Annotated in this window: 119 protein-coding genes, 1 tRNA gene, 1 pseudogene and 1 riboswitch (1 of these 122 cut by a window edge); of the genes and pseudogenes, 65 read left to right on the top strand and 56 right to left on the bottom strand. The window is 63.4% G+C overall.

The features are described from left to right. Together NKH29_RS23615 and NKH29_RS23610 are read left to right on the top strand one after the other, a co-directional pair. Nucleotides 1-454: the 3' end of a D-alanyl-D-alanine carboxypeptidase family protein gene (locus NKH29_RS23615; RefSeq protein ID WP_353000684.1), read on the top strand. It extends 725 nt beyond the left edge of the window; only the last 454 of its 1179 coding nucleotides appear in the window; the start codon falls outside the window, past its left edge; its stop codon occupies nt 452-454. 4 nt (nt 455-458) lie between these two features. Next, nucleotides 459-1577 carry a CobW family GTP-binding protein gene (locus NKH29_RS23610; protein ID WP_352909885.1) on the top strand — a complete coding sequence of 373 codons (1119 nt, stop codon included), beginning with the start codon at nt 459-461 and terminating at the stop codon, nt 1575-1577. Nucleotides 1578-1787: 210 nt separating this feature from the next. On the opposite strand, the gene NKH29_RS23605 is transcribed toward NKH29_RS23610, so the two are convergent. The 5 genes from NKH29_RS23605 to NKH29_RS23585 form a co-directional block, all read right to left on the bottom strand. After that, nucleotides 1788-2075, bottom strand: coding sequence for a sulfurtransferase TusA family protein (locus tag NKH29_RS23605; RefSeq protein WP_352483484.1), 288 nt, complete (start codon nt 2073-2075; stop codon nt 1788-1790). A gap of 5 nt (nt 2076-2080) precedes the next feature. Continuing rightward, nucleotides 2081-3406 (bottom strand): L,D-transpeptidase family protein, encoded by a 1326-nt coding sequence (locus tag NKH29_RS23600; protein WP_352909973.1) that lies wholly within the window; start codon nt 3404-3406, stop codon nt 2081-2083. Between the two features lie 244 nt (nt 3407-3650). Continuing rightward, nucleotides 3651-4601: an acetyl-CoA carboxylase carboxyltransferase subunit alpha gene (locus NKH29_RS23595; protein ID WP_023721141.1), complete on the bottom strand. Its 951-nt coding sequence runs from the start codon at nt 4599-4601 to the stop codon at nt 3651-3653. A 99-nt stretch (nt 4602-4700) separates the two neighbouring features. Further along, nucleotides 4701-5618, bottom strand: coding sequence for a site-specific tyrosine recombinase XerD (locus tag NKH29_RS23590; protein WP_352495633.1), 918 nt, complete (start codon nt 5616-5618; stop codon nt 4701-4703). Next, a complete protein-coding gene (locus tag NKH29_RS23585) occupies nt 5615-5764 on the bottom strand; it encodes a hypothetical protein (RefSeq protein WP_023721139.1) in 150 nt (49 codons plus the stop codon). The genes NKH29_RS23590 and NKH29_RS23585 overlap by 4 nt, the downstream gene beginning before the upstream one ends. A gap of 162 nt (nt 5765-5926) precedes the next feature. Here NKH29_RS23585 and NKH29_RS23580 point away from each other — a divergent pair, with 162 nt between their 5' ends. The 6 genes from NKH29_RS23580 (at nt 5927) to NKH29_RS23555 (ending at nt 10173) form a co-directional block, all read left to right on the top strand. Further along, nucleotides 5927-6529, top strand: a complete 603-nt coding sequence (locus NKH29_RS23580) for a shikimate kinase (protein ID WP_352495632.1) — start codon at nt 5927-5929, stop codon at nt 6527-6529. Beyond that, complete coding sequence (gene aroB, locus NKH29_RS23575) at nt 6526-7647, top strand: 3-dehydroquinate synthase (RefSeq protein ID WP_352483487.1); 1122 nt, start codon at nt 6526-6528, stop codon at nt 7645-7647. The genes NKH29_RS23580 and aroB overlap by 4 nt, the downstream gene beginning before the upstream one ends. Further along, nucleotides 7644-8540, top strand: coding sequence for an HlyC/CorC family transporter (locus NKH29_RS23570; protein ID WP_023721135.1), 897 nt, complete (start codon nt 7644-7646; stop codon nt 8538-8540). The genes aroB and NKH29_RS23570 overlap by 4 nt, the downstream gene beginning before the upstream one ends. A 40-nt stretch (nt 8541-8580) precedes the next feature. Further along, nucleotides 8581-9390, top strand: a complete 810-nt coding sequence (locus NKH29_RS23565; protein WP_352483488.1) for an alpha/beta hydrolase — start codon at nt 8581-8583, stop codon at nt 9388-9390. A gap of 154 nt (nt 9391-9544) precedes the next feature. Beyond that, nucleotides 9545-9778 (top strand): type II toxin-antitoxin system Phd/YefM family antitoxin, encoded by a 234-nt coding sequence (locus NKH29_RS23560; RefSeq protein ID WP_023721134.1) that lies wholly within the window; start codon nt 9545-9547, stop codon nt 9776-9778. A 2-nt stretch (nt 9779-9780) separates the two neighbouring features. Continuing rightward, nucleotides 9781-10173: a type II toxin-antitoxin system VapC family toxin gene (locus NKH29_RS23555; protein ID WP_245278670.1), complete on the top strand. Its 393-nt coding sequence runs from the start codon at nt 9781-9783 to the stop codon at nt 10171-10173. Between the two features lie 5 nt (nt 10174-10178). On the opposite strand, the gene NKH29_RS23550 is transcribed toward NKH29_RS23555, so the two are convergent. Next, nucleotides 10179-10481: a BolA family protein gene (locus NKH29_RS23550; protein ID WP_023721132.1), complete on the bottom strand. Its 303-nt coding sequence runs from the start codon at nt 10479-10481 to the stop codon at nt 10179-10181. Nucleotides 10482-10614: 133 nt separating this feature from the next. Between NKH29_RS23550 and NKH29_RS23545 the strand changes: the two genes are divergently transcribed. The 6 genes from NKH29_RS23545 to NKH29_RS23520 all read left to right on the top strand — a co-directional run bounded on the left by NKH29_RS23545 (nt 10615) and on the right by NKH29_RS23520 (nt 16328). Next, entirely contained in the window at nt 10615-11244 is a 630-nt protein-coding gene (locus NKH29_RS23545) for a J domain-containing protein (protein WP_036238769.1), read from the top strand. Nucleotides 11245-11367: 123 nt separating this feature from the next. Continuing rightward, nucleotides 11368-12354 (top strand): cobaltochelatase subunit CobS, encoded by a 987-nt coding sequence (gene cobS, locus NKH29_RS23540; protein ID WP_023721131.1) that lies wholly within the window; start codon nt 11368-11370, stop codon nt 12352-12354. Nucleotides 12355-12365: 11 nt separating this feature from the next. Beyond that, nucleotides 12366-14264, top strand: a complete 1899-nt coding sequence (gene cobT, locus NKH29_RS23535; RefSeq protein WP_023721130.1) for a cobaltochelatase subunit CobT — start codon at nt 12366-12368, stop codon at nt 14262-14264. Then, nucleotides 14261-15286 (top strand): esterase-like activity of phytase family protein, encoded by a 1026-nt coding sequence (locus NKH29_RS23530; RefSeq protein WP_353000673.1) that lies wholly within the window; start codon nt 14261-14263, stop codon nt 15284-15286. The genes cobT and NKH29_RS23530 overlap by 4 nt, the downstream gene beginning before the upstream one ends. Before the next feature lie 191 nt (nt 15287-15477). Further along, a complete protein-coding gene (locus NKH29_RS23525; RefSeq protein WP_353000682.1) occupies nt 15478-15846 on the top strand; it encodes an ArsR/SmtB family transcription factor in 369 nt (122 codons plus the stop codon). Beyond that, a complete protein-coding gene (locus NKH29_RS23520) occupies nt 15843-16328 on the top strand; it encodes an SRPBCC family protein (RefSeq protein ID WP_353000671.1) in 486 nt (161 codons plus the stop codon). The genes NKH29_RS23525 and NKH29_RS23520 overlap by 4 nt, the downstream gene beginning before the upstream one ends. A 55-nt stretch (nt 16329-16383) precedes the next feature. Here the strand turns inward: NKH29_RS23520 and NKH29_RS23515 are convergent, their stop codons facing one another. From NKH29_RS23515 to rpmB, 3 genes are all read right to left on the bottom strand, one after another. Further along, on the bottom strand, nt 16384-17055 hold the full coding sequence (locus NKH29_RS23515) for a spermidine synthase (protein WP_023721126.1): 672 nt from the start codon (nt 17053-17055) through the stop codon (nt 16384-16386). Nucleotides 17056-17138: 83 nt separating this feature from the next. After that, entirely contained in the window at nt 17139-17819 is a 681-nt protein-coding gene (locus NKH29_RS23510; protein ID WP_352483491.1) for a queuosine precursor transporter, read from the bottom strand. Between the two features lie 82 nt (nt 17820-17901). Then, entirely contained in the window at nt 17902-18198 is a 297-nt protein-coding gene (rpmB, locus tag NKH29_RS23505; protein WP_023721124.1) for a 50S ribosomal protein L28, read from the bottom strand. Nucleotides 18199-18815: 617 nt separating this feature from the next. Here rpmB and NKH29_RS23500 point away from each other — a divergent pair. From NKH29_RS23500 to NKH29_RS23480, 5 genes are all read left to right on the top strand, one after another. Next, nucleotides 18816-19607, top strand: coding sequence for a DUF3108 domain-containing protein (locus tag NKH29_RS23500; protein WP_352495630.1), 792 nt, complete (start codon nt 18816-18818; stop codon nt 19605-19607). A gap of 40 nt (nt 19608-19647) precedes the next feature. Further along, nucleotides 19648-20553: an aromatic amino acid exporter YddG gene (gene yddG / locus NKH29_RS23495; protein ID WP_352495629.1), complete on the top strand. Its 906-nt coding sequence runs from the start codon at nt 19648-19650 to the stop codon at nt 20551-20553. Beyond that, nucleotides 20553-21221: a lysoplasmalogenase family protein gene (locus NKH29_RS23490; protein ID WP_352495628.1), complete on the top strand. Its 669-nt coding sequence runs from the start codon at nt 20553-20555 to the stop codon at nt 21219-21221. The genes yddG and NKH29_RS23490 overlap by 1 nt, the downstream gene beginning before the upstream one ends. 181 nt (nt 21222-21402) lie before the next feature. Further along, nucleotides 21403-21765 carry a MerR family transcriptional regulator gene (locus tag NKH29_RS23485; RefSeq protein ID WP_352495627.1) on the top strand — a complete coding sequence of 121 codons (363 nt, stop codon included), beginning with the start codon at nt 21403-21405 and terminating at the stop codon, nt 21763-21765. After that, nucleotides 21762-22361 carry a short chain dehydrogenase gene (locus tag NKH29_RS23480; RefSeq protein ID WP_352495626.1) on the top strand — a complete coding sequence of 200 codons (600 nt, stop codon included), beginning with the start codon at nt 21762-21764 and terminating at the stop codon, nt 22359-22361. Before NKH29_RS23485 ends, NKH29_RS23480 begins: the two co-directional genes overlap by 4 nt. Before the next feature lie 171 nt (nt 22362-22532). Here the strand turns inward: NKH29_RS23480 and NKH29_RS23475 are convergent, their stop codons facing one another. After that, nucleotides 22533-22961, bottom strand: coding sequence for a cupin domain-containing protein (locus NKH29_RS23475; protein WP_352483497.1), 429 nt, complete (start codon nt 22959-22961; stop codon nt 22533-22535). Between the two features lie 20 nt (nt 22962-22981). Next, complete coding sequence (gene gloB, locus NKH29_RS23470; protein ID WP_353000670.1) at nt 22982-23749, bottom strand: hydroxyacylglutathione hydrolase; 768 nt, start codon at nt 23747-23749, stop codon at nt 22982-22984. Between the two features lie 98 nt (nt 23750-23847). Here gloB and NKH29_RS23465 point away from each other — a divergent pair, with 98 nt between their 5' ends. The 3 genes from NKH29_RS23465 to NKH29_RS23455 all read left to right on the top strand — a co-directional run bounded on the left by NKH29_RS23465 (nt 23848) and on the right by NKH29_RS23455 (nt 27464). Then, nucleotides 23848-24618: a class I SAM-dependent methyltransferase gene (locus NKH29_RS23465; protein ID WP_352483498.1), complete on the top strand. Its 771-nt coding sequence runs from the start codon at nt 23848-23850 to the stop codon at nt 24616-24618. Nucleotides 24619-24748: 130 nt separating this feature from the next. Further along, complete coding sequence (locus NKH29_RS23460; protein WP_023721115.1) at nt 24749-26581, top strand: ABC transporter ATP-binding protein/permease; 1833 nt, start codon at nt 24749-24751, stop codon at nt 26579-26581. A gap of 76 nt (nt 26582-26657) precedes the next feature. Further along, a complete protein-coding gene (locus tag NKH29_RS23455; RefSeq protein ID WP_353000668.1) occupies nt 26658-27464 on the top strand; it encodes a DUF1194 domain-containing protein in 807 nt (268 codons plus the stop codon). Nucleotides 27465-27482: 18 nt separating this feature from the next. On the opposite strand, the gene NKH29_RS23450 is transcribed toward NKH29_RS23455, so the two are convergent. Then, entirely contained in the window at nt 27483-28508 is a 1026-nt protein-coding gene (locus NKH29_RS23450; RefSeq protein ID WP_353000666.1) for an RNA polymerase subunit sigma-70, read from the bottom strand. A 41-nt stretch (nt 28509-28549) separates the two neighbouring features. Beyond that, nucleotides 28550-29296 (bottom strand): SDR family NAD(P)-dependent oxidoreductase, encoded by a 747-nt coding sequence (locus tag NKH29_RS23445; RefSeq protein ID WP_352641338.1) that lies wholly within the window; start codon nt 29294-29296, stop codon nt 28550-28552. Between the two features lie 235 nt (nt 29297-29531). On the opposite strand from NKH29_RS23445, the gene NKH29_RS23440 reads away from it, so the two are divergent. Further along, the gene (locus tag NKH29_RS23440) at nt 29532-29852 is read left to right on the top strand and encodes a DUF1330 domain-containing protein (protein WP_353000665.1); all 321 of its coding nucleotides are present in this window, start codon (nt 29532-29534) and stop codon (nt 29850-29852) included. Nucleotides 29853-29936: 84 nt separating this feature from the next. Here NKH29_RS23440 and NKH29_RS23435 read toward each other — a convergent pair whose 3' ends face one another. After that, a complete protein-coding gene (locus NKH29_RS23435; protein ID WP_352483502.1) occupies nt 29937-30143 on the bottom strand; it encodes a hypothetical protein in 207 nt (68 codons plus the stop codon). Between NKH29_RS23435 and NKH29_RS23430 the strand changes: the two genes are divergently transcribed. After that, nucleotides 30142-30351: a hypothetical protein gene (locus NKH29_RS23430; protein ID WP_352717297.1), complete on the top strand. Its 210-nt coding sequence runs from the start codon at nt 30142-30144 to the stop codon at nt 30349-30351. The two genes, NKH29_RS23435 and NKH29_RS23430, sit on opposite strands and share 2 nt — an antisense overlap. A 62-nt stretch (nt 30352-30413) precedes the next feature. Here NKH29_RS23430 and metW read toward each other — a convergent pair whose 3' ends face one another. Together metW and metX are read right to left on the bottom strand one after the other, a co-directional pair. Beyond that, nucleotides 30414-31028 (bottom strand): methionine biosynthesis protein MetW, encoded by a 615-nt coding sequence (gene metW, locus NKH29_RS23425; protein WP_023721109.1) that lies wholly within the window; start codon nt 31026-31028, stop codon nt 30414-30416. A 172-nt stretch (nt 31029-31200) separates the two neighbouring features. Next, on the bottom strand, nt 31201-32370 hold the full coding sequence (gene metX / locus NKH29_RS23420; RefSeq protein WP_292661143.1) for a homoserine O-acetyltransferase MetX: 1170 nt from the start codon (nt 32368-32370) through the stop codon (nt 31201-31203). 76 nt (nt 32371-32446) lie between these two features. Then, nucleotides 32447-32524: riboswitch (SAM riboswitch) on the bottom strand. A 138-nt stretch (nt 32525-32662) separates the two neighbouring features. Between metX and hisC the strand changes: the two genes are divergently transcribed. Then, entirely contained in the window at nt 32663-33772 is a 1110-nt protein-coding gene (gene hisC / locus NKH29_RS23415; protein WP_353000663.1) for a histidinol-phosphate transaminase, read from the top strand. A gap of 6 nt (nt 33773-33778) precedes the next feature. After that, complete coding sequence (locus tag NKH29_RS23410; protein WP_352483504.1) at nt 33779-34714, top strand: prephenate/arogenate dehydrogenase family protein; 936 nt, start codon at nt 33779-33781, stop codon at nt 34712-34714. Nucleotides 34715-34844: 130 nt separating this feature from the next. On the opposite strand, the gene NKH29_RS23405 is transcribed toward NKH29_RS23410, so the two are convergent. Then, nucleotides 34845-35846, bottom strand: a complete 1002-nt coding sequence (locus tag NKH29_RS23405; RefSeq protein WP_353000661.1) for a DUF2125 domain-containing protein — start codon at nt 35844-35846, stop codon at nt 34845-34847. A 113-nt stretch (nt 35847-35959) separates the two neighbouring features. Here NKH29_RS23405 and NKH29_RS23400 point away from each other — a divergent pair, with 113 nt between their 5' ends. After that, complete coding sequence (locus NKH29_RS23400) at nt 35960-36493, top strand: gamma-glutamylcyclotransferase (RefSeq protein WP_352483506.1); 534 nt, start codon at nt 35960-35962, stop codon at nt 36491-36493. Between the two features lie 45 nt (nt 36494-36538). On the opposite strand, the gene NKH29_RS23395 is transcribed toward NKH29_RS23400, so the two are convergent. Next, nucleotides 36539-37519, bottom strand: a complete 981-nt coding sequence (locus NKH29_RS23395) for a quinone oxidoreductase family protein (protein ID WP_353000660.1) — start codon at nt 37517-37519, stop codon at nt 36539-36541. Between the two features lie 319 nt (nt 37520-37838). On the opposite strand from NKH29_RS23395, the gene NKH29_RS23390 reads away from it, so the two are divergent. Continuing rightward, nucleotides 37839-38786, top strand: a complete 948-nt coding sequence (locus NKH29_RS23390) for an aldo/keto reductase (RefSeq protein WP_023721101.1) — start codon at nt 37839-37841, stop codon at nt 38784-38786. Between the two features lie 76 nt (nt 38787-38862). Further along, nucleotides 38863-39483 carry a LysE family translocator gene (locus tag NKH29_RS23385; protein WP_352917668.1) on the top strand — a complete coding sequence of 207 codons (621 nt, stop codon included), beginning with the start codon at nt 38863-38865 and terminating at the stop codon, nt 39481-39483. Between the two features lie 27 nt (nt 39484-39510). Here NKH29_RS23385 and NKH29_RS23380 read toward each other — a convergent pair whose 3' ends face one another. Together NKH29_RS23380 and NKH29_RS23375 are read right to left on the bottom strand one after the other, a co-directional pair. Next, entirely contained in the window at nt 39511-40311 is an 801-nt protein-coding gene (locus tag NKH29_RS23380; protein WP_023721099.1) for a lysophospholipid acyltransferase family protein, read from the bottom strand. Between the two features lie 108 nt (nt 40312-40419). Then, complete coding sequence (locus NKH29_RS23375; RefSeq protein ID WP_353000658.1) at nt 40420-41328, bottom strand: LysR family transcriptional regulator; 909 nt, start codon at nt 41326-41328, stop codon at nt 40420-40422. Between the two features lie 134 nt (nt 41329-41462). Between NKH29_RS23375 and NKH29_RS23370 the strand changes: the two genes are divergently transcribed. Then, nucleotides 41463-42083, top strand: coding sequence for a pyridoxamine 5'-phosphate oxidase family protein (locus NKH29_RS23370; protein WP_353000657.1), 621 nt, complete (start codon nt 41463-41465; stop codon nt 42081-42083). A 16-nt stretch (nt 42084-42099) separates the two neighbouring features. Here the strand turns inward: NKH29_RS23370 and NKH29_RS23365 are convergent, their stop codons facing one another. The 3 genes from NKH29_RS23365 to ftsE form a co-directional block, all read right to left on the bottom strand. Further along, a complete protein-coding gene (locus NKH29_RS23365; protein WP_353000655.1) occupies nt 42100-42864 on the bottom strand; it encodes a YdcF family protein in 765 nt (254 codons plus the stop codon). An 88-nt stretch (nt 42865-42952) separates the two neighbouring features. After that, nucleotides 42953-43936 (bottom strand): cell division protein FtsX, encoded by a 984-nt coding sequence (locus tag NKH29_RS23360; RefSeq protein WP_352495619.1) that lies wholly within the window; start codon nt 43934-43936, stop codon nt 42953-42955. Then, on the bottom strand, nt 43929-44588 hold the full coding sequence (gene ftsE, locus NKH29_RS23355) for a cell division ATP-binding protein FtsE (protein ID WP_023677923.1): 660 nt from the start codon (nt 44586-44588) through the stop codon (nt 43929-43931). Before ftsE ends, NKH29_RS23360 begins: the two co-directional genes overlap by 8 nt. Nucleotides 44589-44782: 194 nt before the next feature. On the opposite strand from ftsE, the gene NKH29_RS23350 reads away from it, so the two are divergent. The 3 genes from NKH29_RS23350 to NKH29_RS23340 all read left to right on the top strand — a co-directional run bounded on the left by NKH29_RS23350 (nt 44783) and on the right by NKH29_RS23340 (nt 46507). Next, nucleotides 44783-45115 (top strand): hypothetical protein, encoded by a 333-nt coding sequence (locus NKH29_RS23350; RefSeq protein WP_352895396.1) that lies wholly within the window; start codon nt 44783-44785, stop codon nt 45113-45115. A 178-nt stretch (nt 45116-45293) separates the two neighbouring features. Beyond that, nucleotides 45294-45836: a hypoxanthine phosphoribosyltransferase gene (hpt, locus tag NKH29_RS23345; RefSeq protein ID WP_023721145.1), complete on the top strand. Its 543-nt coding sequence runs from the start codon at nt 45294-45296 to the stop codon at nt 45834-45836. Between the two features lie 299 nt (nt 45837-46135). Continuing rightward, nucleotides 46136-46507, top strand: coding sequence for a response regulator (locus NKH29_RS23340; RefSeq protein WP_023721093.1), 372 nt, complete (start codon nt 46136-46138; stop codon nt 46505-46507). Between the two features lie 18 nt (nt 46508-46525). Here NKH29_RS23340 and NKH29_RS23335 read toward each other — a convergent pair whose 3' ends face one another. Continuing rightward, nucleotides 46526-47476, bottom strand: a complete 951-nt coding sequence (locus tag NKH29_RS23335; protein ID WP_352483513.1) for a DMT family transporter — start codon at nt 47474-47476, stop codon at nt 46526-46528. A 222-nt stretch (nt 47477-47698) separates the two neighbouring features. Between NKH29_RS23335 and NKH29_RS23330 the strand changes: the two genes are divergently transcribed. Further along, nucleotides 47699-48556 carry a LysR substrate-binding domain-containing protein gene (locus NKH29_RS23330; RefSeq protein ID WP_023721091.1) on the top strand — a complete coding sequence of 286 codons (858 nt, stop codon included), beginning with the start codon at nt 47699-47701 and terminating at the stop codon, nt 48554-48556. A gap of 78 nt (nt 48557-48634) precedes the next feature. Here the strand turns inward: NKH29_RS23330 and NKH29_RS23325 are convergent, their stop codons facing one another. Next, the gene (locus tag NKH29_RS23325) at nt 48635-51247 is read right to left on the bottom strand and encodes a TIGR02302 family protein (RefSeq protein WP_353000654.1); all 2613 of its coding nucleotides are present in this window, start codon (nt 51245-51247) and stop codon (nt 48635-48637) included. Nucleotides 51248-51459: 212 nt separating this feature from the next. Further along, a complete protein-coding gene (locus NKH29_RS23320) occupies nt 51460-52401 on the bottom strand; it encodes a threonine/serine dehydratase (protein WP_352495616.1) in 942 nt (313 codons plus the stop codon). 62 nt (nt 52402-52463) lie between these two features. On the opposite strand from NKH29_RS23320, the gene NKH29_RS23315 reads away from it, so the two are divergent. After that, nucleotides 52464-52766, top strand: a complete 303-nt coding sequence (locus tag NKH29_RS23315; RefSeq protein WP_352483516.1) for an ArsR/SmtB family transcription factor — start codon at nt 52464-52466, stop codon at nt 52764-52766. 16 nt (nt 52767-52782) lie between these two features. Here the strand turns inward: NKH29_RS23315 and lysA are convergent, their stop codons facing one another. From lysA to argH, 3 genes are all read right to left on the bottom strand, one after another. After that, nucleotides 52783-54051, bottom strand: coding sequence for a diaminopimelate decarboxylase (gene lysA / locus NKH29_RS23310; protein ID WP_352495615.1), 1269 nt, complete (start codon nt 54049-54051; stop codon nt 52783-52785). A 16-nt stretch (nt 54052-54067) separates the two neighbouring features. Beyond that, nucleotides 54068-54274 (bottom strand): hypothetical protein, encoded by a 207-nt coding sequence (locus tag NKH29_RS23305; RefSeq protein WP_352495614.1) that lies wholly within the window; start codon nt 54272-54274, stop codon nt 54068-54070. 70 nt (nt 54275-54344) lie between these two features. Beyond that, nucleotides 54345-55745 carry an argininosuccinate lyase gene (argH, locus tag NKH29_RS23300; protein WP_352495613.1) on the bottom strand — a complete coding sequence of 467 codons (1401 nt, stop codon included), beginning with the start codon at nt 55743-55745 and terminating at the stop codon, nt 54345-54347. A gap of 35 nt (nt 55746-55780) precedes the next feature. Between argH and tlpA the strand changes: the two genes are divergently transcribed. Then, the gene (tlpA, locus tag NKH29_RS23295; RefSeq protein ID WP_353000653.1) at nt 55781-56464 is read left to right on the top strand and encodes a thiol:disulfide interchange protein TlpA; all 684 of its coding nucleotides are present in this window, start codon (nt 55781-55783) and stop codon (nt 56462-56464) included. A 2-nt stretch (nt 56465-56466) separates the two neighbouring features. Here tlpA and NKH29_RS23290 read toward each other — a convergent pair whose 3' ends face one another. Next, nucleotides 56467-58899 (bottom strand): bifunctional diguanylate cyclase/phosphodiesterase, encoded by a 2433-nt coding sequence (locus tag NKH29_RS23290; protein ID WP_353000651.1) that lies wholly within the window; start codon nt 58897-58899, stop codon nt 56467-56469. Nucleotides 58900-59192: 293 nt separating this feature from the next. Between NKH29_RS23290 and ugpB the strand changes: the two genes are divergently transcribed. From ugpB to NKH29_RS23270, 4 genes are all read left to right on the top strand, one after another. Continuing rightward, entirely contained in the window at nt 59193-60503 is a 1311-nt protein-coding gene (gene ugpB / locus NKH29_RS23285) for a sn-glycerol-3-phosphate ABC transporter substrate-binding protein UgpB (protein WP_353000649.1), read from the top strand. A 185-nt stretch (nt 60504-60688) separates the two neighbouring features. Next, on the top strand, nt 60689-61573 hold the full coding sequence (gene ugpA / locus NKH29_RS23280) for a sn-glycerol-3-phosphate ABC transporter permease UgpA (protein ID WP_353000680.1): 885 nt from the start codon (nt 60689-60691) through the stop codon (nt 61571-61573). 8 nt (nt 61574-61581) lie between these two features. Beyond that, nucleotides 61582-62430 carry a sn-glycerol-3-phosphate ABC transporter permease UgpE gene (gene ugpE, locus NKH29_RS23275; RefSeq protein WP_023721082.1) on the top strand — a complete coding sequence of 283 codons (849 nt, stop codon included), beginning with the start codon at nt 61582-61584 and terminating at the stop codon, nt 62428-62430. 7 nt (nt 62431-62437) lie between these two features. Then, on the top strand, nt 62438-63505 hold the full coding sequence (locus NKH29_RS23270; protein ID WP_023721081.1) for a sn-glycerol-3-phosphate import ATP-binding protein UgpC: 1068 nt from the start codon (nt 62438-62440) through the stop codon (nt 63503-63505). A 22-nt stretch (nt 63506-63527) separates the two neighbouring features. Here the strand turns inward: NKH29_RS23270 and NKH29_RS23265 are convergent, their stop codons facing one another. The 3 genes from NKH29_RS23265 to NKH29_RS23255 form a co-directional block, all read right to left on the bottom strand. After that, the gene (locus NKH29_RS23265; RefSeq protein ID WP_023721080.1) at nt 63528-64610 is read right to left on the bottom strand and encodes an ABC transporter ATP-binding protein; all 1083 of its coding nucleotides are present in this window, start codon (nt 64608-64610) and stop codon (nt 63528-63530) included. Then, the gene (locus tag NKH29_RS23260) at nt 64607-66190 is read right to left on the bottom strand and encodes an ABC transporter permease (protein WP_023721079.1); all 1584 of its coding nucleotides are present in this window, start codon (nt 66188-66190) and stop codon (nt 64607-64609) included. Before NKH29_RS23260 ends, NKH29_RS23265 begins: the two co-directional genes overlap by 4 nt. A gap of 169 nt (nt 66191-66359) precedes the next feature. Then, complete coding sequence (locus NKH29_RS23255; protein ID WP_352483525.1) at nt 66360-67367, bottom strand: iron ABC transporter substrate-binding protein; 1008 nt, start codon at nt 67365-67367, stop codon at nt 66360-66362. Between the two features lie 202 nt (nt 67368-67569). Between NKH29_RS23255 and NKH29_RS23250 the strand changes: the two genes are divergently transcribed. Both NKH29_RS23250 and NKH29_RS23245 read left to right on the top strand, forming a co-directional pair. Beyond that, on the top strand, nt 67570-68112 hold the full coding sequence (locus NKH29_RS23250; RefSeq protein ID WP_352483526.1) for a sigma-70 family RNA polymerase sigma factor: 543 nt from the start codon (nt 67570-67572) through the stop codon (nt 68110-68112). A gap of 1 nt (nt 68113) precedes the next feature. After that, nucleotides 68114-68752, top strand: a complete 639-nt coding sequence (locus NKH29_RS23245) for an NrsF family protein (protein ID WP_352847588.1) — start codon at nt 68114-68116, stop codon at nt 68750-68752. 9 nt (nt 68753-68761) lie between these two features. Here the strand turns inward: NKH29_RS23245 and NKH29_RS23240 are convergent, their stop codons facing one another. The 7 genes from NKH29_RS23240 to NKH29_RS23210 form a co-directional block, all read right to left on the bottom strand. Further along, entirely contained in the window at nt 68762-69640 is an 879-nt protein-coding gene (locus NKH29_RS23240; protein WP_023721073.1) for a 3-hydroxybutyryl-CoA dehydrogenase, read from the bottom strand. A gap of 114 nt (nt 69641-69754) precedes the next feature. Beyond that, nucleotides 69755-70684 (bottom strand): electron transfer flavoprotein subunit alpha/FixB family protein, encoded by a 930-nt coding sequence (locus NKH29_RS23235; protein WP_352817710.1) that lies wholly within the window; start codon nt 70682-70684, stop codon nt 69755-69757. A gap of 21 nt (nt 70685-70705) precedes the next feature. After that, nucleotides 70706-71455 carry an electron transfer flavoprotein subunit beta/FixA family protein gene (locus NKH29_RS23230; protein WP_352641376.1) on the bottom strand — a complete coding sequence of 250 codons (750 nt, stop codon included), beginning with the start codon at nt 71453-71455 and terminating at the stop codon, nt 70706-70708. A 207-nt stretch (nt 71456-71662) separates the two neighbouring features. Further along, on the bottom strand, nt 71663-72466 hold the full coding sequence (locus NKH29_RS23225) for a rhomboid family intramembrane serine protease (RefSeq protein WP_023721071.1): 804 nt from the start codon (nt 72464-72466) through the stop codon (nt 71663-71665). Nucleotides 72467-72491: 25 nt separating this feature from the next. Then, a complete protein-coding gene (locus NKH29_RS23220; RefSeq protein WP_023721070.1) occupies nt 72492-73073 on the bottom strand; it encodes a cob(I)yrinic acid a,c-diamide adenosyltransferase in 582 nt (193 codons plus the stop codon). A gap of 29 nt (nt 73074-73102) precedes the next feature. Beyond that, nucleotides 73103-73294: a twin transmembrane helix small protein gene (locus tag NKH29_RS23215; protein WP_023677950.1), complete on the bottom strand. Its 192-nt coding sequence runs from the start codon at nt 73292-73294 to the stop codon at nt 73103-73105. Nucleotides 73295-73317: 23 nt separating this feature from the next. Beyond that, nucleotides 73318-74184, bottom strand: a complete 867-nt coding sequence (locus tag NKH29_RS23210; RefSeq protein ID WP_352483565.1) for an SDR family oxidoreductase — start codon at nt 74182-74184, stop codon at nt 73318-73320. A 57-nt stretch (nt 74185-74241) separates the two neighbouring features. Between NKH29_RS23210 and NKH29_RS23205 the strand changes: the two genes are divergently transcribed. Continuing rightward, a complete protein-coding gene (locus NKH29_RS23205) occupies nt 74242-75096 on the top strand; it encodes a YihY/virulence factor BrkB family protein (RefSeq protein WP_031194564.1) in 855 nt (284 codons plus the stop codon). On the opposite strand, the gene NKH29_RS23200 is transcribed toward NKH29_RS23205, so the two are convergent. Both NKH29_RS23200 and gluQRS read right to left on the bottom strand, forming a co-directional pair. Further along, the gene (locus tag NKH29_RS23200) at nt 75063-75953 is read right to left on the bottom strand and encodes a DMT family transporter (protein ID WP_023721067.1); all 891 of its coding nucleotides are present in this window, start codon (nt 75951-75953) and stop codon (nt 75063-75065) included. The genes NKH29_RS23205 and NKH29_RS23200 overlap by 34 nt on opposite strands. A gap of 145 nt (nt 75954-76098) precedes the next feature. Beyond that, a complete protein-coding gene (gene gluQRS / locus NKH29_RS23195) occupies nt 76099-76974 on the bottom strand; it encodes a tRNA glutamyl-Q(34) synthetase GluQRS (protein ID WP_023721066.1) in 876 nt (291 codons plus the stop codon). A gap of 124 nt (nt 76975-77098) precedes the next feature. On the opposite strand from gluQRS, the gene NKH29_RS23190 reads away from it, so the two are divergent. Together NKH29_RS23190 and NKH29_RS23185 are read left to right on the top strand one after the other, a co-directional pair. Next, nucleotides 77099-77740 (top strand): DNA-3-methyladenine glycosylase family protein, encoded by a 642-nt coding sequence (locus tag NKH29_RS23190; RefSeq protein ID WP_023721065.1) that lies wholly within the window; start codon nt 77099-77101, stop codon nt 77738-77740. Nucleotides 77741-77869: 129 nt separating this feature from the next. After that, the gene (locus tag NKH29_RS23185) at nt 77870-78427 is read left to right on the top strand and encodes an HNH endonuclease (protein WP_023677956.1); all 558 of its coding nucleotides are present in this window, start codon (nt 77870-77872) and stop codon (nt 78425-78427) included. A gap of 230 nt (nt 78428-78657) precedes the next feature. Here the strand turns inward: NKH29_RS23185 and NKH29_RS23180 are convergent, their stop codons facing one another. Next, nucleotides 78658-79176: a disulfide bond formation protein B gene (locus NKH29_RS23180; RefSeq protein ID WP_023721064.1), complete on the bottom strand. Its 519-nt coding sequence runs from the start codon at nt 79174-79176 to the stop codon at nt 78658-78660. Nucleotides 79177-79205: 29 nt separating this feature from the next. Further along, entirely contained in the window at nt 79206-79793 is a 588-nt protein-coding gene (locus NKH29_RS23175) for a YqaA family protein (protein ID WP_352483530.1), read from the bottom strand. Between the two features lie 370 nt (nt 79794-80163). Between NKH29_RS23175 and NKH29_RS23170 the strand changes: the two genes are divergently transcribed. The 4 genes from NKH29_RS23170 (at nt 80164) to NKH29_RS23155 (ending at nt 84718) form a co-directional block, all read left to right on the top strand. Beyond that, the gene (locus NKH29_RS23170; RefSeq protein ID WP_353000646.1) at nt 80164-82023 is read left to right on the top strand and encodes an ABC transporter ATP-binding protein; all 1860 of its coding nucleotides are present in this window, start codon (nt 80164-80166) and stop codon (nt 82021-82023) included. Between the two features lie 358 nt (nt 82024-82381). Further along, on the top strand, nt 82382-82999 hold the full coding sequence (locus NKH29_RS23165; protein WP_353000645.1) for a CPBP family glutamic-type intramembrane protease: 618 nt from the start codon (nt 82382-82384) through the stop codon (nt 82997-82999). A 75-nt stretch (nt 83000-83074) separates the two neighbouring features. Then, a tRNA-Leu gene (locus tag NKH29_RS23160) sits at nt 83075-83159 on the top strand. A gap of 299 nt (nt 83160-83458) precedes the next feature. Continuing rightward, nucleotides 83459-84718 (top strand): hypothetical protein, encoded by a 1260-nt coding sequence (locus tag NKH29_RS23155; RefSeq protein WP_352909930.1) that lies wholly within the window; start codon nt 83459-83461, stop codon nt 84716-84718. On the opposite strand, the gene NKH29_RS23150 is transcribed toward NKH29_RS23155, so the two are convergent. The 4 genes from NKH29_RS23150 to NKH29_RS23135 all read right to left on the bottom strand — a co-directional run bounded on the left by NKH29_RS23150 (nt 84711) and on the right by NKH29_RS23135 (nt 87013). Next, complete coding sequence (locus tag NKH29_RS23150) at nt 84711-85256, bottom strand: hypothetical protein (RefSeq protein ID WP_352789504.1); 546 nt, start codon at nt 85254-85256, stop codon at nt 84711-84713. The two genes, NKH29_RS23155 and NKH29_RS23150, sit on opposite strands and share 8 nt — an antisense overlap. Beyond that, nucleotides 85256-85849, bottom strand: coding sequence for a hypothetical protein (locus tag NKH29_RS23145; RefSeq protein ID WP_023721058.1), 594 nt, complete (start codon nt 85847-85849; stop codon nt 85256-85258). Before NKH29_RS23145 ends, NKH29_RS23150 begins: the two co-directional genes overlap by 1 nt. Beyond that, nucleotides 85846-86445 (bottom strand): hypothetical protein, encoded by a 600-nt coding sequence (locus tag NKH29_RS23140; RefSeq protein ID WP_031194561.1) that lies wholly within the window; start codon nt 86443-86445, stop codon nt 85846-85848. The genes NKH29_RS23145 and NKH29_RS23140 overlap by 4 nt, the downstream gene beginning before the upstream one ends. Before the next feature lie 136 nt (nt 86446-86581). Beyond that, nucleotides 86582-87013 (bottom strand): winged helix-turn-helix transcriptional regulator, encoded by a 432-nt coding sequence (locus tag NKH29_RS23135; protein WP_023721056.1) that lies wholly within the window; start codon nt 87011-87013, stop codon nt 86582-86584. 147 nt (nt 87014-87160) lie between these two features. On the opposite strand from NKH29_RS23135, the gene NKH29_RS23130 reads away from it, so the two are divergent. Together NKH29_RS23130 and NKH29_RS23125 are read left to right on the top strand one after the other, a co-directional pair. Next, a complete protein-coding gene (locus NKH29_RS23130) occupies nt 87161-87976 on the top strand; it encodes an antibiotic biosynthesis monooxygenase (RefSeq protein ID WP_352909938.1) in 816 nt (271 codons plus the stop codon). A gap of 154 nt (nt 87977-88130) precedes the next feature. After that, entirely contained in the window at nt 88131-88868 is a 738-nt protein-coding gene (locus NKH29_RS23125) for an SDR family NAD(P)-dependent oxidoreductase (protein ID WP_352495603.1), read from the top strand. A 221-nt stretch (nt 88869-89089) separates the two neighbouring features. On the opposite strand, the gene NKH29_RS23120 is transcribed toward NKH29_RS23125, so the two are convergent. From NKH29_RS23120 to NKH29_RS23110, 3 genes are all read right to left on the bottom strand, one after another. After that, on the bottom strand, nt 89090-89698 hold the full coding sequence (locus NKH29_RS23120; RefSeq protein WP_023721053.1) for a hypothetical protein: 609 nt from the start codon (nt 89696-89698) through the stop codon (nt 89090-89092). A 423-nt stretch (nt 89699-90121) separates the two neighbouring features. Further along, nucleotides 90122-91402, bottom strand: coding sequence for a GNAT family N-acetyltransferase (locus NKH29_RS23115; RefSeq protein WP_023721052.1), 1281 nt, complete (start codon nt 91400-91402; stop codon nt 90122-90124). Further along, complete coding sequence (locus tag NKH29_RS23110; RefSeq protein ID WP_352483566.1) at nt 91402-92802, bottom strand: lipopolysaccharide biosynthesis protein; 1401 nt, start codon at nt 92800-92802, stop codon at nt 91402-91404. Before NKH29_RS23110 ends, NKH29_RS23115 begins: the two co-directional genes overlap by 1 nt. Nucleotides 92803-93072: 270 nt before the next feature. Here NKH29_RS23110 and NKH29_RS23105 point away from each other — a divergent pair, with 270 nt between their 5' ends. Together NKH29_RS23105 and NKH29_RS23100 are read left to right on the top strand one after the other, a co-directional pair. Beyond that, nucleotides 93073-93258, top strand: coding sequence for a hypothetical protein (locus NKH29_RS23105; protein ID WP_031194557.1), 186 nt, complete (start codon nt 93073-93075; stop codon nt 93256-93258). Between the two features lie 440 nt (nt 93259-93698). After that, nucleotides 93699-94649: a 2-hydroxyacid dehydrogenase gene (locus NKH29_RS23100; protein ID WP_353000643.1), complete on the top strand. Its 951-nt coding sequence runs from the start codon at nt 93699-93701 to the stop codon at nt 94647-94649. A 280-nt stretch (nt 94650-94929) separates the two neighbouring features. Here the strand turns inward: NKH29_RS23100 and secA are convergent, their stop codons facing one another. Then, nucleotides 94930-97662: a preprotein translocase subunit SecA gene (gene secA / locus NKH29_RS23095; protein WP_023721048.1), complete on the bottom strand. Its 2733-nt coding sequence runs from the start codon at nt 97660-97662 to the stop codon at nt 94930-94932. 253 nt (nt 97663-97915) lie between these two features. Between secA and NKH29_RS23090 the strand changes: the two genes are divergently transcribed. Further along, entirely contained in the window at nt 97916-98833 is a 918-nt protein-coding gene (locus tag NKH29_RS23090) for a peptidylprolyl isomerase (RefSeq protein WP_023721047.1), read from the top strand. Between the two features lie 43 nt (nt 98834-98876). Here NKH29_RS23090 and NKH29_RS23085 read toward each other — a convergent pair whose 3' ends face one another. Beyond that, the gene (locus NKH29_RS23085) at nt 98877-99533 is read right to left on the bottom strand and encodes a TetR/AcrR family transcriptional regulator (RefSeq protein ID WP_353000678.1); all 657 of its coding nucleotides are present in this window, start codon (nt 99531-99533) and stop codon (nt 98877-98879) included. Between the two features lie 111 nt (nt 99534-99644). Between NKH29_RS23085 and NKH29_RS23080 the strand changes: the two genes are divergently transcribed. Next, nucleotides 99645-99881: a putative antibiotic biosynthesis monooxygenase gene (locus NKH29_RS23080; RefSeq protein WP_352483537.1), complete on the top strand. Its 237-nt coding sequence runs from the start codon at nt 99645-99647 to the stop codon at nt 99879-99881. 3 nt (nt 99882-99884) lie between these two features. Here the strand turns inward: NKH29_RS23080 and NKH29_RS23075 are convergent, their stop codons facing one another. Beyond that, nucleotides 99885-101111: a caspase family protein gene (locus tag NKH29_RS23075; RefSeq protein ID WP_353000641.1), complete on the bottom strand. Its 1227-nt coding sequence runs from the start codon at nt 101109-101111 to the stop codon at nt 99885-99887. A gap of 180 nt (nt 101112-101291) precedes the next feature. Here NKH29_RS23075 and argJ point away from each other — a divergent pair, with 180 nt between their 5' ends. The 5 genes from argJ (at nt 101292) to NKH29_RS23050 (ending at nt 104550) form a co-directional block, all read left to right on the top strand. Then, a complete protein-coding gene (gene argJ / locus NKH29_RS23070) occupies nt 101292-102533 on the top strand; it encodes a bifunctional glutamate N-acetyltransferase/amino-acid acetyltransferase ArgJ (RefSeq protein WP_352789490.1) in 1242 nt (413 codons plus the stop codon). Continuing rightward, complete coding sequence (locus NKH29_RS23065; RefSeq protein WP_352641400.1) at nt 102533-103312, top strand: GNAT family N-acetyltransferase; 780 nt, start codon at nt 102533-102535, stop codon at nt 103310-103312. Before argJ ends, NKH29_RS23065 begins: the two co-directional genes overlap by 1 nt. Then, the gene (locus NKH29_RS23060) at nt 103309-103731 is read left to right on the top strand and encodes a (deoxy)nucleoside triphosphate pyrophosphohydrolase (protein WP_352483541.1); all 423 of its coding nucleotides are present in this window, start codon (nt 103309-103311) and stop codon (nt 103729-103731) included. The genes NKH29_RS23065 and NKH29_RS23060 overlap by 4 nt, the downstream gene beginning before the upstream one ends. A 127-nt stretch (nt 103732-103858) precedes the next feature. Next, nucleotides 103859-104164: a hypothetical protein gene (locus NKH29_RS23055; protein ID WP_023721040.1), complete on the top strand. Its 306-nt coding sequence runs from the start codon at nt 103859-103861 to the stop codon at nt 104162-104164. Nucleotides 104165-104370: 206 nt separating this feature from the next. Beyond that, a complete protein-coding gene (locus tag NKH29_RS23050; protein WP_023721039.1) occupies nt 104371-104550 on the top strand; it encodes a Flp family type IVb pilin in 180 nt (59 codons plus the stop codon). A 51-nt stretch (nt 104551-104601) separates the two neighbouring features. Here the strand turns inward: NKH29_RS23050 and NKH29_RS23045 are convergent, their stop codons facing one another. After that, the gene (locus NKH29_RS23045; protein ID WP_023721038.1) at nt 104602-105474 is read right to left on the bottom strand and encodes a methyltransferase domain-containing protein; all 873 of its coding nucleotides are present in this window, start codon (nt 105472-105474) and stop codon (nt 104602-104604) included. A gap of 54 nt (nt 105475-105528) precedes the next feature. On the opposite strand from NKH29_RS23045, the gene NKH29_RS23040 reads away from it, so the two are divergent. The 4 genes from NKH29_RS23040 to NKH29_RS23025 are packed head-to-tail and all read left to right on the top strand — an operon-like array spanning nt 105529 to nt 107935. Beyond that, the gene (locus NKH29_RS23040) at nt 105529-106329 is read left to right on the top strand and encodes a ComF family protein (protein WP_352591086.1); all 801 of its coding nucleotides are present in this window, start codon (nt 105529-105531) and stop codon (nt 106327-106329) included. A gap of 37 nt (nt 106330-106366) precedes the next feature. Next, nucleotides 106367-106636: a glutaredoxin 3 gene (gene grxC, locus NKH29_RS23035; protein WP_023721036.1), complete on the top strand. Its 270-nt coding sequence runs from the start codon at nt 106367-106369 to the stop codon at nt 106634-106636. Between the two features lie 10 nt (nt 106637-106646). Beyond that, nucleotides 106647-107513, top strand: coding sequence for a carbon-nitrogen hydrolase family protein (locus tag NKH29_RS23030; RefSeq protein WP_023721035.1), 867 nt, complete (start codon nt 106647-106649; stop codon nt 107511-107513). Next, entirely contained in the window at nt 107510-107935 is a 426-nt protein-coding gene (locus tag NKH29_RS23025) for a DUF1178 family protein (RefSeq protein ID WP_352483544.1), read from the top strand. Before NKH29_RS23030 ends, NKH29_RS23025 begins: the two co-directional genes overlap by 4 nt. 141 nt (nt 107936-108076) lie before the next feature. On the opposite strand, the gene NKH29_RS23020 is transcribed toward NKH29_RS23025, so the two are convergent. Continuing rightward, nucleotides 108077-108877, bottom strand: a complete 801-nt coding sequence (locus tag NKH29_RS23020; protein WP_353000640.1) for an SDR family NAD(P)-dependent oxidoreductase — start codon at nt 108875-108877, stop codon at nt 108077-108079. A 175-nt stretch (nt 108878-109052) separates the two neighbouring features. Here NKH29_RS23020 and NKH29_RS23015 point away from each other — a divergent pair. Continuing rightward, nucleotides 109053-109651 (top strand): annotated as a pseudogene (locus NKH29_RS23015) (hypothetical protein); the annotation flags it as partial.

Below are 109651 nucleotides of genomic sequence, written 5' to 3'. Positions count from 1 at the left end.
CGGCGAGCAATCGGCCGTCACCCGCGCCGAGGCGGCGGCAAAACTGCTCGACCAGGGCTTTGCAACCCCGGCGCCGAGTTGGCTGACGGTGGCGGCGCTGCCTGCCTATGGCGACACCATGTCGGCCAACGACATGAACGACGAGATCTGCAAGAAGAAGCCGGTCGAGGAGCAGTCGGAAGCCGCACCCGCCGTCGGCGACAAGGGCAAGGATGTGCCGAAATCGCCCTATCAGGAAAAGCTCGACCATGTACCGACGCTGATCGCCGTCGGCCTCGGCGGCGCCACGGGGCCGAAGCCGAAGGCGATGCTCGACGCCTCCGGGCAGGAATATGCCGACGTGCCGCTGCCGACATGGCGGCCGGATCGGGCGCCGCCGGCCGGCGCCGAGCCGGCCGTGGCCGGGTCCACCACCGCCGCGCAGGTCCAACGGCCGGCCAAGGCGCTGAACTAGCCGTATGGCCGGCTTCCCGATCCCCGTTTCGGTGCTCACCGGCTTTCTCGGCGCCGGCAAGACGACGCTGCTCAACCGGCTGCTCCGGAATCCCGCGCTCGCCGACACCGCCGTCATCATCAACGAGTTCGGCGAAGTGGCGATCGACCATCTTCTGGTCGAGCAGGCGTCCGATGGCATCATCCAGCTTTCCGACGGCTGCCTCTGTTGCACGGTGCGCGGCGAGCTGGTCGACACGTTGGCCGACCTCGTCGACCGGCTGCAGACCGGCCGCATCGACCGGCTTGCCCGCGTTGTCGTCGAGACCACCGGGCTCGCCGATCCCGCCCCTGTGCTGCAGTCGATCATGGCGCACCCGGCCCTGGTCCAGGCCTTCCGGCTCGACGGCGTCATCACCCTGGTCGACGCCGTCAACGGCAATGCGACGCTCGATGCCCATGTCGAGGCGGTGAAGCAGGTGGCCGTCGCCGATCGCATCGTGCTCAGCAAGGCCGACCTGGCCACGGATGCAGGCGACGCGGAGGCGTTGCGGGCGCGGCTCAGGCAGCTCAACCCGGGTGCCGTGGTGCTCGACGCGAGCCAGGCAAGCGCCGCGACCCTGTTCGATTGCGGCCTCTACAATCCGGCCACCAAATCCGTCGATGTGCAGCGTTGGCTCGGCGAAGAAGCCGGCCACGACCATGATGTTGGCAGCCATGACCACAGCGGTCATGGTCATGCCGACCACGGTCACCATGACCATGGCCACAGGCACGATTCCCGCATCCGCGCGTATTCGCTGGTTCATGACGGGCCGGTGCCGTTTTCGGCAATCGAGATGTTCCTCGATCTGCTGCGCTCGGCGCATGGCGAGCGCCTGTTGCGGATGAAGGGCGTCATCGAGCTTGCAGAAGACCCGTCGCGGCCGCTGGTTATCCATGGCGTGCAGAAGATCCTGCATCCGCCGGTGCAACTGCCGGCCTGGCCGGACAGCCAGCGCGGCACCAGGCTGGTGCTGATCACGCTCGACATGCCGGAAGACTATATCCGCCGGCTGTTCGCCGCCTTCACCAACCGGCCGTCGATCGACACGCCGGACCGCGCGGCACTGGAAAGCAACCCGCTGGCTATTGCCGGGCGGTAGAGGCTTTCATCAGTTTTAAGTCGAACGCCGCGCTGCCCCTCATCTGCCTGCCGGCATCTTCTCAAGAAGGACGCTCTCGTCGACGATTTCGCCAATCTCCAGCGCCGCAGAAAGAGCGCCAAAGTTGCGGCCAGCCCCTTCTCCCCGTCACTATACGGGGAGAAGATGCCGGCAGGCAGATGAGGGGCAGCGCACCGTCAGCAGAACGAGCTAAGTCCAGGCTCGGCCGCCGCCGCGCTCGACCAGGAAGCGGTGGCCGCCCGATATTGCCGCCGTTTCGATCAGCCGATGGCCGCTCTCGGCGCAGAAGGCGGGGATGTCGATGACGGCGAGGGGGTCGGTGGTTTCGAGCCAGAGGCGGCTACCCGGCGGCATTGCGGCCAAGCGCTTTTTGGCCTTGAGCGCGGGCAACGGGCAGTTCAGACCTTTGAGGTCGTAGACGGCGGCGGGGCTGGTTGAGGGCCTGTCTCCTTGGCCCCCATCTTCTTGTTCAAGCATGAAGCTCAGCCGCCAAACATGCCGAGCAGCTTTTTCTTCAACCTTGTCGCCGTGCTTTCGGCGTCCGCAGCCTGCGTTTCGACTGCCGGGGCGGCCTCCGATGGCGCTACAGTGGCGGTGGCGACAGGCATCTCGGCGGCGGTCTTGGCAGCTTCCTTTTCAGCCAGTGCCTGCGCCTTGGCCGCTTCCTTCTCGGCCAGCGCCTGCGCCTTGGCTGCCTCTTTGGCGGCCTTGGCCGCTTCAATGGCGGCTAGCCTTTGTTCCTCGGCCTTCTGCTTGGCGGCCTTTTCGGCGTCGAGTGCCGCCATCTTGCGGCCGGCCGGCGAATCGACGCGGCCCATGCGCGCCGTCTCGGTCACCGTGCCGTCTGGGTTGAGCGACGGCGGCTCGATCGGCACGCGTTCGCCGCGGGCACGCCGTTTCGACCAGTCGGAAACGATGCTGGCTTCCTTGATCCCGGCGATGGTCGGCTTGGGTGCCGGCACGCTGGCCTTGACGGCGCCGTTGAAGGCCGCCTCATAGGTGCTTTGATAGGCGTTGATGGCGCTCCTCAGTGAATCGGGCTGGGTGGTCGCAGGGCAAGCGCCGGTCGGATTAAAGGTCGAGCCGTCGGCCGCAACCTGGTTGAAGACGTAGCGCTTCTCGCAGACGTCGACTTTCGGCGGCACCTTGGTGACTTCGAAATTGTCGTAGCCGACCTTCAGCATCTTCCAGAATTCGTAGTTCGGGTCGTTGCGGTAGCGCGCCATGTTGGCTGCAGTCATGCGGAACGGAAAAGCCTGGATCTGGAACTCGGTCTGGCCGCCCTGGAAGGCGTCACGACCGAAAGCGTAGATCTGCTCGATCTGCGCGTCGGTCATCGAATAGCAGCCCGACGACGAGCAGGCGCCATGGACCATCAGGTTGGAACCAGTGCGGCCATTGGCGCGGTCATAGGCGTTCGGGTAGCCGATGTTGAAGGACAGGTGATAATTCGACCGCGGGTTCATCTGCGCCGGGCGGACCGTGTAAAAGCCTTCCGGCGCTTGGCGGTCGCCTTCGGTGAACTTCGGCCCGAGCTTGCCCGACCATTTGCAGATGTCGTAGCTGGCGACCAGGTCGTAGCGGCCGTTGGTCTTGGCCTTCCAGATTTCGAGCTTGCCTTCTTCCTTGAAGATGCGGGCCATCACCGAAGAGGTGCGGACCATGCCCTTGGCCCTCATCTCGGCCAGGATCTTGTCCGGCAGCGGCTTGTTGGCCTGCGGTGCAAAATCCTTCATCGAAGCATCATTGCAGCCGGCGACGCCGATCGCAGCGATCAGAACTCCGGTGCGGGCAAGCTTGGCAAACATGGATATGGCTATCGTCTTCATCTCTGCGCCGCGGATGCCGCGGCTGCTAAACTGACCACTGACGGACCTTAAGCCCGTTAACCTTGAAAATTCCTTACCGCAAGCGACCTTGCGCCAAGCAGCCCTCTTGCCCCAAACGAAATTGGCGCGTCCCCTACGGCAAGCTCACTGTGACGAACGCGGCGGCATTTTTGTGGCGAAATTGCTCCACGCCGTCACATTTCAGGCCGCGCACCTGCGTTGGCTACAGATTGCGGCCCATCGCCAGGTATTTCTCGCGGCGATGCTCGCGGAAGTCGGTGTTGGCGCCGGAAAATTCCTTCATCGTCCTGGCGATGAGGTCGCCGGTGGCGGCAATCACCGTTTCGGGGGCGCGATGGGCACCGCCGAGCGGTTCGGCGACGATGGCGTCGATGATCTTCAGCTCCAGCAGATCCTGCGCCGTGATCTTCATGTTGGTCGCAGCATCCCTGGACCGGGTGGTGTCGCGCCACAGGATCGAGGCGGCGCCCTCCGGCGAGATCACCGAATAGATGGCGTGTTCGAGCATGTAGACGCGGTTGGCGGTGGCGATCGCTATGGCGCCGCCGGAGCCGCCTTCGCCGATCACCACCGAGATCGACGGCACCTTCAGGCCAAGGCAGGCTGAGGTCGAGCGGGCGATGGCTTCCGCCTGGCCGCGCTCTTCGGCGTTGACGCCGGGATAGGCGCCGGCAGTGTCGACCAGCGTCAGCAGCGGGATTTGGAAGCGGTCGGCGAGTTCCATCAGCCGTACCGCCTTGCGGTAGCCCTCCGGCCGCACCGAGCCGAAATTATGCTTCAGCCGGCTTGCCGTGTCGGAACCTTTTTCCTGGCCGATGATCGCCACCGGCTCGCCACGGAAGCGGGCGAAGCCGCCGACGATCGCCTGGTCCTCGCCGAAATTGCGGTCGCCGGCGAGCGGCGTGAAATCGGTAAGCAGGCCCTTGATGTAGTCGATGCAATGCGGCCTGTCCGGATGGCGCGCCACCTGCACCTTCTGCCATGGCGTTAGCGCCTTATAGGCGTCGCGCAGCGCATCGCGTGAGCGCTTCTCGAGACGGGCGATCTCATCGCCGACGTCGACCGCCTCACCGTTCTCGGCAAGCTTCTTCAGCTCGAGGATCTTGCCTTCGAGATCCTGCACAGGCTTTTCGAAATCGAGGTAATTGTACATTCTTGGGCGAACCGGCAAGTCGGAAGGCAATGACTGACGCAAGCCCGAAAATGCAGGCTGGGCGCGGTGGAACGTCGTTCTCACATAGCGACATGACGCCTAGTCGGCAAGCGGATGATGATCGTTGACCAGACGCACCAGCCGCTCCTCCAGCACATGGGTGTAGATCTGCGTCGTTGAAATATCGGCATGGCCGAGCAGCTGCTGCACGGCCCTGAGATCGGCGCCGTTCTGCAGCAGATGGCTGGCGAAAGCATGGCGCAGCACATGCGGCGATATCTTCGCCGCGGCAATGCCGGCTCGCGCGGCAAGCCCTTTCAGCTCGCGGGCAAAGACCTGTCTCGAGAGATAGCCGTTTTCGGAGGCGGCCGGAAACAGGAACGGGCTGTCGGCAAGAGCCGGCACCGCCGCCCGTGCGGCAAGCCAGGTCCGCATCGCCGTGCGCGCCTTGGCCGACAGCGGCACCATGCGTTCCTTGTTGCCCTTGCCGCGCACCATGAAGAAGCGGTCGTCGCGCTGCGCCACCGTCACCGGCAGGCTGACCAACTCCGAAACCCGCAGGCCGGTGGCGTAGAGGACCTCGACCAGTGCGTGCAGGCGCAGCGCCGCCAGGCTGTCGTCGTCGTTGAGCGAGGGGTCGATCGCCTCCTGCGTGGCGCGGTCGAGCAGCCGGCCGGTATCGGCCTCGCTCATCGTCTTCGGCAGCGGCCGGCCTTTCTTCGGGCTGTCCAGCGTGCCGGTCGGATCGTCGCCGCGCAGGCCTTCGGCGTAGAGGAACTTGAAGAACTGACGGATTGCCGACAATTTGCGCGCCTGCGAGGTGGCGGCAAAGCCGCGCGCGGCGATGTCGTCGAGATAGGCACGGATGTCGGTGCTGGTGGCAGCGGCGAGCCCGCCGCCGATCCCGGCGGAAGCGTCCTCGAGGTCGCGGCGATAGGAGGAAAGCGTGTTTTCGGCAGCGCCGCGCTCGGCGCTCATCATCTCGAGAAAGGCTTCGATGCGGGCGGCGCTGTTCATTTTTTGGGATTGAGCTTTTCCGGAGGGATACGCACGCTCATTTCCGCCTTTCTCGGCTCGACGAACATGACCAGGGCGAACATCGCGCCGTAGACAATGCCGGCCAGAATCACGAGCGTCACGACAAAGCGAAACAGTGTCGGCATTAATTTTCGCCCGTCGTCTTGTTCTGCATTTCCAACCCTGTGCCCTTATGAGACGCCAATCCCACCAATTCAAGGGTGAAGCCGATAACAGGTCCCGGGCGCGCCGCGCTTGACGCAAACAGGCTTTTGATGTCGATACGCCGGCAAAGAGGCCCTAGAAACATGAACGCGTTACCAGCAAACCCTCCGGGCAAGAGCCATGCCGCGCTGCTCGGCCGGCTGGGCGACCGTTCCATCGTCTTTGTCGGGCTGATGGGCGCCGGCAAGACGGCGATCGGCCGCAAGGTGGCGGCGATGCTGGCGCTACCCTTTATCGACAGCGACCAGGAGATCGAAAGTGTTTCGCGCATGAGCGTCCCGGACCTGTTCGAGCGCTATGGCGAGGCGGAGTTCCGGGCACTGGAGCAGCGCGTCATCCTGCGCGTGCTGGAGCACGGGCCCCAGGTGCTGTCGACCGGCGGCGGCGCCTTCATGAATGCGCAGACGCGCGAGGCGATCGCCAGCCATGGCGTTTCGGTCTGGCTGAAGGCCGAGATCGACCTGTTGATGGAGCGCGTTTCCAAGAAGCAGAACCGGCCGCTGCTGAAAAGCGCCGATCCCCGGGGGGTGCTGGAGCGGCTGATGGCGGAACGCTACCCGGTTTACGCCGCGGCCGATGTCATCGTGCCGACCCGCGACGACCGCAAGGAGATCATTGCCGCCGAAGTGGTGGACGCGCTGCGCGGCCATCTCGGCGTTGCCGACATCGACGAGGTGCGGTCGTGAGCGCTGATGCAACGGTCTCTGTCGAAGTCGGGCTTGGCGAGCGTACCTACGACATTTTGATCGGCCCCGGCCTGCTGTCACGCGCCGGCGCCGAAATTGCGCGCCGTCTGCCGGGCACAAGGGCGGCGGTCGTCACCGACGAAAACGTCGCTAGCGCGCATCTCGCAACGCTTGCGGCCGGCCTGGCAAGCGGTGGCATCCAACATGCAGTCATCACGCTGCCGCCCGGCGAAAAGACCAAGAGCTTTGCGCACCTGGAAGAGGTGGTCGACGGCGTGCTGGCCGCCAAGCTGGAGCGTGGCGATGTCGTCGTCGCGCTCGGCGGCGGCGTCATCGGCGACCTCGCCGGCTTTGCCGCCGGCATCGCGCGGCGCGGCATGAACTTCGTGCAAATCCCGACCTCGCTGCTGGCGCAGGTCGATTCCTCCGTCGGCGGCAAGACCGGCATCAACAGCAAGCGCGGCAAGAACCTGGTCGGGGTGTTTCACCAGCCGAGGCTGGTACTGGCCGACACCGAAGTGCTCGACACGCTGCCGATCCGCGAGTTTCGCGCCGGCTATGCCGAACTGGCCAAATACGGGCTGATCGACCGGCCGGAGTTCTTCGCCTGGCTGGAGGAAAACTGGTCTCGCGTGTTTGCCGGCGGGCCGGAGCGGGCAAAAGCGATTGCCGAGGCCTGTCGCGCCAAGGCCGACGTCGTTGCACGCGACGAATTCGAGACCGGCGACCGTGCGCTGCTCAATCTCGGCCACACCTTCGGTCACGCGCTCGAGGCGGCGACCGGCTATGACGGCACGCGGCTGGTGCATGGCGAGGGCGTTGCCATCGGCATGGCGCTGGCGCACCGTTTTTCTTCAAGGCTCAATTTGGCGAGCCCCGACGATGCGGCGCGCGTCGAGGCGCACCTTCGCGTCGTCGGCCTGCCGTGGTGCATGGCCGACATTCCAGGCGAATTGCCTGACGCCGAAAAGCTGTTCTCCTTCATCACCCAGGACAAAAAGGTGTCGCGCGGCGCGCTGACCTTCATCCTGACGCGCGGCATCGGTCAGGCCTTCATCGCCAGGGATGTGCCGGCCTCGGAAGTGCTGGCGTTCCTCGGGGAGAACCATCCGGGATGAGCCAGGCCGGCTGGATCGCGGCTGCTGCGCTTGCCGGCCTCGGCCTGCTGGGCTTCGTCTTGCGTCGGCACCTGTTCGCCGCCTTCGGCTACGAGTTGCAGCGTATCGAGCCGCAGCGCTCGACGCATGAGGAATTGCGTGGCGCCGTCGACGATTTCCGCCGCGACGGCCAGGTGGTGCGCGAGGATCGTGCCCGCATTGGCGGCCTGTTCGACCTTGAGGAGCTCGAAGTGTCGGACGTGATGGTCCACCGCACCAATATGCGCTCGGTCAACGCCGACGACCCGCCGGAAGCGGTGGTGCGCGAGATCCTGCAGAGCCCGCATACCCGCATGCCGCTGTGGAAGGGCTCGCTCGACAACATCGTCGGCGTGCTGCACGCGAAGGACCTGCTGCGCGCGCTGAACGAGGTCGGCAATGATTTCTCCAGGATCGACGTGATGAAGATCGCGTCGCGGCCGTGGTTCGTGCCCGACACCACGACGCTGCAGGAGCAGCTCAACGCCTTCCTGCGCCGCAAGGCGCATTTCGCCATCGTCGTCGACGAATATGGCGAGGTCGAGGGACTGGTGACGCTGGAGGACATCATCGAGGAGATCGTCGGCGAGATCGCCGACGAGCACGACATCGACATCCAGGGCGTCAAGCAGGAAGCCGACGGCTCCGTCGTCGTCGACGGCACGGTGTCGATCCGCGACCTCAACCGGGCGCTCGACTGGAACCTGCCGGACGAGGAAGCCACCACCATTGCCGGCCTTGTCATCCACGAGGCGCAGTCGATTCCGGACGAAAAGCAGGCCTTTACGTTTCACGGCAAGCGCTTCGTCGTCATGAAACGCGACAAGAATCGGATCGCGCGGCTGAGGATCAAGCCGGCGATGCTTGGCGAATGACAGTGCACGCCTTATGGCAGCCGTGGGCAGTCAGGAGTCTATGACAATCGATCGGCGAACCCTGCTTCTGGTGTCGATGGCGGCGCTGCTGCCGGGTCAGGCTGCAGCGGCATTGCAGCTGCGTCCGCCATCACCCGAAACCTTCGACTATGGGCCGGCCAAGCTCGACATTTATTCCCGCGATGGCGCAAGCGGCCTGCCGGTCGTCTTTTTCGTCCATGGCGGCGCCTGGCGGGTCGGCAACCGCAACAACGTCAACTCCAAGCCGCAATTCCTGCTCGACAATGGCTTCTGCTTCGTCTCGATCGACTACCGGATGCTGCCTGAAGCCGACGTCGCCACCCAGGCCGCCGATGTCGAACTGGCGTATCGCTACGTCCGCGCCAACATCGCCAGCCATGGCGGCGATCCGGACCGGATCGTCGCGATGGGCCATTCGGCCGGCTGCCATCTCGTCGCGCTGACCGGCCTGCGCGGCGGCCTGCCCGGCGTCGCGGCGCTGGTCCTCGACGATACCAGGGCCTATGATCTGGAGGCGTTGGCCAGGAGCGGGGGCATGGCAGGGGTCTATGCCCGCGCCTTTCCCGATCCGGCGCAGTGGCGGGCGCTGTCGCCGGTCACCTATGTCGACGGCCGCAAGCATCCGCCGACGTTCATCGCCTATTCGCGGGCGAAAACCCGCGCGGCGGACGCGCAGGCCTTTGCCGGGCGTCTGGGCGCCACCGGAACCAGGGTCACGCTGTTCGATGGCAGCGCCTATTCGCACATGTCGATCAATCGCGACTTCGGCACCGAAGGCGATGCGTTGACCGCCGCGGTGATGGCTTTCCTGAGGGCGAGCCTCGGCTGAGTTACAGTTTGGATGGCGGCAGGCAGGTGAGGGGCGCGCAGACGCGGGAACGAGGGCCGGCTAAAGCCGAAGCGATTTTTGTGTCTATGGTCATTGGCCGTGGTCACATCTGACCTTATATGGTGAACGGCAATTTTGTTCATTGAGGTGGCGCATGACCGCGCAGGTGTCGAAATCGAAGTTCAAGGCAAAGGCTCTCGAGTATTTTCGTCAGGTTGAAACGACTGGCGAGCCAATCATTGTGACCGATCACGGCCAGCCCACATTAGAGATACGACGCTATGAATCGGTTGCGCGCGACCCTTTGGAGGTGCTGCGTGGGTCTGTCCTGCGTTACGACCGCCCGACGGATCCGGTGGCCGAAGATGATTGGGAAGCCAGCAATTGATCGTGTTGGACACGCATGTTCTCGTCCGCTGGGTCGGCGGTGAGACCGATCTGCTTTCAGAACCAGCACTTCGCGCAATCGAGCGGGAGAGGTTAGGCGGCGAGATTTTGATCTCCTCGATATCAGCATGGGAAATCGCCATGCTGGTTTCCAGGGGGCGTCTCCTGCTATCGATGGATGTGGGTGAATGGCTGGCGACGGTCAGCAAGCTTGAAAAATTGAGCTTCATTTCCGTCGACAATGAGATCGCCGTGACTAGTACCGAACTTCCGGGAGAGTTTCACAAGGATCCGGCTGATCGGATCATTGTTGCGACCAGTCGAAAATTTGCGGCACCTTTGGTGACCGCGGATCACAAGCTGCGAGACTATCGATATGTAAAGACAATCTGGTAGGGCAACTACCAGCGGGTCTTTTCGCCGGGCGCCGCCGGCTCGATCGCCAGGGCATGGACGCCGGATTTCAATTCCTCGGCCAGCAATGCGTTGACGGCGCGGTGGCGTTCGACGCGGCTCATGCCGGCAAAGGCGGGCGCGACGATGCGGACGCGGAAATGCGTCTCGCCGGTGCCGTCGAAGGTGGCGTGATGGCCGGAATCCAGATGATGATGGCCGGCATGGAGATGGCTTTCGTTGATGACGGCCAGCCGTTCCGGCGAAAACGCCTTTTTCAGCTTGTCTTCCATCGTCGCCTGTATGGACATCGCCGCTTCCCTTCACCACATCTATGTCATCGCACAAAATTCGCCGTTCGCCGGTTTTATGCCGCGATTCAGCGGTTAGGGCGATCATCGCGAAAATGTCAATTCTTGTTTCGCATCAGCGAACAGCCCATAAATGGGTGAGATGAAGCCGTACCCAAAATATTTCGAAAAGATTCGCATCCGCCCGGAGAAGGACGCGGAGCTGAAGTCGCGCTCGCCGATCTGCCAGTGGGATGGCTGCAAGGAGGCCGGCACCCACCGCGCCCCGGTCGGACGCATGAAGGAAGGCGAGTACTTCCAGTTCTGCTTCGATCATGTGCGCGAGTACAATAAGGGCTTCAATTATTTCTCGGGCGTTCCCGACACCGAGATTGCCCGCTTCCAGAAGGAGGCCATGACCGGCCACCGGCCGACCTGGAAAATGGGCGTCAACGGTGCTTCGACACGCTCCTCGCCCGACTTCGCCCAGGCGCGCTCCGGTCGCGCCGGCTACTACAACCGCATGCGCGATCCGTTCGATCTGTTCAAAGGCCCGAAGGACCCGCGCGAAGCACGCGAGCGCAAGGCCAAGCCGCTTGAGGCCAAGGCACTGGAAACGCTTGGCCTTGATACAAAGGCGACTGGCAAGGATATCAAGGCGCGCTATAAGGAACTTGTGAAACGCCACCATCCGGATGCGAATGGCGGCGACAGAGGTTCGGAAGACCGGTTCCGCGATGTGCTCCAGGCCTATCGCGTGCTCAAGCAGGCAGGTTTGTGCTGAGCGACCTTACGGTTCGTGTCGCTTTCCAACTTTCATAAGGTTGGAAAAGGCTCTAAGACCGCCCCCGAACAAAATCGATTGCCAGCGAAACGCGGCGTTTCGCTTGTGGAGACGTTGATAGAGATGAACAAGGTCGATCGCGACATCGCCAACCTGCCCGACACCACGGTGTCGGTGAAGGAGACATTCGGCTTCGACTCCAAGATGGTGGTGCCGGCCTATTCGGTGACGAGCGAGCATGTGCCCGACATCGACCCGGACTATCTGTTCGACAAGAACACGACCATGGCGATCCTCGCCGGCTTTGCCTACAACCGCCGGGTCATGGTGTCGGGCTATCACGGCACCGGCAAATCGACGCATATCGAGCAGGTCGCCGCCCGCCTCAACTGGCCCTGCGTGCGCGTTAATCTCGACAGCCATGTCAGCCGTATCGACCTCGTCGGCAAGGACGCCATCGTCGTCAAGGACGGGCTGCAGATCACCGAATTCCGCGACGGCATCCTGCCCTGGGCCTATCAGCACAATGTTGCGCTGTGCTTCGACGAATACGATGCCGGGCGTCCGGACGTGATGTTCGTCATCCAGCGCGTGCTGGAATCGTCGGGCCGGCTGACGCTGCTCGACCAGAGCCGGGTCATCCGCCCGCATCCGGCCTTCCGGCTGTTTTCGACCGCCAACACGGTTGGGCTGGGCGACACCACCGGACTCTATCACGGCACCCAGCAGATCAACCAGGCGCAGATGGACCGCTGGTCGATCGTCACCACGCTGAACTATTTGCCGCACGACAATGAGGTGAACATCGTGCTGGCCAAGGCCAAGCACTATCGCGACGGCAAGGGCAAGGAGATCGTCAACAAGATGGTGCGCGTCGCCGACATGACGCGCTCGGCCTTCATCAACGGCGATTTGTCGACGGTGATGAGCCCGCGCACGGTCATCACCTGGGCCGAGAATGCCGAGATCTTCGGCAATATCGGCATGGCGTTCCGGCTGACCTTCCTCAACAAATGCGACGAGCTGGAACGCTCGCTGGTCGCCGAGTTCTACCAGCGCGCCTTCGGCGAAGATCTGCCGGAATCGGCTGCCAATGTGGTGCTGGGCTAAGCAGAGTCTCGATGGCGGGTCCGGGCGACAACACGCGAAACAAATCCAAGACCGGCGCTGAGAACGACAGCTTCAAGCGCGCGGTTACCGTCTGCATGCGCGCCATCGCCGGCGACAAGGACCTCGAAGTCGGCTTCGCCAAGGACCGGCCGGCGCTGGCCGGCAGCCGCGCCCGGCTGCCCGAACTGCCGAAGAAGGCATCGAAAGCCGATATCGCCATCACCCGGGGGCTCGGCGATTCCATGGCGCTGAAGCGCGCCTGCCATGATGCGCGCATCCACACCAGGCTGGCGCCGGAAGGCAAGCAGGCCCGCGCCATCTATGACGCGGTCGAGCAGGCCCGGGTCGAGGCGATCGGCAGCCGCGCCATGCAGGGCGTTGCCGACAATATCGGCTCGATGCTCGAAGACAAATACGCCCGGGCCAACCTCGTCGACGTCAAGGACAAGGCCGACGCGCCGATCGAGGAGGCGCTGGCGCTGATGGTGCGCGAAAAGCTGACCGGCCGCACTGTGCCGAAGAGCGGCGAACGGCTGGTCGATCTCTGGCGGCCTTGGGTCGAGGAAAAGGCTAGCGCCGACCTCGACGGGCTGTCGGCAAAGCTCGACGACCAGCAGGCCTTTGCCCGCGTCGTGCGCGAGATGCTCGCCTCCATGGAAATGGCCGAGGAACTCGGCGACGACCAGGAGACGGAAGACTCGGAGGACAACGACGAAAACCAGCCGCAAGGCGAGGAGCAGAGCGAGGAGGGCGGCGAAGACGATTCCGGCTCCGAGCAGTCGCAGTCCGAAGATACCGAGGCATCGTCCGACGACGAGCAATCGGCCGAGACCGAGGCCTCCGACGCCACTGCCGACGACCTTTCCGACGATGACGACGCCGACGCGGAGACGCCCGGCGAGGCGCGCCGCAACGACAATCCCTTCACCAATCTGCCGAAAGAGATCGACTACAAGGTCTTCACCACGGCCTTCGACGAGACCGTAGGCGCGGAGGAACTGTGCGAGGAGGAGGAGCTCGACCGGCTGCGCGCCTTCCTCGACAAGCAGCTCGCCAACCTGTCCGGCGTCGTCGGGCGGCTGGCCAACCGGTTGCAGCGCCGCCTGATGGCGCAGCAGAACCGCTCCTGGGATTTCGACCTCGAAGAAGGTTATCTCGATCCGGCACGGCTGGTGCGCGTCGTCATCGACCCGATGCAGCCGCTGTCCTTCAAGCAGGAGCGTGATACCAAATTCCGCGACACGGTGGTGTCGCTGGTGCTCGACAATTCGGGTTCGATGCGCGGCCGGCCGATCACGGTCGCGGCGACCTGCGCCGACATCCTGGCGCGCACGCTGGAACGCTGCGGCGTCTCAGTCGAAATCCTCGGCTTCACCACCCGCGCCTGGAAGGGCGGGCAGGCGCGCGAGAAATGGCTGAAGGAAGGCAAGCCGCCGAACCCCGGCCGGCTCAACGATCTGCGCCACATCATCTATAAATCCGCCGACCATCCGTGGCGGCGGGCGCGCCGCAATCTCGGCCTGATGATGCGCGAGGGCCTGCTCAAGGAAAACATCGACGGCGAGGCGCTGCTTTGGGCGCACAACCGGCTGATCGCGCGGCCGGAGCAGCGCAAGATCCTGATGATGATCTCGGACGGCGCGCCGGTCGACGATTCAACGCTGTCGGTCAATCCGGGCAATTATCTCGAGCGGCATCTGCGCGCCATCATCGAGCTCATCGAGACGCGCTCGCCGGTCGAGCTTTTGGCCATCGGCATCGGCCACGACGTCACCCGCTACTATCGCCGCGCCGTCACCATCGTCGATGCCGAAGAACTGGCCGGCGCCATGACCGAGCAACTGGCCTCGCTGTTCGCCGAGGAAACCGTGCGCGACACGCGGCGCGGCGGCATGCGGCGCGCCGGATGATTTTTTCCCGCGGCGGCTTTTGGCAAACGCTTTTGGCCGCCATTGTGTTGTCAGGCATCAGTTTGGCGCCGGCTGTCGCTGCCGGCCCTGCCTCGGTCGAGCCGGCCGAAATCTCGGCACGGCCGATCAGCGAATTCCATATCGGCCGGCCGGACAAACAGTTCGGGCCGCTCGAATTCGTCGGCGGGCTCGAAATGACCTCGCCGACGCGCGATTTCGGCGCGCTGTCGGCGCTTCGGTTCCTCAAGCCGGGCAGCGATTTCATCGGCGTCGCCGACACCGGCTTCTGGTTCTTCGGCACCCTCGTCCACGATGCCGACAAGCGGCCTTCCGGCATTCAGAATTTTCGCATGCAGCAGATGGTCGACGCGGCCGGCCAGCCGATCGACCTGAAATGGGCGGTCGATGCCGAAGGCCTCGCGGTCCAGGACGGCATTGCCACGGTCGGCTTCGAGCGCGATCACCGTATCGCAGAGTTCAAGATCGACCCGGCCGACATGAAGGCGCCGTTCAAGCAATTCGACTTCCTGATCCCAGCCTGGGAACTTCGCCGCAATCGGGGCTTTGAGACCGTCACCCGCGCCCATCCTTACGGACAGCACCAGGGCGGGCTGGTCGTGGTGTCGGAAAAGAGCCTCGACAAGGCCGGCAACATCTTTGCCGCGATCATCGAAGGGCCGCACAAGGGCGTCTTCACCGTCAAGCGCAATGGCGATTTCGACATCACCGACGGCGCCTTCCTGCCGGACGGCGACCTGTTGCTTCTGGAGCGCAGTTTTTCGATGGCCGGCGGCGTCAAGATGCGGCTGCGGCGCATCTATGGCGAAAGCGTCGAGAAGGGCGCCGTCGCCGACGGGCCGGTGCTGCTGGAAGCCGACATGGGTTACCAGATCGACAACATGGAAGCGCTCGACGTCTGGACCCGCGACGACGGCGCGCTGATCGTGTCCATGATGTCCGACGACAACCACTCGATCCTGCAGCGCAACCTCTATCTGGAATTCATCCTGCACGAGGATTGACGCGCGATCGGCCATTGATCGGCTGATGGCGATGCTGGCGTTTCCGCGCCGTTCGCAGCGCATGCAATTTCCCTTGGCGATTTCCCCTGGCAATGACCCGCGTCGCGTGTCTTCCAACCGGCTCTCACCATCTGCAAAAATACTTTAGTCGTGACTTGACAATTTGTGTCATCGGCGAAATACTCAAGTCCATGCTTAAGTATTCCGAGATCGACAGCATCCTGCGGGCTCTTGCCGAGCCGACGCGGCGGGCAATCCTGGAAAGACTGAGCCGCGGGCCGGCCACCGTCAGCCAGCTGGCGGAGCCGTTCGGCATGACCTTCGCCGCCGTGCTCCAGCATCTCCAGGCGCTGGAAGCGTGCGGGCTGATCCGCAGCGAAAAAATCGGACGCGTGCGCACCTGCCGGATCGAGCCCGGCGGGCTCGCCCCGCTCGCCGACTGGATCGCCGCGCGCCGCACGCCGGCCGAACGCCACCTCGACCGTCTCGGCCAGATTCTGGCGGAGGCCGACCAACCGAACGCAACACTCCACGACCAGGAAAAGGACGAAAAGAAATGAACCAGATTGCCCAGGTTAACGACGAGCACTCCGTCATCCATTCAACCTTCACGATCGAGCGGACCTATCCTCAATCGCCCGAGCGCGTCTTCTTCGCCTTTGCCGACGAGGCGATGGTGCGGCGCTGGCGCGTCGAAGGCGACGGCTTCACCATCGCCGAATTCACCTTCGATTTCCATGTCGGCGGCGGCGAGGTTTCGCGGTTCAGCTATCAGGGCGGCCCGGAAATCAGGCTCGATGCGCAGTTCCAGGACATTGTCCCTGACCGACGCATCGTATTTTCCTACCGGATGGCGGTCGGGCCGCAGCCGCTGTCGGCGTCGCTCACCACCGTCGAGCTCGCACCCTCCGGCGACGGCACTCGCCTGACCTATACCGAACAGGGTGCGTTTTTCGATGGCATTGATTCAGCGCAAGGACGCGAAGAGGGCACGCGCGGGCTGCTGCAGGCGCTCGCGGCCGAGCTTCAGAAAGCGAAGTAGTAGGTGTCGGCATGCCGGGCGGAGCCCAAACAGCAATCCGCCCGAATTGCTTCCGCTATGCTTTACTCGCGAGCCAGACGATGTGACGAGCGCCGCGCTTGCCGTGAGCCCGCACCTTAACCTCGTCGACCGTGAAGCCCGCCTGCTTGAGCCTTCGGGTGAAACCTGCGTCAGGGCCCTGCGACCAGACCGCCAGCACACCGCCGGGCTTGAGCGCGGCGCGTGCGGCGTTGAGGCCGGTGCCGCTGTAGAGCGCATCGTTGGCCTTGTAGACGATGCCCTCGGGACCGTTGTCGACGTCGAGCAGGATCGCGTCCCAGGCCGATGCTTGCGAACGGATGAGCTGACCGACATCGGTCTCGTGAACACTGACGCGCCGGTCGTCAAGGCAACCGTCGAAAACCTCGGCCATCGGGCCGCGCGCCCACGTCACGACTGCCGGCACCAGTTCGGCAACAGTGACCTGCGCATCGTCGCCGAGCTCGGCCAGCGCCGCGCGCAAGGTAAAGCCCATGCCCAGGCCGCCGATCAGGATGCTTGGGTTCCGGCGGCCGGCAATCCTTTGACGGGACAGTTTGGCCAGCGCCTCTTCGGAACCGCTGAGCCGACTGTTCATCAGCTCGTTGGCGCCAAGCATGATCGAGAATTCGCCGCCGCGCCGTTTCAGGCGAAGCTCCTGTCCGCCGTCAGGCGTTTTTGCCGAGTCCAGCTGAAGCCAGGGGATCATGCTCGATAGTCTTTGAGCATGATCTTGTCCGAAAACCGGTTCCCACTTTTCGCTAACGCGGACCTTCGGTTCGGGATCATGCTCTATGCCGCCAGTGCCGGCTGGCTCCAGCGGGCGGCAAGCAGCCGGTAGGGGATCAGCGCCACCACCGCTATGATCAGCTTGACGCTGAGATCGCCGAGCGCCCAGGAGACCCAGCGCATCGTCTCGACCGGCAGCACGCCCATCAGCGGTGCGGTTTCCAGGGCAAAGCCGTCATTCGGCCCGGCGAGGGCGAAAGCCGCCGCAAAGGCGACGGTGAAAAACACCACCGTATCGAAAACGGAGCCGACCAGTGTGCCGACGATCGGCGCGCGCCACCAGCTCTGCCGGCGCAGCCGGTTGAACACGGTGACGTCGAGCAACTGCGCGGTGAGGAAGGCGGCACCCGACGCCGCGGCAATGCGCACCAGCCGGTCGGCGGCGGTCTCGAATTCGATCAGGCCGTGGCGAAACAGCAGCGGTGGGATGACGATCGAGCAGACCACCGCTGTCATGAAGCCGACAAAGACGATCCTGCGCGCCACCGCCGGCCCATAACGGCGATTGGCGAGATCGGTGACCAGGAAGGAGAACGGATAGGTGAAGGCGCCCCAGGTCAGGATGTCGGCCAGCGACAACCCGCCGATTGAACCCTGCATCGGGAACTGCACAAGGATGTTCGAGGCCACGACGACGAGCGCCATGGCCGCCACGAAGGGCAGGTATCGCGAGAGGAAAATCATTTTTTTATCCTGGGTAATGGAACCAGCGGAACGCGATCCGGAGTTCGGATCACGCCCTGGAAGGCGGCTGCCGCCGAAAAATTCAGGCGGCCGGCTGTTCGGCGAGCTTCTTGGCGATCTGCTTCTTCAACAGGCGGGCGCGCTGCGACAATTGCTTGGCATCGGCCTTGGCCAGGAAGGCATCGAGGCCGCCGCGATGCTCGACCGAACGCAGCGCGTTGGCCGAAATGCGCAGGCGCACATTCTGGTTCAGCGCTTCAGAGATCAGCGTCACATTGACGAGATTGGGCAGGAAGCGACGCTTGGTCTTGTTGTTGGCGTGGCTCACATTGTTGCCGGACATGACTGCCTTGGCAGTGAGTTCGCAGGTGCGGGACATGATACTAACCTTCGGTTCTCGGTCCTGGCCAAACATTCGACCCGCGCCGGGTGGCGCGCGGTTTCGGTCAGGCGGCCTTATGGAAAAAGTTGGCGTTCCATAGTTGCATTTCGCCGATGCGTCAAGCTTGGGGTTGGTTCGGGAGAGGGAATTGCACCTTCAAGAGATGAGCACCAGTGGCGAAGCTGCCGATCTCCCCGCTTGCGGGGGAGATGGCCGGCAGGCCAGAGGGGGTGCTGTCCCTCCGACTTAGCTCCGTTGCAGCCAAAACTCTCGGCACTGGGAGGATAAGCTGGATCTTGGCGATCCTTCCCACCCCCTCTGCCCTGCCGGGCATCTCCTCCGCAAGGGGGAGATCGACAAATTCATCGAGCGCCACATTTTGTTCTTGCTTTGTTCCGGCAGCTATGCTACTAATTTGGGTATGGTGCTGATTCGCGCCGACGACCCGCCCGCCGAGGCGGGTTTTTCATTTCTGGCTTCCGTCACCTCCCACCGACCAGCCCCAGCGTTCCCTGCCGACGCCGCCTTCACATTAAGGCCGGAATTCAGCCTATAAGCGGTCACACAGGGACATGCCAGATCGCCCGTCTCCGGTCGACAATCAAGGACCCGCCATGCCTCGTTCTTTCCTCCATGCCCTGGTCGTGCTGTTCGCCGTCGCGCTGTCGACGACGGTTTCGGCCGCCGAGCCGCAATCCTTCACGGGCGAGTATTCGGTGTCGTTCCTCGGCCTTTCCGTGGCCAAGGCGAAATTCTCCAGCCATTACGAGGGCGACACCTATTCGATCGAGGGCAGCGTCTCCAGCGCCGGGCTCGCCACATTGTTCGACGATACGCGAGGCACGATCTCATCGAAGGGCAAGATTTCGGGCAAGCAGTTGCAGCCGCAGGCGTTTCGCGCCGACTACACGTCCGGCAAGAAGGCGTCGATGATCGACATCCAGTTTGCCAACGGCGTGGTCACCTCGACCAAGGTCGTGCCTGAGCCAAAGAAGCGCAATCCCGAGAATTGGATACCGCTGGTCGGCAGCGATCTCGTATCCGTTCTCGATCCGATGGCCGCGACCGTCATCCATGCCGACAGCCTCGACCAGGTCTGCGGGCGCACGGTGAAGCTCTATGACGGCGAAATGCGTGCCGATCTGAAACTGACCTACGAGTCGAAAGGGTCGATCTCGGTGGCCGGCTACGAGGGCGATACGGTCACCTGCAGGCTGGGTTTCGAGCCGGTGGCCGGCTACCGCAAGAACCGCAAGGCGCTGAACTACCTGAAGAAACGCAGCCGCATCATGGTGACGTTTGCACCGGTCGGCCAAAGCGGCGTATATGCGCCGATCCGCGCCACGGTCAGCACGCAAATCGGCCCGTTGACGGTCAGCGCGGAGCGGTTCGAAGCAGACGAATAGGCGTGATGGTGCGCCGCCAATGGGCCACGGGGCGACGGGTATGGCGCGCGCAACACTGATCGGCTTCTCCGCGGTCGCCATGTGGGCGCTGCTGGCGCTGTTTACGGATGCTTCGGGTTCGGTGCCGCCGTTCCTGCTTTCGGCAATCACCTTTACGATCGGCACCTGCGTCGGCCTGGTTGCCCGGCTGTTCATGCCGGCAGCCGATGGCGCCGCGAAGATACCGCGCCAAGTCAAAATACCACGCAAAGTCTGGGTGATCGGCATTGCCGGCCTGTTCGGCTACCACTTCTTCTACTTCACCGCGCTGCGCAATGCGCCGGCCGTCGAGGCCAGCCTTATCGCCTATCTGTGGCCGCTGCTGATCGTGCTGGGATCGGCGCTGATGCCTGGCGAGCGGCTGGCCTGGAACCATATCGTCGGCGCGCTGCTCGGCCTTGCCGGCACGGTCCTGATCGTCACCAAGGGCGGCGGACTTGCCTTCGATGCACGTTATGCCTTCGGCTATGCGATGGCCGCCGTCTGTGCCGTGTTGTGGTCGTCCTATTCGCTGTTATCGCGGCGCTTCCCGTCGGTGCCGACCAGCATCGTCACCTGGTTCTGCGCCGCCACGGCGGCACTTTCGCTCGTCTGCCATCTGTTGCTGGAAGAAACGGTGCTGCCCAACGGCGCCGGCCAGTGGCTGGCCGTGCTCGGCCTCGGTCTGATGCCGGTAGGGGCGGCGTTCTATGCCTGGGACATCGGTGTCAAGCGCGGCAACATCCAGGTGCTGGGGGCGGCAAGCTACGCCGCGCCGCTGCTGTCGACACTGGTGCTGATCGCCGCCGGCTTCGCCGAGCCGTCATGGCGCATCCTCGCCGCCTGCGTGCTGATCACCGGCGGCGCGGCACTGGCGGCGAAATCGCTGTTGCTGCGCAAGAGGGCCACGAGCGAGGCAAACGCTTGATGCCGTTTCCCGGCGGCATCGATGCCAATGCCAATGCGACGCTGCTGTTTTCATTGGCGGCGGCGGTGATCTATGCGTTCAGCCTCGGCATGCCGCCGCGTCTTTCGCGGTCGGCGGCAAGGACATTGGCGGTGGCGATGCTGGCGGTGCTGGTCGTGCAGCAGAGCGGCCCATGGCTGCTCGTCGCCGCACTGGGCGTCAGCGCCGTCGGCGACGCCTTCCTGTCGCGCGACGGCGAGAAGGCATTTCTTGGCGGCGCCGCCAGTTTTCTTGCCGCGCATGTGCTTTACGTCGTGCTGTTCCTGCGTGCCGGCGGCGGCCTCGGGCTGCTTTTGGCCGAGCCGTGGCGGGCAGCGATCGTGCTGGCGATGGTCGTGTTGGCGCTGGCGATGGTTTTCGCGCTCCGGCGCCGCGTCGGCCCGGCACTGCGCCTGCCGATAGGCCTTCGTGTGGCGGCAATCCTCGCCATGGGCATTGGCGCGCTTACCCTGAGTAGTGCCTGGGTCATCGGTGGCGTCGCCCTGCTCATATTGTCCGACGGGCTGCTTGCCGCGGAAAAGTTCCTGCTGCCCGCCATCTCGCCGCACCGTGCCTGGATGCGCCATGCGGTCTGGGCGCTGTATTACGCCGGTCAGCTGGCGATCACCCTGGGTTTCGTTTTAGGCTAGGCATGTCGATATTCAGATGATGCCGGCCTGCAAACGGCGAAAGATCCGACGCTTGGTGCCCATGGGCAAGCCTTTGTGACGCAATCCTCGAGGTCGTCAGATCAGAGGGTAAAAATTCTCGCTTGACCTAGAGCTGCTCCAGCTTGGTAGCCTAGCGCACAATCGGCAGGGTAGGCGACACATGCGCATTTCGGAGGCGGCAGCTACAAGCGGACTGGGTATCGACACTATCCGCTATTATGAAAAATTGGGTTTGCTTCCGAAGGTCAGGCGAGGACGTGACGGGAGGCGGGACTTCTCGGCAGAGAATGTCGAATGGCTAATACTCCTGTCCTCGCTGCGCGAGACAGGTATGCCCATGGAGCAGATGCGATACTTTGCGCGGCTTTATCAGCGGGGCAGCGAGACTCTGCCCGAACGGAAAGCGGTTCTTCTTGATCACGCAGCGCATCTGGACAAGCGGCGAGCTGCGTTGGATGGCTGCGCCGAACTCCTTGCCTACAAGCTCAAACGATATGACGAGATGGCAGAAGAAATATCATGAGAATTATTGTCGTCGGCGCGGAAGGTGACATCGGCAAAGCGGTTTGCGACGAGTTGGGTTCCCGCCACGCGATCATCAAGGCCAGCCGCTCTAGTGGCGACTTTCAGGTTGATATGGCTGACCGCGCATCGCTCGATGCCATGTACGCCAAATGTGGCAAAGTGGATGCCGTCATCTCTACCGCAGGCAATGTCCATTTCGGGCCGCTTGGCAAGTACACCGAAGAGACGTTTATGCTTGGCCTGCGCCATAAGGTCATGGGCCAGGTCAATCTGGTGTTGGCAGGGTTGGCCACTGTCAGCGATGGCGGCTCGTTCACACTGACTAGCGGAGTGCTCGACCGCGATCCCATTCGGATGGGAACAGGGGCGGCAACAGCGAACGGCGCGCTCGGCGGTTTTGTCCTTGGTGCGGCGATCGAGATGCCGCGCGGTCTTCGCATCAATGTTGTGAGTCCCGGACTTCTGGACGTGTCCGTGCCGAGATATGGCGAGTGGTTCCCCGGTCACGAGCCCGTTTCGTCGAAACGGGTGGGGCTCGCCTATGCGAAGAGCGTGGAAGGGGCCATCACCGGCCAAGTGATCATCGTCGGGTAGTTTCGCAGAAATCCTAAGTGTTGGGACATATTGGTCGCCCCCTGAATATCAAGGGTAGTTTCCGTTTGCAAAATTTCGGAGGTTCGAGAGTGACTCTTGCGACAACCTGAACGACGGCTTTCCATCCTGAGCGGCTGTTGTCGTTGGGTACCAAGCGTCAGGTCTTCACCACTACGGCGTGCCCGGCAGCCAGCCTGGTTCGGCCAATTCGAAGGCGGCGAAATCGAAGCCCGGCGCCACGGTGCAGCCGACCAGCGTCCATTCGCCGAGGCTGCGTGCCGACTGCCACCAGCCTGCCGGCACGACGATCTGCGGCCGCTCGCCTGCGGCAAGCGCCGTGCCAAGGATCTCCTCGATGACGGGACCGCCTTCTCGATGTATCGACAGCGCCAGCGGCGCACCGTCATAGAAGTGCCAAACCTCGGCCGCGTCCTTGACCCGGTGCCAGGCCGACAATTGGTCCTTCTCCAGAAGGAAATAGATCGCCGTCGAATGGCCGCGCGTGCCTGCCGCGCCGTCGCGAAAGGTTTCGGCATACCAGCCGCCTTCCGGATGCGGCTTCAGGCCGAGCAGGGCGATGATTTCGGCGGAACTGGTCATGCCCTAGCTCCTGGTGCCGCTCAGAAATTGTCCTTGCGCTTGCGGATCTCGGCGAACACTTCGGCGTCGGAGGCCTTTTCCAGGCCGAGATGCCTGCGGATCGCCGGATCGTGCCAGCGCAGGAACGGATTGGTCGACAGTTCCTCGCCGATCGTCGTCGGCAGCGTCGGCTTGCCGTCGGCGCGCAGCGCCTCGATCTTGGCGGCACGCTCTTTCAGCGCCGAATTGGTCGGGTCGACGGTCAGCGCGAAACGGGCGTTGGCCAGCGTATACTCATGTCCGCAATAGACGACCGTCTCGGCCGGCAGCGCTGCGAGCTTTTTCAGGGATTCGTACATCACCGGCGGCTTGCATTCGAGCAGCCGCCCACAGCCGAGCGCAAACAGCGTATCCGCGGCGAATGCCACTTTTGACGTCGGCAGGTGATAGGTGACATGGCCTGCGGTGTGGCCGGGTGTGGCGATGACCTCGATCCGCTCATCGCCGAGGTGGACGACCGAGCCTTGCTCGACGGTTTCGTCGATGCCGGGAATCTTTGCCTTTTCGGCTTCCGGCCCGACGATGCGCAGCTTGAAACGCTCCTTCAGCGCCAGATTGGCCTCGACGTGGTCGAGATGGTGGTGGGTGGTCAGGATCATCGTCGGTGTCCAGCCGGTGCGCTTGATGGCGGCCAGGATCGGCGCCTCTTCTGGTGCGTCGATGAGCGCCGTCTGGCCGCTTTGGGGGTCATGCACCAGCACGCCGAAATTGTCGCTGCGGCACATGAATTGTTCGATCTCGACCGGCATCATATCTCTCCGTTTACAGGCGCAGACATAGGGCGCCTGCCAGCCGATGTCATCTGCCTTTGTTGAACTTGGACTGCTTCGAAGCTACCGTTCCGCCCATGCATTCAGATATTGTCGACCTCCGTTCCTTCTATTCGACCACGCTCGGGCGCCTGGCCGAACGCTCGATCACCATGGCGCTGTCCTCGCTATGGGCTGTTGTGCCCAACGAGCGGCTGGTCGGCCTCGGCTACACCTTGCCATGGCTGGAGCGCTTCGGCAGCGATGCCGAGCGCGTCTTTGCCTTCATGCCGGCGACGCAGGGCGCGGTGGTCTGGCCGGCGACGGGGCCGACGGCGACCGCCCTGGTCTTCGACGAGGAGCTGCCGCTGGTCGATTCCTGTATCGACCGCATGCTGCTCGTCCATTCGCTCGAACATGTCGAGAACCCGCGCGAGACGCTGAACGAGATCTGGCGGGTGCTGTCGCCGGCCGGCCGTGTCGTCATCGTCGTGCCCAACCGGCGCGGCGTCTGGGCGCGCTTCGAGCATACGCCTTTCGGCAATGGCCGGCCGTTCTCGCGCGGCCAGCTGACCGAATTGCTGCGCGAAGCGAATTTCACGCCGGCGGCGTGGTCCGATGCGCTGTTCTTTCCGCCGTCGCCGCGACGTTTCATGATGCAGTTCCACAATGTGCTGGAGCGTGCCGGCCGGCGCTTCTGGCCGATCTTTTCGGGCGTCATCGTTGTCGAGGCGCAGAAGCGGCTCTATCAGGGCGTCCCGGTGGCGCAGCGCGCCTCCCGCCGCGTCTTCGTGCCGGTTCTCTCGCCGCATGGCGCGCCGACGCTTGGCCGGCTGTCGGGGGCCGAACGTCCGGCGTCGCCAGGATGACGCGTTCGTGATCCGACGCAGGCTTTTTCTCACCTATCTGTCGCGGACGGGTTCGCTGCCCGATTGAAGGCATATGCGGTCGATCCTATGACCGGGGTTTAGCACCGCTTCCGAATGCAAGGATCCACTCATGGCTGATCATCCGGATGTCGAGCCCAGCGCCCAGAAGCTTGCCACGTCGATCGAAGCCAGCAGCCTGCGTGAGCAGCTGGCAACAATCAAATTGGCGCTGACCACCTCGCCAGTGCGAAAACAATTGCTTTGGGCAGCGATCGGCATCGTCGCCGTCATCGTGGCGAGCTCGATCGGGCAGGTTCTGCTCAATCGCTGGAACCAGCCTTTCTACGACGCGCTGGCGCGGCGCGACATGCCGGCTTTCCTGCATCAGCTTCTGGTCTTCGCCGGCATCGCCGGCGGGCTTGTGGTGCTCAATGTCAGCCAGACCTGGCTCGACCAGATGCTTCGCCTGAAGCTGCGCGAGGCGCTGACGCTCGACCTGATCGGCGAATGGATGCGGCCGGCGCGTGCCTTCCGGCTGACCCATGCCGGCGCCATCGGCGTCAATCCCGACCAGCGCCTGCAGCAGGATGCCGGGCATCTCTCCGACCTTTCGACCGGTCTCGGCATCGGCCTGCTGCAGTCCTGCATCCTGCTTGCCTCGTTCGTTGGCGTCTTGTGGTCGCTGTCTTCCGGCTTCGTCTTCCACATAGGCGGCCATTCGCTGGCCATACCCGGTTACATGGTCTGGGCGGCGATCCTCTATGCGGGCACAGCTTCGTGGTTGAGCTGGCTGGTCGGGCGGCCGCTGATCCGCTTCAACAACGATCGCTATACGCGTGAGGCGGAACTGCGCTCCTCGGTGGTTCGCGTCAACGAGAATGTCGATGCCATCGCGCTTGCGCATGGCGAGGCCGATGCCAGGCGCCGGCTCGAATTCGACCTTGGCATGGTGCTGGGCGCCATGCGGCGCATCTACAGCGCCCAGATCAATCTTTCCTGGGTAACCGACACCTATGGCTGGATCACTGTCGTCGCGCCGATCCTCGTCGCTTCCCCGGTCTATTTTGCCGGCGATATCAGCTTTGGCGGCTTGATGATGGCGGTCGGCGCCTTCAACCAGGTCCATTCCTCGCTGCGCTGGTTCATCAACAATATCGGCGGCATCGCCGATTGGCGCGCCACGCTGATGCGGGTCGCCGACTTCCGCATCGCGCTCGGCGACACCGACGCGCTGCACGATACGGAAAGGCGCATTTCGTTCGGCGAAAATCCCGACGGCAGCCTGACATTCGAGAAGCTCGAGATTGCCTCGCCGGACGGATGCACCAAGCTTGCCGAGCCGCATGTCGAAATCCGCGCCGGCGACCGCGTCATGATCACCGGAGATCCGGGCGCCGGCAAGACGCTTTTCTTCCGCGCCATTGCCGGTCTGTGGCCATGGGGCAGCGGCCGGATCGGCATGCCGGCCGGAGAAGCGCCGATCTTCGTTCCGCGTACTCCCTATTTCCCGCTCGGCAGGCTGCGCGAGGTGCTCAACCATTCAGACGGCGCGGCGGAGGCGAGCGATGCCGAGATTTCGGAGGTGCTGGCCGATGTCGGGCTGCAACGCCTGTCGTCCTCGCTCGATCACTCGGCGCGCTGGGAGCGTGAGCTCAGCGACGACGAGCAGCGTCTGCTGGCCTTTGCCAGGCTCGCCTTGCGACGGCCGAAATGGGTGATCATCGACGAGGCGCTGGACGCGTTCGACGGCGCGACGCTGAGGCAAGTGCTGTCGATGCTGGACAAGCGCCTTCCCGACGCCGCGATCCTCAATATCGGCCGCGGCCAGCACAATACCCGCTTCTTCCCGCGAGCGTTGACCATCGTCAAGGATGCCGGCCAACCGCCCCTCAAGCCGGCCCGTGTCAGGGCAGGCGCCATCGAACCGCCCCCGATTATCGCCTCGGCTCGCCGAAAGAAATAGAAGCCAAGCTTTATTTCGCCGCGATCGCGGCGAAAAACTATCGCGATCGTTTCAGATGGGAACGTTCCGATCGGCCATGCTTGACGCTCTCGCCCTGCTCGCCTGCCTTGCCTGTGCCCCGGCAGCACCTGTGGCCGCGCCCGCCAATGCCATTGCCGTCGACGTCGAGCTGGTGCTGGCCGTCGACATCTCGCAGTCGATGGATGAAAGGGAGTTTGCCCTGCAGCGCGCCGGCTATGTCGCGGCGCTGCGCCATCCCGACTTCATCAATGCCGTGCGTGCCGGCTCTTCCGGCCGCATCGCCATCGCCTATTTCGAATGGGCCGGCACCATCCGCGACGATGCGGTCATTGCCTGGCACGTCATCGACAGCAAGGAGAGCGCCAACGCTTTCGCCGACAAGATCGCGGCCCGCCCGTTCAGGAGCTTCCGCGGCACCTCGATTTCCGGTGCCGTGGCCTTCGGCGCCGAGCTTTTCGATGGCACGGCCTTCGTGGCCAAACGCCGCGTCATCGACGTCTCTGGCGATGGCCCAAACAACACCGGCTTGCCGGTCACAACGGCACGCGATGCGGCGCTGGCGAAGGGCATCGTCATCAACGGGTTGCCGATCCTGATCAGCCCGTCACCGACCTTCAGCCATCTCGACCGGTATTATGCCGAATGCGTCACCGGCGGACCGGGCTCGTTCGTGCTACCGATCTACGCGGTTTCCGAATTCGCCACCGCCACTCGCCGCAAACTGATCCTCGAGGTCAGCGGCGTCGAGTATCCCAAGGAGGATCCGAGGACGATCCGCACCGACGCACCGATCGACTGCCTGCAAGGCGAGCGCGACCGGCGGTTTTTCTCCGACCCGTATTTCCCGGAACTCGACCGGTAAGGCTTGCTAGGGGGTAAGCTAGGCCGGTGGCAGACCGAAGGCCGGGAACAGGCTGGGGCCGAGCGGCCCTATGAAGATCGTCAAGGAAGCGATCCCGCCCTCGGCTGGCTCGAACACATGCAGGGAATGGGCCCGCCACGCCGGGTCATCGTGGCTGCGGGAATAGACCCCGACCGCCGGTTGGCCATTGGCCGCGGTGGCCAGCGTGCGGAAGCCGCCGAACCTCGGCCAGACGGTCTCGAAGAAACCGCGGATCGCTTCGCGGCCTTGATACCATTCGCGCCAAGGCGGCATGGTATAGATGGCGTCCTCACGCAGGAGCTCGATCAAACCTTCGAGATTGGCGGCCTGCCAGGCCTGCATGTAACGTTCGAGCAGCAGGCCTTCTTCGGCGTTGGGCCGTGATCGGCTGGCCGGCCGTCCGCCAGGATAGCGCGCCGTCAGCGTTGCGCGGGCGCGCTGCAACGCGCTGTTGATCGAAGCCGTCGATCCGCCCAGCAAACGCGCCGTCTCGACGGCCGACCATCCCAGGACGTCGGCAAGCAGCAGCGCGGCGCGCTGCCTGGGCGGCAGATCCTGGATAGCGGCGACGAAGGCGAGCTGGACGGCCTCGCGGCTCTCGTAACGGGCTTCCGGACCTGGCTCGCTGCCGGCAATGTCTGGAAGCTCGGCGTCGGGGTAGGGCTCCAGCCACGCGACGTCAGCTACGGGCCCGCCTATGGCCGCCCCGTGCGACGGCGGCCGTCCGGGTTCCCGGAGAATGCGACGCGCCCTCGACCTCGCCTTGATGGCGTTAAGGCAAGCATTGGTCGCGATCATATAGAGCCAACCGCGAACCGAACCCCGCCCGTCGAACTCCGACCTTGCGCGCCAGGCGCGAAGCAACGTGTCCTGGACGAGGTCGTCGGCCTCGTGCAGCGAACCCATCATGCGATAGCAATGCAGCTTGAGCTCGCGGCGATGCGCGGCCGTGACCTTCTCGAAGGCCAGCCGATCGAGGATCGGCTGGCGTGCCGGTTCCAGAGGTGGTTGAGCGTCTGTCATGCTACTTTCGGGTTCCGGGTCAGGTTTGCATTACGCGCGCCTCAGGCGGCCGGGGCAAGCCCGCTCCCGCTCACCATGAAGGAACTGCCTTGCGGCTGGCCGGTGGCGAGTGCGACCACCGCCCGTCCGACATCGGCCGGCGTCTGCATGTCGGTCATGGCGGCGATGAAGTCCGCCGGCTGGATGCCCATATAGGCCGCGATGCTATCGACGCCGGCCTTGCCCACGCCGGTCTCCGGCATGATCCGCATCGGCGCGAGCGCCATGAAGCGCAGGCCGAGGCCAAGCCGGTCCGACTCCTTCTGGCTATGACCGGCCAGGAACATCTGCATGCGTTTTGCGCCGGCATAGCCGCCGGCATTGGGTGGTCCGCCGGTCAAGGCCGCGCCGCTGGAGATCAGAACGATCCGGGTTCCCGGCTTGAGCGGACGGCGCAGAGCGGCCCGGCAAAACAGGAACGACGCCTTGACGTCGGTGTCCCAATTTGCCGAGAAGGCCTTCCAGTTCTGTTCATGCACCGGCGCGGAAGGGGCCAGCGCACCTGCGCAGATCACCAGCACGTCCGGCTCAAGCGCGGCGAAGACCTTAGCGGGGGCGGAGTCCACCGTCGCATCGATCGCGAGCGTCTTCACGCCGGAGACCTCCCAGGCAAATTGCGCCAGGGCCTGTTTTCCGCGGGCGACCGCCAGCACCGTCGCTTTCTCCTTGAGGGCGACCTCCGCAATGGAGCGGCCGACACCCCGGCTGCCTCCGACGACGACGACATTCTGATTTTGCAACGATCCCATGGATCACCTCTCTGTTCCCGGCCGCCGGACCATCCAGGCGCGCTCATCGATAAGGACAGCGCAGGTGGGCGGAAATCATCGGTGCCAGGCAGAAATATCTTTCAGGTGACGGCAGCGGCGCGCCAGTTTTGTATTCGGTGTCATTACCTCGGGGGTAATCGACCAGCGCGCAACGTCCCGGCAAACTGCTCCCATCAAGCCGGTTGTCCGGCTTTCGACCACAAGGAGTTACACCATGACCGCCTACGCCGTCGCCCATATGCGCCAGGTCACGCCGGGGCCGCAGATCGTCGAGTACCTGCAGAAGATCGATGCCACGCTTGAGCCGTTTGGCGGGCGCTTCATTGTGCATGGCAGCGAGGTGGACGTGGTTGAAAACAATTGGCCGGGGCACCTCGTCATGATCGAGTTTCCAGACATGCAGCAGGCGCGCGGATGGTACCGCTCGCCCGCCTATCAGGAGATCTTGCCGCTGCGCACCGAGAATTCTCAGTCCGATGTGGTCCTTGTCGACGGCGTTGCGCATCCGCACAAGGCCACCGACGTACTTGAATAGGGCAATGATCGGCTACGATCGGCTTCTATGGCGCCGCCATCTGTCCGGCGACACTGAATTTGGATCGCGTCTGCATCGGCAGCTTCACCGCCCCTGCAGCACCTTGATCGCGTTGGACATGTCGCCGTGCGACAATGCAGCCAGATAATCCGAGTAGTTGATCCTCCCGTTCGCGAAGCCGTTCATCAATCGCGTGCAGAACGTGTGTTCCAATCCGGCGTCCGGGACGTTCATGAGCGCGGCGAGGTTTGCCCTTTCAACCTTGCCGAACCGCATCTTGAACTTGGTCATGCACCGCTGGATCGCCTGCCGCTTCAGCGCCGGGCTGCCGCTCAACGCGACTTGTCCATTCTGGAAATCGGTCTTCGATGTCGTACACCCAGAAATCAAAGTGGCCGATATCAAAGCTGTTGCTAATACTAGCGTCTTCATTGCTTCCCCCAAACCAACCCATTTGAGACCTGTTAAAGCAACAAAGAATGCTGGGCAACTTCATTGAATGGAAAACTGAAAATATGGTTTTTTGCGGAGGTCGGAGGTTCGTTGCTTCTGCCTGTTAACCTATCGTTTCAGCAGAAATACCGCCTGCTGGCCGAAAAAGTTCCAGAACCACCACGGCATCGAGAAGCCGATCCGCTGGCCGTTGGCGTCGAGCGCGGTTGCCTTTTCTACCGTCGCGCCCAGCTCGTCGCATAGATTGACGAAATCGCGAATGGTGCAGAAATGGATGTTGGGGGTGTCGTACCAGTAATAGGGCAGGTCCTTGGTCACCGGCATGCGGCCGTTGAAGAGCAGCGAAAAGCGTACCCGCCAGTGGCCGAAATTGGGGAATGAGACGATGGCGCGGTTGCCGATCCGGAGCAGTTCGTCGAGCACCAGCTTCGGATTGCGGGTCGCCTGCAAGGTCTGCGACAAGACGACAAAGTCGAAGCCCTTGTCGGGATAGAATTGGAGGTCCTTGTCGGCATCGCCTTGAATGACCGACAGGCCGCGCGCCACGCATTCGTTGACGCCGCGCTGCGACAGTTCCAGCCCGCGGCCGTCGACCTTCTTGGTCGCCTGCAGCAATTCGAGCAGCAGGCCGTCGCCGGAACCGACGTCCAGCACCCGCGACTGCGGCGGGATGAGATCGGCGACGACTTCGAGGTCGACGCGCTGGGCGCGGTTGACGCTCATTGGCTCGGCTCCTGCCTGGCGCATGGTCCTGATCCGAAAAGTCTGCAACTTTTCGGGGCCATGCGCTGATGCCTGGCGCATGATCCTGATCCGAAAAGTCTGCAACTTTTCAGGGTCATGCGCTGATGCCTGGCACATGGTCCTGATCCGAAAAGCGTGCAACTTTTCGAGGTCATGCGCCGAGCCCTCTAGCCCGGGCCGCCGAGGCGATGAAGCCTTTGATGGCGGCGAACAGTTCCGGCTCGTCGAGCAGGAAGGCGTCGTGGCCGCGGTCGGTCTCGATTTCGACGAACGATACCGAGGCGCCGGCCGCGTTCAGCGCGTGAACGACCGAGCGGCTCTCCTCGGTCGGGAACAGCCAGTCGCTGGTGAAGGAGACCAGGCAAAAACGGGTCTTGGTGCCGGCGAAGGCATCGGCCAGCCGGCCGCCATGGTCGGCGGCGAGATCGAAATAGTCCATCGCCCGGGTCATGTAGAGATAGGAGTTGGCATCGAAGCGATCGACGAAGGTCATGCCCTGATGGCGCAGATAGCTCTCGATCTGGAAGTCGGCATCGAAGCCGAAGGTCAACGCTTCGCGGTCCTGCAGGTTGCGGCCGAACTTGCGGTGCAGCGCTGCTTCCGACAGATAAGTGATGTGGGCGGCCATGCGCGCCACCGCCAGCCCCTTTTCCGGTCGCTTGCCGTGCTCGAAATATTTGCCGCCATGCCAGTCGGGGTCGGCCATCACCGCTTGCCTGCCGACCTCGTGGAAAGCGATGTTCTGCGAGGAATGGCGGGCGCCGGTGGCGATCGGCAGGGCCGAGAAGACGCGCTCGGGATAGCTGGAGGCCCATTGCAGCACCTGCATGCCGCCCATCGAGCCGCCCAGCACGCTGAACAGCTGTTCGATGCCGAAATGCTCGACCAGCATCAGCTGCGCCCGCACCATGTCGCGGATGGTGATGATCGGCAGGTCGAGTCCGTAAGGCTTGGCGGTTGCGGGATTTGTCGAGGCGGGGCCGGTGGAACCGAGGCAGCCGCCGATGACGTTGGACGAGATGACGAAGAAACGGTCGGTATCGATGATCTTGCCGGGGCCGATCAGCACTTCCCACCAGCCCGGCTTGCCGGTCACCGGATTGGTGTTGGCGACATGCTGGTCGCCGGTCAGCGCATGGCAGACGAGGATGGCGTTGGAGCGCGCGTCGTTGAGCGTGCCATAGGTCTGGTAGGCGATCTGGAACGGCGACAGCAGCGTGCCGGCGTCGAGCTTGAGCGGCTTGTCGGCGCCGAAACGCAACACTGGGCTCGACGGCTGGTCGGCCTCGTTGTTGGTTTTTCGAGCGCGCAAAGCGACCATCACATCTCCTTGCCCGGGCTTTAGTTGTCCACCGGTCTGGGCAACAAAAAACCGGCCATGCCTTCGCAAAGCCGGTTACAAGATGCAAACGGCCCTTTAGCAAGTTGTTTAACGTGGCTGCAAGCCGACCGGCCAAATCACCACGGAACTGTCGATGCTCTTCTAGGACTGACGCATGGCTTCGTCAACGGCAAGTTCTTGATCCCGAATTGCCGCCCCTCGACATTCCTGGCCACGGCTTGTATTTCCGCTGCGGCCTCCGGATGGAGGCATCCTCGACGGATTTCATGGAATGAGCCAGACACCGGATCAGACACGTCCAACGCCCCGCGCCGGCATCATGGACATCGAAGCCTATGTGCCCGGCAAGAGCGCGGCGCCGGAAGGTGTCGCCAAAGTCTACAAACTGTCGGCGAACGAGAACCCGCTCGGTCCTTCGCCAAAGGCGATAGAGGCGGCGCGCGCGGTCGCCGACAAGCTCGCGGTCTATCCCGACGGCAGCGCCAGGCGCCTGCGGGAGGCGATCGCCGACGTGCACGGGCTCAATCCGGCGAACATCGTCTGCTCCAACGGTTCCGACGAGATCCTGGGCCTGCTTGCGCAGACCTACCTCGCGCCCGGCGATGAAGCCATCATCACCGAACACGGCTTCATGGTCTACAAGATCTACATCCAGTCGGCCGGTGCCGTCCCGGTAACGGTCAAGGAGACTGATGAACGCGCCGACATCGATGCGATCCTCGCCGCGGTGACGCCGCGTACCAGGATCATCTTCCTTGCCAATCCGAACAACCCGACCGGCACTTACGTGCCGTTCCAGGAGGTGCGCCGCCTGCATGCGGGCCTGCCGCGAAACGTGCTTCTGGTGCTGGATGCCGCCTACGCCGAATATGTCCGGCGCAACGACTATGAAGCTGGCGTCGAGTTGGTGGGCAGCGCGGAAAACGTAGTCATGACCCGCACTTTCTCGAAATTGGGCCTCGGTGGCGCGAGGATCGGCTGGATCTATGCGCCAACGCACGTCATCGACGCGATCAACCGCGTGCGCGGGCCCTTCAACGTCAATGCGACGGCGATCGAGGCAGGCATCGCGGCGATCCGCGACCGGGCTCATATCGAGCGCAGCGTCGCGCATAACGAGACCTGGCTGGCCTGGCTGAGCGAGCAATTGACCGGGCTCGGGCTGCGGGTGACCCCGAGCGTCGGCAATTTCATCCTGATCCACTTTCCCGAGGACAAAAAGCATTCGGCGGCGGCCGCCGACGACTACCTCAGTGCGCGCGGCTACATATTGCGGCGCGTTTCCGCCTACGGTTTTCCCAACGCGCTGCGCATGAGCATCGGCACCGAAGAGGCTAATCGCGGCGTTGTCGCAGCACTCGCGACATTCCTGAAAAGCTAGGGCACCATGACCTCACCGATGTTCGAAAAGATCGCGCTGGTCGGCATCGGCCTGATCGGTTCGTCGCTGGCCCGCGTCATCCGCCGCGAGGGACTTGCCGGCCAAGTCGCCATTTCGACGCGCAGCGAAGCGACGCTGGAGCGGGCGAGCCAACTCGGCCTTGGCGACACCTACACGACAGATGCGAAAGAAGCGGTTCGCGATGCCGATCTGGTCATCGTTTCGGTGCCGGTCGGCTCTTCAGGCACGGTCGCCCAGGAGATCGCACCGGCGCTGAAGAAGGGCGCCATCCTCACCGATGTCGGCTCGACCAAGGCATCGGTGATCGCGCAGATGCAGCCGCATGTGCCTGATGGCGTGCACTTCATCCCCGGCCATCCTTTGGCCGGCACCGAAAAATCGGGACCGGATGCCGGTTTTGCCGAACTGTTCGAGAACCGCTGGTGCATTTTCACGCCGCTGGCCGGCACCGATCCCGTGGCGCTGGAAAAGCTCTCGGAATTCTGGCGCCGCTGCGGCTCCAACATCGACACGATGGACCCGCAGCATCACGACATGACGCTGGCCATCGTTTCGCACCTGCCGCACATCATCGCCTATAACATCGTCGGTACCGCCGACGATTTGGAGTCGGTGACCAAGTCCGAGGTCATCAAATACTCGGCTTCCGGCTTTCGCGACTTCACCCGTCTCGCGGCGTCCGACCCGACCATGTGGCGCGACGTCTGCCTGCACAACAAGGACGCCATCCTCGAAATGCTGGCGCGGTTCTCGGAAGATCTATCCTCGCTGCAGCGGGCGATCCGCTGGGGCGACGGCGAAAAGCTGTTCGACCTGTTCACCCGCACCCGCGCTGTCCGCCGCTCGATTATCGAGGCCGGCCAGGACATCGACGTACCGGATTTCGGCCGCCAGGCAGTCGAACACCCGCCGAAGGGATAAGCCGCGGCAAGCCGATCGCAGGCCGTACCGCCCCAGAACGGTTCATCGTTTCACGGAAACGCCGAACCGGTCTATCTTTTTGTTTGACGCAATCCGGACGGAAAACCGTTCACAATTTCCTGGAATTGCTCTAGTCGAGCGGCTTGATCTTGCCGAGCGGGATGAAGCCGAGCGAGGCCTTGCCCTTGACGATCTTCAGCGGCATCGACGGTGCGTTGCCGAGCAGCGCCAGTCCGGCGAAGCCGGTCTGGATTTCTTTCTTCTGCTCGGGGATGGCGGTGGCGAGGATTGCCGCCACGGCCTTCGGATCATTGAGCTTGATCATCAGGTCGGCATTTATGAGACCATCATTGTCGACCGACAGCGGTCCGGAAACGGTGATGCGCGCAGTTCCGGACGACAGATCGAGCTCGCGGATTTCGACCGCCTGGCCGCGCAGGCTCTTCGGATTTGCCTTGATCAGCGTCACACCGTTCTTCAATGTCACGTCGCCGCTGCCGTCGAGTGGCGGCAAGACGCGCCCGCCGATGGCCTCTGCGTCGATTTCGAGATCGGTGAAATTGCCGGCATAGTCGATGTCCGGGCCGTTTGGGCGCAATTGTCCGGTGGCGGTTCCGGCGCTGAACAGCGAGACAGGATCGGTGTCGTCCGCCGGATCGGTCTGGCCGGACAGGCCTTCTGCCTGCAGCGAGAGGCGCCCCGGCAGCGGCCAGGACAGCTTCATGTCGGCCCGCAGATCATCCCAGTCGATCCACAGCGGCGTCATGCCGGGAACAGAGGTCCTGAGCGGCCCCCTGAACTCGGCGGCAGGCGACAGAAGCCGCGTGATCTGCGTGGCGGCGTTGATTTTGCCTGTCGATGCAGCGACGTTGCGGCTGTCGTCCTCGTAAGCCAGACTGTCGCAGGAAAGGGTGAAGGTGAAGGGATAGCCGCTGACCGCAAGATTGGCGCAGTCGGCCTTGATGCCGTTGTCGTCGAGATCGGCGACCGCCTTTTCGGTTGCGCTCTCGACCAGATCCGCCAGGTAGAACCAGCCGGCGCTGTAGATGCCGAACAGCACGAGGATGAAAGCGGCAAGCCACAACAGGCGGCGACGTTGGCTGGGCGGCGGGCGCTCGTCACTTGACGTCATGCTGCGGCTTTCGTTAACGCGGGTGACACGGGCGGGCTGTCGCTTTCGGCAACAACAGGTAGACGGACTGAAACACCACCGGTGGGGTGGTTCGTCACAATCAGCTTGGCGATATGGGCGATTTTTGGGTTTTTGGCTACGGCTCACTGATCTGGCGGCCGGGATTCGCACATGTCGAGACGCGGCGTGCCCGCCTGCATGGCTATCGCCGTTCGCTCTGCGTCTATTCTTTCGTGCATCGCGGCTCGCGCGAACGGCCGGGCCTGGTGCTCGGCCTCGACCGCGGCGGCTCCTGCATCGGGCTGGCGTTCCGGGTTCCAGGCGAGCTGCGCAACGAGGTCATCACCTATCTGCGCGAACGCGAGCTGGTCACCAACGTCTATCTCGAGCGTGTGCTCAGCGTTCGCCTCGACAAGCGTGAAACGGATGGGGGCGAGACGGTCGAAGCCATCGCCTATGTCGTGGACCGCAGCCATGAGCAATATGCCGGTGCGCTCGACGCCGCCGAGGCAGCAGCCGTCGTTCGCGGCGCCGTCGGCCAGTCGGGGAGGAATGAGGATTACGTGCTCAGCACGCTGGAGCACCTCGAAGCACTGGGTATAAGCGATCGCTGGCTGGAAGAGGTGACAAGACGGGTCGCGACGTAGCTTCTTTGGTCGTTGACCATGATGCTTGCGGCGTCGTGGTCCGGGCTACATCCTGAAAATCTGTTTGCCAAGATCGGCGCGATCCAGGCTGTTTGCCACGGCGAGCTTGAACTCGGTCAACGGGCGGAGACCGCCGACAGGAACGTGGAAGCCGGGCTGGCCGAAGATGTCGATGATCTCGCGTAGCACAGGTCGGTCGGCTTCGACCGGCGGCGAAAAGAAGTAGCGATAGATATTCGCCCTGATCTCGACGCCGCTCAGCAACACATCGAAATTGTGAAGTTCGAAGCGCTCGGCACTCATGCCGCCATTGATCACCATCTGCCCGCCGAGCGCCAGGGTGCGGATCAATTCGCCGCTGACAGGTCCGCCGACATTGTCGATAATCCCGTTCAATCCGGCGCCACCGGTGATATCCATCACAGCTTCCCGGATACCTGCCTTCAAGTCCGAAAGGTCAAGAATGGCGGCGACGCCAAGCGTCTTCAGATCGAAGCTTTGGTGCGAGCGCCGCACCAGAGCGATGACGTTGATGCCGCGTCGTTGGGCGAACTGCATCACCATTGTCGAAATCGACGAATAGCCGGCCGTGACAGCCAACCACTGGCCAGGCCGCACACGGGAATCCACCATCAGATCCCACGCGGTAATGGGGTTCACCATCTGCCCGGCGCGTTCGACCGGATAGCCGGCAGGCAACGGGATCAGCCATTCGGCGGGAATGGCCGCGTACTCGGCCCAACTGCCATAATAGCTGAATGCGACGAGCGTGCCCGGTTCCAGCAAAACGTTCGCGCCAACGGCTTCGGCGATGCCGGCGCCATGGTTTCCCGCGATCTGCTGGGGAAAATGCGGCTTCTTCGGTTCGGGATAGAGGTTCTGGATAAACAGGAAGTCGCCCGGATTGATCGAGGCCGAGACCATCCTGACCAGCACCTCGCCATCGCCGATCCGCGGCATCGGCAGGTCGTCAACGTAGAGCACGTCGCGCGGCGAGCCGATGGCGTCAAATACAATTGCTTTCATGCCGGTCTCCATAACAAACGATCCGGGGCAAACAGTCTGGGCTTGGCCAGACCGTGCCGAAATTTGCGTCGGCGCCGCGGAACTTATGGCTGGCCGGCAAAGGCCAGAATTGGCAGATTTGACAATCTATGTGCTAAACTTGCCAATTTCCTCAGAGGGGCTGGTTTGGAAGCCGGACACGGCGCGGCGGGTCGCGGTTTTGTGAAGCGCCAGCGGGTTGGAAAAGAGGCTATGCGTTTGACGTTGCCATGGCGCGACATAGGTTAGCCCGGTCGGCGGCTCCCACCCGCCCCAGCATGAATCACCATGGAGATCAGCCTTGCAGAAACGTCGTCTCGGTCGCACCGACCTATCCATCGCGCCATTGGTTCTGGGCGGCAATGTGTTCGGCTGGACCGCCGATGAGAAAACCTCGTTCGACTTGCTCGACCGCTTTGTCGACGCCGGTCTCAACGCCATCGACACGGCCGATTCCTATTCGCGCTGGATTGCCGGCCACCAGGGCGGCGAATCCGAAACCATCATCGGCAAATGGATGAAGAGCCGCGGCAACCGCGACAGGGTTGTCGTCATCACCAAGGTCGGTTCGGACATGGGGCAGGGCAAAAGGGATCTGTCCGCCGCCTATATCGAAAAGGCCATTGATGCCTCGCTGAAGCGGCTGCAGGTCGATACCGTCGATCTCTATCTGTCGCACTGGCCCGACCCTGCGACCCCGTATGAGGAAACGCTCGGTGCTTACCAGAAACTGCTCGACAAGGGCAAAATCCGCTATGCCGGCGCTTCCAACCTCGACGCCGCCCAATTGCGCGCCGCACTCGACGTAGCAAGCCTGCGCGGCCTGCCGCGCTACGAGGTGCTGCAGCCGGAATACAACCTCTACGACCGCTCGTTCTTCGATGGTCCGCTGCGTGATCTGTGCGTGGCCGAGGACATCGGCGTCATCACCTATTTCAGCCTCGCCAAAGGGTTTTTGAGCGGCAAGTACCGCAGCGAAGCCGATCTCGGCAAAAGCCCGCGCGGCGGCGGTGTGAAAGGGTATCTCAACGCGCGTGGCATGCGCATTCTCTCAGCGCTCGACGCCGTGTCGGCCAGACATTCGGCCAAGCCGGCGGAAGCGGCGCTGGCCTGGGTCATGGCGCGCCCCGGCGTCACCGCTCCGATCGCCAGCGCGACGACGCTCGGCCAGCTCGACAGCCTGGTGCGTGCGGCGTCGTTGCAGCTCAGTCCGGACGATATCGCCGAGCTCGACAAGGCCAGCGCATAGCCGCGCACGATCGTTCAAGACCCGCACCGCTGCCTTGCCTACCGTCCTACATCGTCACAGGATGCCGGGACGCCGCATGGCCGGACAGGTTCTTCTCGATCAGCAGCTATGGCAGCAATTGCTGGCGCTTGTGCTGGCATCGGCCATCGTCATGGGCAGCCCGGGGCCGGCGACGATAAGCGTCACCGCGGTCGGCGCCGCGTTCGGCCTGCGGGATTCGCTCCGCTATGCCTCGGGGATCGTTGTTGGCACGATCCTCGTGCTCGTGGTGGTGGCGACGGGCATCATGGCCGTTCTCGCCGCGTTGCCGAAGCTCGCGGCGCTGCTGGCGGTCGCCTCGGCAGCCTACATCCTTTACCTGGCGTTCAAGATAGCGACGGCGCCGCCACTGACGGCACGCGTCCGTGGAGCGGCGCTTCCCACTTTCCTTGGCGGGTTTCTTCTGGCTGTTGCCAACCCGAAAGCCTATGTGGCGATTGCCGCCGTGTTCGCCAGCGCGTCTTCCGGCGCCGGCGGTCTCGGTATTTCAGCCAAGCTGGGGGTTCTCACCTTGATGATCGTTGCCATTCATCTCTTGTGGCTTCTCGCCGGCGCAGCCTTTGCACGTTTGCTGCGCAAACCGCTGGCTTCGCGGATCATCAATCTGGTGTTTGCCGTGACGCTGGTTGCAACAGCCGCCCTGGCTGCCCTGCCGTGAGCCCTTGTGGCATCTGAGGCCGTTGCCTCAGCCTTTCAATTCAGGTTTCGCGTCCAGCTCACCAAGCCTTTTCACCGCAGTCGGCGGCATCGGCGGCGGGTTCGGCGTTTGCGACGCCTCGACGAGGAGCTGGTCGCAGGCGGCCTCCGTCTCGCCGATCAGCCGTTGCATGAATTCGTCCTTGCCGAGGCCGGGCGGGATCGGCGACAGGAAGCGCGCCTTGATCGTGCCGGGATAGCGCAGGAATTTGCGGCGCGGCCAATAGAGGCCGGCGACGTGAGCGACCGGCACCACCGGAATGCCAAGTTGCGCGTAGAGTTCGACGATGCCGTATTTGTAGACCGGCTCGTCGCCCGGCGCCCGGCGCGTGCCCTCGGGATAGATGATGAGCTGGCGGGGATTGCGCGCCAATTCCTGTTTGGTCGCGGCGATCACCATCTTCAATGCCTTCGAGCGGCTGCCGCGGTCGACCGGAATCATCCGCATCTTCAAGATGTACCAGCCGAAGAACGGGATCCAGGTCAGCTCCCGCTTCAATATGTAAACGGGATCGTCGAGGAACGGCAGGAAAGCGATCGTGTCCCAGAAGGACTGGTGCTTCGGCGCCAGGATGAAGGAGCCTTCAGGCAGGTTCTCCTGGCCGGTGATCTCGCTTCTGGTGCCGGCGATCTTGTCGTAGAGCCACATGCTGGTGCGCGACCAGAATTTCGGCACGAACCAGGCGCGGTGGCGCGGCGACAGGAAATAATACGGGGTCCAGAGGATCATCTGGACGATCAGATTGAGGTAAAAGGCGAGATTGAACGCCAGCGAGCGGAAATAGAGCATACAGCAAGTGCCCGGTGAGGAGGTGTGCGTTGGTTACACCAAGCGCCGGCAAAAAGGAAACGGTGCGAGGCGGGCGATCGGCCCGGTTTTGCGGTAGGCCGTCCTTCGTCACGCCTGCCACGCCGCCTGCAGCAGGCGCTGCTTCAGGCGTGGGGCGGCGAAGTCGAGGAACGCGCGCAGCTTCACCGGCAGCAGCCCTTGGCCGGCGTGGACGAGGCTCACCGGCCATGGCTCGGGCTCGAACTCCTGCAGCACGGGGCGCAGCGTACCCGACCGAACCGCGGCGGCGATCTGGTAGGAAAGCAGCCTCGTCACGCCGACGCCAGCAATCGCCGCATCGATTGCCGCCTCAGCGGTGTTGACCCGTAACCTGGAGCGGACCGGTACGGTGAATTCGGCCTTGCCGGTGGCGAAACTCCAGGCGGAGGCGTTGAGCCCTTCGAAGGTGATCGCACTGTGTGCTGCAAGCTCTTGCGGCGTTTTCGGCGTGCCGTGCTCGGCGAGATAGGCCGGGCTCGCGCAAACGACGCGGCGGATCGAACCCAGGCGGATGGCGACCAGGCTCGAATCGGCAAGGGCGCCGATGCGGATGGCGAGATCGATGTGCTCTTCGACCAACTGGGTTATCCGGTCGGCGAGTGTCAGCCGCACACTTACGTCGGGGTAGGCGGCGAGAAAGGCGGTGACGACCGGCAGCACATGCAGGCGGCCGAAGACGATCGGCGCGGTGACGATCAGTTCGCCGGTCGGGGCGCTGTACTCGCCGGCGGCTATTCGCTCGGCCTCGCCGACCTCGTCGAGAATGCGACGACAGGCGGCGAGATAGGCGTGGCCGGCATCGGTCAGCGACAGCTGCCGCGCCGAGCGGTTCAACAGCCGTGTCTTCAGGTGCCTTTCCAGGTCCGAAACCTTGCGGCTGACCGTCGTCAGCGGAATGCCGAAGCGACGCCCGGCAGCCGAAAGGCTGCCTGTCTCCGCCGCGGCAACGAAAAGCGACATGGAGTGGAGGCGATCCATAACTTTCCCGAAAAAATTGGCCCTTCCGAAGAATGGAAGGACGCATCGCAGATATGGCATCTGCTTCTCGAAGATGGAAGTATCTACTTTTCGGTGAGTAATGCAGCGTAGCTCGGCAGTTGAGGAGGGTCTTCATGAACGCTCACACCAGCGATGTTGCCTTCACACCGACGGTGAAGGCGATCCAAGCCCGCAAGGGCTCGCGCCAGGCCTATGCCCGTGTTGAGGAGCGTGGTGGCTGGCAGGCGGCAATCACGCCCGATCTCGCCGCCTTCATCGAGGCGCAGACCAGCGTCTTCCTGTCGACCGCCAATGCTGACGGGCAGCCTTACATCCAGCATCGCGGCGGGCCTGCCGGTTTCCTCAAGGTGCTCGACGAACGGACGATCGGCTTTGCCGATTTTTCCGGCAACAGGCAGTTCATCACCCAAGGCAATCTCAGCGACAACCCACAGGCTTTCCTGTTCCTCATCGATTATGCCCACCGGCAGCGCATCAAGATCTGGGGCACAGCGCAGGTCGTCGAGGGCGATGCCGAACTGATGGCAAAGCTGATGCCGCAAGACTACAAAGCGCGACCCGAACAGGTCATCCTGTTTACCGTTTCTGCCTGGGATTCCAATTGCTCACAGCACATCCCGCAGCGTTTCGAAGCGGCCGATGTGGCGGCGGCTCTGGCCGAACGCGACAGGCGTATAGAACGGCTTGAGCAGGAGATCACGCGCTTGCGCTCGGGTGCAACAGCCAGGGAATAAAAACTGCCGGTGCCGTTCAGTTTCCGCCCGCGGCGTCGGCCAGCGTGACGCTGTTGGGCGGTGGCTTCACCGGCATGATGCCACGCGCCAGCGCCAGCAGGTATTTGCTGTATTCGGTGAACAGCACGCGCAGCGCTTCCGGCTTGGTCAGCCAGCCGCCATTCCCGAGGTTGGTGTTGACCACCGGATAGGGTTCAAGCCTGGCGCCGCGTAGCAGCCGGCCCATTTCCAGCAGGCTGCGCGGCATGTGATAATTGTTGGTGACGAGGATGACCGTGCCGTAGGCATGGTCCTCGACCCATTTGGCGCTTTCCTCGGCATTGCCGATCGTGTCGAGCGCGGCGCGGTCGATGTCTACGCAGCAGGAAAACAGCCTCTTGTCGCCGCCGGTCGCGGCTTGAAGCTGGCGGCGGCTGGCGGAAGGATGGACGCCGCTGATCAGAAGCCGCTCGCCCTTGCCGGACGCAAGCAGGCCCATCGCGGCGTCGAGGCGCGACTGACCGCCGGTCAGCACGATGATAGCGTCGGCCCTTGCCGGATCGGCGGGCGTCGTCAGACGGCTGACGGTGTTGGCGAACCAGCCGAAGCCGGCGACAAACAGCGCCACAAGGGCGAGCAGAACGAGGGCCGAAAGTCGCAAGGAGCGGGCTGCCAGCAGCCGCCCGTGTTTGGCGAACTGATCCGGCTTGGCAAATTCATCAGGCCCGGCGAATTCATGCGGACGCGCAACCAGCACTGGCATGCACCCAGCGGTATCGGTCGAGTCCCGAACGTCCATCATGAAATGGTTAACCCCGAAATACGGCCTTTGGTAGGAAAAAAATGCAATTTTCGTGACGATGCGTTTTCATCCGTGATCGATCTTTCCTTTAGCCGGCGTCCGGCTGGCGAATGTCGATGTCGCTGAGATAGGTAACCACGGTGAAATGGGAGGTTGCCGCGGTCAGCGCGCCGATCACCAGCACCATGACAGCGACCCCGAGATAACCCGCCGAGCCGATGGCGAAATTGCCGAACAGGGCGGTCGCCTGGTCGGCCTGCGGCGTTGCCATGTTGCGTGACGACCACCAGGAGAAGACGATGAAGACGAGGATTGCCGCGGCGCCGCCCGCCGCGGCGCCCTTCATGCCGGTGACCAGAAAATGCCGGCGGAATTCGCGCGCGATGAAGCGCGCCTCGGCGCCGACGAAATGCAGCACCTCGATGATGTGGCCGTTGCCGGCCATGGCGCCGCGCGTCGCGAATACCACGGTCAGCACCGTCGCCGACAGCATCAGTGCCAGCACTGCGATACCGATCGTTACCGTGGTGCGGGCCATGGCAACCAGCCGGTCGACCCAGGTGCGATGATCGTCGAGCGAGGCACTCGGCAGCTTCGGCGTGATCGCCGCGCGCAGTGCGGCGAAATCGGGCGGACTGTTCTCGTCGATGGTGATGATGATCAGACGCGGCACCGGCAGCTCATCGATGTTCAGGCCCGAGCCCAACCAAGGCTCGAGCAGCCGGGCCGTCGCTTCGCGGTCGACGATCCTGGCGCTTTTCACGCCGGGGAATTCGCCGGCGATCTGCGAGGCCAGCGCAAGTGCGGCCTCCATGTCGAGGCCGTCGACCGGCTTGATCTGGATGGTCGCCTCGCGCGAGATCTGGTTCTCCCAGACCGAGGCGGTGTCACGCACCAGCGTGACTGCGCCAAACGTCAGGCAGGACAGAAACGTCATGATGGCGATGACCAGCACCAGCGCCCGGCCGGCGATGTTCTGCGCCGGCACGATCGGCGCCATCTTGCGCTGGACGCGGGGCTTGGCCGCCGCGGCGTCGTGACCCTCGAAATGTTCGACGGAGAGCTCAGTCATAGATGTCCAGCCTTCCGCCGGCCAGGATCATGCGCCGTGCGTCGACCTGTTCCATCAGGCCGAGGTCGTGCGTGGCGATCACCACGGCAGTGCCCAGCCGGTTGAGCTCGATGAACAGCCGCAGCAGGCGTCGCGCCAGTGGTGGATCGACATTGCCCGTCGGCTCGTCGGCGAGCAGGATCTCGGGCTGCTCGATCAACGCCCGGGCGATCGCTGCGCGCTGTTTCTCGCCGCCTGACAGCACCGGCGGCAGCACATGCATGCGTTCGCCGAGGCCGACCCATTTCAGCAGCTCGGTGACGTCGGTGCGGTAGGTCGCCTCCTCGCGGCCGCGCACGCGCAGCGGCAAGGCCACGTTCTCGTAGGTGGTCATATGGTCGAGCAGGCGAAAATCCTGGAACACCACGCCGATGCGGCGTCTCAGATGCGGCAATTCGGTGCGCGAGATGCGCGAGCGGTCCTTGCCGAAGATGGTGATCAGGCCGCGCGTCGGCTTCAGCGACATGAACAGAAGCCGCAGCAACGTCGTCTTGCCGGCGCCTGAAGGTCCGCTCAGGAACTGAAAGGAGCGCTCCGGAATGTGCAAGGAGATGTCGCGGAGGATCTCCGGACCCATGCCATAGCGGAGGCCGACATTTTCGAAGCGGATCACTTTCGACGACCTGAAATTCTCGGCGGCAAGATGCCAGCCCTTTCTGTGGAAAGACCATCGGCCGGCATGGTTAACCGACGGTTAATTTGGGGGCTTTTCAAACGAGTCACAGGGGTTCCGGTGGGGAAGCGTTAACCATTTCCGTTTACCCAAAAGAAACGAACAGCGAACAGGTGCCGTAGTGTTGGGCCACGATGGCTGACGATCGAACCGCGCGCCCGGTTTCCGGCGAAATCATGACCGATCCGGCCGCCGAGCCGGAACGCATCATGCGCGACGTGACCGCCGACGTCATCGATGCCGATTATGAGGTGCTGCCCCGCCATTTTACGAGTCCAGACTTTGCACCGCCGCCTGCGCGCATGATTTCTACGCCTTCGATCGAAGGCATGGACATGTTGCGCAAGCCCGAAACCGCCGTCGAACGGCCGTTGTGGGTGCACGGTGGGCCGATCTTCTGGATTGCCGGCGTCGGTGCCGCCTTTGCCGCCTTCTGGATTTCGGGCGGCCATGCGCTGGTTCGTTAGAACGGCACCAGAAAATCAACAGGTCACCAGATAAACGATTCGCGACGCGCTGGAGACCGTTCGCGGCGCCCTGCCAAAGTTTGGCCTTGCCAGACGGCTCGACATGCCTAGAAACGGGGTTGAAGACCGTTTTCGGTCAGCTTCGCCTACAAGGCGATCATTTCTGGAAAGGCGGCCAATGCCAGTTGTGCGCGGCAAGGACATCGAAGTCCTGTTTTCGGCGTCCGCCATCGCGCGGCGGAATCTGGAACTTGCCAAGGAGATTGCCGGGCACGACTACCACGACCTTCTGGTAATCTCGGTGCTGAAGGGATCATTCATCTTCGCCGCCGATCTTATCCGTGCCATGCACGATGTCGGCCTGTCGCCGGAGGTTGAGTTCATCTTCATCTCGAGCTATGGCGCCGGGACAACCAGCGGTGAGGTGAGGGTGCTGCGCGACATCGACAACGAGGTCGCCGGCCGCGATGTGCTTCTCATCGACGACATCCTCGAATCCGGCAAGACGCTGAGCTTCACCCGTGACCTCATGCTGTCGCGCGGCGCGAGGAGCTGTGCCATCGCCGTGCTGCTCGACAAGCGCATGCGCCGCCAGACCACGCTCAACGCCGACTATGTCGGCTTCGACTGCCCCGATTATTTCGTCGTCGGTTATGGCATGGACGTCGCCCACGCGTTTCGCGAATTGCCGTTCGTCGGCATGGTCAAGGGCGACGCTTGAGGCCTTTTTGATAATTCTACTCCGGCGGACACCTGACGCAGTGTTCTGCGCTTCCTGCAGCGCAGCGCGTCCTTTGGACGCGCAAAGGACGCTGTAGCACTTTTGATTTTGCGCATGATGCTTTCCGAAATCGAAACCGAGTTCGGGATCAAGCGCGAAGCTCCCGGACTCGAACGTCCGCTCCCCTCCGGTTCTCGAAAACCACGCCATCTGACTCGCCGGAGCGAATTCTGAAAAGGCCTCATCGACACTCAGCGCCTTCAGGAAACATCAACTTTTCCTCGCCAAATATCCTGCCCATGGCAAAGCTCTTGATCGTTGAGGACGATGAATCCGTCCGCACCCTCGCCGCCCGTGCGCTCGAACGCGCCGGGCATAATGTCACTATTGCCGCCGACGGCGCGCACGGTCTTTCTCTGATCCGGGCGGCGCAAGGGGGCTACGACCTTGTGCTGTCCGACATCCGCATGCCGGAGATGGACGGCATCGAGATGGCCAAGGCGGCAGCGGCGCTGTTCCCGGCGATGAAGATCATGCTGATGACCGGCTTTGCCGATCAGCGCGAGCGCGCCGAGGAATTGGACGGCGTTATTCTCGATGTCGTGCAAAAGCCGTTCACGCTGGCTGAAATTCGCGCCCGCGTCGAACAGGCGCTCGCCTGTTTCGCCTAAAGCCCAAGGCCGACCCCTTCACGCAGGGTCGCAGGTCGCAGCGATGGCTGGCGCGCCGCTCCGGCGCCGGCTGGCATTGAGCGCAAACAGGCCGGCGCCGATGATGAGGGCTGCGCCGGCCGCCGTCGCCGGTCGCGGCACTTCGGCAAAGAACAGAAAACCCCATAGCGGCGACCAGATGATACCGGTGTATTCGAAGGTGGCGACGCTGTTGGCGGGCGCCAACCGGTAGGCCTGCGACAACAGGATCATGCCGGCCGAGGCAACGAAGCCGCATGCCCCCATCTTCAGCAGATCCGACGTCGTCGGCCAGACCCATGGCCGGACTAGGAATTCGAGGCTCGGATGCACGGCATGGTCGATGTCTGCCAGCCAAAACAGCCCCGCCACCAGGGCAGCACCGGCCAGATAGGCGCCGTTCTGGTAAAACGCCATAACGGTCGAGGATTCGGTGTCGCCGATCTTGCGTGCCATCAGTTGCGAAAAACCGTAGAGCAGAGCCGAGCCTAGCGACAGCAGCGCCGCCCAGTCGAACACGCCGGCACCCGGGCGCGCCATCACCAGCACGCCGAGCATGCCGACCAGGACGGTGGCGAGCGCCTGCCAGGACACGCGTTCGCCGAGATACGGGCCGGCCAGCGCCATGATGAACAGTGGCGCCATGAAATAGAGCGCCACCGCGTCGGCCAGCGGCAGGGCGGCGATTGCCAGATAGTAGGCCGTGTAGGAGGTGAACTGGATGAAGGCGCGCATCGTCAACATGCCGAACCGCTTCGACTGGATCGCCTGCAATCCGACGTCGGCGTGGACGAGGAAAACCAGGATCGGCAGGGCGACGATCGAGCGGATCGCCATCACCTCGGTGACGGGATAGCGGCTCGACACCGCCTTGACCAGCGGGTCCTGCAGTGAAAAGACCAACACGCCGAGACAGAGGCTGAGGATGCCGAGCACAAGCCGATTCTGCATGGGCGCTCCGGTCTCCTGCGCGCCGGCCGGAAGCAGGCCTGCATCCGGGTAAAAAGAACCCGCCACCGTTTCGGGCAGCGGGTACGAGTGAGGACTTTTGATTGGTCCGCGGCCGATTTCGCGGCCGCATATCCAATGGGTGAGGCGACTATCGTCCGCCGTTTGACATGTTGCAAACGAATTGGAATGATGCCAGCAATCAGATTTTCTTATGGCGGGCACATGCGACCCAATCTCGACAGCGACCTCTTGCGCACCTTCGTCGCGGTCGCCGACACCGGCAATTTCACCAAGGCGGCGGAGCGGGCCGGCCGCACCCAGTCGGCGGTCTCGATGCAGATGAAGAAGCTCGAAAGCATGGTCGGCGACAGCCTGTTCGAGCGCGGCTCGCGTGGTGTGGCGCTGACGCGGCGCGGCGGCGAGCTCATCGCCAACGCCAGGCGCATCGTTTCGCTGCTCGACGAGACGGCGGCATCGATGGTCGCGGCGCCGCTTGGCGGGCCGGTGCGCATCGGTATCCCGGAGGAATATGGCCACGCGATCCTGTCGCGCGCGCTCGGTGCCTTTGCCAAGCGCCATCCTCAGGTCGACATCACCGTCCGCTACGCGCATTCCGGTGCGCAGATCGCGGCGCTCGCCGCCGGCGAGCTCGATCTGGCGGTGGTGTTCGAATGGCAGGATCTCTCGGGCGGTGAGGTGCTGATGCATGATCCGACCGTATGGGTGACGTCGGAGCTGCATCACATGCATGAGGACCGGCCGGTGCCGATCGCGCTCTACAACCGCGCCGGCTGGTGCAAGGATTTCGCGATAAAGTCGCTGGAACAGCGCGGTCTCGCCTATCGTGTCGCCTACACCAGCGATACCAATGGCGGCCTGCGGCTCGCCGTCACCTCCGGGCTGGCGATTGCGCCGATCTCGCGCAGCAACATTCCGGCCGGCTGCCGCGAACTTACGGCCGCCGACGGCTTCGGCGACATCGATTCCTCGAACGTAGTGCTGCGGCGCAATCCGAACGCTTCCGGCGAGGCGATCGACGGCATGGAAGAGGCGATCCGCGAGGCGTTCACCAACCGTTAAACACGTCGCTCGGTCCGGCGATAGCTGCCACCACGGAGGACCGCGCACGGCGATCTTCCAAAAATGTAGAGTGCAGCCTTACTTCAGCTCCAGCAACCGCTCCAGATAGCTGCGCTCGATATCGGGGCTGAGCGCGTTGCCGAGCCGCTTGCGGATTGCCTCGAGGATCTGGCGGGCGCGCTGCACGTCGATCTCGTCAGGCACTCTCACCGAACTTCCGTCATCGGGACCCTCGCTGGTGCGGGGCCGCCCGAGCGGGTCACGGTCGGCATTCTGCTGGCGTCCGCCCTGCCCGTTGCCGCCCTGGTCGCCTTGCATCGCTTGCAATTGCTTCATCATATCCTTGGCGCCCCTGCGCAAGGCTTCCAATGCGCGGCCCTGGTGGCCGACGGCTTGGTCGCCCTCGCCCTCGCCGAGCGCCTGTTCGGCATTGCCCATGGATTTGCCGGCTTCGCCAAACCCCTCATTGGGGTCGAGGCCCATGCCTTCGAGGCCCTTCCTCAATTGATCGAGCTCGCTCTGCAGCTTGCCCTGGCCTTCCTGCAATTGCTTCAGCGCATCGGCAAATTCCTGCGGCGTCATCGGCTTCGGCCGGCCGAGCGGATCGCGGTCGTCGCCCGGGCTGGGCTTGCCCCCTTCGCCCATCGGGCCTTGCTCACCGTTCTCGCCGAGTTGCTCGTCGCGGTTCTGCCCGCGCTGTTGCTGGCCGCGCTGCATCTGGTCCATACGGAATGTGTCGTTCATCATCTCCTGCTGGCGCCGCATGATCTCGCCCAGCTTGTCCATCTGCTGGCGCATCTCGCTATCCTGCTGGCCGCCTTGCTGCTGGCGGCCTGCCTGCAGATTGTTCATCATGTCCTGCAGCTCCGACAGCAATTGCTGCGCCTGGTCGCGATTGCCGGATTTCGCCAGGTTCTCGATTTGGTCCATCATGCGGTCGATGTCGCTCTGGCGCAGTTCCTGGCCGTTTTGCTGCATCTGTGGCGCATTCGGATTCTGCTGCGCCCGCGCCGCGAATTCCTGCAGGAACTGGTTCATCGCCTCGCGCAGTTCCTTCATCGCCTTCTCGATCTCTTGGTCGCTGGCGCCGTTCTTGATCGCATCCTGCAGCGCCTGCTGCGCCTGGCGCAGCCGCTTCTCGGCCGCCGACAGATTGCCTTCCTCGATGCCGAGCGCGATCTCCCAGAGGTAAGCGACCTCGTCGCGCAACTGGTCGTCGCTGTCGGCCATCTTCAGCCGGGTGCGGGCGCTCATGATGGCGAGGTAGTGCGCCATATTGTCGAACGTGTCTTCCGGCCTGAGCGTGATCGCATCCATCAGGTCGAGCACGCGGTCCTTGGCATAGGCATCGAGCGCCAGTATGCGGCGCTGCTCGACCACGGCCCGCGCCAAGGGGTTGGAGAATGGCCGCTCCGGCATCACCAGCGTCTTGGTTTCGCTGGTCGCCGTGTGTCCGGCGCCGTCGGTAGCGACAAGCGACAGCTTGACGTTGCCACCGGCCCAGACATGGTCGGTCAGATCCTTCGTCGTTTTGGCGGCATTGGCCTTGCCGCCGCGGCGCGGCAACGTCAGCGGCATTTCCGGCGGCCCATAGAGCGGATGCGCGTTGGGCACCTGCGGATCGGCCAATGCGAAAACCGCCTTGGCGGAGGCCGCGCCATAGTCGTCGTCGATCTGGTAGTTGAGCTCGAAGGCGCCGTTGACGGCGCGTTTCGGCTCACCGACAAAGCGGATCTGCGGCGGCTTGTCGGGGATTATGGCGAAGGCCCAGCGGCCGAGCTCGCCGTCGCCGGATTGCAGCGTCAGCATGCCGTCGGCCGTCAACTTGCCGCTGAACTGGCGCACGGTGGAAGGCGTTGCAGTATTTGCCTCTGGCTTGGCTTGCGGCCCGGTCGGATCGATGGCGCGGGTGTTGCCGCCGGCGTCGGCGTAGTTCAGCGTTTCCTCGCCCGAACCGCCCGTGACGCGCAGCGACACGTCGCTGCCTTCCGGAACGGTGAAGGTCGGCGCCGCTTGATTGGCATTGTTGGCAAGGACAGGGGCGTTGAGGAATACTGGTGGCCTGCCGGTATAGGCCGGTGGCGTCACCCAGGCATCAATGCGCGGCGGCACGACGTCGCGCGCGGCACGGGCAACAAACCCGTCAGTCAGCTTGCCGCCCGACGGCCCGAAGGAGAAGGCAAAGGCGGTGACCAACAAAAGCGCCGCAACGGCGCGCAACGCCCACGGGTCATGCTCGGGGACGCGCGTGCGCGGCACGTCGCCGCCAAGCTCGCCCAGCCGGTCGGCCATGCGCCGCTGATGCTCGCGCCACAGGGCTCGCGAAAAAATGCTTTCCTTGCCGCTCGGGCGATCGGTCTGGACCTGCACCGGGCTGTGCAGCAACCGGTTGGCCGCCTCGATGCGGCGGTCGACCTCGACACTGGATGGCGTGCGGAAGAAACGCAATGGATAGAGTGCGGCAAGCGCTGCGACGCCGAATGCCGTGATGAGACCGAATCGCGCTAAATCGGGCAAAAGCGGGAACAGACCGAGCCACGAGATACTGAGAAACAGGCTGGCGACGATGATCAGCGGCAGCAGCAACGGCCAGCCGCGCTCGACGATTATCGAGACCTGCGTCGCCAGCCGGCTCAAGGCAAGGCGCCCGGCCAGGCTGCGATCGCTGGTAAAGACGGGTCGTTGCGTCATCGGCCCTTCCTGGCCGGGCGGGATAGCCCGGACCTCACGAGTCTATCGCATGGGCCCGAAAAGTCGATTTTCGGGAAGCACGATGCGAAGACCCAAAATCTTAGCGCATACGTCGTGCATTCAGGCGGCTGCACGTCGCCCTAAGGATACCAACAAACACGGCGAAGGCGAGGCGGTTCCCCAAAACGTGAACAATAATGCCCCGGATATTGTCAAAATTTCGCTGGATTGGCGTTTGCGCCGCAGACCAGAACGGCAACGCGCTCGCCCACAGCCGGCCTGTAGCGGCCGGACAGGAGCGCCGCGAAGGCCGCCGCACCGCCCGGCTCGGAGATGATTCGCACCCGGTCCCACAGCGCCGCCTGGGCGGCGATAATGTCGTCGTCGCCGACGAGGATCGAGCGCTCGACGAACGCCTCGGCGATAGGAAACATCATTTCGCCGACACGCTTCGGCGCGAGCGAATCGGCGGCGATGCCCTCGGTCGGGGCATCGACAGGCCGGCCAGCCTCGAAAGCGCGGTGTAGCGTCGGCGCACCCTCCGGCTCAACGGCAATGATCCTGATGCGGCCGGAAAACCAGGCGGCGATGCCGCCGATCAAGCCGCCGCCGCCGACAGCGACCAGCAGCGTGTCGAGCTTCGGCAGGTCGGCCTCGATCTCGAGGCCCAGCGTGCCTTGCCCGACCAGCGTCTCCTCCTGGTTGAAGGCGTGGATCTGCAGCGCGCCGGATTTTTCGGCGAAGCTCTCGCTGGCGGCCAGCGCCTCGGCATAACGGGCGCCGCCGACGATCAGCTCGGCGCCGTAGCCGCGGATGCGGTCCAGCTTGGCCGGCGGGCTCACTTCGGGAACAAAGATGGTCGCCTTATGGCCGAGCCGCATGGCGGCATAGGCGACCGCGGCGCCGTGGTTGCCGCCCGATGCGGCGACGACGCCAACTGCGGGAACCGGCCGTTCGAGGAGATTGGTGAACGCGCCACGCGCCTTGAACGAGCCGGAATGCTGCAGGCATTCGAGCTTCAGGTCGACAGGCAGAGGCGGGCGGCCGAAATCGGCCATGTCGACGCGCAGCACCGGCGTGTGGCGCACGAAGGGCCGGATGCGGGGTTCCATCGCCGCAATGCGCTCGCGGGTGATCGTGTGGCCATGCAGCATGCTTCACTCCCAGAGTTGACATTCAGAGTTGACATTACTTAGTAACTTGGCAAAGTGCCTAAATGCAAGAGGTCGACGTCTTCAAAGCGATTGCCAGCGAGCGCAGACTGCAGATCCTCGATTGGCTCAAGGACCCGCGCGCGCATTTTCCGCCGCAGGCGGACGGTGATCTGGTCGAGGACGGGGTCTGCGCGCTGCTGATCGCGGAAAAGCTGGGGATCACGCAGGCGACGCTCAGCGAGCATATGCGCGTGCTCACCCAGGCAGGGCTTTTGCGCAGCAAGCGTATCAAGCAGTGGATATTCTATCGCCGGAACGAGGACAGGATCGCCGAGGCCAGGGCGCTCATCCAGCACCGGCTGTAGCGCTGCAAGGTATCTCTCAGGTCAACCAATCAGGCACCGAATCCAGCCCGATCAATTCGTCATAGGTCTGGCGCGGGCGCACGATGTGGAAGCGGTCGCCGTCGACCAGCACTTCCGGCACCAGCGGCCTGGTGTTGTAGGTGCCGGCCTGGACGGCGCCATAGGCGCCGGCGGTGGCGACAGCGATCAGGTCGCCGGCTTTCAGCCTGGGCAGGTCACGGTCGAGCCCGAGATAGTCGCCGGTCTCGCAGACCGGGCCGACGACGTCGACCCTCATGCGCGGTGCTGCGACCGGCTGCTGCACCACCGGCCTGATGTCGTGGAAGGCGTCGTAAAGGGTCGGCCGGATCAGATCGTTCATCGCGGCGTCGACGACGAGGAAGTTCTTGGCGTCGCCCTCTTTCACGAAGATGACCTCCGAGACCAGGATACCGGCATTGCCGACGATCAGCCGGCCCGGCTCGAACATCACTTTCAGCCCGAGCTTGGCGACATGCTTCCTGACGATCTGGGCATAGGCTTCGGGCAAAGGCGGCGGGTTGTTGTCGACGCGGTAGGGAATGCCGAGGCCACCACCGACATCGATATGCTCAATGGCATGCCCGTCGGCACGCAACGCGCCGACCAGTTCCACCAGCAGCGCGAAGGCGTCGTCGAAGGGCTGCAATTCGGTGATCTGGCTGCCGATATGGGTATCTATGCCGGTGATCTTGATGCCCGGCAACTCAGCCGCGCGGGCATAAACCTTCCGCGCCTGCTGCCAGGGAATGCCGAACTTGTTCTCGGCCTTCCCAGTCGAAATCTTCTTGTGCGTCCTGGCGTCGACATCCGGGTTGATGCGCAGCGAGATCGGCGCGATCTTGCCCAGCGCGGTGGCGCGGGCCGACAGCAGCTCCAGCTCCGGTTCGGATTCGACGTTGAAACAGAGAATGCCGGCCGAGAGCGCAAAATCCATTTCGCGCGCGGTCTTGCCGACGCCTGAAAACAGGATCTTGCTTGCCGGAATGCCGGCGGCCAAAGCGCGGCGCAGTTCGCCTTCCGAGACAACGTCGGCGCCGGCGCCGAGCCTTGTCAGCACCTTCAGCACAGCCTGGTTGGAATTCGCCTTCATGGCATAGCAGACGAGGGCGTCGAGCCCGGCAAAAGCTTCGGCAAAGACGCGAAAATGCCTGGTCAGCGTCGCCGTCGAATAGCAATAAAACGGCGTGCCAACACTGGCGGCGATATCTGATATTGCCACGTCCTCGGCATGCAGTACGCCGTCGCGGTAGTCGAAATGGTTCACGAGATCGGTCCGAAAATCAGAGCAGCGGGTCGAGGATGAATTTCTTGTCCTCGACAGGTTTTTCCGGCTCCGGCGGCAAAGATTGCTTGGCCTTCTCGGCGTCCTTGCGCGCCTGCACGGCTGCCGCGTAGGGCGTATCGAGCGCAGCCTTCCTGCCGCAGGCCGCAACGGTCGCCATCGCCGCTAGCAGCGTCAGCGTCACCAAAATCCTGCTTCCGGTCATCGCGTCATCCGTCCGAAACTGTTGCCCGCAGCGCTTCTAGCCGAGTTTTGCGGCCATTGCACCCCGCGTCTTACGCCTTGGCGAGCCGCTTTTTCCAGTAGCGGATCTGCTTGCGCACCTCGGACGGCGCGGTGCCGCCGAAGCTTGTGCGGCTCTTTACAGAATTCTGCACGGCCAGAACCGAAAACACGTCGGCGCTGATACCGAGGTGAATGGACTGCAAATCCTGCAGCGAAAGCCTGTCGAGCCCGACCTTCTTGTCCTCGGCCAGCGCCACCGCCCGGCCAGTGATATGGTGCGCCTCGCGGAACGGCAGGCCGAGCGTGCGTACCAGCCAGTCGGCGAGGTCGGTCGCAGTCGAATAGCCGGCGCCGGCCGCCTTTTTCATCGCGGCAGTGTTCACCGTCATGTCGCGCACCATGCCGGTCATCGCCGCCAGCATCAGGTCGAGCGTCTCTGCCGCGTCGAAGACGGATTCCTTGTCTTCCTGCATGTCCTTGCCATAGGTCAGCGGCATGCCCTTCATTACCGTCAGCAGGCCGACCAGATGGCCGGTGACACGGCCGGTCTTGCCGCGCACCAGTTCGGCGGCGTCGGGGTTCTTCTTCTGCGGCATGATCGACGAACCCGTCGAGAAGCTATCCGACAGCCTGACGAAACCGAATTGCGGGGTCGACCAGATGATGATCTCTTCGGCCAGCCGCGACAGATGTGTCGCGCAGATCGCCGCCAGCCCCAAGAATTCCAGCGCGAAATCGCGGTCCGAAACGCTGTCGAGCGAATTGCGCATCGGTTCGCGAAAACCAAGCGCCGTTGCCGTCTGGTGCCGGTCGATCGGAAAGCTGGTGCCGGCAAGGGCGGCCGCACCGAGCGGGCTTTCGTCCATCCGTTCGATCGCATCGCGGACGCGCGACAGGTCGCGCGCAAACATCTCGACATAGGCCATGCAGTGGTGGCCGAAGGTCACCGGCTGCGCCGCTTGCATGTGGGTGAAGCCCGGCATCACCGTTGCCGCATGCTCCTCGGCCCGGGCGAGGAACGCTGTGATCAGGCCTTTCAGCGCCTCGGCGACACGAAAGCACTCGTCTTTGACCCAGAGCCTGAGGTCGACCGCCACCTGGTCGTTGCGCGAGCGGGCAGTGTGCAGGCGGCCGGCGGCAGGGCCGATCAAATCGGCGAGGCGGGCCTCGACATTCATGTGGATGTCTTCCAGCCTGGTCGAGAACTCGAATGTGCCGGCCCCGATCTCTGCCAGGATCGTGTTCAGCCCGTGACTGATTTTTTCTTGATCGGCCGCCGAAATAATGCCCGTTTGCGCCAGCATCTCGCTATGGGCGATCGAGCCGCGAATGTCCTGGGCATAGAGTTTGCGGTCGAACGAGATCGACGCGTTGATCGCTTCCATGATTGCGGCCGGACCCGAGGCAAAACGTCCGCCCCACATCTGGTTGCTGGCCTTCTTGTCGCTCATCGCTATAACCCGTGCTCCGGAGCAGTTTTTGAAAAATGGCAGACGGCAATAGATTTTTCCCGGCTTTGCGTCTCATCCTCGCCGCTTTGGTTGCGGGCGTGCTGGCCGGCGCGGTCGCGGTATATGTCAGGGAAAGCGGTTCTGGCAACAACGCGCCCGCGCAAGTGGCCGCCGGCGGCGGCAAGGACGACGTCGCCTGCGCCGCCAAGACCGACCATGCCAAGAAGATCGCCGCGGCCGCTACCGGTCAAGTCGCCGCGCTTTTGCCGGCGGATCCGCCGCAATCGCTGAAAAGCCTCGCCTTCAACGGCCCCGACGGCAAGCCGACGACGATCGCCGATCATGCCGGCAAGACGGTGCTGCTCAATCTGTGGGCAACATGGTGCGCACCTTGCCGCGCCGAAATGCCGGCGCTCGATGCACTGCAGAAGGAGATGGGCAGCGACGCGTTTCAGGTTGTTGCAGTCAACGTCGATGCCGGCGACGATACCAAGCCGAAGAAGTTCCTCGAGGACACCGGCGTCAAGGCGCTCGGCTATTATCGCGATGCCACCATGGCACTGTTCAACGATGTCAAGACGCGCGGCCTGGCACTCGGTCTGCCGGTCACCATGCTGGTCGATGGGCAAGGCTGCCTGATCGCCCATATGAACGGCCCGGCCGAATGGTCGGGGCCGGATGCCAAGCGTCTGGTCGAGGCGGCGCTTCAGCCGGGATAGGCTCAGACCGTGCGCAGGCGCGGCTTGAGCACGGCGATGCTTGCGCCGCGCCGGCTGGCGGTGCGGACTGCCGGAGCCGTGACGCCCGTCAACTCGCCGAATGTCTCGATCGGAGCCGGTTTGCCGAGGTAATAGCCTTGCCCGATCTCGCAAGCCTCGGCGTCAAGGAACTGCAATTCGCCGGGCGTCTCGATGCCCTCCGCCAGGACCGGCAGGCCGAGACCGCGTCCAAGCCCCAGCACGGCGCGGACGATCGCCGCGAACTGGCCGTTCTTGTCGACCGATTTGATGAACGACCCGTCGATCTTGATCTTGTCGAAGGGAAAGGCGCTAAGGTTGGACAGCGAAGAATAGCCGGTGCCAAAATCGTCCATCGCCACATGCACGCCAAGCGCCTTGACCTGCCTCAAGGTTGCCAATGCGCGGGGCATGTCCTTCACCAGGGCCGTTTCGGTGATCTCCAGTTCGAGCCTGCCGGGTGCGAGGCCGGATCTCGACAGTGCGTCGTGCACCTTGCGGCTGAAGTTCGGATTGTGAAGCTGCACGGCGGAGACGTTGACGGCGACCATCAGCGGATTCGTCCAGCGAACAGCATCGTTACAAGCCGTCGTCAGCACCCAGTCGCCGATCTGCGCGATGGCGCCGCTGTCCTCGGCCACGGGGATGAAAACGGCCGGGGAAATGTCGCCCCGCTCCGGATGCTGCCAACGGACCAGGGCTTCGAAGCCGATCATCTTGCCGCTGCGGATTTCCTTCTGCGGCTGGTAGACGAGGTGGAACTCCTTGCGGGCGATCGCCTGGCGCAGTTCATGCTCCATCACGCGCTTGTCGCGGGCCGCGGTGCCCATGGCTATCTCGAAAAAACGATACGTGTCCCTGCCCTCGGTCTTGGCGCGATGGAGTGCCGTGTCGGCATGGCCGATCAGGCCGGCCTGATCTTCGGCATCCAGCGGAAAGAAGGCGATGCCGATGCTGGCCGAAACAAGGCCGGAGCCGACTGAAACCCTGTTTTCCTCCCGGATCGCCGCCAGCAAGTCCTCGGCTATGCGGCCTGCGGCCAGGGGGTCGGGGAGGTTCGGAGCTAAGACGGCAAACTCGTCGCCGCCGAGACGCGCGAGCATCTGTCCGTGGCGCGGAATGCCGGAAATGCAGTGCGCCAGCTTCTGCAGCATGGCGTCACCGGCGCTGTGGCCGTAGAGGTCGTTGACTTGCTTGAATCGGTCGAGGTCAAGCAGCAGGAGCGCCAGATATCCATCCTTGCTGCCACGCTCCATCGAAGCGATTTCTGCTTCGAGCCGGGAAGAAAAGCTCCGCCGATTGGCAAGCCCGGTAAGTGGATCGAAATGCGCGAGACGGAGGATCTCTTCTTCCGCCTTCTTGCGCTCACGGATGTCGCGAACGGCAAGCACCGTATGAGGCCTGCCGCAGTAGGCGATCTTCCTGGCGATCAGCTCGACAGGAATTCTCGTGCCGTCGCTGCCCCTCAATTTCGTTTCTTGTGCCTGTTCGCCGAAGCCGGATACATCGGCTGCGCTCTGTCCATCGAACAGCTCGCCGAGTTGCATCGTGTTCAGGGTGGCTGTCGCCGTGCCCGTCAGTTTCGCCATGCTGTCATTGGCGCTGACTATGCGTGTGCCATCGCAAACGATCAGCCCTTCGACCGCGGCATTGGCGAGATCGTGCATGCGATCGGCCTCGAGCCTCTGCCGGCGAAAGCGCAGGTCGATCCACAGCGCGGCGCCTGACAGCACAAGGATTACCAGGCTGGCGACCGCTGCCGCAAAGGCCTGGGAAATGGGCTCGATGGAATGTTCGGATATTTCAATCGAGGAATCCGGAATGATCGACACCGCGCCCATCGCGATGAAATGCAAGCTGCAAATCGCCAGCGTCAAAAGCGCGGCGCCGCCAAGTGTCGCGAGCGCGGACGGGCGGCGCAAGACGACAAGGAGCGCCAGTGCCGCGAGCGTCCCGCCGGCCAGAAGCGATATCGCGACAAGGAGCAGGTTCCATACGATCCGGCCCTCGACCTCGAACGCCGCCATGCCGATGTAGTGCATCGTCGCGATGGCGCCGCCCAGAATGGCGCCGCCGACGAGGAAATGGTCGATGCCGCGGCGCAAGGTGGCAACCCACATCCCAAGCGCGGTCAGGATGACGGCGGCGGCAAGCGAAAAGGCGGATAATCCCGGATTGTATGCGTTCGGTATTCCCGGCGTAAACGCAGTCATGGCGATGAAATGCGTCGCCCATATGCCGAACCCGGTCGAAGTTGCGGCGATCATTAGCCAGACAAGCCGGTTTCGGTTGGTCGATCGGCCGACGTGCTTAAGGAGATTTACTGCAGAGAAGCAAGAAATGCCGCAGACGAGGGCGGCAAGTGCGACCAGTCTCAGGTCGTGCTGACTTACAATACAATTATAGACCGTCAGCATCCTGGGTTCACTCGGTCTGCCAAATAACAGGGGAGGTGTGACTGATTAGCTCTTGGAGATTTTAACGAATGGTTAACCCGCGGGCCATGAGGCGGGCCTTTTCGGGGGAAAACCGATGCGCTCCGCCGAGAAGGCGGTGATGTAGTTCCTGGCGACGCTTTCGGTAGCGAGCGCACTTTAGCCGGAAGCGATGTTCATTGACCCGCAACAAAACCGTTGTCCGATTGTCATCAGCGCCACATATTGGCTTTGCGAGAGTGCCCCTTTCGCCAATGACAAACGGGAGATGAAACATGAAGTTCTTCGGCTTCGCGGCCGGTGTTGCCGCCACCTTGACCCTGCTTTCCACCACCTCCGCCTTCGCCGTCACGCAGATCAGCTGGTGGCACGCCATGACCGGCGCCAACGCCGAGGTCGTCGCCAAGATCTCCAAGGATTTCAACGCCAGCCAGAGCGACTATGAGCTCGTTCCGGTGTTCAAGGGCACCTATCCGGAGACGCTGAATGCCGGCATCGCCGCTTTCCGCGCCGGCCAGGCGCCCGATATCCTCCAGGTGTTCGACGTCGGCACCGGCGTGATGATGGCGGCCGAGGGTGCGATCAAGCCGGCGGCCGATGTGCTGACCAGTGCCGGGATGACCTTTGACAAGAGCCAGTATCTGCCCGGCATCGTCGGCTATTATTCGAAGCCGGACGGCACCATGCTGTCGTTCCCTTACAACTCCTCGTCGCCGATCCTCTACTACAACAAGGACATTTTCCAGAAGGCAGGCCTCGACGTGAACAGCCCGCCCAAGACCTGGAACGAGGTGTGGGAAGCTGCCAGGAAGATCAAGACGAGCGGCGCCGCCCCTTGCGGCTATACCTCGACCTGGCTGACCTGGATCCATCTGGAGAATTTCGCGGCGTGGAATGACGTGCCTTGGGCCACTCAGCAGAACGGCCTGGCCGGCGGCGATGTCGAACTCAAGATCAATGCGCCGATTTTCGCCAACCACTTCCAGGCACTCGCGGACCTAGCCAAGGACGGCACGTTCAAGTATGGCGGGCGCACCTCCGAAGCCAAGCAGATATTCCTCGCCGGCGAATGCGGCATCTTCACCGAATCGTCGGGCGGCCTCGGCGATATCGTCAAGTCCGGCATGAACTATGGCATCGGCCAGCTTCCCTACGATAGCGACGCCAAGGGCGCACCACAGAACACCACGCCGGGCGGCGCCAGCCTGTGGGTGTTCGGCAACAAGTCGGACGAGGAATATAAGGGTGTTGCCGCCTTCTTTGCCTATCTGTCCAAGACCGATGTGCAGGAATATCTGCACCAGAAGTCGGGATACCTGCCTGTGACGCTCGCCGCGTATGAGGCGACCAAGAAATCAGGCTTCTATGACAAAAACCCCGGCCGCGAGACACCCATCCTGCAGATGACGGGCAAGGCGCCGACCGACAACTCGAAGGGCGTGCGCCTGCCGAATCTGCCGCAGGTGCGTGATATTCAGAATGAGGAGTTGGAGAAGCTGCTGGCCGGCCAGCAAACCGCCCAGCAGGCGCTCGACAATGCGGTCACACGCGGCAACGCCGCGATCAAGGAAGCGCTGGAGAACTGACGAGATTATCTCGGTTAAAGCGCGTCGCGTTTGAATGGCCACATGCGACGCGCTTTAAGCTCTTGTTCTTATGCATGTCGTTATCTCAAAACCGCTGCGCACTTTTGGGCGACATGCATTAGACGGTTGGAATATCGCCCACGCGAGCTCGCGTGGGCGATACCTGGATAGCGAGGGAAATCAGCCTGTCTCCACGCGTCGTATTTCCCAACAAGATCCTGCCGTACCTGCTGGTGGCGCCACAACTCGCCATCACCCTGGTTTTCTTCTACTGGCCGGCCGGTCAGGCGCTTTACCAGTCGATGCTCAGGCAAGACCCGTTCGGGCTGAAGAGCAGGTTTGTCTGGTTTGCCAATTTCCGGAAGGTGCTGGCCGATCCGGCCTACCTCAACTCGATCAAGGTCACCGTGGTGTTCTCGCTTGCGACCGCGATCGTTGCCATGGTTGTGGCCCTGCTGCTCGCGGTCATGGCCGAGAAGGCCGTGCGCGGCAAAAGCCTCTACCGCACACTGTTGATATGGCCTTATGCCGTCGCGCCGGCGATTGCCGGCATGCTGTGGCTTTTCTTGTTCAATCCTTCGATCGGCTCGTTGGCCTATTTGCTGAGAAGCCTCGGCATCGCATGGGACCCGCTGCTCAACGGCACCCACGCCATGATCCTGCTGGTGTCGGCGGCTGCCTGGAAGCAGATCAGCTACAATTTCCTGTTCTTCGTCGCCGGCCTGCAGGCGGTGCCGAAAACGCTGATCGAGGCGGCGGCCATGGATGGCGCCGGCGAGACCAAGCGCTTCTGGACCATCGTCTTCCCGCTGCTTGCGCCGACAACCTTTTTCCTGCTGGTCGTCAACACCGTCTATGCCCTGTTCGACACGTTCGGCATCGTTCATGCCGTCACCGGCGGCGGCCCGGGCAAGACGACCGAGACGCTGGTCTACAAGGTCTACAATGACGGCTTCGTCAATCTGATCCTGGGGGACTCGGCGGCGCAGTCGGTCATCCTGATGGCCATCGTCATCGCGCTCACAGCCATCCAGTTCCGCTATGTGGAACGCAAAGTCCATTACGGCTGAGGGCAGCGATGATCGGCCAATCCCCGCTCCGCACCGTCATCGCCCATGCCGTGCTTATCCTTGGCATATTGATCGTGGTTTTTCCGATCTACTACACCTTCGTTGCCTCGACGCACACGCTGCAAACGATCCTCAGGCCGCCGCTGCCGCTGTTGCCCGGCGACCAGCTATGGAACAATTACAGCGAGGCGCTGTTCGGCGGCATCGGTCGTATCGGCGGTATCAGCGTCGGCAGACTGCTCCTCAACACCACGATCATGGCGCTCGGCGTCGCGGTGGGAAAGATCTTCATCTCGATCCTGTCGGCCTACGCGATCGTGTTCTTCCGCTTTCCGCTGCGCATGACCTTCTTCTGGCTGATCTTCATCACCTTGATGCTTCCGGTCGAGGTGCGCATTCTGCCGACCTACAAGGTGATGGTCGATCTCGGCATGATCGACACCTATGCCGGCCTGATCATCCCGCTGATCGCCTCGGCCACCGCAACGCTGCTGTTTCGCCAGTTCTTCATGACCATCCCGGGCGAACTGGTCGAGGCGGCGCGTGTCGACGGTGCCGGTCCATGGCGCTTCTTTTTCGATATTCTGGTACCGCTGTCGCGGACAAACATCGCCGCGCTGTTCGTGATCCTCTTCATCTACGGCTGGACGCAGTATCTTTGGCCGCTGCTCGTCACCAACAGCAACGACATGAACACCATCGTCATCGCGCTGCGAAAGATGGTTTCCTTCGCCGATGCCGACACCCAATGGCACCTGGTCATGGTCACCGCGATGCTGGCCATCGTGCCGCCGATCCTGGTCGTGGTGCTGATGCAACGCTGGTTCGTGCGCGGCCTGGTCGAATCCGAAAAGTGAGAAGCCGATGGCGACCGTCGATCTGAAGGATGTCAAGAAGATCTATCCCGGCGGCGTCGAGGCCGTGAAGGGCGTTTCCATCGCCATTCCCGACAAGGAGCTTTGCGTGCTGGTCGGCCCCTCCGGCTGCGGCAAGTCCACGCTGCTGAGGATGATCGCCGGGCTCGAGACGATTTCGGCCGGTACAGTCGCCATCGACGGCAAGGTGGTCAACGCCATTGGCCCGACCGAGCGCGACATCGCCATGGTGTTCCAGAACTATGCGCTCTACCCGCATATGAAGGTCTACGACAACATGGCCTATGGCCTGCGCAACCGCGGCACGCCGAAGGACGAGATAGACAGCAGGGTACGCTCGACTGCCAAGGTGCTGGAGCTTTCGGGGCTGCTCGACCGGCGCCCGCGCGAGCTTTCCGGCGGTCAGCGCCAGCGTGTCGCCATGGGCCGCGCCATCGTGCGCAACCCGAAGGTCTTCCTGTTCGACGAACCGCTGTCCAACCTCGATGCGAAATTGCGCGGGCAGATGCGCGTCGAGATCAAGAATTTGCAGCGCTCGCTTGGCGTCACCTCGGTCTATGTCACCCACGACCAACTTGAGGCGATGACGCTGGCCGACATCCTTGTCGTCATGAACGCCGGCCTGGTCGAGCAGATCGGCGCGCCGCTCGACGTGTACGAGAAGCCGGCCTCGACCTTCGTTGCTTCGTTCATAGGCGCACCGCCGATGAATCTGCTGGCGCTCACAGGGGCCTCTCCAGGCTCGGTATTGGCGGACGGGATGGTGATTGGCTCGGCGCCTGGACAAAGCAAGGCGGTGACACTCGGCTTTCGTCCGGAGGATGCCGATATCACCTTCGCGGCAGAGGCGCCGGCCGGCGCGCTCGCGTTGCCGGCGACAGTGGAAGCAGTCGAGCCGGTCGGTGCCGAAAGCTTTCTCCACTGCGCGGCAGCCGGCAGCCGTATCGTCGTGCGCGTCTCAGGCCGCGCCAGCGCCAAGCCAGGCGACCAATTGCGCGTCGTGGCCAGGTCTGAAAAGCTGCACTGGTTCGATCAGGCCGGTAAACGGGTCGATTGAGGTCGGCCTTGCGCAAAACCGTTCAGGCAAACACATGCGCCTTGCCCGACACGGTCAGCCGGACGATCTCGCCGATCGCCGGTGCGTCCATGCCCGGCTTGCGCAGGATCAACGGCGTGTTGCCGATGGCGGCAGCATCGGGCGGATCGGGGCTGTTCAAGAGACGCACCGCGATCGTGCACATCGAGCCGGCGAATTCGGATTCCGTCACCTCGCCGAACAGCATGTCCGGCGTGCCGGACATGCCTTCACGCGATGTCCGTTTCAGCAGCACCTGCTCCGGCCGTAGCATGATGCGCGCGACGTCGCGCCGCTCCGTGCTGTCGACGGCAATGCGGCCGAGCGGCGAGGTGGCAACGCCATCGGCGATCCTGGCCGGCAGGACGATGGCGTCACCGAGGAACTCGGCGATCATCCGGTCCTTCGGCTTGAAATAGAGCTCGCGCGGCGTGCCGACCTGCGAGAATTTGCCGTCGCGCATCACCGCGACCTGGCTGGCGAATGACAGCGCCTCGGCCTGATCATGGGTGACCAGGATGGTGGTGATGCCGGCCGTTTCGAGGAGCTCGGCCACGGCCTTGCGCATTGAGGCGCGCAAGCCGGTGTCGAGCGCCGAGAACGGCTCGTCGAGCAGCATCAGCCGCGGCTTCATGGCCATGGCGCGGGCGAGCGCGACGCGCTGCTGCTGGCCGCCGGAGAGTTCGTGCGGGCGGCGCTTCAGGATCCCTTTGTCCAGCCCGACGACATAGGCGAGCTCGGCGATGCGCTCGCTCCGCTTTTCCTCGTGACGGCCCATGCCGAACCCGATATTGGCGGCGATGCTCAGATGCGGGAACAGAGCGCCGTCCTGCGCCACCAGCCCGATGCCGCGGCGATGCGCCGGCACGGCCGTGTCGCCATCGGCCAGCACCTCGCCATCGAGCACGATGCGGCCCTGGTCGGGCGCCTCGAAGCCGGCGATCAGCCGCAGCAAGGTGGTCTTGCCACAACCGGATGGCCCGACGATCGCCGTACGGCTGCCGCTGGCCACGCTGAGGTCGACGCCGGCAAGTGCTGCCACGGGGCCGTAGTGCTTGTGGATGCCGCTCAGCTCGAGAAAGCTCATCGCCCGGCCATCCGCTTCGACTGGACGTAGAGCAGCCAGGTCAAAGGCAGCGACATCGCCACCATGATCAAGGCATAAGGCGCCGCCGACGCATAGTCGATCTCGCCGCTATAGGACCAGAACGCCATGGCCAGCGTGCGGGTGCCGTTGGGCGCCAGCATCTGGGTTGCGGTCAACTCGTTCATGATGCCGAGCGCGACCAATGCCATGCCGGCCGCGGCACCCGGCGCCGACAGGCGGATGGTCGTCGACCACAGCGCCTTGAGCGGCGACCGGCCGAGGCTGGAGGCGGCGCGTTCGAGCTCGACCGGCGCCTGTGCGATCGACGCCCTGAGGCTAATCAGAGCGCGCGGCAGGAACATCAGCGCATAGGCGACCAGGATGGTGAACAGGGTCTGGTAGAGCGGCATGGCGATACGCACGGCGATGGTGACCAGCGCCAGGGCGATGACAACCCCGGGCAACGCGCCGACGATATAGTTGCAGCCCTCCAGGACGCGTTGCAGCCTTCCCGGCGCGCGGATCGAAATCCACGCCATCGGCATTGCCGCGACGGTGGCGAGCAGCGCGCCTGCAATCGCCAGGAACAGTGTCTGACCAAGCGCCAGGCCGATCTCGTCGAGCCGCCAGACATCGGCGCCGCCGGCCATGAGCCAGCGACCGATAGTGACGAACGGCACCCCGAGCGCCAGCAGCGTGGTAACAGCGGGCAGCAGCAGGCAAGGAATGGTGGCGCGCCCAAGGCTCGTGCGCTGCTGGTGGCGCGCAGCACCCGAGCCGACGCGGGCATAGCGCTCCTCGCCGCGCACCAGCACCTCCAGCCCGAGCAGCACGAAGCAGCAGGTCACCAGCACGCCGGCCAGCATGTTGGCGGCGGGACCGTTGAAGGTCGACTGAAACTGGTCGACGATCGCGGTGGTGAAGGTGTCAAAGCGGATGAACACGTAGAGCCCGTATTCGGCCAGGAGATGCAGGCCCACCAGCAGGGAGCCACCGCAAATGGCGAGCCGGAGCTGCGGCAGCACGACACGCCTGAACACGCGCCACGGGCCGAGACCAAGGGCTGCCGCTGCATCTTCGAGAGCGGGATCGAGCCGGCGCAATGCCGCCGCCACCGGCAGATAAAGGAAGGGGAAATAGGCGATGACGGACACAAGCACGCCGGCCCACAGGCCGTGCAGTCTGGGCACCATGGTGATCCAGGCGTAACTGTGGACGAAGGCGGGAATGGCGAGCGGCGCCACCGACAGCCAGGCCCATAAGCGGGCACCCGGCAGATCGCTGCGCTCCGTCAGCCAAGCCAGCGCCACCGACAGCACGATCGAGATCGGCACCGCCAGCACCACCAGCAGGCTGGTGTTGACCAGAAGCTCGCCGACGCGCGGCCTGAACACCAGCGCCGCCACCGTTTCCCAGCCGGTCTGCACCGCCACCCAGACGATGAAGGCAAGCGGCAGCAGCGCGAAAAGCGAGACAAAGACGGCAGCCAACGCAATCCATGAGACCGACCAACGACGTGCCCGCACGGCCGTGGTGTCGGCCGGCAAGCCTGAAGGTGCGAGATCGATCGCAGACTGCATCAGATCAGACGTTGCGCCGGGTCCGCCCGGAGGCGGAAACGATCGGCGGCCGACAATGTGGCGAGCAGCTTGTGGTCATGGGCAAATGCCATTTTGAAAACAGAGCGCTCCCGCGGAAAGCGAATTCCCACAGGAGCGCAGTCGGTTGCCCTTTTAGGACGAACGCCGGCTAAAGCAAGCCGGCCGCCGTCATCAGGTCGGTCACCTTTTTCGAGTTCAGCGCCGTCGGGTCGACTTTCGGCGCCTGCAGATCGGCCAGCGGCACCAGCTTCGGATTGGACTCGGCGCCCTTGCCGACTGCGTATTCGAACGAATCGCCGGTTTTCAGCACGTCCTGGCCGCCCTTGCCGGTGACCCATTTCAGGAAAGCCTGGGCTTCCTTCGGGTGCTTGCTCGAGGCCAGCACACCGCCGCCGGAAACCGAGACGAAAGCGCCGGGGTCCTCGTGCTTGAAATAGTGCAACTCGACATTCTTGCTGTTCTCGCCGGTCTTGGCCTGATCGCCGTAGTAGTAGTAGTGATAGATCACGCCGCCTTCGACCTCGCCGGCATTGACCGCCTTCATCACCGTGCTGTTGCCCTTGTAGGCGGTAAAATTCTCTTTCATCGCCTTCAGCCAGTCGGCCGTGGCAGTCTCACCCTTGAGCTGCAGCAAGGCGCTGACGATCGCCTGGAAATCGGCGCCGGAGGGCGAAGCGGCCCAACGGCCCTTCCAGCTCGGATCGGCGAGATCGAGCAGCGATTTGGGCAGCTGGTCGGCGGTCAGCTTGGTCTTGTTGTAGGCAAAGACGGTGCTGCGCGCGGCAACGCCGACCCATTTGCCGCTCGCCGGCTGGTACTCCTGCGGAACCTGGGCCAGCGTCTCGGCGTTGACCGGCGCGAACAGGCCGGCTGTCTCGACCAGCACCATGGCCGGTGAGTTTTCCGTCAGGAACACATCAGCTGGCGAAGAGGACCCCTCAGCAACGATCTGATTGGAGAAATCGCTGTCGCCGCCGTTCCGGACGGTGACCTTGATGCCGGTTTCCTTGGTGAATCCTTCCGCCCAGGCCTTGGTCAGGTTTTCGTGCTGGGCGTTGTAGACGACGATGCCCTCGTCCTCGGCTAACGCCGGGCCGGCGATCAGGCTGATTGCAAGTGCTGTCGCACCGGCAAGGGCGGAAAGAGCATATTTCATGGCATCGTCCTCGATTTCGATGGTCTTTGGCTTGGTATGCTGCACCTATCAATACATGACTAGCGCAGTCAACATTGCTGGCCCGCTCAATCGCTCAAAAGGAGCAAACTTTCGTGATGCCCAGCTAATTTGCCTTGGACATTATTTCGCCGGCCACGTAACAAACCAGCGCCGAGACGCGAATATCGGGGAGTGAACTCTTGTGAGCGGCAAGGACGAAGCCGAGCTTTCCCGGCTGCTGCGGGCCGCAATCGCCGGAGACGAAAGGGCCTATGCCGACTTTCTGCACCGGATCGCCGCCCTCGTTCGTGGCTTTGCCCGGCGCAAGATCGTGCAGGGCGGGGTCGATCCCGAGGACGTCGTGCAGGAAACCTTGCTGGCCATTCATGTGAAACGACATACCTGGCGCCATGATGCGCCGGTGCTGCCTTGGGTTTATGCAATAGCCCGCTTCAAGCTGATCGATGCGTTCCGGCGGCGCGGCCGGCGGATCGAGATCGAGATCGACGAAATCGCCGAGACCTTTGCCGAGCCGGAATCGGAGACGATCAGCGAGCGCGACGTCAACCGGGCACTCGACTGCCTGTCGCCGGCGCAGCGTTCGGTCGTCTCGGCCGTGTCGGTCGAAGGCCGTTCGATCGGCGAGACGGCGGCGAAATTCGGCATCAGCGAGACGGCTGTGCGGGTGTCACTACACCGCGGGCTTGCCGCCATTGCCAAACGGTTCGGGGCGGGGCGGGAATAGCATGAGGACCGAAGATCTTATCAAGGCGCTCGATGCCGATGTCCGCAGCAAGGCGCTGCCGCTGGGCGCCGCCTGGTTGCTTGCAACCGGCGCGGCCATCGTGATCGCGGCCGCGGTTTTCTGGCTGACGATCGGCCCACGTCCCGACATCGCATTTGCCATGCACACGATGCGGTTCCTGTCCAAATTCGTCTTCACGATTGCTCTAGCCGTCAGCGCCTTTGCCCTCGTCCGCGCGCTGTCGACGCCCGGTGCATCGACAGGGCGGGCGGCGAGCTGGATGATCGCCGCGCCGCTGCTGGTGATTATGGCCGTGATTCTCGAACTCCTCGTCGTGCCTGCGTCCGACTGGGGCACGCGCCTGGTCGGCACGAACATGGTCATCTGCCTGACCTTCATTCCGTTGATCGGCATCGGCCCGCTTGCCGTCTTTCTCGCGGTGCTGCGCCATGGCGCGCCAACAAGGCCGGTGCTTGCCGGTGCGACCGCGGGCCTGCTTGCCGGCGGGCTGGCGGCGACCTTCTATGCAGCGCATTGCTTCGACGATTCGCCGCTTTTCGTCGGCACCTGGTATACGATCGCGATCGCCGGCCTTGCCGCGCTCGGGGCGGTCGGCGGACGGCTTTTCGTGCGCTGGTAGCGGTGGCGATCAGCGCGTCGGAACGGGATGCTCGCCGCGATAGTCGTAGAAGCCGCGCCCGGTCTTGCGGCCGAGCCAACCGGCCTCGACATATTTGACCAGCAGCGGGCAGGGGCGGTATTTCGAATCCGACAGGCCGTCATGCAGCACCTGCATGATCGACAAGCAGGTATCCAGCCCGATGAAGTCGGCAAGCTGCAGCGGCCCCATCGGATGGTTGGCGCCGAGCTTCATGGCGGTATCGATGGCGTCGACCGAGCCGACACCTTCATAGAGCGTGTAGATCGCCTCGTTGATCATCGGCAGCAGGATGCGGTTGACGATGAAGGCCGGGAAATCCTCCGAGACGGTGATCGTCTTGTCGAGCTGCTTCACATAGGTTTTTGCTGCCTCGAAGGTCTGGTCCTCGGTGGCGATGCCGCGCACCAGCTCGACCAGCTTCATCACCGGAACCGGGTTCATAAAATGTATGCCGATGAAGCGTTCCGGGCGGTCGGTCTGCGAAGCCAGCCGGGTGATCGAGATCGACGAGGTGTTCGTCGCCAGGATGGCCTCGGGGTTGAGTTGCGGGCAGAGCTGAGCATAGATCTTGCGTTTGACTGTCTCGTCTTCGGTCGCCGCTTCGATCACCAGATCGGCGCCCGCAAGGTCGGCCATGGCCGGCGCGGCGGAAATGCGCGCCATCGCCTCGTTGCGCAGCTTTTCCTCAAGTTTGCCGGAGCCGACCTGACGGGCCATGTTGCCGCTGACCGTAGCAATGCCCTTTTCGATGCGGTCGGGCGAAATGTCGTAAACCAGCACCTTGTAGCCCGCCAGCGCCGATACATGGGCGATGCCGCCACCCATCTGGCCCGCGCCGATGATGCCGATCGTCTCGATCTTGCTCATTACCCGATCCCGTCAAGGCCTTTGCGGCCTGCTTTTTGTGCAGTGCAAACTAAAAGGGCGGGGCGACTTCGTCTACCCCACCCCGCAGAATTTAATACGCTTTGGCAGAGGGCGTCAAAGCGCCTTTTGCAGTTCCGGCAGAATGACGAAGAGGTCGCCGACGAGGCCGTAGTCGGCGACTTGGAAGATCGGCGCTTCCTCGTCCTTGTTGATGGCGACGATGACCTTTGAATCCTTCATGCCGGCAAGGTGCTGGATGGCGCCGGAGATGCCGACGGCAATATAGAGATCGGGCGCCACCACCTTGCCGGTCTGGCCGACCTGCCAGTCGTTCGGCGCATAGCCGGCATCGACCGCGGCGCGAGATGCGCCGACAGCCGCACCGAGCTTGTCTGCGACCGGCAGGATGACCTCCTGGAACTTCTCGGAGGAGCCCAGCGCACGGCCGCCCGAAATGATGATCCTGGCCGAGGTCAGCTCCGGACGGTCGGTCTCGGACAGCTTGTTTTCGACAAAAATCGACAGGCCGGGATTGGCTGCCGCCTGAACCGTCTCGACCGGCGCGGAACCGCCCTCGGGTGCTGCCTGAAAGGAAGCAGTGCGCACGGTGATGACCTTCTTGGCGTCGCTCGACTGCACGGTCTGGATGGCGTTGCCGGCATAGATCGGTCGCTTGAAGGTGTCGGGCGACACGACTTCGATGATTTCCGATATCTGGGCGACATCGAGCAGGGCCGCGACGCGCGGCGAGACGTTCTTGCCCGACGAGGTCGCCGGCGCAATGATCGTGTCGTATGGCTCAGCAAGCGAAATGACGAGCGCCGCCAGCGGTTCGGCGAGACGCTCGGTCAGTTCGTCGGCGTCGGCGAGCAGCACCTTGGTGACGCCCTTGAGCTTGGCGGCGGCGTCCGCTGCCGGCTTGGCGCCCTTGCCGGCAACCAGCACATGCACGTCCGAACCGATCTGCAGCGCCGCCGAAAGCGCCTTGGCAGTCTGGTCGGAAAGCGCCGCGTTGTCGTGTTCGGCAATCAGAAGAATTGTCATTTTTGTTGTCCCTTCCTGGCCCTACAGCACGCCGGCTTCGTTTTTCAGCTTGTCCACCAGTTCGGCGACGCTCTTGACCTTGACGCCCGCCTTGCGGCCGCCCGGCTCCTCGGTCTTGATCACTTTCAGCCGCGGCTTGACGTCGGCGCCGTAGTCGGCAGGGCTCTTCTCGTCGAGCGGCTTCTTCTTGGCCTTCATGATGTTGGGCAGCGACGCGTAGCGTGGCTGGTTCAGCCGCAAATCGGCCGTGACGATTGCCGGCATCTTCAGTTCCAGCGTCTGCAGGCCGCCATCGACCTCGCGCGTCACCGTGGCCTTGTCACCGTCGAGCACGATCTTGGAGGCGAAGGTGCCCTGCGCCCAGCCGAGAAGTGCAGCCAGCATCTGGCCGGTCTGGTTGGAATCATCGTCGATCGCCTGCTTGCCGAGAATGACCAGGCCGGGCTGTTCTGCCTCTACGACCCCCTTCAGCACCTTGGCGACGCCCAGCGGCTCAGTCAGCTCGTCGGTCTTGACCAGGATGGCGCGGTCGGCGCCCATGGCGAGCGCCGTGCGCAAGGTCTCCTGTGCCTGTTGCGGCCCGATCGACACGACGATGATCTCTTCGGCCTTGCCCGCTTCCTTCAGCCGGATCGCCTCTTCCACCGCGATCTCGTCGAACGGGTTCATCGCCATCTTGACGTTGGCGAGTTCCACCGCCGAACCGTCCGCCTTCACCCGGACCTTGACGTTTGCATCCACAACCCGCTTCACGGGCACAAGGATCTTCATTTGCCTGTCACCTCTTTCACGATAGTCTCTTCACGCTCGTCGGGCGCGCTATAGCAGCGTGCACCTCTTCAGAGTTGTCGAAAGCCGACATTCCGGACGGAATTCTGGTCTCGCCACGCCAGTAGGGTGGCGCTTCCGTAGTTGCGGCGACCCCGCCCGTCAATATCCCGGGCGCACTCGGATCCTCGGCAAAGCATTCAAATCGGTTCAGTCCGGCCCGGAAACGCTTCCCCGGCCCCAGCGCGGCGCCGGCTGGGCGGGCGGCAGATCGCTTGCCGGCGGCTCCACGGCAATGGGCGCCGGCCCGGCGACTACGGCTGGCTCCTCGTCGGCGCCGGCGAGTAGCGGCACGCCGCGGCTGCGCAAGACAAGCACCAGCACGGCTCCGGCGATGATGCCGCCGATGTGGCAGGCCCAGGAGACCTGGTCCTCGCCACCCTGGGCAAACATGAAGATCTGGAACAGAATCCACAGGATGAGCGGGATGAAGGCCGGGATGCGCAACGGGATGCGGGCGAAGACCAGCACCCATACCTTCACCCGCGGATAAAGGATCAGATAGGCGGCGACGACACCGGCGATGGCGCCCGACGCGCCGATCAGCGGCACTTGCGAATCCCAGGCCACCAAGCCCTGGAAGAAAGCGCCGGCAATGGCGCAAAGCAGGTAGAAGACGAGATAGCGGACATGGCCGAGCGCATCCTCGACATTGTCGCCGAACACCCACAGGAACAGCATGTTGCCGCCGAGGTGGAAGATATCCGCGTGCAGGAAGGAATAGGTCAGATAGCTCAGGCTCTCCGGAATGACGACAAATTGCGGAGCGAGCTCGACGCTGTCATGCACAACCGACGGGATGAAGCCGAGGCCCAATACCGCGGCGTTGGCGAAGTCCTCGCCGCCAAGTGTTGTTACAAAATAGATCAACACATTGAGCGCGATCAGGCTGATCGTCACATATTGCAGCTTGATGTGCCGCAGCCGGTTGGTGTCGTAAAGCGGGATGAACATCGGGCCTCTCCCGCTTCCGGCGGATTCAGCGGTTCTTGCCGGGAACCCATAGCACGTCGGCATTTCCATTGTCATTGACCGCGCGTGCGGCGACGAACAGAAAGTCCGAGACACGGTTGATGTATCTTATCGCCTCGCGGTTGACGTGCTCGTCTGGATCTTGTGACAGCGCCACCATGATGCGCTCGGCGCGGCGGGCCACCGTGCGGGCGAGGTGAAGGGCAGCCGCTGCCGGCGTACCGCCGTTGAGCACGAAGGATTTGAGCGGCTCAAGGTCCTTGTTGAGGAGGTCGATGTCCTGTTCGATGCGCTCGGTCTGCGAGGCGATGATGCGCAGCGGCTCGTAGTCGAGCGGCTTGCCATTATCGGGGACTGCCAGATCGGCGCCGAGATCGAAAAGATCGTTCTGGATGCGGCCGAGCATCGCATCGATCGCCGGATTTACCGCCGCTGTATGGATGCGAGCCATGCCGATGCAGGCATTTGCCTCGTCGACCGTGCCGTAGGCGTCGATGCGAAGGTCGGATTTCAGCCGCCGCTCACCAGAACCGAGGCCGGTGGTGCCATCGTCGCCGGTGCGGGTGTAGATCTTGTTGAGCTTGACCACGGGTTACCTCCCGGCTGCCGGCCGGTGCGTCACTTACGGGTGAAATACACCGCCAGCATTATCAGCACCAAGGCCACGAACTGCAACAGCACGCGCGTCTGCATCAGCTTGTTGGAGGTCATGCTGGAGCCGCCGCGCATCATGTTGATGAGGCCGCGGATCAGCACGATCACCACGGCGACCATGACGAGAACAGCGAGGATGTTGAAGACAGTTGCCATGGTGTGTTCCAGTTGGATTGCGTTCAGGCGCGTTTGGCGAGCAGACGATAGAGTACCGAAGACGGCAGGATGCGTTTAAGGATCGCGCCGATCCTGGCCGGCACAGTTACCACATAATGCGGGCGCGGGCGCCGCGACAGAAGCGCATGGCGCAAGGCGGCATAAACCACCTCTGGCCCGGGCTTCAGCCGCGATGTGCTGCCGCCGGCCCGCAGCCGTTTGAGTTGCACAGCATAGGCGAGGCGATGGACTGAGTTCTCGTGATCGATGTTCGCAAGGAACCAGGGGAGGCTGTTGCTGGCGATCTTCGATTTCACCGCCCCCGGCTCGATCAGCGAAACATGGATGCCGCTGCCGAGGAGTTCTTGATAAAGGGACAGCATCAGCCCCTCGACGGCGTGCTTCGATGCCGAGTAAGCGCCACGGAAAGGCAGCGGCGCGAGGCCGAGGATCGATGAGCAATGAACGAGACGACCATGGCCCTGGCGGCGCATCACCGGTACGACACGGCGAGTGAGATCGTGCCAGCCAAAGACATTGGCCTCGAACTGCTGCCGCAAAGCTTCGACCGCCAGGTCCTCGACGGCACCGGGCTGCCCGTAGGCGCCGTTGTTGAAAAGGGCATCGAGCCGGCCGCCGGTCCGCTCCAGCACCGACGCCACCAGCGCCTCGATCGATCCGGGCTCGGTGTAGTCCAGATAAAAGGCCTCGATGCCGTCGGCCTCGAGCGTAGCGATATCTTCCGGCTTTCGGGCCGTTGCGAACACCCGCCAGCCTTCCTTCTTAAGAGCATGGGCGCAATAGGCGCCTATTCCGGAAGAGGCACCGGTGACAATGATGGTGCGCAACTCTTCTTCGGGAGGAATGGTGGTTTGACCGAGGGTTGTCATTTGCCGCAAACCCTTCCCATATTCGCGGCGTCGGGACAATCGAAGGGAACGCGGTTCTTGTTGCGGAAGATCGTAGCCCTCAAACGCGTGCTCTACGACGCGCTCGGCCATTTCAACACCGACGACGGCTGGGCAATGGCCAGCCATCTGGCGATCACCGCGCTGATGGCGCTTTTTCCTTTCCTGATCTTCGCCACGACGCTGGCGAGTTTTTTCGGCGCGCAGGCTTTCGCCGACACCGCCGTGCACCTTGTGTTCGACACATGGCCCGAGCAGATCGCCAAACCGATCGCGCGCGAAGTGCTCAACGTGCTTACCGTCAGGCGCAGCGACCTGTTGACCTACGGTATCGTGCTTGCCGGATACTTCGCCTCGAACGGCATCGAGGCGCTGCGCACCTCGCTCAACCGCGCCTATCGTGTCTCAGAAACGCGCGGCATCATCTACCGGCGGGTGCAGAGCATCATCTTCGTGCTGATCGCGACGGCCGGGTTTTTGGCGATCAGCGTGCTGCTGGTCTTTGCGCCATTGCTGGCGCGGCTGGCCGAATCTCATCTTGAATGGATAAAACCCTATATGGGCACGATCACCCTCTGGCGTTACGTCATCGCCTCGGTCGTCATCATCGGCGGCCTGTTCGCCGTGCATTTCTGGTTGCCGGCCGGCAAGCGCCGGTTCGTTTCGATCGTGCCTGGCATTATCTTCACGCTGGTCGGCTGGCTCATCGGGTCGACCATCTTCGCCGCCTATCTCGACCATTTCTCGTCCTATGTGACGACCTATGCCGGCCTCGCCTCGATCATGATCGCCGTTGTCTTCCTCTACATCGTCTCGGCGATCTTCATCCTCGGCGGCGAGCTCAACGCCGCGATCAGCCGCTATTTGGAGGCGCGCGCCCGCGTCGGTGGCTGAGCCGTCGCCAGCCCGACGCCGAGCGTCGCGATGGCCATGCCGGCGATCTGGAGTGGGCTCAGCTGCTCGCCGAACAATGTCCAGGCGATGACCGCGGTGACGGCCGGCACGAGGTAAAACAGCGAGGCGACCTTCGACATCTCGCCGTCGCGGATCATTACCATCAACAGGAAGATGGCACCGATCGACAGCACCAGCACGAGCCAGGCCGTGGCGAAGATCAGTTCGCCGTTGACGATCACCGTTCGGGTCTCGAAGGCGAGCGAGGCCAGAGCCATCACCGATGCGCCGCCGACATATTGCCAGAACGTGGCAGCCACCAGATCGCCGCCGGAGGCGAAACGCTTCTGCCAGATCGTGCCGGCGCTCATGCCGAGTACGGAGACCAGCGAGGCGCCCAATGTTTCGGCGGTCACGCCGCCGCCGAGCGCGCCGAGCTTCGGCCAGAGCACGATTACCACGCCGATCAACCCGAGGCCGAGACCGGCCCAGTGGCGCGGCAGGATGGCCTCGCCCAGAAGCCGGCCGGCGAGCACTGCCGTGATCAGCGGCTGCAGGCCGACGATCAGGGCTGAAAGCCCTGCGGGCATGCCCCGGTGGATGGCCCAGAACACGCCGCCGAGATAGACCCCATGCATCAGGATGCCGGCGCCGGCTGCGTGCAGCGCCTCGTCGCGGGTGGCGCGGCTCGAACCAAGCGCGGCCATCAACGCGACAAGCAGGATTGCGGCCAGGACAAAGCGCGCAGCCAGGAAAGTAAAAGGCTCGGCCCACGGCATGGCATAGCGCGCGCCGATGAAGCCGGTCGCCCACAGGACGACGAAAGAGGCGGGGATGAACCGCTTGAGGCTGTGCATTTTCCGGAGGCCGCGGTGAATTCGGGTGAGGGATCGACTGCGGCGATTGCTTAATGCCGTTCGGGCCGGCAAGCAAAACCAAACGGTTGATCCATAGAGTCATTTGAATTGAAGGAGCGCCGTTGATGGCCGTCGGCTCACCGGTCTAAAGACCGACCAGCCGCCTGACATCGTCGGGCGAGGCGCCCGCCTTACACTGGGCGGCAAGGCCGGTATCGCCAAGACTCTTCGACAGTTTTCGTCCATCCGGGCCGAGGATCAGGCGATGGTGGAAATAGGCCGGCTGCGGCAGGCCAAGCAGTTGCTGAAGCAGCCGCTGCACGCTGGTCGCGGAATAAAGGTCCTGGCCGCGCACGACATGGCTGACGCCCTGCAGCGCGTCGTCCAAGGTGACGGCGAGATGATAGCTGGTCGGGATTTCGCGGCGCGCCACGATCACGTCGCCCCAATCCTGCGGTCGGGCCTCGACATGACGCGTCCCAGAGAGCGTCTCGTCCGTGTATTCGGCCCATGTCAGGTCCCTGCCGACCCGCGCCATTGCCGCATCGACGTCTAGCCGCCAGGCAAATGGTGCACCTTCGACGATGCGCCGCTTACGCTCGCTGGCCGGCAGCGCCTTGTCGGCGGCGGGATAGAGGGGCACGCCGTCCGGGTCGCGCGGCCAGTCGCGACCGCGCTTTTCGCTGTCGGCGATGAAGGCGCGGATCTCACTTCTGCTCATGAAGGCTGGATAGACAAGCTCCTCTTCGATCAGACGCTCGAGCATAGCCTGATATTCGGCAAAATGCTCGGACTGGCGGCGCACCGGTTCCTCCCAGCCAAGCCCCAGCCATTTCAGGTCGCGAAAAATGCCCGCCTCGAATTCCGGCGTGCAGCGTGTCGTGTCGATGTCCTCGATGCGCAGCAGCAGGCGTCCGCCCGCCGCCTTGGCCATTTTCTGGTTGAGCAGTGCCGAATAGGCGTGGCCGAGATGCAATTCGCCATTCGGGCTCGGCGCGAAGCGGAATGTCAGCAGTGTCATTGTCCGGCGGCAATCGGGTTGTGCGGCGCTTTCGCCAATTGCTACTTTGCGCCGGCAGCGTCGCGCGTCCAGAGGGACGCGTGACGAAGCGTGTGCGGCACTTTTGATTTTGGAACAAGCAGACATGCAACGCATCGCCAACCTTGACGACATTGTAGAAGGCCTGGACGCGCTGTGCCTGCTAGATCCGCGCCTGGACAAGGTGCGCGGCATGGCCGGCGAGGTGCCGCTCAGGCTGTCGGAGCCGGGCTTCAGGAGCCTTGCCTCGATCGTCGTTTCGCAACAAGTGTCCCGCGCGAGCGCCGATGCCATCTTCGGCCGGCTGACGAAACTGCTCGATCCGCTGACGCCGCAGGCGATACTAGCCGCCGATGAGGCGGTCTTCCGCGAGGTCGGGCTGTCGCGGCCCAAGCAGCGCGGCCTGATTGCCGTCGCCCAGGCGGTGGCCGACGGGCTCGACCTCGATCACCTCTGCCAACTCGATGCGACGGTAGCGATCGCTGCCATGACCAAGGTGCCGGGCATCGGCCCGTGGACGGCTGAAGTCTACCTTTTGTTTGCCGCCGGACACCCAGATATCTTTCCGGCGCGCGATGTTGCGTTGCAGAGCGCGGTCGGCCATGCACTCGGCATCGAGCCGCGTCCGCCGGAGAAAATGCTGATCCGGCTTGCCGAATCATGGAGCCCGTGGCGCGGTGTCGCATCGCGGCTTTTCTGGGCTTATTATCGCGAATTGAAGGGCAGGGATGCCGCGCCTCCGGCCTGAATCCGCAAAAAAGCATTGAAATCATGCGTTTTTGAGACCCGGCATGATCGACAATCCGCTTCACATCCCTGTCATGTCGGGCTTACAGTATCCGCGTCGACCGGTTCTAGGGTGAAGGAGGTCAACGACGTGACGGTTGCCGTATCTCCGGATGGGCTTCCAGCGCTGGTGCTGAATGCGGATTACCGTCCGCTCAGCTATTACCCCCTGTCGCTCTGGTCCTGGCAGGATGCCATCAAGGCGGTGTTCCTCGAGAGGGTGAACATCGTCGCCGAATACGAACACGCCGTGTCTTCGCCGACCTTTTCGATGAAGCTGCCGAGTGTCGTCAGCCTGAAGGCCTACGTGAAGCCGTCGAGGCATCCGGCGTTTACCCGGTTCAACGTCTTCCTGCGCGACCGTTTCCAGTGCCAATATTGCGGCACGCCGGACGATCTGACGTTCGACCATGTCATTCCGCGCCATCGCGGCGGCGCCACGACCTGGGAGAATGTCGTCGCTGCCTGCTCGCCCTGCAATCTGAGGAAGGGCGGCATGATGCCGGCCCACGCCAAGATGTGGCCGCTGCAGAAGCCCTACCAGCCGACGGTGCATGATTTGCATAATAACGGCCGGCTGTTCCCGCCCAACCATCTGCACGAAAGCTGGATGGATTATCTGTACTGGGATGTCGAACTGGAGCCTTGAGATCATCCGATAATTCGGGAGGCTGGCCGTCTGAAGCGATTTTCTGCGCTTCCGGCCTTCGCCGGCCGAAGCATTCATGAGCGGTCGTGGTGTGGTAGTTAAGGCTACGGCTGGCGTAGGCTGGTGCTCACGTACTTTAGTACGCTCCGCTCCGGTTCTCGATAATCACTTGATACGACTCAGCCTGCCGAATTCTTGAATAATCTCGCGTCGGCGCAAGGGTGAACCGCTCAATCGCGGGCAAAGGCGCTGCGGAAGGCGACGACTGCCAGGACAAAGCTGGCGATGGCGTTCCAGCCGGCCAAGGACAGGCCGAGGATGCGGAGCGCCGCCTTGTCGCAGGAGGGCGGGACGAATTTGTCGAGCGCGTCGAGCACGCCCTTGCCGCCGGTGTCCACCGGTCCGGCGGCTGCGGTGCAATCGGTCGGGCCCGGCCACCACGCCCATTCGACGCCGGAGTGATAAACGCTGAGATAGAGGCCGTAGAGCATCAGCAGGCCGCCAATGGCCAGCAGGCCACGACTTATCCAGGCGGGCGCCTTAAGGGCCGACGCAAGCACCGCCAGCAGCATCAAGGGCACGCCGACATAGTAAGGGGTGCGCTGCTCGAGGCAGAGCTTGCAAGGGATGTAGCCGCCAACATACTGGAAGGCCAGCGCCGAGCCGACTGTGGCGGCCATGGCGACGGCGAGGAACAGGGCGGTGCGCAGCCGCTGGCGTCCGGTATCGGCATTCACGGTCGCTGTCATCGGAATCAGTCCATTCGGTTCGATGCCGTTCAGACGGCGTATTTGACGACGATATAGAGCAAAATCAGGGCAGCGGCGCCGGCGCCCGCAATGTGGCCAAGGCGCTTTTCGATGAAGTGGCGGATCGGCTCGCCATAGCGGCGCAAGAGCCAGGCGAGAAACAGGAAGCGAGCTCCGCGCGCAACGATTGCCAGCACGATGAACAGCAGCAAAGGAACGCCGATGACGCCGGACAGGATTGTCACCACCTTGATCGGCGGCAGATGGGCGAGGCCGGAGGTGACCAGCATCAGGATGATGAAGCCAACACCCGACGAGACGCGCATCGCCTCGAACTCGTCATATTTGCCGTAAAATTCGAGGATCGGCCGCGCCACCGCGTCATAGGCGTAGTGCCCGATGAACCAGCCGGCGATGCCGCCCAGCACCGAGGCGACGGTGGCGACCAGCGCGTAACGATAGGCGCGATCCGGCCGCGAAAGCGCCATCGGCAGATAGAGCACGTCGGCCGGCACCAGGAACACCGAGCTCTCGACGAAGGCGATGAAGGCCAGCCACCATTCGGCCGATTTGCTGGCCGCCAGCGACAAGGTCCAGTCGTAAAGTCCGCGAAGCATCGGCACTCCTAATGCACGCCCAAACCGGTAGTGGTCTTGGGTCACGACATGTACAAACAAGACTTGGAAGCGCGCCGTATCAATCTCGTCGGACAAGGTGCGCTTCAATGACATGCGCCGCCTGTCTAGAAAGATTTTCCGCGCTGCACAATGGCAGCTGCTTCACGAAATCGAAAGGCTGAGGCTTGAGCGAGCCCAGATGTCGGGATTTGGCCAGTTGACGACCAGGCCATGGCATCGAGCACCTGCCCGCCTGAAGTGCGTCAAGGCAATATCTAATAAATCGTGGGTTTTCCCGTCGAACACGATCCGTGTTTAAATACGGCGATTTTTGTCACATCCTGTCTTTCCATCCGCCCTTTGCGCCGCCATGACGTTCTCCGATTTCATTTACCGCCCCTTTGAGACGCTCATCCGTCCGCTGGATATTCCACCCGGGCCGCTGCCAGCGAGCGGGCCGTTTGCGCTGCTCCTGCATTTCGCGAGGATGTTCCGCGGCACTCTTGCGGCCATTACCGTCTTGATGATGGCGATCGAGGGGATCAACCTTGCGACGATCTGGGGGGCCTCGTTCGTCGTCGACGGGGTGAGCGCGAAGGGCGCGGCGGTTTTCCTGCACGAGGACTGGCCGACGCTGGTCGTGCTCGGCGTGCTGGTTTTCCCCGTGCTGCCGTTGCTCATCTTCCTGGGCAATGCGCTGAACTCGCAGACGGTGGCCGTATGCATGCCGGCGGCGATGCAATGGCAGGGCCACAAGGCGGTGGAACGCCAGGACCTTGCCTTCTTCCACGATCTCTTCGCAGGTCAGGTTGCGTCGCGCATTTCGCAAGTCGCATCCGCCGTGCAGCAGCAGATCGTCGTGGCCTTTTACAGAATACCGCTGTTTCTGGTGCAGCTCGTCGGTTCGCTCGTTCTGCTTGGCGCGTTATCCTGGCCGCTGGCGCTTCCGGTGTTCGTCTGGATCGCCGCCAACATCGCCATTGCGGTGGTGGCGGTGCCCCAATATTCCGAACGCTCGCGCCGCTCGGCGCGGGGGCGCAGCCTTGTTGTCGGCGCCATGACCGACCTCTACAGCAACATCCAGATGGTCAAGCTGTTTGCGGCGGAAGACAGCGAGGCGGGCGCAATGCGCACCGTCATGGAAAACGCCATCGAGACCCAGCAGCGCGAAAGGCGCATCTATCTGACGACCGACATGGGCGTCGTCCTGCTCAATGTTGCGCTCTTTCTCACCAACGTTGCCATAGGGCTCTGGGGATTTGTCGCCGGCTTTGTCACGATTGGCCAGTTCGCCGCATCGATCGCCATCGTTCAGCGGCTCAATGCCAACTCCCGTGCCTTCCTGCAGATGGGCCAGCAGATTTTCCAGGCGGTGGGCACGATCCGCGACGCAATGCCGGTCGTGACGACGCCGCCGACTATAAAAGACGCGCCGAACGCCAACCCGCTCGACGTCACGGCCGGCGAAGTCGAGTTCAAGAACATCCAGTTCGAATACCGCGAGGGCCAAAGGGTGATCGAAGACCTGTCGCTCACCGTGCGCGCAGGCGAGAAGGTCGGGCTCGTCGGCCTCTCCGGGGCCGGCAAGTCGACCCTTGTCAGCCTGCTCCTAAGGTTCTTCGAGCTGAAGGGCGGCGCGATCCTGATCGATGGACAGGATCTCCGCAGCGTGACCCAGGCCAGCCTTCGGGAGAGCATCGGCGTCGTCACCCAGGACGTCTCGCTGCTGCATCGCTCCGTCGGCGACAACATCCGCTACGGCCGGCCCGATGCCCCGCCGGAGGCGTTGGAGCACGCCGCGCTGCTGGCCGAGGCCGACGGCTTCATCGCCGATCTCAGAGATGCTGAAGGCCGCACCGGCTACGACGCTTTCGTCGGCGATCGCGGCGTGAAGCTTTCCGGCGGCCAGCGCCAACGCGTCGCGATCGCCCGGGTGTTGCTCAAGGATGCGCCAATCCTGGTTCTCGATGAGGCGACGTCCGCACTGGACAGCGAAGCCGAGGCGGCGGTCCAGTCCAAGCTCGCGGTTCTGATGGAGGGCAAGACCGTGATCGCCATCGCCCATCGCCTGTCGACCATTGCCAGGATGGACCGGATCGTCGTCCTCGACAAAGGCCGCATCGTCGAGGAGGGAAAACCATCGGCGCTGTTGGAACGCGACGGGCTCTATGCCCGACTGTGGAAGCGTCGGACCGGCGGCTACATTGCCGACGCCATCGAGGAGATGTGAGCCGCCCTCGGTGATGATGTTTTGCTCATGGCCGGCTCGACACATTCTGCTTTCACTCCAGAAACCGGAATTGGCTGAACTCGTTTCCACCGTAGCGTTCGGAAGCCGATCATGAGCGAAGCCACAGTCCCGAACTCCCGTGCCGCCATTCTCGAGCGGCGATCTGCCGGCGTGCTGACATGGTCCGGCCCCGCCTTGATGTTGTTCGCGCGCTCGGCGTTCGCTGTTGCCGCGCAGGGCCTGGTTGCGGCCATTTATGCAGCGCACGGTTCGGCAACGCCCTGGCGCGACGCAGGGGCTTGGCTGCCGGCATACGGCAGTTTGATCGACGCGGGCTGCCTTGGTCTCCTGTGGTGGCTTGCACGGGCGCGAGGGCATCACGCTGCTCGATTTTATCAGCTTCGATCGCAAACGCTTGGGGCGCGATCTGTTGTTGGGCGTCGCGCTCATCCTCCCGAGCCTCGTTTTCATCTACGGTGGGATCATCGCCAGCAGCCTGTTGGTCTACGGCAACCCTGATGCACTGCAAATATACGGACCTTTGCCGCTCTTGCCTGCGCTTTACGGGGTGCTGATCTTTCCGTTGGTCTGGGGCATTACGGAGCAGACCACCTATAACGGCTATCTTCTGCCGCGTTTCCAAGTCTTGTCGGGAAGCACGGGATTTGCCGTTGCCGTCGTAGCGTTTTCCTGGTCGTTTCAGCACGCCGTGATGCCGCTGACGTTCGACCCACACTTCATGCTCTACCGGCTCTTGGCGCCTATCGCCCATTCGACATTCATCACCCTCGTGTACCTGCGCGTGCGCCGCATCCTGCCGCTGGCGACGGCGCATTGGCTCATGGATGGGGGTGTCAGCATTCATCGGCATTCTGTGGCCGCTGTTGAGGTAGAAGGGTTCAAACGGGCTGAGATGCCCACTATGGACCGAAGCCTCCGATCGACGAAATCGAAAGCCTGGGCTTGGGCTAGATAGGGTCTCGGGAATTGGCCAGTTGACGAACAGGCCTCCAACCGTATAGTCCGCGCCCATCCAGGCCGCCCGGCCTGAGCCCCTATGGCGGAATTGGTAGACGCGCTCGACTCAAAATCGAGTTCCGCAAGGAGTGCTGGTTCGATCCCGGCTAGGGGCACCATTTCTTAAATTCCCACGCCACTTCTTATTAAACCCAAGGGCGTCGGTGGGATCGTCCACGACGCCCTCGACGGCATCGAATGGTTGCGTCTTGCCTGTTGCCGCAAGCTGCCCAAGCTTCCGCTGAACGGTGCGCGGACTAGACCCAAGCGCAATTGGGCGTTCCTCACCACCGCAATCGGGCGTGCTGCGGTCCCCGCCATCACGAGGGATGCGCCGCCAACTCCGCGGTCAGCTGGTATAGCCGAACCGGACATTCCGTGGATTGAGGCGCCGGTCTTGCTCGGCTATGCACATGGCATGACAACGACCGACGATATTGTCAGGCCTCTTTCCCTTACCGTGGGTCTTATTGCCCGCTTCTGGCCGCAACTGCTGCTTCTCGGCGCCATCGGCTATGTAGCGCGCGACCTCCTGCTCAACGCGGCAGTCACGGTGGGCCTCGTCAATCCCCTCGGCGGGATGGTTGTGCTTTCGCTGGTGGTGCTGACGAAGCTTCTGGTCATCGTGGCGATGTTCGTCGCCCTGCGTCCGGGACTGCCGGCACTCGCCTCGCTTCGCCAAATGTCGGCAAGCGGTGCGAAACAGGAGAAAACGTCCCAGCCCGCCGACCACTTGCTGGCGGTGACCGCGGCCGCCATCTTGCCCTTCTTCGCCTATTACGCCGCATGGGGATTCCTCGGCGACAGTGTGCGAGAATATTCGCGGCTGGCGCTCGAACGCATTCCGCTGGGAGAAAGCGCCGACATATTCGGCCTGCTGCGCTCCAGCGGCCTCATTGCGTCGATTGTCGGCTGCTGGTTGGTCCGCTGGTTCGCGAAGCGCATGAACAAAGGCGCGCGCAGGCCTTACTGGCGGCTGCTCGTCGTGGCGGCGGATGCAAGCTGGATTTTTATCGGGCTCTATGCGCTCGATATCTGGAAGGACGAGTTCATCACCTGGATCGGGGCTAGTGCGTTGCGCAGCGAACTCAGCATGGGCGCAGGATCGCTTGTCCTGTCGATCGCCGCTCACGCTGCCGAAGGCTTCACGCCGGCCGAGTTCAGGCAGCCCGGCATCCTGGAACAGGCGCAAAGCCTGTTCTTCTATGCGCTTCTGCCAATGGTCTGGCTGGTCATGGCGGCGATCATCAACGGCTACGAGCTGACGGCCGCTTCGGCAGCGGCCGCGCCGCCGCCGTCGCGCGGGTCCACCTGGCGCAAATGGTTGAGCGACTTCATCACGCATTTCCTCGGCGGCTACCGCTCGCGCTATGCGCCGATTTGGGCCTGTCTCAAGCTCACGCTCGGCGCAGGACTCGCGACGCTGCTCACCTTCGTCGTCGCCTACCGGCTGATCGGCTGGCTTTGCGCCTGGCTGTGGTTTGGCGCGACGCGGACGCTCGGCGCGCCAGACCTCGATAGATGGCAGGTCGTCTTCAGCTTCGCCAGCGTGTTCATCGGCAGTCCGAGCGATCTTGACGGCGGCATAGTGCTCGACGCCTTGAGGATCGCGCTGCTGGCGGCGGTGCTTGAATTTGCGGTGGCGGCGCAACGGCAGCCGCTGAGGGTCGCTACCTGAAGAGCAGATGGCGCGGCCTGGCGTTCGCCAGCGTGACCGACAGCGCAAGGCCGCTTGCCGTCGCCGGAATGACGAAAGTCTCGGCCATGCGCGCCGTGCCGCGCGTGCCGGCGCCCTGGAAGGCCAGCCCGCCGCAGCGGGGCTTGTCGGCTGCCTCGGGCTGCATCTTGCGCACGACGGGCCGGGTCAGGAAGGCAGGCAGCCAGCGGCGGCCTTCGGCGTCTGTGAGCACAACGGCGCAGGGGCTTTCTGCAAGGAGACCAGGATCCTCGATCCTCGCCTCGAATTCGGCCAGCACGACGGCTTCATCTGCCGAGCCGCCGGGCAGGCGCGACAGCGTTGTCAGCCGCCATTCGGCCCCGGCGTAGCGCTGCGACTCACCCCTGTCGACCGCGATCGGGTCGCGGTCGCTACCGGATCGCCATGCCTCCAGGCTTTCCCAGGAATGCACCAGCACTGCAGCCGGCAGGGCGAAGCCCAGCCCAGCAAGGCTCAGCCAGTAGCGGCGTCTCTCGGCACGGGAAATGGCCTCCGCCATCACTCGGTCTCCAGCGTCCAAGGCATCGGGCCATCGCTCCGGCGGATCGTCACGGCGCCAGGGATGTCGCCCACCGCAAGTTCGGTGATTGCCACCCGGACCTCTTCACCCAGCGGTGTGAATGCCGATGGCGCGACCAGCACGGTTCCGCCCGCAAGTTCGTTTTCCGGGACTTCGAAAGCCATGAGCACGGGCTTTGGCAGTCCCGGCTCCAGCCGCTCTGCCGGCAGCATTGCCGGCATGGTGGAAATGCGCTGGCTGAGAGAATAGCGCAACCCGCTCGGGCCGAGCCATTCGGCGGAGGTCAGGGTCAGGCTCTCGCGTTTTGCTTCGGCGGCGGCCTCGACCAGGACCCAGACCCCGGAAGTGGTGTAGGTCCGGGTCTGGCCAAAGCGCTCGATCCTTACGGTACGCGCGAGATGCACGTCGCCGACGGCCAGCGCGAAGGCGCGTGCGTCGGTGCGCTTACCCTGCTCGCCAGCAATCGAGACGGGCGAGGTGATGTTGCTGTAGAGCGGGGTAGTCCGCTGCATTGCGTAGAGGATCGCCGCCGCGAAGATGATCGCGCCGGTTTCCTTGAGACCTGTTCTCATTGCCCCGGCCCGACGACCATTTCGGTCTTTACCGGCAATGCCACGATCGCGACCGGATCGCGATCGAACCAGCCCGAGCCGCCGTAGAGATTGTCACGCCGCTTGTAGATCTGGCTGCCCACCACGAGACGCAGATCCTGCGGCAGCGGCTGCGCCTTCGGCCACTCCCAGGCGGCGATCATGTGTTCCGGTATGCCGGGATGGACGCCGCTTGCGATCCATTTGTCGCGTGCAAGATAGAAGGCCGGCGCCTGCACGTCCGTGATCGGCGGGTCGATGTCAAACATGGACGCGAAGGCGTTGCTGGTCGCCGCCGAGCGGTTGTCGAGGTCGAATTCGACCATCAAAAAGGTCTTCGGCTGGGACGGCTCGGTTCCCGTCGGCGGAACCGAGCCGGTTCGGGCACCGCGAAACGTAATAACCCAGCGCCCGGTGTCGATGGGCTCGCCGGCTGCGACCGTTGGAGTTGGCCGCGAGTTGGATGCTTCATACACCGTCATTGCGAATGACGCGGCGGCCGCCGCGAGGCCACCAAGGCCGGCGACGAGAAACGCAAAAAGACGCTGCCGCAAAGTCGATCGCTGTCCGACGGACATGTTTCCTCCCGCGGACTATCCACCAGACCCGAGCCACAGATGCAACCTGGAGAGGTGAGCTATGCGGTAACATTTATGGCACAATTCGAAACAGCTTCGTCTTGGATCGTGCTGCGGGCCGGACCCGCCGCCGTGCCTAGCGGAGGGCCGCCACGACGTCGGCGAAATCGGCCCGCTTGCCATTGTCGGCGCGGCGCAATTGCACCTCGACGGGCCTGCCGTCGGATTGGTCGCAGTAGAAGATGGGTCCGGGCCGCACCCATTTGTCGCCCCACTCGGTCAGCGCGATGATGACCGTTTTGAATTCCAGCCCCTTTCGGGTCAGGACGTATTCGGCCTGCTCGCCGGCGGCACCCGGACGACGGTCCATCAGGCCGGCCTCGACGAAATCCTCGAGGCGCTTGGCCAGGATGTTGGTGGCAATCCCCAGGCTCTTCTGGAATTGCGAAAAGCGCGTGTAGCCGCCGAACATCGCGTCGCGCAGGATCAACAGGCTCCAGCGCTCGCCGACCAGCTCCAGGGCGCGTGAGGCCGAGCAGTTCTGTTTTTCATAAAGACGACCAAGCATGGCGTGAACATACCCTGTTGACTTGCATCATGCAAGTATGCATTGTGCTTGCATGATGCAAGCGATGGAGCTCGAGAGAGCGTCGCTCACTTCATCGCCCGAGACTTGGGTGCCCATCAACCGTCGGATCCAGACAGGAGATATGTCATGAAAAAGGATGAAGATTACACGACGTCATTTGTCGTTGAGCAAAGCCCGGAAGAGGTTTTTGCGGCGGTTGTCAATCCGCGCGCCTGGTGGTCCGAAGACATCGACGGCGATACCAACAAGCTCGGTGCGATATTCTACTATCACTTCAAGGATATCCACCGCGGTACCTTCAAGGTTACGGAGCTTGTGCCCGGCAAGAAGGTCGTCTGGCACGTCGTCCAGAACTACTTCAACTTCGTCAAGGATGCGACCGAGTGGACCGGCACGGACGTGGTCTTCGAGATCGCGCCGACCGACAAGGGTACCGAGCTGCGCTTCACCCATGTCGGGCTGAAGCCGAGTGAAGAATGCTACGACGTCTGCCATGACTCCTGGCGCTTCTATGTCGCGAGTCTTCGCGACCTGATTTCGACGGGCAAGGGGCAGCCCAACAAGGGCGAAGAGAACGCCAATCCAACGGTCGTGCCGCAAAACGAGAACATCGGCCTCGAGCGCAAGACAGCGAGCGATGGCGCCGAGATGATCGTCATGACGACGGCAGCGGCGAAGCCCGGCATCGAGAGCAAGGTGCGGGATGCCCTGCGGGACGTAGCCGGCGCGGCCCGCAAGCAAAGCGGATGCATCGACTACAGCGTCTTTCGCTCGGAGGCAGAGCCGAACGTTACCATCTGCGTCGAGCGCTGGGCATCGAAGCAGGAGCGCGACGCTTTTCTGGGCTCGGCGGACGCGAAGAATTTCGTTTCGGCCATAACCGGCGCCTTCCTGGAGCGGCCTTCGCCGATCTCCTACACGACATTGGAAGTCGGGTCCTGATTGCAAGGGTTCGCCCGGCGACGGTGCCGGTGCCGGCTGCCCTGGAGCAATGCAATGGGGGACGGCATCCAAGCATGGAACAGAAAATTATAACCTACTTGCATGATGCAAGAACGAATGGCTTGCATTCATGCAAGTAGGAGGAGAGATCGCCGTGCCAAAATCGATGGAAGTCACAGACAAGGCCGTTCTGGTAACCGGGGCCAACCGCGGCCTCGGCAAGGCGCTGGTCGAGGAAATATTGAGGCGGGGTGCCAAGCGCGTCTATGCTGGCGCGCGCAAACCGCTCGCCCACGCGGATCAGCGTATCACGCCGCTGATCCTGGACGTGACCGATACGGCGCAGATTGGGGCGGCTGTCGAGCGGATCGGGTCCCTCGATATCCTCATCAACAATGCTGGCATCGGGCTCTACGACGACCTCGGCGATCGTGCTGCGCTCGAGCGACACCTCGCCGTCAACCTGCTCGGCGTGCACGGCGTAACCCACGCATTGCTGCCGCTGCTCACGCGTTCGCGCGGCGCCGTGGTCAACATCCTGTCGGAAGCGGCCCTCGTTCCCTTCCCGATTATTCCGTCCTACTCGCTGTCGAAGGCCGCCGCGTTCTCCATGACGCAATCGCTACGTGCTCTCGCCGGCGCTCGTGGCGTGAGCGTTCATGCGGTCCTGTCTGGTCCCATAGACACCGACATGAGCAGAGACGCCGACATACCGAAGAGCTCCGCGGAGAGCGTCGCGAAAGGTATCCTGGACGGCATGGCGCGAGGGGAGGAGGAAATTTTCCCCGATCCAAAATCGGCATCAATGGCCGAGAGTTGGCGCGGCAGCGCGTTCAAGGCGCTCGAACGCCAGATGGCGGCTTTCGTCCAAGCCATGCCCGCCAAGTCATAGGCGACCGCGCTGCGAGCCCAACGGCCCCGCAGCGAATGCGCTATGGCGAAATTGCCCTAGGCTGCCGATGCGTCGCCGGTTCGATCCGGGCTGAGGGCACCATTTTCTTCCGGGAAACCTCGAGAGGTTACTTGGGCGTTATCCCAGGAGCGTCCTCTGGGATAACGTCTGAGATCCGGCAGCCCTTCCTGGCAAGCTGCGGATCGCAGCCCGAGCCGCTATCACATCGGCCCCGGCACCATCTTGGTCGGCTGCTCCGGCATCGGAAACGCATAATTGTCGCATTTCACGTCCGGGTTCGTCGGGCTGAACATTCCGAGCGGGTTCTCCTTGAACAGCCAGGCGTGAAGGTCGTAGTGGTGGAACTCCTTCGGGATGAGCGGATAATGCCCCTCCATAGGCCCCATGAATGTCTGGCCGAAGAGCTTCGGCGGCTCCTTGGTGTCCGGCGTCAAGGGCACGAGCCATTCCACACCGACCAGGCGCAATTCGCCGCCGACCGGCTCATAGATCAGCACATTGGGGCGCGTCGGATCCGCGGTCGGGCCGACAGTCGTGACGTTGACGAAATGGATGCCCATCGCGCCCTTCGGGTAGTCCATCGCTCCCTCTACCTTTTCGCCGCTGTAGAAGACGCATCCAACCGTCGACAGATAAAGCTCGCGAATGGCAACCTTGTAGTCTTCATACCTGGACAGCGATTTACGCAGGGCATCGATCTCGGCCTTGTCGGGTTCGGCGGCCCGAGGAGCGGCGGCGTTCAGACACGCGCCGACGAGACCTGCCAATGTGAGGATACCGAGACGCCTGAGGTGAGTTGTTTTCGTCATGCATTCCTCCCAGATTTTTCTTCTGGCCGTGCAGGACCGAGGCGGCAGTGATGCTGGACGCGCGGCCGTAATTGATCGCCTCATCCCTGTTGGGACTGCGTCGATGCTAATCCTTTCCGCTGATCGGGAGAATTAACCCTGACGACCTAGGCCCGAGCAGGTCGATGGTGCGGAGATTAGGGCAATCGCATAGGGGCAAGTACCCCCTCACCCGGATTGCCAACCGAATTGCGAAGGGCAATTCGGAGCAATCCGACCTCTCCCCGAGGGGAGAGGAGGTCGCCAGCGCCGGCATCCGCCTCTTCTCCCCAGCGGGGAGAAGGTGGCCGCGAAGCGGCCGGATGAGGGGGACTCCATATGCAATAGCCCATGGTGCGGAACGGACCAACGGCCGATCCGGTCGCATTCCCTAGGTCCGATGCGCTACCGTCGCCGCAGCAGGCTTCTCATCCGGTTGCGCAGCAGGCGCGCCATGTTGCGGGTCTCGCGGTAGAGGTGAAGCTGCGAGGCCGCCTGGCGGGCGGGGCGGTCGGCGTCCGGCGTCAGCCCGATCACCAGCGTGCCCATCGGCTTGCGTTCGCTCCACAGCCGGCTCATCACGGGGTGGTCGGGCACCGCGCAGGAATCGGTCATCATGATGTTGGGGTCGTCGAGATGCTGCCTGGTCACCTCGATCATCAGCAGCGTGCCCGGCGAATAGGCGGCGAGCGTCTCGTCATAGGCGGTCTTCCAGGTATAGGCGACGCCGGCCTCGACGAAGACGACCAGGCAGGCGATGGTGCGGCCGTCGAGCGTCAGCGAATGGATGCGGCAAAGATCCTGCTCGGCCAGCCGGTGCACCGCCTCGCGGGCGAAGGCGGCGCGGTAGCGGTCGATGGCCATGGCGGTGCGCTCGCGGCCTTTCCAGCCGGCGGCCTCCAATGTCAGGAAATTTTCGATGGCGTGGCGGATCTCGTCGGGCCCGCGCGCCACGACATGCTCCAGCCGGCCGAGGTCGGCGAGGCGGCGCTTCAGGCGGCGAAACTCGCGATAATGGTGGGCGCGCAGCGAAGCCTTCAGATACGCCTCGCCGTCGAGCTCGCTTTCGAGCACCGGGCGGTCGGCCTTGCCGGTGGTGACCAGCGTCAGGCCGCGCGTCTCGGCGACGCTGGCGAGCAGGCTCGCCACCGGACCATCCAGCCTTATGTCGGGCAGCACGAAGACCTTCGGCAGCTTGAGATGCGGCCTGGACAGCATCGAGAAGAAATCCTCGATGACGCCGATCGGATCGTCGCGATCGACCAGCGGCGTGCCGATCGGGCCGAACGGGCTCGACCAGGTGCGCATGACGGGAATCCCGAGCGGCACCATCGGCCGCTCGACCGAGAACGGCACCAGCAGGCGCAGCCGGTTGCGATACTGGTCGCCGTCGCGGATGACCGCCAGCCGCACCTCGCGGTCCTCGAGCCTCGGCATGGCCGGAGCCAGGAAGCGCGGATTGAAGAAGACGTTCGGCTCGATCGTGCGGGTGCAGAGATAGTCGAGCTCCTCGACCAGGTCGAAGCCGGCGGAGGCCGGATAGATGGCAAGCTTGCGCTCGGGCCGGTTGTTGGCGAGGATCTCGACATGGGCGGGATCGGCTTCGCGCGCAAGCCCGGCAAGGCCGGACACCATGGCGCCGGCCGGGCCGCCGCTGGTTTCCTCGAGCAAGGGGACGGCAGCCATCAGGCGGCTCCTTTGGCGGGCACGAAAATGACCATGGCGATGCCGAGCTTGCGCCAGACCGTGAAGGACAGCGCGCCGGCCTCGAAGATCATGGCGAAGACGGTGGCCATCGCTGCGCCCCACAGACCGAAGAGCGGGATCAGCACGACGCTGAGCGCGATGTTGAAGGCCAGCGTCATGGCGTAGACGGCGGCGCAGATGTTCTGGTTGCCGCTCATGGTGAGCAGGCTTTCGCAAGGGCCGACGGCGGCCCGGGCGACGACGCCGAACACCAAAAGGAACAGCAGCGGATAGCCGGCGGCAAATTCCGGGCCGAACAAGGTCAGCATCGGCTCGCCCAGGGCCAGCACCAGCAGCGCCATCGCCAGCGACGGCCAGAACGTCCACGACACGGTTTCGCGGGCGAAGGCGGCGAGCTTGTGCGGCTCGCCATGGGTGAACTGCGCATAGCGCTGGGCAACGCCGGCCTTGACAGCGAAATAGACGAAATGCACCAGCGCCAGCGTCTTGACGGTGGCGAAATAGACGGCGACGTCGTTGGGTTCGAGATAGGCGCCGACCATCAGCACGTCGGCATTGGTGAGCAGGAAGAAGAAGCTCTCGACCAGGAAGATCGGCAGCGAGACGATGAACCATTGGCCGAAATGCAGCTTCATCGGCCCGGCCGGGATCCGTCTGTCCATCCGCGAGGTGACGCCGATGAGCTGGCCGAGCGTGGTGGCGTAGGTGGCGGCGATTGCGGCAAAGATCGCCGTTTTGGCATCGGGCGCGTAGCCCGCCAGCAGCATCAGCGCCATGAACGCCAGAATCAGCAGCGGCCGCACCAGAAATGTCGGCGACAGCGCAAACAGCGCCCAGGAATTGGCCCGCGCCAGCCCTTGCAGAAGGTCGGACATGGCGATCATCGGCAGGCAGATGATGCCGAGGATGAACGGCATGACGTAATAGTTTTCGATATAGGACGACAGCAGCCAGACGCCGAGCGCGCCGAGACCGGCGATCACCGTCGAGGCAACCAGCACGAACAGCCGGCTGGCCTGCACGATGCCGCGCAATTCGGCCAGCATGCCGCGCTCGCGATATTCGGGAATGAAGCGGATGACCGAGGTGTGGAAGCCAAGGCAGGCGAGGTTGCCGACGATGACCATCGTTACCCAGACGAGGACGAAAATGCCGTATTCGAACGAGCCCATCCAGCGCGCCATCAAGACCTGGCTGACGAAGGCGATGACGGCGCTGACGATGCGGACCGAAAAGGCGATCAGCGACATGCGGCCGGCTTCGCCGCGCTCGCCGGCGCTGAACAGCACGGCATCGATCAGGCCAAGCAGCGGCCTTATGCGCAGCGCAAAGCGCTGCGGCAGGAACCGCCCGGCTGTCGTCGCCGCGGAAAAGCGCACCCCGATCACACTCCGTTTTCCGCTTCTTTTCTGGCTATGCGTGTAGCGAAAACACATTAAGAAACGGTTGGGTGGGTGTTCCTTCGCCCCGTTCACGGGGAGAAGGTGCCGGCAGGCGGATGAGGGGCGGCGCGCTGCTTCATATTCATCATTCGCGCAACCCTTCACCCTGCTCTTTAGTGTCTCAGTTTGAAATACGCGGAAACGCCTATCTCGTTTGCCCCATATGCGAAAACGCCTATATGCTTAGCGGAACGCATGGCAGCAACAATGGTCTACACTGTCATTTGGTATGGAAGGCAGGGCATCGTCGACAAGGTGATCTTCGACGACGAGAAGACCGCGAAAGATCATGCAACCTCCATGTTCCAAACCCGAAAGGGTGACGATGGAATCGTGTCCGTTGAAGTTCGTAAGGACAACGGCGCTGTCGTCTTTAGCCATGCGGAGAACTAAGAATGCCAACCGGACCTAAAGGCCAGGAAGGATGTTCTGGCACCACTTACCAGCTCACAAAGAAGCTCATCAAGATCGTTGCCGAGGTTATCAGCCATGGGCGTTATGTCGCCTTCCAGATGCGGAGGTCGCTATCCCGAGGCAACTCTTCACCGACATCCTGCGGCTGATCGCGGAACTCCGGCCATCGCCCCATCCATCACCGGCGTGACCGGCCCGGTTGTCATGCGTTTCAGCAAAACAAGGGGAGAACTATGCCTTGAAGAAAGCGAAATCGACATCCTCGGCCAGCAGCGGGCAGACATCACGGCTTTGGCGGATCACCAACGCCATTTTTGCCGGGGTCTGATCTTGCAACTGGTGCCAGTTTGCGCAAACCTCAGTCTCAACAGAACGGTAATCCGGTGGATGCCTGATTACCTGAATCTGGGAGGGGCGAAGTGTTAGGCGAGCCCATTACCGTTCTGATGGTCAATGAGTATCCTGACTACATTGATGCACAAGTGTGGGCTGCTGAGCTGAAAACCCGTGTGCCGCAGCTGGAGTTCAGGCTTTGGCCAGACGCCGGGAACAAAAGTGACATAGATATTGTGCTGATCGACAAGGGCGCCAGTCCTGGCTTTTTTGATGCCATGACGGGGCTAAGCGCCGTCGTCTATTTGGGAGCCGGTGTCGAGGGTATTGATCTTCAGAGCTTTCCCAAGAGTGTTCCGCTCATCAGGCTCGCAACGCGTGAGCAGGCTTCGGAAGTGGTGCAGTACATCGTCCTTCGCGTTCTCTGCCAGCAACGGCATGTTGCGGATTACATGAGTCTACAAGCCCGCAAGTTGTGGAATCCGATCGCGCCGCGGAAGATCTCCGAGACAAGAATAGTTGTGCTTGGTGCGGGCCGGATCGGTGGCTGGGCCGCAAAGCTGTTTGCGGACTTTGGCTACGACACAGCAGTCTGGTCTCGTCATCAAAAGACGCTTCCTGGCATACACAGTTACTTTGGCCGTGCCCAGCTTGCGGGCGCACTCACAAGTCGGGACTACGTTATCTGTTCACTTCCCCTGACTGGTGAGACTCGTGGGATACTGAACTTGAGTGCCTTTGCAAAAATGAAGCGAGGTGCCTACCTTGTGAATGTCGGCAGGGGCGCGCATGTCAACGAAGCCGACCTGATCCGCGCTCTCGACGAAGGTCAGCTTTCTGGTGCTTGTCTTGACGTGTTTGAGCGTGAACCGCTGGAGGCTTCATCGCCGTTGTGGACTCATCCCAAGGTGACCGTCACACCTCATGTCGCGAGCTTCTGGGTGGATTCTGGAATCGACCAGGCCGCCGATCTCTGCGGTCAAGTCGCCAGAGGAGAGCCTCTGTCCAACAAGATCGACCTCGAACGGGGTTATTGAATCAAAGTAGTGTCTTTACCCACTTTAGCAGGTTCCGATCTTCATGAAGCGCGGACATCAGCGCGTGCGTCACCCGGCTATTAGATTTCAAACTCAAACACCACCGCCGGTCGAGATACAGAAAATTCGAAATGCGTATTTTGGTGTCGGCGGGACACCGCCCCCCTCTGGCCTGCCGGCCATCTCCCCCTCAGGTGGGGAGATTGGCTAGTCGCAGACGTCCGTGCCGCCCCGCCTTAGGGCACCTTCTCCCCATCACGGGGAGAAGGAAAGCGCAGCCTTACGCAAACGCCCCATGACAGTGCTTGTACTTCTTGCCCGACCCGCACGGGCAGGCCTCGTTGCGGCCGACCTTGCCCCAGGTTGCCGGGTTCTTCGGGTCGCGGTCTTCGGGGGCGACGATGGCGTTGCTTTCCTGGCGGACCAGCACGGCCGTCTCGCCGCCGTCGAAATCGTCTTCGCCGGTGCTGCCGTCGATATGGCTGCCGAACATGTCAGGGGCCTCGGGCGGCGGCGCGTCCGCCGCCTGGCGGACCAGCTCGACGCGCATCAATTGCGCGGTGACGGCCTGGCGCAGATTGCCCAGCATCGCCTGGAACAGCTCGAACGCCTCGCCCTTGTACTCCTGCAGCGGATCGCGCTGGGCATAGCCGCGGAAGCCGACGACCGAGCGCAGATGGTCGAGATTGACGATGTGCTCGCGCCACAGATGGTCGAGCGTCTGCAGCACCACGGAGCGCTCGACATAGGTCATCACGTCGGGGCCGAAGCGCTCGGCGCGCTCCTTGGCGGCGGCTTCGGCAGCCTGGCTGACGCGCTCGCGGATGTCGTCCTCGGCAATGCCTTCTTCTTTGACCCAGTCCTCGACCGGCAGATCGAGATTGAGGAATTCGGCGATCTCGGCCTTGAGCCCGGCGACGTTCCACTGCTCGGCATAGGCGTTTTCGGGAATGTTCTTGGCGACGATCTCCTCGATGACGCCTTCGCGCATCTCGGTGATGGTCTCGGACAAGCCTTCGCCGTCCATCAGCTCGATGCGCTGCTCGAACACCACCTTGCGCTGGTCGTTGGAGACGTCGTCATATTTCAACAGGTTCTTGCGGATGTCGAAGTTGCGCGCCTCGACCTTCTTCTGCGCCTTTTCCAGCGCCTTGTTGATCCACGGATGGATGATTGCCTCGTCTTCCTTGAGGCCGAGTTTCTGCAGCATGCCGTCCATGCGCTCGGAGCCGAAGATGCGCATCAGGTCGTCCTGCAGCGACAGGAAGAATTTCGAGCGGCCGGGATCGCCTTGGCGGCCCGAGCGGCCGCGCAACTGGTTGTCGATGCGGCGCGATTCATGGCGTTCGGTGGCGAGCACATAAAGACCGCCGGCGGCGAGTGCCTTTTCCTTCAGCCGGGCGATGTCGTCGCGGATGTCCTTTTCCCTGGCCTCGCGCTCGGGGCCGGCCGGCATGTCGCCAAGCTCCTCGGCAATGCGCATGTCGGCATTGCCGCCGAGCTGGATGTCGGTGCCGCGGCCGGCCATGTTGGTGGCGATGGTGATGGCGCCCGGTTTGCCCGCCTGGGCGACGATCGCCGCCTCGCGCTCGTGGTGGCGGGCGTTCAGCACCTCGAAATCCTTGAAACCTTCCTTGCGCAGGCGTTCAGCCAGTTGCTCCGACTTCTCGATGGAAGTCGTGCCGACCAGCGTCGGCTGGCCCTTGGCGCGGGCTTCCTTGATCTCCTTGACGATCGCCTTGTATTTCTCCTCTACCGTCCGGTAGACCTCGTCGTCCTCGTCAATGCGGATGACCGGCAGGTTGGTCGGGATCTCGGTGACGTCGAGATTGTAGATGTTGGCGAATTCCTCGGCCTCGGTCAGCGCCGTGCCGGTCATGCCGGCCAGCTTCTTGTAGAGGCGGAAATAGTTCTGAAAGGTGACCGAGGCGAGCGTCTGGTTCTCCGGCTGGATCGCCACATGCTCCTTGGCCTCGAGCGCCTGGTGCAGGCCTTCCGAATAGCGGCGGCCGGGCATCATGCGGCCGGTGAACTCGTCGATGATGACGATCTCGCCGTTGCGGACAATATAGTCCTTGTCCCTCTGGAACAGCCGGTGCGCCTTCAGCGCGTTGTTGACGTGATGGACGATGGCGACATTCTCGACGTCGTAGAGCGACTCGCCCTTGAGCAGGCCGGCATCGCGCAGCATGTTCTCCAGCTTCTCGGTGCCTTCTTCGGTGAAGATCGAGGTCTTCTGCTTCTCGTCGATCTCGTAGTCCTGCGGCTGCAGCTGGATGATGAAGGTGTCGATGGTGTTGTACATTTCCGAACGGTCCTCGAGCGGACCGGAAATGATCAGCGGCGTGCGGGCTTCGTCGACCAGGATGGAATCGACTTCGTCGACGATGGCGTAGCTGTGACCGCGCTGCACCATCTGGGCGCGCTCGTATTTCATGTTGTCGCGCAGATAGTCGAAGCCGAGCTCGTTGTTTGTGGCGTAGGTGACGTCGGCGGCGTAGGCGACGCGGCGCTCCTCGTCGGACAGGCCGTGGACGATGACGCCGACCTTGAGGCCGAGGAATTTGTAGACGCGGCCCATCCATTCGGAGTCGCGCGTGGCCAGGTAATCGTTGACGGTGACGACATGGACGCCATTGCCGGCGAGCGCGTTAAGGTAGACCGGCAGCGTCGCCACCAGCGTCTTGCCTTCGCCGGTGCGCATCTCGGCGATGCCGCCATTGTGCAGCACCATGCCGCCGATCAGCTGCACGTCGAACGGCCGCATGCCGAGCACGCGGCGGGCGGCCTCGCGCACGGTAGCGAAGGCCGGCACCAGAAGGTCGTCGAGGCTGGCGCCGTTGGCGATGTCCTGGCGGAATTTGTCGGTGCGGGCCTGAAGCTCGGCGTCGGAAAGCGCCCGCATCTCGTTTTCCATGGCATTGATCGCCTCGACGCGCGGCCGGGTCGATTTGACCCGACGATCGTTGGAGGAGCCGAAAACCTTACGGGCGAGACCGCCGAGACTGACCATCCAATGGCCCTTTCGATAGCATTCCAAGTCATTGCGACGGGCGCCGGCCGGCCCCCATCAAATCCGCGTGAACGCGGACAAACGCAAAAAGCGCCCGGAAAACGGTTCTGGACGCAAAGTCGTTGGACAGATAAGAGGGGGCTCATTCGATGTCAACGCCGCGCTCGCCCTGTCGACCGCGCCAAATTCCGCCACAATCCTGCTGGTCTGGAAGCCATTCCGCTCTAGCTACCCCGCTTTGGAGATAATCGTAATGTCTGTATTGTTCCGCCGCGCGTCGCTCGCCAGCCTTGGTCTGGCATTCGGGCTGTCGGCCCTCTCGCTGTCGCCGTTGATGGCGCAGGAAGCCGCCCCTGCCCAGCCGGCGGCACCCGCCCCGGCGGCCAAGCCGGTCGATCCGAACGCCGTGGTCGCCACCATCAACGGCCAGACGCTGACCGAGGCAGACCTTGGGCTTGCCGAGGGCGAGCTGTCGCAGCAGTTCGCGCAGCTTCCGCCCGAGCAGCGCCGCGCCGCGGCGCTGTCGGCGGCGATCGAAATCCGCGTGATGGCGGCCCAGGCGGTGACCACCGGCCTCGACAAGGATCCCGACTTCCAGCGCCGCATGGCATTCCTGCAGCAGCGCGCGCTGCATGGCGAAATGGTCGAGAAGGGCGTCGTCAACAAAGTTACCGATGCCGAGGTCCGCGCCCGCTACGACCAGGAAATCGCCAACACGCCGCCCACCAACGAGGTGCACGCCCGTCACATCCTCGTGAAGACGAAGGAAGAGGCGGACGCCATCATCAAGCAGCTCGACGGCGGTGCCGATTTCCAGAAGCTTGCCAACGAGCACACCAGCGATCCGAGCGGCAAGACCAGCGGCGGCGATCTCGGCTGGTTCGGGCCTGGCCAGATGGTGCCGGAATTCGACAAGGCGGCGTTTGCGCTGGCGGTCGGCAAATACACCGAGCAGCCGGTACAGTCGCAGTTCGGCTGGCACGTCATCAAGGTCGAGGACAAGCGCACCAAGCAGCCGCCGGCCTTCGACGAGGTCAAGGACCAGGCCCGCCAGGCGGTCATCCGCGACAAGTATTTCGCGCTGGTCAAGTCGCTGCGCGCCAACGCCAAGGTCGACATCCCCGATGCCAACCTGAAGAAGACGGTCGACGCACTGGAAAGCGCGAAATAGGCCAGATTGAGCTACGACAGGGCGCGCTGCCGCCCTGTCGCTTCTATTTGGTAGGGCGAACGATGATGCGTCGACGCCGCCGCCGGACCGCCGTGGCATCGCCGGCATCGCCAGCGACGATGCCTTTCAAGACATAGCCGACCGCCCTGTGCAGCGTCGCTTCGTCCTCGTCGAGGCGGTTCGTCAGAAGATGCGTCCAGGCGTACGAGGCGATCAGGTCGGCGACGACAGTGGCATCGACGTCGGCTGCCACCTCTCCCCTTGCCTTGGCGCGTTCGACCATCTGGCCGGTGTGGACACGACGGCCTCTCGCGTATTCGGCAAGGGCGGCGGCCGCTTTTTCGTCCGACTGCGCCTCGGCAATCAGCGATCTGAACACGCTGCCCGACGATGTGTCGCGCCAGTGCGCAAACAAGCTCTTCAGGAAGCCGACGAGGTCCTGCTCAAGGTTCCCGGTGTCGGGATTGTCGACACGCTTTTGCCGCTGGTAGACGTCGAGCAGCAGAGCGGCCTTGCTTGGCCACCAGCGATAGATCGTCGGTTTTCCGGCGCGCGCCCGCCGCGCCACCGCCTCGGTGGAGAAGCCGGAATAGCCGGCTTCGACCAGTACCGCTTCGGCGGCATCGAGAATGGCATCGGCGCTTTCGGGGCTGCGCCGTGCGCCGGCTGATTTGCGCCCGGGATCGGTGGTTTCGCCCATCTCGTCTTCCTTGCCGATGATCTCAGCAGCCATCATACACAGCCCCTTGACGAAACGAAACGATCCGTTTCATATGTAACGGAACGTTCCGTAACGATAAGGAGAACAGCAATGACCTCGACTGTCGCCACGCGTTTTTCGCGGTTGCGCTTCGCCCTGCTGGTGCTGCTCGGCGTCTACCCGCTGATCACTGCCATTTTGTACATGGTTTTTCCGCTGACCAAGGAGTGGCAAATCTGGCAGCGTACACTGGTCATCGCGCCGCTGATGGTCTCGATCATGATCTGGGGACTGATTCCGGGCGTGCAGCGGGCGTTTCGCGGGTTCATTAACCCAGCGGTCCGGTGATGTTCATTCCAGCGCCTGCGACGTTTCCGACGCAACGCGCCACTCGCCGTCGGCCAGCACGAGTTCCAGCATGACCCGTGCCTTGCCGGTCAGCCGCTGCGCCGAGTGGTCCTTCGGCACATAATCGTAGGTCATGGCGAAAACCGCATCGGCGCGGTCCTTGCCGTGCGGCGTCACCTCAAGGCTGCCGGGCTCAAGACCGAACGACCACGACGCCCATTGCGCGAACCAGTCGGTCTTGACCTTGACGATGGCCTCGCTGTCGTAGCGCGTGCCGTAGATGGTGGCCGACGCACCGTAAAGCCGCTTGACGGTCTCGCGCATCGCCTTGGCATCAGGCGCCAGATAGTCGTGGCGCAGAAACTGCTCGATGGCGCCCTTGTCGCCGACGGAGCGTTCGAGCGCTGCGACCTCAGACGCGGGCGCCGGGGTGACGGCCGGTTTCGGTTGCTGGGCACTGTCTCCGCCCGGCACGAATTCGAAACGCTCGAGCAGCGATCCCTGCTCCCAGGGACGCTGCGCCTCGCGCGTTGCGGAAACGACATCGCGGCGCACCGCGATCATCATGTCGTTGATGCTCTGTCCGGGTTCCGCCATGTGCCGCAAAAGCGCGGCGGCAAAGGGCGAGTTGCGCCCTGTCCCGTCCATTGCCACAGCGCCGGGCGCCGTCGAGAAGGCAATGAACGAACCGCGTGTCGACTCGAACTGGGCGAGGCCGGCGAGAGCCGTCGCCGAGCGCGTCGTGGCGCTGCGGCTGAGACTTCGCGCAAACGGGTTGTTGCGGCAGGCATCGAGGAAGACCAGGCTGACCTTGGTCTGCTGCTCCATGATGTCGAGGACCTCGTCGATCGGCACGGCCTCGAGCTGGAGCTTGACCGGCATGTCCAGCCTGGCGTCGACCGGCACGATGAAGTTGCGCCCGTCGACCTGCAGGCCGTGGCCGGCATAGTAGAACAGCCCGGCACCGGCGCCTTGCAGCGCATCGGAGAATTCGCCGATCTTGCGTTCGAGCTCGCGCTTGCCGAGATCGTTGCCTTCGATCACGTCGAAACCGATGGCGCGCAGCTTGTCGGCAATGTCGAGCGCATCGTTGACGGGATTGGCCAGCGTGCCGGCTTCGGCGTAGCTGCCGTTGCCGACCACAAGCGCCACGCGCCGCGCCGTCTGCGCATCCGCGCGCAGCAGCAGAACGCCCAGAAATGCCAGTGCCAAGACCACAAGCCTGCCCATGGGGCAGGATCATAGCGCTATCGGCCGCAGCGATGCCAACAAATTTGCAACAGCCCTGCTTGCGACATGAGGCAGTGTCAGGCGTCCGGCACCCGTAACGGCTGTGAAAACGGCTTGCGCCGACGCGCGCTATCGGGCAAACCGGCGTTCCTTTCGCGATTTTCCCGCCCGGGGTCTTCCATGTCCGCACAGGTTTCGCCGCTCGCGCCGAAGAAATATGCCAAGATGCCGACCATCGAGGGCGTGCGCATCGCCACCGCCGAGGCCGGCATAAAATACAAGAACCGCACCGACCTGCTGGCCATGGTGTTCGACGCCGGCACCACCGTCGCGGGCGTGTTTACCAGGTCGAAATGCCCGTCGGCGCCGGTCGACTTCTGCCGGCAGAACCTCACGGCGGGCAAGGCGCGCGTTCTGGTCGTCAATTCCGGCAATGCCAATGCCTTTACCGGCCAGAAGGGCCGCGCCTCGACGGCACTCACGGGCGAGACGGCGGCTAAGGCGGCCGGCTGCACAGCGGGCGAGGTGTTCCTGGCCTCGACCGGCGTCATCGGCGAACCGCTCGATACTGGTAAGTTCAGCCACCTGCTGGCCGGGCTGATCAAGGACGGCAAGCCGGAATTATGGACCGAAGCCGCCAAGGCAATCATGACCACCGACACCTATCCCAAACTGGCGACCGCGACGGTCAAGCTCGGCAATGCCGACGTCACCATCAACGGCATCGCCAAGGGCGCGGGGATGATCGCGCCCGACATGGCGACGATGCTTTCCTTTATCGCCACCGATGCGCCGATCGCAGCACCGGTGCTGCAGGATCTGTTGTCGCGCGGCACGGCCAAGACCTTCAACGCGGTCACCGTCGACAGCGACACCTCGACCAGCGACACGCTGCTGATGTTCGCCACAGGTGCTGCCGCCAGGCGTGGCGCGCCGGCAATTTCCGACCCCAAGGATGCGCGCCTCGGCGCGTTCCGCCGTGCCCTCGGCAAGGTGCTGAAATCGCTGGCGCTGCAGGTGGTGCGCGACGGCGAGGGCGCCCGCAAGCAGGTCGAGGTCACCGTCACCGGGGCCAAATCGGCCCGCTCGGCCAAGCGCATTGCGCTGTCGATCGCCAATTCGCCGCTGGTCAAGACGGCAGTCGCCGGCGAGGACGCCAATTGGGGCCGTGTCGTCATGGCCGTCGGCAAGGCCGGCGAACCGGCCGACCGCGACCTTCTGTCGATCTGGTTCGGCGACAACCGCCTGGCATTTCAGGGCGAGCGCGACGCCGCCTATTCCGAAGCGGCGACTTCGGCGTATATGAAGCGCGACGAGATCCGCATCCGCGCCGATATCGGCATCGGCCGCGGCAAGGCGACGGTGTGGACCTGCGATCTCACCAAGGAATATGTCGCCATCAATGGCGATTATCGGAGCTGATGACATTGGCCTCCAGACATCCGGCAAGCGTGTTGGCGATCGTGCGCCGCTACGAGGCGGCCGGCTTTCGCGCCTGGCCGGCGGCCGCCGTCCATTATGATGGCACCTGGGTGGTGCGGCTGACGGCTGGCCACCCGGCCAAGCGGCTGAATTCGGTCAATCCGCTCGATCCGGGCGACATTCAGCACATTGCCGAGCGCATCGGCCGCGCCAGCCGTCGGTTCGACGCCTATGGCAGGCCGCTGACCTTTCGCATCTCGCCGCTGTCGGGGCCGGATCTCTCAAAGTACCTCGACAGCGAGGGCTGGAGCACATTCGCGGAGTCGCTGGTCATGCGGCTGCCGCTGGCGGACGCTATGCTCGACGACGCCATGGACCAGATTCCGTTGAAGGACATCAGCCGTTTCATCGGCGCGGCGCTCAAGGTGAGCGGCTCGGATGTGTCGCTGCGGCCCGGCCTGTCGGAGATCATTGGCGCCATCCAGCCGGAGGCCGGGCTGTTTGCGCTGGAGAACGGCAGCGAGCCGCTGGCAACGTTGATCTGCGTGCATGACGGCGACCTTGCCGGGCTGTTCGAGATCGCCACCGACAGATCGGTGCGCAACCAGGGCCATGGCCGCCACCTCATCCGATCGGCGCTGAAATGGGCGCGACTGCGCGGGGCGCGGGAAGCCTGGCTGCAAGTCGAGGCGGACAACGCGCCGGCGCTGGCGCTTTACCGTTCGCTCGGATTCGACGAAGTCTATCGCTATCACTATCGCCGGCCACAAGGCGCATGAGCGGCTCAGACACGGTCGGCAAGCGCCTGCTCCTGGTTGCGGCCTGCGCGCTGGTCGATGCCGACGGGCGCGTGCTTTTGGCGCAGCGGCCCGAAGGCAAGCAACTCGCCGGCCTATGGGAGTTTCCGGGCGGCAAGGTCGAGCCCGGCGAAACGCCGGAACAATGCCTGATCCGCGAACTGTATGAGGAGATCGGCATCGAGACCGATATCCCTTGCCTGGCACCACTCACCTTTGCCAGCCATTCCTACGATGATTTTCACCTGCTGATGCCGCTGTTCGTCTGCCGTCGCTTCCGCGGCATTGCCCAGCCGAAGGAACGGCAGGTGCTGAAATGGGTGCGGCCGCGCCAGATGCGCGATTTTCCAATGCCGCCGGCCGATGCCCCGCTGATCCAGTTCCTCATCGATCTGCTGTAACGGCCGATCTCCCGTAAACCGGGCAGCTCCGCGAAGCGATATCAGCAGCGTTAATGAAAGATTTATCTGGCCGTGAAAAATTGACGCAAAGCGGTTACGCCGATTCCACCGCTGGGGAGCGATTTGCATGAGCTTCGACAAGGACTGGGACTTGCCTTGGCCCGATCGCCTTCCTGGCGCCGCCAATGCTGGCATGGGAATATTGCGCATCGCCCTTTTGTTCGGCTCGGCCGCGGTGGCTCTGGCCTTGATCGCGACACCCTACCTCGACAGCCGGACCCGATCGCAGTTTGCCCGCGATGGGCTTGATACAATGAGCACCGGCTCGATCGGCCAGCGCGACAGCTATACGCTGCGCAAGAGCGTGCTGCAGCCGCTGCCCAGTTCGGTTTGCGTCATTCGGGCCGATGGCAGAAGCAGCGGTGACTGCTGACGTCCTCAACAGATATCTGAAGCGCGTCGCGTTCGACCGGCCTCGTGCGACGCGCTTATGTTTCGATGCATGTCGTTATCGCAAAACCGCTGCACACTTTTGCGCGACATGCATTGGAATGCAGCTGTTTCACCGCGCGTTAAGCCTGTCACGTTAACCTTTCTTAACGGGTCGGCGCTAGGTTCCGGCAAGAGGGATGGGCGCCCATGAAAATCTTGCTGCAACGATTTTTAGAAGACGAGAGGGGTGCGACGGCTATCGAATATGGTTTGATCGTGGCCGTGCTGTCGCTTGCCATTGTCACAGGCATCGGCCAGGCTGCCGGTGCAATCGAGTGGCTGTTCAGCGACAACAGCAGCAGGCTTGCCAACGCATTTGCGCAGTGATTCGCTCGGCTGTTGCGCAGGGCTACGCCTAGCTTTTGCGCAGGGATATGCTCAGGGGCCGCCGGGGTTTTCCAGGATCGTCTTCAGCGATATTTTTGCGGAGCCCGGCTTCAGCGGTTTTTGCTGAGAGGCATCGGGCGCCCAGCCTGACATCCAGACCACCGAGAAACTCGCCCTGACGCGGCCATCGGCGTCCGAAAACCGCTCCGCATAGATTTCGGCGGCGCGCGCGAACAGCGCTCGGGTGCCCGGCCGTCTGCTGCGGTCGACAAGCGCGCTGGTCTCGCCCATTGCGCGCAGGTCGGCGACCAGGCCAAAGAGGGAATCGTAGCGCACCGTAATCGTCTCGACGTCGGCAACCGGCAGCGCCAAGCCGGCGCGCTGCAGCAGCACGCCGGCGTCGCGGACATCGGTGAACGGGATCACACGCGGGCTGGCGCCGCCGTAGAGCTCGGTCTCGGCGGCAAGCAGGCTTTCGCGCAGTTCGGAGAGCGTGCCTATGCCGGCGAAGGCGCCGAGGAAAAGCCCGTCCGGCTTTAGCGCCCGGCGGATCTGCACCAGCATGCCGGGAATGTCGTTCATCGCCTGCAGCGACAGCAGCGAGACAGCGAGATCGAGGCTTTCCGGCTCGAATGGCACGGTTTCCAACGGCGCCACCACTCCTGGCCGGCCGTCGAGGAAAGCGGCGTCGGCCTCGACGCGCACGTTTTCCGCTACCTTGCCGCTTTCTGCGAGCACCTCTGCTGCTGCCGGCGTCTGGCAAAACAATGAGGCCGCCTTGCCGAACTTGCGTTCGACGGCGCCGAGCCGGTCGGCAAGATCCTCGGCCGCCCGCCGCATGAGGAAATCCGCCCCGGCGATAGGGCGGGCCAGTGCCCGACGCTTGTGCGCCAGCCAGAGCGAGGTGTCGATTACAAGCTGCAATGGGCAGGTCCTTGTGCTTCGCTCTCTGATATAGTGATGCGGAGGACCAACCACGTGGCGGATCCCATGCCGGAGATCAAGCGTATTGCGATCAAGAGCATTGCCCGCAAGGCATTGGGCTGGCCGGCGCGGCTGTTGTTCCCGCCGGTCTGCGCCGGCTGCCGCCGCCATGTCTCGCAACCCGGCGTGTTGTGCGGCGCCTGCTGGCCGAAACTCAGGCTGCTGGAACGGCCATGGTGCCCGGTGATGGGCACGCCGTTCACCCACAATATGGGTGAGGGGTTCCTGTCGGCGGAGGCGATAGCCGACCCGCCGCCATTCGAGCGCGCGCGGGCGGCGGTTGCCTATTCCGGCGTTGCCCGCCAGATGGTGCAAGGGCTGAAATATCAGGACCGCACCGATCTGGCGCCGTGGATGGCGCGCTGGATGCTTCGCGCCGGTGCCGAGCTCATCGCCGAGGCCGACGTGGTCGTGCCGGTGCCGCTGCACTGGCGGCGCTTCTTCAGGCGGCAGTTCAACCAGTCGGCGGAACTGGCGCGGGCGGTGGCGCAGCTCGGCGATCGGCCCTTCGCGCCATCAGCCATCAAGCGCGTCAAACTCACGCGCCAGCAGGTCGGGCTGGAGCGGCGGGAACGCGAGGAAAATGTGCGCGCCGCATTCACAGTGCCTGATGAAGCGGAGATCGAAATCGCCGGCCGCCGGGTGCTGTTGATCGACGATGTCTACACCACCGGCGCCACGGTCCGTGCGGTCGCCAGGGCGTTAAAGAAGGGCGGTGCCGGCGCAATCGACGTACTGACCTTCGCGCGCGTGCTGCCGGGGGACTTTCGGGCCGACGAATCGGCGCCTATATAGCCTATATGACAGCGGAACGAGGCAGGGTTGCTGACCGATGGTCGATGTGACGATCTACACGCGGATGATGTGCGGCTATTGCACTGCGGCCAAGCGGCTGCTCGACAGGAAGGGTGTCGCCTACACCGAGCACGACGCCTCCTTCTCGCCGGAGCTGCGCCAGGAGATGATTTCCCGGGCTCACGGCCGTTCCACCTTTCCGCAGATATTCATCGGCGACACGCATGTCGGCGGCTCCGACGATCTCCACGAATTGGAGGCGGAAGGACGGCTGGACAGATTGCTCGCCAACGGCTCGGCCAGGTAGGGACATGACGATGAGTGGTTTCAAGGCGGCGGCGATCCAGATGCGTTCGGGAACCAGCCCGGAGCGCAATGCGGTCGATCTGGAACGGCTGGTGCGCGAGGCGGCAGGCCTGGGCGCGAGCTACATCCAGACCCCGGAAATGACCGGCGCGCTGATCCGCGACAGCCAAGCCCGGGCCGCTTCGTTCACCTCCGAAGACAAAGACATCATCGTCTCGACGTCGCGGAAGCTGGCCAACGAACTCGGCATCTTCCTGCATATCGGCTCGACCGCCATTCTGCGCGCCGACGGCAAGCTCGCCAACCGCGCACTTCTGTTCGGGCCTGACGGCGCCACGATTGCCACCTATGACAAGATCCACATGTTCGACGTCGATCTCGACAATGGCGAGAGCTGGCGCGAATCCGCCGCTTATGAGCCGGGCACGGAGGCTGTCGTCACCGAAATCGATGGCGCGAAGCTGGGCTTTGCCGTCTGCTACGATCTGCGCTTCCCGCAGCTGTTCCGCGCCGAGGCGCTGGCTGGCGCCGATCTGCTTGCGGTGCCCGCCGCCTTCACCCGCCAGACCGGCGAAGCGCATTGGCATGTGCTGCTCAGGGCGCGCGCCATCGAGAACGGCGCCTATGTCGTCGCCGCCGCGCAAGGCGGAGTGCACGAAGACGGCCGCGAAACCTATGGCCATTCGCTGATCGTCGATCCCTGGGGCCGCATCATCGCCGAAGCAGCGCATGACGAGCCGGCGGTGATCGTCGCCGAAATCGACCCGGCGCAGTCGGTCGCAGCGCGCAAGAAGATACCGAACCTCAAGAACGCACGCGATTTTGCCGTCAACGCCGGTCCGGTGGACGCGCTGCCGCTCAGGGGTGCCGCCTCTTGATCCGCTTTTCCCTGACCTGCGAGCACGAGCACGAATTCGAGGCATGGTTCCGCAGCAACGACGATTTCGACACACAGAAGAAGCGCGGTTTCGTCGATTGCCCGGCCTGCGGATCGCGCAAGGTCGACAAGGCGCTGATGGCGCCCGCGGTCTCGACCGGGCGCAACCAGGAAAAGATTGCGCTCGCCATGGGCGAGGCCCAGAAGCAGGCGCTGGCGCAATTGAAGGCCATGGCCGAGAAGGTGCGCGAGAACGCCGATTATGTCGGCGACAAGTTTGCCGAGGAAGCGCGCAAAATCCATTTCGGCGAGAGCGATCCGCGCGGCATCTATGGCGAGGCGACGCTGGAGGAGGCCAAGAGCCTCGCCGACGACGGCGTCGAGTTCTTGCCTATTCCCAGCTTCCCGGACGACCGCAACTGATCCGTCAACTTGCCCGGGACATAACGAGGCATCTCCGCCAGCCGCGCCATGACCGTGAAGGTCGGCGCCGTCGCCAGCGACAGCCGACCGCCGGCGTCGAGGGCGGCGGTGCTGCCGCCCCCTGCACAGGCGTCTGCAGTTTCATACCGAGCAGCAAGGATGGGCTTCTCGGGTAGTCGTTTCGCTGCTTCTTTCGTGCCCACTGCTTGACGGACTTGCTTCACTTGACGGGCTTGCTTCCGCATAGGCTGCAAACTGGCGTTCAAGCGCCTTGACCGCACTGCTGCGCCAACCCTCCGCCACGGATTCCGACATGGGATCGGGGAAGATTTCCTCCTCGCCGTTCTCCACGCCGTCCAGGATCGCTCGCGCAACAGACTCCGGAGAGGCCTTCGGGATGTCCAGGCCCCGTGTCATGTCCGTGTCCACGGGGCCGGGAAGGACCCTGTGGACGCTGACACCCCGTCCGGCCAAGAGGGTGCGCAACGACTGTGACAGTGAGAACGAGGCCGCCTTCGAGATCGAGTAAGCCGGACTGAACGGCACGGCGGCAATCGAGGCCAGCGACAGAATGTTGACGATGGCTCCCCGCGACCGGGCCAGCAACGGCAGCAGAGCCTGGGTCACGTCATACGCGCCGAAGAGGTTTACGGCGAGCTGTTGTTCGAGCACGCGACGGTCGCTGAGGTCGTCGAAGGGCGATACGCCGGCGTTGTTGATGAGGATATCGAGAGCATCGATTTTCTCGACGGCCTCCCGGATCTGCGCGGCGTTCGTTACATCCATAGTCAGGGACGTTACACGCCGGTCGGGGTGAGCCATGGCTTGGCGGGTTGCGGCATAGACGCGCTTTACGCCTCTGCTCAGGGCTTCCTCGACCAGTGCCCGACCGATGCCCCGATTGGCTCCAGTCACCAGGATAGTTGTGCCTTCGATCTTCATTGCGTCTCTCCTAGTGCTTATCGTTGTGTTCGAGCTCAGTGCATAATCGCGCCGCAACTTAGGCGCGCCGCAACTCAGGTTGGCTACAGTCGCCATTCTCGATACGACTGGTTGGTGAGATGGACTTAGCGCCGGATGTCGAAGCCATGGGAGTGACAAGTGTGACGGGATTCCGATGGACTCGCTGATCACGGCCGCGGCGCATGCGCTCGCGGCGGGCGATCCGCTCGGCGCCTTGAAACGGGTTGCGCTGCGCGACGATGCGCCGGCACTTGCGTTGCGCGGTATCGCGATGGCGCAGCTTGGCGACCTGAATAGGGCGAAGGTTCTTCTCAAGAGGGCGGCGCACGCATTCAGCCCGAGGGAGGCCGTGGCCCGCGCGAGGTGTATCGTCGCCGAGGCCGAGATCGCGCTCGTCTCGCGCGACCTCGCCTGGCCGGCCAAGGCACTCGACACCGCGCGGGCGACGCTTGAAAAGCATGGCGACCGCGTCAACGCCGCGCATGCGCGCAACCTCGAAGTTCGGCGCCTGCTGCTGATTGGTCATCTAGACGAAGCCGAGCGCAGGCTGGACGGCTTCGATCCCTCGCCGCTGCCGCCGGCATCGCGGGCCGCCCACGAGCTGGCTGTCGCCGGCATCGCCATCCGCCGCTTGCGGACCGGTCCTGGGGGGCGCGCCCACAAGCCGGCGGCGGGGGGGGGGGGGGGCGGGCGCCGCCCCCCCGGCGACCCGCGCGGGTGGGGTGGCGTGAGGTGGTGGGGGGGCCCCCCCGC

Origin of the sequence: Mesorhizobium sp. M1295, assembly GCF_040318135.1 — a bacterium.
GTDB lineage: Bacteria > Pseudomonadota > Alphaproteobacteria > Rhizobiales > Rhizobiaceae > Mesorhizobium.
The sequence above is the reverse complement of the archived record's forward strand: the minus strand, read 5'-3'. Positions and strand labels throughout refer to the sequence as shown.

What these genes read in the sequence shown, in the direction of transcription:
- NKH29_RS23610 (WP_352909885.1), top strand. Translation starts at nt 459, where the DNA reads ATGGCCGGCTTCCCGATCCCCGTTTCGGTGCTCACCGGCTTTCTCGGC.
- NKH29_RS23155 (WP_352909930.1), top strand. Translation starts at nt 83,459, where the DNA reads ATGACAACGACCGACGATATTGTCAGGCCTCTTTCCCTTACCGTGGGT.
- NKH29_RS23290 (WP_353000651.1), bottom strand. Translation starts at nt 58,899, where the DNA reads ATGCTGACGGTCTATAATTGTATTGTAAGTCAGCACGACCTGAGACTG.
- NKH29_RS23105 (WP_031194557.1), top strand. Translation starts at nt 93,073, where the DNA reads ATGGTCTACACTGTCATTTGGTATGGAAGGCAGGGCATCGTCGACAAG.
- NKH29_RS23565 (WP_352483488.1), top strand. Translation starts at nt 8,581, where the DNA reads ATGACAATCGATCGGCGAACCCTGCTTCTGGTGTCGATGGCGGCGCTG.
- NKH29_RS23335 (WP_352483513.1), bottom strand. Translation starts at nt 47,476, where the DNA reads ATGCAGAATCGGCTTGTGCTCGGCATCCTCAGCCTCTGTCTCGGCGTG.
- NKH29_RS23260 (WP_023721079.1), bottom strand. Translation starts at nt 66,190, where the DNA reads ATGCAGTCTGCGATCGATCTCGCACCTTCAGGCTTGCCGGCCGACACC.
- NKH29_RS23460 (WP_023721115.1), top strand. Translation starts at nt 24,749, where the DNA reads ATGGCTGATCATCCGGATGTCGAGCCCAGCGCCCAGAAGCTTGCCACG.
- NKH29_RS23450 (WP_353000666.1), bottom strand. Translation starts at nt 28,508, where the DNA reads ATGACAGACGCTCAACCACCTCTGGAACCGGCACGCCAGCCGATCCTC.
- NKH29_RS23090 (WP_023721047.1), top strand. Translation starts at nt 97,916, where the DNA reads ATGTCTGTATTGTTCCGCCGCGCGTCGCTCGCCAGCCTTGGTCTGGCA.
- NKH29_RS23175 (WP_352483530.1), bottom strand. Translation starts at nt 79,793, where the DNA reads ATGCTTCGCGGACTTTACGACTGGACCTTGTCGCTGGCGGCCAGCAAA.
- NKH29_RS23135 (WP_023721056.1), bottom strand. Translation starts at nt 87,013, where the DNA reads ATGCTTGGTCGTCTTTATGAAAAACAGAACTGCTCGGCCTCACGCGCC.
- NKH29_RS23120 (WP_023721053.1), bottom strand. Translation starts at nt 89,698, where the DNA reads ATGACGAAAACAACTCACCTCAGGCGTCTCGGTATCCTCACATTGGCA.
- NKH29_RS23230 (WP_352641376.1), bottom strand. Translation starts at nt 71,455, where the DNA reads ATGAAGATCCTTGTGCCCGTGAAGCGGGTTGTGGATGCAAACGTCAAG.
- NKH29_RS23150 (WP_352789504.1), bottom strand. Translation starts at nt 85,256, where the DNA reads ATGGCGGAGGCCATTTCCCGTGCCGAGAGACGCCGCTACTGGCTGAGC.
- NKH29_RS23400 (WP_352483506.1), top strand. Translation starts at nt 35,960, where the DNA reads ATGGGCGATTTTTGGGTTTTTGGCTACGGCTCACTGATCTGGCGGCCG.
- NKH29_RS23585 (WP_023721139.1), bottom strand. Translation starts at nt 5,764, where the DNA reads ATGCCGACACTGTTTCGCTTTGTCGTGACGCTCGTGATTCTGGCCGGC.
- NKH29_RS23305 (WP_352495614.1), bottom strand. Translation starts at nt 54,274, where the DNA reads ATGACCGGAAGCAGGATTTTGGTGACGCTGACGCTGCTAGCGGCGATG.
- NKH29_RS23545 (WP_036238769.1), top strand. Translation starts at nt 10,615, where the DNA reads ATGGGTGAGATGAAGCCGTACCCAAAATATTTCGAAAAGATTCGCATC.
- NKH29_RS23455 (WP_353000668.1), top strand. Translation starts at nt 26,658, where the DNA reads ATGCTTGACGCTCTCGCCCTGCTCGCCTGCCTTGCCTGTGCCCCGGCA.
- metW (WP_023721109.1), bottom strand. Translation starts at nt 31,028, where the DNA reads ATGAGCGTCAACCGCGCCCAGCGCGTCGACCTCGAAGTCGTCGCCGAT.
- NKH29_RS23515 (WP_023721126.1), bottom strand. Translation starts at nt 17,055, where the DNA reads ATGATCCCCTGGCTTCAGCTGGACTCGGCAAAAACGCCTGACGGCGGA.
- hpt (WP_023721145.1), top strand. Translation starts at nt 45,294, where the DNA reads ATGCCAGTTGTGCGCGGCAAGGACATCGAAGTCCTGTTTTCGGCGTCC.
- NKH29_RS23440 (WP_353000665.1), top strand. Translation starts at nt 29,532, where the DNA reads ATGACCGCCTACGCCGTCGCCCATATGCGCCAGGTCACGCCGGGGCCG.
- NKH29_RS23385 (WP_352917668.1), top strand. Translation starts at nt 38,863, where the DNA reads ATGGCCGGACAGGTTCTTCTCGATCAGCAGCTATGGCAGCAATTGCTG.
- argJ (WP_352789490.1), top strand. Translation starts at nt 101,292, where the DNA reads ATGTCCGCACAGGTTTCGCCGCTCGCGCCGAAGAAATATGCCAAGATG.
- metX (WP_292661143.1), bottom strand. Translation starts at nt 32,370, where the DNA reads ATGGTCGCTTTGCGCGCTCGAAAAACCAACAACGAGGCCGACCAGCCG.
- NKH29_RS23190 (WP_023721065.1), top strand. Translation starts at nt 77,099, where the DNA reads ATGCAACGCATCGCCAACCTTGACGACATTGTAGAAGGCCTGGACGCG.
- NKH29_RS23445 (WP_352641338.1), bottom strand. Translation starts at nt 29,296, where the DNA reads ATGGGATCGTTGCAAAATCAGAATGTCGTCGTCGTCGGAGGCAGCCGG.
- NKH29_RS23315 (WP_352483516.1), top strand. Translation starts at nt 52,464, where the DNA reads ATGCAAGAGGTCGACGTCTTCAAAGCGATTGCCAGCGAGCGCAGACTG.
- NKH29_RS23510 (WP_352483491.1), bottom strand. Translation starts at nt 17,819, where the DNA reads ATGATTTTCCTCTCGCGATACCTGCCCTTCGTGGCGGCCATGGCGCTC.
- NKH29_RS23600 (WP_352909973.1), bottom strand. Translation starts at nt 3,406, where the DNA reads ATGTTTGCCAAGCTTGCCCGCACCGGAGTTCTGATCGCTGCGATCGGC.
- NKH29_RS23410 (WP_352483504.1), top strand. Translation starts at nt 33,779, where the DNA reads ATGACCTCACCGATGTTCGAAAAGATCGCGCTGGTCGGCATCGGCCTG.
- NKH29_RS23530 (WP_353000673.1), top strand. Translation starts at nt 14,261, where the DNA reads ATGATTTTTTCCCGCGGCGGCTTTTGGCAAACGCTTTTGGCCGCCATT.
- NKH29_RS23075 (WP_353000641.1), bottom strand. Translation starts at nt 101,111, where the DNA reads ATGGGCAGGCTTGTGGTCTTGGCACTGGCATTTCTGGGCGTTCTGCTG.
- NKH29_RS23365 (WP_353000655.1), bottom strand. Translation starts at nt 42,864, where the DNA reads ATGATGGACGTTCGGGACTCGACCGATACCGCTGGGTGCATGCCAGTG.
- NKH29_RS23210 (WP_352483565.1), bottom strand. Translation starts at nt 74,184, where the DNA reads ATGACAACCCTCGGTCAAACCACCATTCCTCCCGAAGAAGAGTTGCGC.
- NKH29_RS23240 (WP_023721073.1), bottom strand. Translation starts at nt 69,640, where the DNA reads ATGAGCAAGATCGAGACGATCGGCATCATCGGCGCGGGCCAGATGGGT.
- NKH29_RS23350 (WP_352895396.1), top strand. Translation starts at nt 44,783, where the DNA reads ATGGCTGACGATCGAACCGCGCGCCCGGTTTCCGGCGAAATCATGACC.
- NKH29_RS23180 (WP_023721064.1), bottom strand. Translation starts at nt 79,176, where the DNA reads ATGACAGCGACCGTGAATGCCGATACCGGACGCCAGCGGCTGCGCACC.
- NKH29_RS23050 (WP_023721039.1), top strand. Translation starts at nt 104,371, where the DNA reads ATGAAAATCTTGCTGCAACGATTTTTAGAAGACGAGAGGGGTGCGACG.
- NKH29_RS23200 (WP_023721067.1), bottom strand. Translation starts at nt 75,953, where the DNA reads ATGCACAGCCTCAAGCGGTTCATCCCCGCCTCTTTCGTCGTCCTGTGG.
- NKH29_RS23475 (WP_352483497.1), bottom strand. Translation starts at nt 22,961, where the DNA reads ATGACCAGTTCCGCCGAAATCATCGCCCTGCTCGGCCTGAAGCCGCAT.
- cobT (WP_023721130.1), top strand. Translation starts at nt 12,366, where the DNA reads ATGGCGGGTCCGGGCGACAACACGCGAAACAAATCCAAGACCGGCGCT.
- cobS (WP_023721131.1), top strand. Translation starts at nt 11,368, where the DNA reads ATGAACAAGGTCGATCGCGACATCGCCAACCTGCCCGACACCACGGTG.
- NKH29_RS23065 (WP_352641400.1), top strand. Translation starts at nt 102,533, where the DNA reads ATGACATTGGCCTCCAGACATCCGGCAAGCGTGTTGGCGATCGTGCGC.
- NKH29_RS23170 (WP_353000646.1), top strand. Translation starts at nt 80,164, where the DNA reads ATGACGTTCTCCGATTTCATTTACCGCCCCTTTGAGACGCTCATCCGT.
- NKH29_RS23115 (WP_023721052.1), bottom strand. Translation starts at nt 91,402, where the DNA reads ATGGCTGCCGTCCCCTTGCTCGAGGAAACCAGCGGCGGCCCGGCCGGC.
- NKH29_RS23130 (WP_352909938.1), top strand. Translation starts at nt 87,161, where the DNA reads ATGAAAAAGGATGAAGATTACACGACGTCATTTGTCGTTGAGCAAAGC.
- NKH29_RS23485 (WP_352495627.1), top strand. Translation starts at nt 21,403, where the DNA reads ATGCGCATTTCGGAGGCGGCAGCTACAAGCGGACTGGGTATCGACACT.
- NKH29_RS23360 (WP_352495619.1), bottom strand. Translation starts at nt 43,936, where the DNA reads ATGACTGAGCTCTCCGTCGAACATTTCGAGGGTCACGACGCCGCGGCG.
- NKH29_RS23215 (WP_023677950.1), bottom strand. Translation starts at nt 73,294, where the DNA reads ATGGCAACTGTCTTCAACATCCTCGCTGTTCTCGTCATGGTCGCCGTG.
- NKH29_RS23235 (WP_352817710.1), bottom strand. Translation starts at nt 70,684, where the DNA reads ATGACAATTCTTCTGATTGCCGAACACGACAACGCGGCGCTTTCCGAC.
- rpmB (WP_023721124.1), bottom strand. Translation starts at nt 18,198, where the DNA reads ATGTCCCGCACCTGCGAACTCACTGCCAAGGCAGTCATGTCCGGCAAC.
- NKH29_RS23340 (WP_023721093.1), top strand. Translation starts at nt 46,136, where the DNA reads ATGGCAAAGCTCTTGATCGTTGAGGACGATGAATCCGTCCGCACCCTC.
- NKH29_RS23595 (WP_023721141.1), bottom strand. Translation starts at nt 4,601, where the DNA reads ATGTACAATTACCTCGATTTCGAAAAGCCTGTGCAGGATCTCGAAGGC.
- NKH29_RS23380 (WP_023721099.1), bottom strand. Translation starts at nt 40,311, where the DNA reads ATGCTCTATTTCCGCTCGCTGGCGTTCAATCTCGCCTTTTACCTCAAT.
- NKH29_RS23080 (WP_352483537.1), top strand. Translation starts at nt 99,645, where the DNA reads ATGACCTCGACTGTCGCCACGCGTTTTTCGCGGTTGCGCTTCGCCCTG.
- NKH29_RS23325 (WP_353000654.1), bottom strand. Translation starts at nt 51,247, where the DNA reads ATGACGCAACGACCCGTCTTTACCAGCGATCGCAGCCTGGCCGGGCGC.
- NKH29_RS23060 (WP_352483541.1), top strand. Translation starts at nt 103,309, where the DNA reads ATGAGCGGCTCAGACACGGTCGGCAAGCGCCTGCTCCTGGTTGCGGCC.
- NKH29_RS23590 (WP_352495633.1), bottom strand. Translation starts at nt 5,618, where the DNA reads ATGAACAGCGCCGCCCGCATCGAAGCCTTTCTCGAGATGATGAGCGCC.
- hisC (WP_353000663.1), top strand. Translation starts at nt 32,663, where the DNA reads ATGAGCCAGACACCGGATCAGACACGTCCAACGCCCCGCGCCGGCATC.
- NKH29_RS23490 (WP_352495628.1), top strand. Translation starts at nt 20,553, where the DNA reads ATGCCGTTTCCCGGCGGCATCGATGCCAATGCCAATGCGACGCTGCTG.
- NKH29_RS23580 (WP_352495632.1), top strand. Translation starts at nt 5,927, where the DNA reads ATGAACGCGTTACCAGCAAACCCTCCGGGCAAGAGCCATGCCGCGCTG.
- grxC (WP_023721036.1), top strand. Translation starts at nt 106,367, where the DNA reads ATGGTCGATGTGACGATCTACACGCGGATGATGTGCGGCTATTGCACT.
- secA (WP_023721048.1), bottom strand. Translation starts at nt 97,662, where the DNA reads ATGGTCAGTCTCGGCGGTCTCGCCCGTAAGGTTTTCGGCTCCTCCAAC.
- ugpB (WP_353000649.1), top strand. Translation starts at nt 59,193, where the DNA reads ATGAAGTTCTTCGGCTTCGCGGCCGGTGTTGCCGCCACCTTGACCCTG.
- NKH29_RS23265 (WP_023721080.1), bottom strand. Translation starts at nt 64,610, where the DNA reads ATGAGCTTTCTCGAGCTGAGCGGCATCCACAAGCACTACGGCCCCGTG.
- NKH29_RS23245 (WP_352847588.1), top strand. Translation starts at nt 68,114, where the DNA reads ATGAGGACCGAAGATCTTATCAAGGCGCTCGATGCCGATGTCCGCAGC.
- NKH29_RS23560 (WP_023721134.1), top strand. Translation starts at nt 9,545, where the DNA reads ATGACCGCGCAGGTGTCGAAATCGAAGTTCAAGGCAAAGGCTCTCGAG.
- NKH29_RS23055 (WP_023721040.1), top strand. Translation starts at nt 103,859, where the DNA reads ATGAGCTTCGACAAGGACTGGGACTTGCCTTGGCCCGATCGCCTTCCT.
- NKH29_RS23405 (WP_353000661.1), bottom strand. Translation starts at nt 35,846, where the DNA reads ATGACGTCAAGTGACGAGCGCCCGCCGCCCAGCCAACGTCGCCGCCTG.
- NKH29_RS23145 (WP_023721058.1), bottom strand. Translation starts at nt 85,849, where the DNA reads ATGAGAACAGGTCTCAAGGAAACCGGCGCGATCATCTTCGCGGCGGCG.
- NKH29_RS23430 (WP_352717297.1), top strand. Translation starts at nt 30,142, where the DNA reads ATGCACCGCTGGATCGCCTGCCGCTTCAGCGCCGGGCTGCCGCTCAAC.
- gluQRS (WP_023721066.1), bottom strand. Translation starts at nt 76,974, where the DNA reads ATGACACTGCTGACATTCCGCTTCGCGCCGAGCCCGAATGGCGAATTG.
- NKH29_RS23020 (WP_353000640.1), bottom strand. Translation starts at nt 108,877, where the DNA reads ATGAAGATCGAAGGCACAACTATCCTGGTGACTGGAGCCAATCGGGGC.
- yddG (WP_352495629.1), top strand. Translation starts at nt 19,648, where the DNA reads ATGGCGCGCGCAACACTGATCGGCTTCTCCGCGGTCGCCATGTGGGCG.
- NKH29_RS23605 (WP_352483484.1), bottom strand. Translation starts at nt 2,075, where the DNA reads ATGCTTGAACAAGAAGATGGGGGCCAAGGAGACAGGCCCTCAACCAGC.
- NKH29_RS23480 (WP_352495626.1), top strand. Translation starts at nt 21,762, where the DNA reads ATGAGAATTATTGTCGTCGGCGCGGAAGGTGACATCGGCAAAGCGGTT.
- NKH29_RS23085 (WP_353000678.1), bottom strand. Translation starts at nt 99,533, where the DNA reads ATGGGCGAAACCACCGATCCCGGGCGCAAATCAGCCGGCGCACGGCGC.
- NKH29_RS23435 (WP_352483502.1), bottom strand. Translation starts at nt 30,143, where the DNA reads ATGACCAAGTTCAAGATGCGGTTCGGCAAGGTTGAAAGGGCAAACCTC.
- NKH29_RS23140 (WP_031194561.1), bottom strand. Translation starts at nt 86,445, where the DNA reads ATGTCCGTCGGACAGCGATCGACTTTGCGGCAGCGTCTTTTTGCGTTT.
- NKH29_RS23270 (WP_023721081.1), top strand. Translation starts at nt 62,438, where the DNA reads ATGGCGACCGTCGATCTGAAGGATGTCAAGAAGATCTATCCCGGCGGC.
- NKH29_RS23370 (WP_353000657.1), top strand. Translation starts at nt 41,463, where the DNA reads ATGAACGCTCACACCAGCGATGTTGCCTTCACACCGACGGTGAAGGCG.
- NKH29_RS23500 (WP_352495630.1), top strand. Translation starts at nt 18,816, where the DNA reads ATGCCTCGTTCTTTCCTCCATGCCCTGGTCGTGCTGTTCGCCGTCGCG.
- NKH29_RS23330 (WP_023721091.1), top strand. Translation starts at nt 47,699, where the DNA reads ATGCGACCCAATCTCGACAGCGACCTCTTGCGCACCTTCGTCGCGGTC.
- NKH29_RS23465 (WP_352483498.1), top strand. Translation starts at nt 23,848, where the DNA reads ATGCATTCAGATATTGTCGACCTCCGTTCCTTCTATTCGACCACGCTC.
- NKH29_RS23030 (WP_023721035.1), top strand. Translation starts at nt 106,647, where the DNA reads ATGAGTGGTTTCAAGGCGGCGGCGATCCAGATGCGTTCGGGAACCAGC.
- gloB (WP_353000670.1), bottom strand. Translation starts at nt 23,749, where the DNA reads ATGCCGGTCGAGATCGAACAATTCATGTGCCGCAGCGACAATTTCGGC.
- NKH29_RS23225 (WP_023721071.1), bottom strand. Translation starts at nt 72,466, where the DNA reads ATGTTCATCCCGCTTTACGACACCAACCGGCTGCGGCACATCAAGCTG.
- NKH29_RS23550 (WP_023721132.1), bottom strand. Translation starts at nt 10,481, where the DNA reads ATGTCCATACAGGCGACGATGGAAGACAAGCTGAAAAAGGCGTTTTCG.
- NKH29_RS23255 (WP_352483525.1), bottom strand. Translation starts at nt 67,367, where the DNA reads ATGAAATATGCTCTTTCCGCCCTTGCCGGTGCGACAGCACTTGCAATC.
- tlpA (WP_353000653.1), top strand. Translation starts at nt 55,781, where the DNA reads ATGGCAGACGGCAATAGATTTTTCCCGGCTTTGCGTCTCATCCTCGCC.
- argH (WP_352495613.1), bottom strand. Translation starts at nt 55,745, where the DNA reads ATGAGCGACAAGAAGGCCAGCAACCAGATGTGGGGCGGACGTTTTGCC.
- NKH29_RS23570 (WP_023721135.1), top strand. Translation starts at nt 7,644, where the DNA reads ATGAGCCAGGCCGGCTGGATCGCGGCTGCTGCGCTTGCCGGCCTCGGC.
- NKH29_RS23375 (WP_353000658.1), bottom strand. Translation starts at nt 41,328, where the DNA reads ATGGATCGCCTCCACTCCATGTCGCTTTTCGTTGCCGCGGCGGAGACA.
- NKH29_RS23525 (WP_353000682.1), top strand. Translation starts at nt 15,478, where the DNA reads ATGCTTAAGTATTCCGAGATCGACAGCATCCTGCGGGCTCTTGCCGAG.
- NKH29_RS23320 (WP_352495616.1), bottom strand. Translation starts at nt 52,401, where the DNA reads ATGCTGCATGGCCACACGATCACCCGCGAGCGCATTGCGGCGATGGAA.
- NKH29_RS23520 (WP_353000671.1), top strand. Translation starts at nt 15,843, where the DNA reads ATGAACCAGATTGCCCAGGTTAACGACGAGCACTCCGTCATCCATTCA.
- NKH29_RS23395 (WP_353000660.1), bottom strand. Translation starts at nt 37,519, where the DNA reads ATGAAAGCAATTGTATTTGACGCCATCGGCTCGCCGCGCGACGTGCTC.
- ugpE (WP_023721082.1), top strand. Translation starts at nt 61,582, where the DNA reads ATGATCGGCCAATCCCCGCTCCGCACCGTCATCGCCCATGCCGTGCTT.